Genomic DNA, 115,343 nt, shown 5'->3' with positions numbered 1-115,343 from the left:
TGAACCGTTATCCTAAAGGTTCTATCGTTAAAGCTCGTGTAACTAACCTGACTGACTACGGCTGTTTCGCTGAGATTGCTGAAGGCGTTGAAGGTTTGGTACACGTTTCAGAAATGGACCATACTAACAAGAACATCCACCCATCTAAAGTTGTTCAGATCGGTGACGAAGTTGACGTTATGGTTCTTGAAGTGGACGAAGAGCGTCGTCGTATCTCTCTTGGTATTAAACAAACTCGTGCTAATCCATGGGAAGAGTTTGCTAAGAACCACGACAAAGGTGAAAAAGTTTCAGGTACAATCAAGTCAATTACTGACTTTGGTATCTTTATCGGTTTGCCAGGTGGTATTGATGGTCTGGTTCACCTGTCTGACATCTCTTGGAATGAACAGGGCGAAGAAGCAATCCGTCGTTACAAGAAAGGTGACACTGTTGAAGCCGTTATCCTATCTGTAGATGCTGAAGGCAATCGTATCAGCCTAGGTATCAAGCAATTAAACAGCGATCCGTTCAATGATTTCCTTGCTGCTAACGAACGTGGTGCTTTGGTTAAAGGTACTGTAACTGCTGTTGATGCTCGTGGCGCAACTGTGAAGTTGGCTGACGAAGTTGAAGCTACTCTGAAAGCTTCTGAAATCAACCGTGATCGCGTTGAAGATGCAACTAAATTCCTTGAAGTTGGTCAGGAAGTTGAAGCGAAGATCATCAATGTTGATCGTAAATCTCGCTCTATCAACCTGTCTATCAAAGCGAAAGATGAAGCTGAAGAGAAAGAAGCTGTAGCTAACCTGCGTCAGACTTCAACTAATCAAGACAATGGTCCTAAGACGATTGGTGACTTGATCAAGGCTCAAATGAAGTAATATGTAAAAAAGGACATAGTAGTGTAACTACTTAGTACTTTTTATACAAATACTGTAAACGGTAGCGTAGTATTAGTGTACTGCGCTACCGTTTTGTATTTAAACAGGTTATTATCTGCAAGAGTTAGAGTAGCTTGATAACTTAAGAGGTCATAGATGACTACTGAAGCACTTAATAAATCCGATTTAATAGAGCGAATTGCACTGAAAAACCCGCATTTGGCTGAACCTCTTGTTGAAGAGGCCGTAAAAATCATGATTGATCAGATGATTGAAGCGCTGTCTACAGACAATCGTATTGAAATACGCGGATTTGGTAGTTTCGCATTGCACCATCGTGAACCACGTGTTGGCCGTAATCCTAAAACTGGTAAAGCGGTAGAAGTTGCAGCGAAAGCCGTACCACATTTTAAACCGGGTAAAGCACTCCGTGACGCAGTAAACGAATCTGGCAATAAATAAACTTAATCATGTGGGGTGTTTATGCGTTATCTCTTAGTCGCCTTATTAATTATTGTATTTGGTTATGCACTTGCACTCGTACTGCAAAATGGAACCGAACTTTCAGTTGACTTGTTATTTACACAAGTACCGGCTATGCGTTTGGGACTTTTACTATTATTGACCCTATGCTTGGGAATCATTGCAGGTTTGCTTCTTAGTGTGCAAGTATTCCGCGTATTTCAACGCAATTGGGAGATTAAACGCCTTCGCCAAGACATTGAGCATTTACGTAAAGAACAGATTCATACTGCTCAGCTAGCAGCTGCCGAAGCCGCAGCAAGTGCCCGACATGAAAAAACAGTTTTAGATATTAATTCGGAAAGCCAGAATCGTACACCATTATAATTTTTCTAGTTTAACTCTTATAAAATCCAGCTGATTTTATAAGAACCTTAAAAGCTCTTTATTGGAATAAAGAGCTTTTTTTGTTTATGCAAAGCCTATATACCTCAACATACCTGTAACGGTCATTGCAATCATAATGACTATGATAAAAGAATACTTTTTCCATGCAAATACGACTGCAACTAAAACTCCGACTAATTTACTCATGCCACTAAAATGATCTTCAGTAAATAGTGTATTGAATAACGCTAAGCTAAACAGAAGCACACAAGCAGAGTCTGCAAAGAGCTGTTGATGAGATTCTTTAAATGTAATGCGACTGGCTAAATAGAACCCAGAATAACGAATCAGATAGGTACCTAATGCAAGAATTATAATCGCTATAAATATATAACTTTCACTATATTTCATTTTGTTTTTCGTCCTATTATTAAACCAAACATAGACACCAAAACAGGAAGACCTGTTGGAAGTAAGGGAATAGAGGCCAAGGAAAGTGATGTACCCAGAAATACTCGATTTCGTGTGGTTTTATTCTTGAGCATTGGTAGGATTAAGGCAAAAAGAATGGCTGGGAATGCTGCATCAATACCAAAAATATAGATATCTGGAATATTTTTGCTAAGCAGATAACCGATAAATACACCAAGCGGCCAAAGCATGCTGATGCCTAAACCACACATCCAGTAGGCCCACTTTTTTGAACGAGTATTTTCTTGGCTGAGGCCGAACATGACACTCTCATCATTCATAATATGGCAAGCAAAAAATTGATAAGTATTTTTTTCAATAAAAGTAGCAACTGATAGGCCAAAAGGGAAATGCCTTAAATTAATTAATATACCGGTCAATGCAGCAAAGATTGGATTGGCACCTGATGCAATCAAACCAATGAAGGTAAACTCTGCAGCGCCTGCCAATACAAATATAGATAAAGCTAGAGGAATCCATAAAGGTATATGGAAACTGGCTGCAATCGACCCTAAAGAAATGCCTACAATACCGGTTGCCACCGAGATAAGTGTGATAGTTTTAACTAATTTGTTTCGCTCTTCATTGCACATCTTTTGTTTTCTATATCAAACGATCGTACGATATAATAGTTTAATTTTATATTGTTCGTCAAAACGAACATTTGTTTTTTATGGTGAATTATGACATTACCTATTGAGATAGTGGCTAAAGGACTACAAAGAGAAAGACAAAAAGCGGGATTGTCATTGACAGAGGTAGCCCGCCGCGCAGGTATTGCCAAATCAACCTTATCTCAACTGGAAGCTGCGCAAGGAAATCCAAGCTTGGAAACATTATGGGCTCTATGTGTGGCTCTAGATATTCCATTTGCAAAATTAATGGAGGCTAATACTGCACAAACACAGGTTATTCGTTTTGGCGAAGGCCCATCCGTCAGTTCTGAAATTGCTCATTATCAGGCAATATTACTGGCAAACTGTCCCACAGGTGCCAGACGAGACGTTTATATCCTTACCACACATCCAGGCGAACCGCGTTGCAGTCAGCCACATCCAATCGGAAGTATAGAACATATTATTATTATGAAAGGTAAGGCTAAAGTAGGCTTGGTTTCAGAACCGATTGTGCTTAATGAAGGGGATTACATTTGTTATCCTGCCGATCAGGCTCATATTTTTGAGGCCTTAGAACATGATACGAGAGCTATTCTGATCTCTGAACAGAGATAAATATGTTTTAGAAAAGATAACCAGGCTTTTTTGCATTATCAATATATTCCTGCTTTGAGCATGGCATGAATCACTTTATAATTGGCCGATTTTTATAAGATGGAATTAAACTTGTGAGTATTATTGTTGCCTTAGATGCAAAAAGCCAATATGACGCCCTGAAAATTGCAGATCAACTTGATCCATCACTGTGTCGTGTCAAGGTGGGCAAAGAGCTTTTTACTCATGAGGGTCCATCAATTATTAAAAACTTACAAAATAAAGGTTTTGAAGTTTTTCTTGATTTAAAATTTCATGATATCCCGAATACTACAGCTCAAGCAGTGTGTGCCGCCGCTGATCTTGGGGTCTGGATGGTAAATGTTCATGCTTCAGGTGGCCGTAAAATGATGGAAACCTGTGTAGAGCGATTAAAAGCAGGACAGTATCCTACCCAACTGATTGCAGTAACAGTACTAACCTCACAGACACGTGATGATTTGCGTGATATTGGTTTAGATATTGAGCCTTTTGAGCAGGTTAAACGCTTGGCAAAACTTACTCAGGAAAGTGGTCTAGATGGTGTCGTCTGTTCTGCCCAGGAAGCTCCACTATTACGTAAGGAACTAGGACAAGATTTTGCACTGGTTACTCCCGGTATCCGTCCTGCCGGTTCAAGTGCGGATGACCAAAAACGTATCGTGACTCCAAAACAGGCTATGCTTGATGGTTCAACCCATTTAGTAATTGGGCGTCCAATTACACAATCGACTGATCCTGCCGGAGCCTTAAAAGAAATTCTAGCCAGCTTATAATTGAGTAATCCTAAGTTTAACTACTGCAGACAAAGCTGATCACTAGTTTATTAGCTTTGTTTTTTGGGCATAACCTTCTGAGGATTTAGATCAAGTACAAATAAATTCAAACTTATATTTTTTATTTTATAAAAATATAAAAAAGCTTATAAGTAGAGGTGCCAGTAAAGTCAAGATTAGGCCACTCATCATGGCATGAGGAACATAATGAGTCCCGCAAGACTGTTTGACCATGGCAAGTGTTACATCCATGGAAGTTGCTCCTGCACTAGAAATTGCCGAACGCGGAAAACGCCAACCGATACAATACATCAGTAAAATTGCAAAAACTTCCCTGAAAAGATCAGTGAGCAGGGCAATACTACCAAGCTGTGGAGAGTGAATCTGACTCAGCAGGATGCCAGACATTGAGTACCAGCCATAACCTTGAGCTAAGGCCAGAATTTCATTCGCTGTGTAACTCTGTAATAAAGGAATACATAATAATGCAGCCAAGCCAGAACCAATAAAAGCCGCTAATGGAACAACCAAAATTTTCCAGCTTAACCAGGCACGGTCAAAATGGGTATGAGCCAGCTCCACACCAATTAGTAAAATAAAAACCAGTAATAGATACCAGCTGTTAAAAGAATATTCGTTTCCAGATAATTTAATCAGCCAGCCAATGCCTGCACCCGCCATTAGAGCCAGCAGAGCATAACTGATATTCTTAATTGCCTTTAAAAACAGGTGTAAGGAAATTGAACCTTTGACACTGCTACGGTCTAGCCATTGATAAGCAAATAAACAGACAAAGAAAGATCCTAATGAGGTCAGTAGAGCAATTAATAAGGCAGGTTTTAAAATATATAAAGGATGCTGTAACTGTTGTAGAGCTTGAAAAAGTTCAAGTGATACACTTATTAATAGCAGATAAGAAAAATATGGCAAAATTTTGAAAATAAATTTTTGTACAGGAACAGGTAATTTTTTTGCAGATAAAAAGCCTAAAATCAAGGCTAAAAAAATTTGTAAAACCAGAATAAGAGAAGTCATGAATAAGCAGATGCAATCAACACCTGCTTATTATGTCAGGGAAAAATTCAAGCTGCACGGCTTATGGTGCTATTTCCCAAAAAATGATAATCCGACGGATTTACCTTTCGGGTTTCTAGCCAGTATCGCCAGGTGTAAGTAGGCCATAGGGAAAAGTTTTTGCCGCCATTTTGCTGATACCAGCTGGTGCAGCCAGACTGCCAGACTGTACCTCTAAGCATGTCTTGGACTCGATGATTAAATTGATCCTGTACTTCGGCTTTAACGACGACTGCCTGAGTATGAGTTTTTTCAACCAGCTGAATCAATTGCAAGATATGCTCGATTTGAGATTCAATCATAAACAAAACGGAATTATGCGCCAAAACAGTATTTGGACCTAATAACTGAAACAGATTTGGGAAACCTTTGGTACTTACTCCATAATAGCTTTCAGCGCCATCTTCCCAAGCCTTTGCTAATGATTGATTATGCTGGCCAATGCATGGAAAATTCTTTAGGTAAACACGGGGATCAGTGATAAAACCTGTACCATAGATCAGGCAGTCAATTCTTCGGGTCTGACCATCCTGAGTAATAATGCTGTCTTCAGTAATCTCCCGAATCTTATCAGTTACAAGTTCAACATTGCTCCGGTTGAAGGTGGGATAATATTTATTTGATACCAAGATGCGTTTACAGCCCATAATATAATCAGGTGTAAGTTTCTTGGCGATAGTTTTATCTTTAACCTGGAATCGTATAAAAGCGCGGCCTAGTTTTTCTACATAGCGCATAGCAAATGGCTGCACAATTGGAATAACCCGTGATTCATTTGACCAGTACAGCCGGATCCGATGTAATTTCCTGAACCATTCCTGCTGAGCAAAAAGGTTTTTCTCCAACTGGCCATATTTGCGTTCGTCGCGTGGAATGACCCAAGCTGCACTACGCTGCATTACATAGAGCTGTTTCACCTGTGAAGCTATTTCTGGAATATATTGAATGGCGCTGCCACCTGTACCAATCGATGCAACTGTTTTACCTGTCAGATCATATTGATGATCCCATTGTGATGAATGGAAAATTTTCCCATTAAATTTTTCAATACCTTTTATTTTGGGAATCTGCGGTACATGAAGCGGCCCGGAAGCAAAAATCACAAATTGGGCTTCTATATTCTCCTGCCTATCAATTTCAATACGCCACGTATTTAACTGTTCATTATAAAAAGTTCCAGTGACTTCTGTATTGAATTGAATATATTGACGCAGTTGATAGTTTTCAGTAAGATCTTGTATATATTCAAAAATCTCTGGTGCCTCGGCATAACGCTTTGACCAGTCTGTTTTTGGCGCAAAAGACAGAGAATACATGTGTGACTGCACATCACAGGCAGCTCCCGGATAGCGGTTTTCGCGCCATGTGCCCCCTACATCTCCTGTTTTTTCAATAATAATAAAGTCATCAATGTTTTGCTGTAATAACCGAATTGCGGCGGCTAAACCACCAAATCCCGCACCAATAATTGCAACTTTTACTCTGCGTCCAGTTACAGGTTCTATATTATTTTTCTGCATTCTCTGCTAAGTCCGTTCTATTTTTATACAGATTATACAGCTTTGCTTATATTGGCCCATGATAGCAGCGACATAAATATTGATAGATTCGGCAATTAAAAAGATGAGATTTTTATAGTAAAACAGACAGGTCAGGGTAAATTGAATTATTCATGAAGCGTTCTATTCTCGGTTTGATGTATTTAATACAAGGTATGCGTAACGCTGGAATTGATGTTGATTCACGGCTCGCAACAATTGGTATCAAGCCGGATGCTTTGGATCCGACTTCTATTATTCATCCCAGCTTGGAATGGGATATACAAAAAGTTGTGGGTGAAGGGGTAAAGCCTGAAACAGGACTATTTATTGGGCAGCATTACGCGCTTGCCGGTTATGGCCCTTTGCTGATGCTCCTTGTAACCAGTAATAATATCCAGACTGCTCTTGAAAAGGGGATCCAATACCAGGGTCTTACTCACCTATTTGGAACTTTAGGCCTTGAAGTCATGACTCATCAGGTTGCATTGACATATTTGCCAGTAGACCTGAACTCAGATATGGGATTGCTACGTGCCCAATGCGAAATTTCGGGAACTTATAAATTTATTCAAGATATTTATAAAATGATGGGACTGGTTGCACCTACTTTAAGAGTTGAGTTGCCTTTTAAAGCACCTGAAGATAAAGAGCAATTACAGCTGTATCAGAATTATTATGGTGCAGATCTGCACTTCGGTTTTAAGCAGGCGAAATTTGGATTAAATTCGCAAGTACTTGAAATCAAAATTCCTTCTGCAGATCCAATTACCCATCGGGTTTATGAAGCTAAATGTATTAGTGAGCTACAACGTTTAAATCATGATGATGCAATACCTTCACTTATTCAGCGTGTACATGACTATTTAGAGCTGCAAAAGGGGGTAATTCCTACTATGGCAGAGACTGCACAAGCACTTGGTATTCCAGAACGTACCTTGCGCCATCAGCTACAACAGTTCAATACCAGTTATAAAGAAATTAGAGAACAGTTGATTAAAAACAAAGCATTAAAACTGATTGAATATAAAGAGTACTCAATTGAGGTTATTGCTGAGTTACTAGGCTATTCAGAACCTGCCGCATTTAATCATGCCTTTAAGCGCTGGTTCGGACAAAGCCCAAGACAATATAGTAAATAGCCTAAGTCGGCTTATGCCAAAGTTTTATATGTTTCACTATATTCTTCGTTATACTTCCCATTAGCCCATAAAACGTATCAGAATTATATGCTAGAGCTTAAATCATCACACAGTACAGCTTTTTCACCCGTCTCTCCAGCCGAGCGTTATTCTCAAGCTTTATCTTCTGGACAATTTTTACCTGATGAAGCACAGGCACAAGCTGTGCAGGAGCTGGATCGGGTCTGGCATGAATTGATTCATCGATATAAGGCTTCTAAAAAAGCATTTCGCCGTTTTCGCCGGCAAACTGCACCGCGTGGTGTATACATGTGGGGTGGGGTTGGCCGTGGAAAAACATGGCTAATGGATCAATTCTTTGAGTCTATCCCATTTCGCCGTAAGTTACGTATGCATTTTCATCACTTTATGCAACATGTACACCGTGAGTTAAATAAGCTGTCTGGCCAGCGTAATCCCCTAGATCTGGTGGCTGACCAGATTTACAAAGATGCAGTTATTATTTGCTTTGACGAATTTTTTGTATCAAATGTCACTGATGCCATGATTTTGAGCGATCTGTTTCAAAAATTATTCCAGCGCGGTATTACACTGGTAGCGACCTCAAATATTGCACCAGATGGTTTATATAAAAATGGTATTCATCGTGACCGTTTTTTACCTACCATTGAAATGGTCAAAAAAAACTGTGTTGTGTTAAATGTAGATGCTGGAGTAGATTATCGGTTACGGGTGTTAAAACAGGCGCAGCTTTTCAAGGCACCGCTCAGCCACGAAGCACAGCAGTGGATCGCCCAAAGGTTTTCTGCATTGACCCAGACTCAGGTGCAGTCTCAAGAATCAATTATTATCAATAACCGTATTGTAGAGACTATCGGTCATACTGAAGATGTGTTATGGTGTGAATTTTCAGAGCTTTGCCTTAAGCCTCGCAGCCCGTCAGATTTCATTGAAATAGCCAATATTTATAATACGGTACTGGTCAGTAATGTTCCGCATTTAACTGATCAGATTAATGATGCAACCCGACGTTTTATTTATCTGGTTGATGAGTTCTATGATCGGGGCGTAAAACTTTTACTTACCTCTCAAGACGATATTATTAATATCTACCAGGGAGAGAAGTTGGCGTTTGAAATTGAGCGTACCCGTTCAAGATTGCTGGAAATGCAGTCAGATGAGTATCTGCATTCAGAGCACAAGCAAATTCACGGCGCCCAGTAAAATTTTAATCAAGCGTTCTACGGAACGCTTTTTTATTATTTATATTAAATAAAACCGCGCAGTATCGGCATGGTTTTGCTTTAATACGTGTGATCAGTTATTGTAAAAGTTATAAAAGATAGGTAGAAAAGCTGGTACTTAAGTCTAATTTTCGAAACCTCTCTCTTTATCCACTATAAGTAAATTTAAAGCGGCTGAATATAAACGTATTTTAAACTGGCATATATAAAAACTATTGATGTCAATATTTTTTAAACAGAAAATGCTTACTATTTAGGAACGTGATAGTGGTATTCAGCTAAATATAAATCAGTATACTAGAATCTCTTGTGATAAAAAGTAGCAATATCAGGAAAGACAATGACTGCACGTATTCAAAAAGGCAAGTTAGCGATTGCTAAAGAACTCTATGATTTCATCGAAAATGAAGCTTTACCGGGTTCCGGTCTGGACAGTGAAGCATACTGGAAAAATTTTGAGCAAGTCGTTGTTGATCTTAGTCCGAAAAATAAAGCGCTTCTTGCAAAGCGTGATGAAATTCAGGCTAAAATTGACGAATGGCATCGCAATAACGAATTTGAACTTGAAGCTTACAAAGCTTTCCTGAAAGAGATTGGCTACTTATTACCAGAAGTAGAAGATTTCCAGATTACCACTGAAAATGTGGATGAAGAAATTGCAGTATTGGCAGGCCCACAGTTGGTTGTACCTGTACGAAATGCCCGTTACTGCCTTAATGCTGCAAATGCCCGCTGGGGTTCTTTATATGATGCACTTTATGGCTTTGATGTGATTTCTGAAGAGAATGGCGCAGAAAAGGGTAAGGGGTATAATCCGGCCCGTGGCGCCAAAGTTATCGAATTTGCTAAAAGCTTTCTGAATGATACTTTCCCGCTTGAGGCAGGCTCGCATCAAGATGCTACACGCTATGAAGTTGAAGATAATCAGCTGGTTATTACTTTAAAAGATGACACTAAAACTACCTTGGCTGAACCGGTTCAGTTTGTAGGTTATAATGGCGAGAAAAGTAATCCGACTGAAATTATTCTAAAAAATAATGGATTGCACGTCATTATCCAGATTGATGCGACTAGTCCGATTGGGCAGACTGATGCAGCTGGTGTAAAAGACCTGGTACTTGAAGCAGCTGTAACGACAATTCAGGATCTGGAAGACTCGATTGCTGCAGTAGATGCAGAGGAAAAAGTAGAAGGCTACCGTAACTGGCTTGGGCTCATGAAGGGTACACTTCAGGAATCTTTCCAGAAAGGTGACAAAACTGTTACCCGTGCTATGAACAAAGACCGTACTTATACAGACCTTGAAGGGAATACGGGTAAAATTCATGGCCGATCATTGATGTTACTGCGTAATGTTGGCCACCTGATGACGAACCCTGCTATTTTGGTAGATGGTGCAGAAATCTATGAAGGCATCATGGATGCACTGGTAACGCCATTACTAAGTATTGCTGATATTCGTGGCGAAAATGAAATCAAGAACTCACGTCAGGGTTCAATGTATATCGTAAAACCAAAAATGCATGGTCCGGAAGAGGTCGCATTTGCGGTAGAACTTTTTGAACGTGCTGAGCAGGCTTTGGGACTGCCGGCAAAAACTCTTAAAATCGGGATTATGGATGAAGAACGCCGTACTTCTGTAAACCTGAAGAACTGTATTGCTCAGGCCAAAGACCGTACCATCTTTATTAATACTGGTTTTATGGACCGTACAGGTGATGAGATTCATACCTTTATGGAAGCAGGTCCATTTGTTCGTAAAGGCGAAATCAAAGGACAAAAATGGTTCCCTGCTTATGAAAACCGTAATGTAATGATCGGCCTGAAAGCAGGATTACGCGGTAAGGCACAGATCGGTAAAGGTATGTGGCCAAAACCAGATATGCTGCTTGACATGTATCGTACTAAGATCGAGCATCCGGAAGCAGGTGCAAGCTGTGCATGGGTTCCTTCTCCAACAGGAGCAGTAATTCATGCAATTCATTATCATCAGTGCAATGTATCTGAGCGTCAGCAAGAATTATTACAGACTGAGCCTTTAGCTCTGGATGATCTGTTGACTCCTCCGCTAGCAGCAAATACAGACTGGACTGAAGAAGAGAAAAAGAACGAACTTGAAAATAACTGTCAGGGTATTCTGGGTTATGTTGTGCGCTGGGTTGACCTGGGTGTAGGCTGTTCAAAGGTTCCAGATATTAATGATGTAGGCCTGATGGAAGACCGCGCAACATTACGTATTTCTTCACAGCACGTTGCGAACTGGTTACGTCATGGTATTGTGAGTCGTGAACAGGTTGAAGAAGTATTAAAGCGCATGGCTAAAATTGTAGACGAACAAAATGCCAATGATCCGCTTTATACTGCAATGTCTGCTGACTTTGAAAATAGTATTGCTTTTAAAGCTGCATCTGACCTGATCTTTAAAGGCGGTGAGCAACCATCTGGTTATACTGAACCTTTACTACACGCTGCGCGCTTAAAACTTAAAGGCTATACAGGTGACTAATCTGAGCCATTAAAAAAAGCCTCTTCGGAGGCTTTTTTATTTAGTTTTTAAATAAATATTTTTCTTATATTCAGGCAGTAGCGACCTGAAAACCTGGACGCTCAGCATAGCGAGCAACCGATAAGTCATCTGCATAAATCGCTGGTCGTTTATGGCTCATGAGGTCTGAAAGCAATTTACCTGAACCACATGCCATGGTCCAGCCTAATGTACCATGCCCAGTATTTAAGAACAGGTTACTCAGGGCAGTTTTACCTACAATAGGCGTACCATCTGGTGTCATGGGACGAAGCCCTGTCCAGAAAGTTGCTTCTTTTAAACGTCCGGCAGACGGATAAAGATCATTCACCACCATTTCCAGAGTTTTTCTGCGTTCTGGAAGCAATTGATAATTAAAGCCTACAATTTCTGCCATACCCCCTACACGAATACGATCATCAAAGCGTGTTACAGCGACTTTGTAGGTCTCGTCCAGTACTGTAGAAACTGGTGCACGCGTAGCATCTTGAATTGGAATGGTCAGTGAGTAGCCTTTTAATGGATAGACTGGAATATGAATTAACCCACGTAATAGCGGAGTAGAGAAAGATCCCATTGCAATTACATATTGGTCTGCTTTAACCAGACCTTCACTGGTTTGGACTGCTGTGACTTTATCTGCTTCAACCACCAGTTTTTCAATAGAAACACCAAATTTAAAAATTACGCCAGCAGCTTTTGCCATTTCTGCAAGATGCTGTGTAAATAACTGGCAGTCACCAGTTTCATCATTTGGCAAGCGTAACCCGCCTGTCAGTTTATGACTGGAATATTTTAAAGCAGGTTCAACTTTCATTAAATCTTTCGCTTCGAGCAACTCAAATGGCACACCAGCTTCTTTTAATACTTCAATATCTTTGGCAGCATTGGCATATTGCTGTTCACTACGGAAAAGCTGTAAGGTTCCTTGCTGACGACTTTCATAAGCAATACCTGTAGTCTTCCGTAATTCTTTCAGACAGTCACGACTATATTCAGCAATACGAACCATACGGCTCTTATTTTCCTGATAATGCTGAATATTGCAGTTCTTTAGCATTTGCCACATCCAGGCAATCTGGAAACTGGTTCCATCTGGACGAATAGACAGAGGAGCATGTTTTTGAAACATCCATTTAATAGCTTTAAGCGGCACCCCTGGCGCTGCCCAAGGTGTAGCATAGCCAGGAGAGACCTGTCCGGCATTTGCAGCACTGGTCTCCAGCGCTGCTCCAGGCTGTCGGTCAATTACGGTCACTTCATGTCCTGCCTGGGCTAGATACCATGCAGTTGTGACACCAATTACACCACTTCCTAAAACGACGACTTTCATGATCTTCTCTACTCATTGCAGCCTGAATCTGGCCTGTACATGGAGCTCTACCAAACGCGGTATATATGACTGATTTTTAAAGCAAGCAGTCCGTGGGTAGTACGGTATAACTGAGTTTCAGGGTAAACATTTAAGATGTGAAAGGGTCACTAAAAAAATCCCCTTTTCCAGTTATACTCTCAGTTTACATCTGGGGTTTAGTTCTGATAAATTCAAATAAACTTATCTTTAGATATAAAATTACTTACGTAAATGAAAATTAAAAATCTGAACCAGATTACTGATTTTGATATCAAGTTATTGAGAATTTTCAAGACAGTATGCGAATGCGGGAGCTTTACTTCAGCAGAGAGTGTTCTTGGAATTAGCCGCTCAGCCATTAGTCTGCATATGAGTGATTTGGAAAATCGTCTGGGGCTCAGGTTATGCCAGCGTGGCCGTGCCGGATTTTCTCTTACCGATGAAGGTAAGGAAATCTTGAACTATAGTGAAACGCTAATCGCTTCTATTGAGGAGTTTAAGCTTAAGGTTAACCAGATTCATAAAAAGTTAAAAGGCGAGTTTAATATTGGAATTATTAACAATTTAATTAATTTGCCAAAGCCTTATATCACTAATACGCTTGAGCAGCTTACCAGTGAAAGCCCTGATGTGCAGATTAACATCAGTATGAGTACACTAGCAGATATTGAATGCAAGGTGATGGATGGCCGCTTACATGTAGGGGCAGTCCCAATGGTTACTCCATTATCGGGACTGGACTATTTAAATCTTTATGAAGAAAGTTCTTATCTTTATTGTGGAGATCGGCATCCACTATTTTCTTCTACCGAGCAATTAAAAGAACAAGATTTAAGCCGGTGGAATGCAGTAATGCCTAACTACAGTATTAATTCACAAGCGTTGCAGCTGTACCAGCTGCTGCATTGTTCTGCAACTGCAAGTGACCGGGAGGGAATTGCTTTTTTAATTTTAACCGGAAATTTTATGGGTTTTTTACCTGATCATTATGCAAGGAAATGGGTAGAAAGCGGTCAGATGAAACCTGTGCTCGAGCAGCGCATGCATTATAGTACACCGATCTGCATGATTACCAGAAAGGGCAGGCGACATAATATGATTCTGGAATCTTTTCTCGAAAAGCTGAAAAATAATATTAATGAGCAGAATAATTCCGCGTTAACGGTAACGAACTAGATGGAACCCATATATCAGCTTAAATAGCAAACAGGATTTGCTATTTCATTGACTATTCTAGAAGTTGTTTTAATTTAACGGCATGAGGACTGTCTTTTGGTAAAAGTTCAAGCAGACGCTCAATTGCATCAGTACGTTCAGGAACACGACTAATCAGGCGAAATAACTGGTCAATGTCTTGCAAGTTATGAATCATATGACTTAAGCGCGCATCAAAGCAGTCACGCCAGGCACACAGGAAAGGACTTTCTGTCTTACTCAGGAAATTGCCCTTGTACAGGGCCAATACTGTAACAGTAAAGCCCAGATTCAATGCCTGTTCAGCCATAAGAAAATCTGCCTGAACCTCACAGTTCAGTTTATAAGGGCGTGATTGGATACAGTCGTGTAACAGACTGCGCATCTGGGATAATTCTGCTTTTAGCGTTTTCTGGCTAACCTGCCTGTCTCCATAAAGGGCATAGTGTAATTCATCCAAACTGATCCCATCTGGACACAATGCCAGAATACACAGTATTTCAATTTGCCGGTGCGTCAGCTGTAAAATATGATGATTAAACTGAACTTTTGACCCACCCAGCACTTTAAGATAAAGCACATTTTGCTGTTCAAGCCGGATGGCGCGTTGCACCAGATCTGCACAGCGCTCTACGGCGAGTACGCCTAAAGAATTATGCTTCTCATACTTGGTTGAAAGGTTAATAATGCCATGGAACTGGCCGCTTTGCGGGTCGATGATGGGCGCTGCGTAGCATACCCAGTCACGCACGCTATTCATCTGATTTTCATGTGAGTACACACAACTGGCAGCATGGGTATTTAACGCAAGGCCAATGGCATTGGTGCCTACGGACTGGGTAGACCACTGGCCACCTTCAAAAAAATGCACCTGTTCTGCAGAAGAGCGCATAGAGTGACTGCTCCAGGTCCAGAGCAGAGTGCCATGCTGGTCTGTAATTCCGATTGCCATACTGGCATCTGCTGCAATTCTCAAGAGTTCAGAATGACACTGATCCAATGATCGACCGAAGAGTGTTTCACGCCAACCATGATCCAGATTCAGTACTGGGGCCGCATCTACTGAAACGGGAGGCACATGATGTGCTACAGCATTCTTTAAAAAAGCTGATGAATAATGAGAAACAGGATTTAACACGGGTAATTTTTTAATCATATGCATATCATGGTCCTTCATGATGAGGCAAAAATGCAGCTACCTGAGCTGGTTACTGTTGTTATTTTCCCCTACCTTAAACCTTGATGCTCTAATCTGCTATCCGACAAAAGGCTGACGCCAGCATACACATCTTTAAACATCAGTCTGGTATATGTACCAATATAGTCAGACTGTTTTTAAAAGAAATGGCCGATTCAGACTGATCTGTTTAAAATAGTTACAGAATATTCCTGCATAAGATCAACCTGTCTGTTTGTATTTAAGGTAACTGCTTTCTGCTAAAAGGTTGCGGTACAGGTTTCCCTAAATATTGCTGATCGGCAAAATAACTGGAACGTACCATAGGCGCACTCCAAATATTTTTAAATCTTAAAAACTCGCCATGACGCTGATAATGCTCAAATTCTTTTAAGCTCACAAAACGATGGATAGGAGCATGAGCTTTAGAAGGCTGTAGGTACTGTCCGATGGTGACCAAATCCACATAATGATCTTTTAAATCATTTAACAGCGCAATAACTTCCGCCTCAATCTCTCCAATACCTACCATCAAGCCACATTTGGTAGGAGTCTCAGGACATAAAGTTTTAAATTTTTTTAACAGATTAAGAGAATGCTGATAATCTGATCCAGGCCGCAAGGCCCGGTACAAGCGGGGTACTGTCTCTATATTGTGGTTAAATACATCTGGTGGAGACTGGCTAAGAATAGACAAGGCAAGATCAAGCCGCCCTCTAAAGTCCGGAACCAATATTTCGATCCGGGTATTCGGACAGCATTTACGTATCTCCTGAATACAATCTACAAAATGTTGGGCGCCTCCATCTTTCAGGTCATCCCGGTCTACAGAAGTAATTACCACATAACTTAAATTTAGGTTTGCGACGGTCTCGGCAAGATGCCGAGGCTCAGCCGGATCTAGGCTGTTCGGGCGGCCGTGGGCTACATCGCAAAAAGGACACCGTCTGGTACAGATATCACCCATAATCATAAAAGTTGCAGTACCGCTACCAAAACATTCTGGCAAGTTTGGACACGCCGCTTCTTCACATACCGTATGTAGTTTCTGCTGACGCAACAGTCGTTTAATACGGCCAATCTCTTCAGGCTGACTGATTTTTGCCCGTATCCATTCGGGTTTTGTCGGAATCACGTCTGTTGCAATAACCTTAACAGGTATACGTGCCAGTTTATCTGCACCCCGAAGTTTTTTTTCATGCTTAAAATTCTGTTGTAAATCCATTTAAATATATCCTGATTTAATAATAAGTCTTAAAATAAATAAAAAGAGATTAATATTTAAAAAAATATTTTTAAAATAAAAATCTAGCTTTTAAATAAAATTAGAATTATAAAATATATAAGGTTGGTTAAAGGTTTGTTTTTAAGTTATTGTTTAAAATAATAAAAAATTACATTTATTTTTTAATAAATAAATTATTGTTTTTGAAAATAATAAGTAAATTTTATTTTAATAAATAATTTTAGTCTAATATTAATTTTAGAATAAATATATTTAATTGGAGGTGTGAGTTATTCACTGTTCCCTTGATTTTGATCAAGATAAAAAGGAAAAGGATATGCAATTAACGGAAGAAAAATTACTGGCTGCATATAAGAGTATGCGCGATATTCGTGAGTTTGAGGACCGGCTTCACGAAGAAAATACCATGGGTGATATTCCTGGATTTATTCACCTTTATAGTGGTGAGGAAGCAGTTGCAGTCGGTATTTGTGAAAATCTGACTGATAAGGATTACATTACCTCCACCCACCGGGGCCATGGGCACTGTATTGCTAAAGGATGTGATATCCATGCCATGATGCTTGAGATTTTCGGTAAAGATGCCGGCCTGTGTCGTGGTAAAGGTGGTTCAATGCATATTGCAGACCTCGACAAGGGCATGCTGGGTGCAAACGGTATTGTAGGAGGTGGACCTCCTTTAGCAATTGGAGCAGCTTTAACTGCTAAAACTTTAAAAACCGGTGGTATAGGTCTGTCATTTACGGGTGATGGGGGGTCAAATCAGGGTCTCACTTTTGAAGCGATGAATATGGCTGTAGTATTGCAACTTCCAGTCATATTTGTATTTGAAAACAATGGCTTTGGTGAAGGTACCGGTCATGACTATGCAGTAGGAAGTAAAGATATTGCTGGTCGGGCAGCAGGTTTTGGTTTACCTGCAGTCAAGGTTGACGGTACAGATTTCTTTGCAGTCTATGAAGCTGCCCAGCAGGCAATTGAGCGAGCCAGAAATGGTGGTGGACCAAGTGTAATTGAAACAATTACCAACCGCTTCTATGGTCATTTCGAAGGTGACCCTGGGTTAATCCGTTCTAAAGATGAAGTGGATTATGTAAAAGAACATCGCGATCCATTAAAAATTTTCCGTGAAAAAGTTAAAGACCAGATTGATCTGGCAAAGCTCGATGCAATTGATGCTGAGTCTAAAGCTAATGTAGACGACGCTGTAGCAAAAGCTCGTGCTGCCAAATACCCGGAAGTTTCCCAGCTTCTGACCGATGTTTATGTCTCTTACTAAAGGAATAGTAAAGCAAATGCCAAATAAAAGTTACCGTAACGCGATTAAAGAAGCGATTGAATTAGAGATGCGCCGTGACCCGACTGTATTTGTAGTCGGTGAAGACGTACGTGGTGGTCATGGTGGTAAAAATACTGAAGATAATGCCCTTGAAGGCTTTGGTGGCGTACTGGGTGTGACTAAGGGTTTATGGTCTGAGTTCGGTTCTGAACGTGTGATCGATACCCCAATTACAGAGTCAGCGATTATCGGTATGGCTGCAGGTGCAGCAGCAACCGGTTTACGGCCTGTAGCTGACCTGATGTTTATGGATTTCTATGGTGTATGCCATGACATGCTTTATAACCAGGCTGCGAAGTTCCGCTATATGTTTGGAGGTAAAGCCAAAGCACCTATGGTAGTACGTGGCATGATCGGCGCCGGTTTCTCCGCAGCAGCCCAGCATTCACAGTCACCTTATAATGTCTTTGCTGCAGTACCCGGTTTGAAGGTGGTCGTACCTTCTAGTCCTTACGATGTAAAAGGTCTGTTGATTCAGGCAATTCGTGATGATGACCCGGTAGTATTTTGTGAACACAAACTGCTGTATGACATTAAAGGCGAGGTTCCGGATGATGCCTATACCATTCCTTTTGGCGTAGCCAATTACACCCGTGAAGGAACTGATGTCACCATTATTGCTTTAAGTTTAATGGTACACCGTGCCAATGAAGTTGCAGATAAACTGGCAAAAGAGGGAATTTCGGTAGAAGTGGTAGATCCAAGAACTATTTCGCCTCTAGATGAAGAAGGTATCCTTGAATCTGTAGCCTCGACTGGCCGTGTAGTAATTGTTGATGAGTCTGCAGCACGTTGTGGTTTTGGTCATGATGTTGCTGCCCTGATTGCCCAGAAAGGATTTCATTATCTGAAAGCCCCAATTGAACTGGTGACTCCTCCTCATACGCCTGTACCGTTCTCACCTGTATTGGAAAAAGAGTGGATTCCGAGTGTAGAGCGTATTGAACAGGCTGTACGAAAAACTTTGGAGGCTTAGGATGAGCGAAATTAAAACACTAGAAATCCCAAAATGGGGATTATCTATGGAAGAAGGAACCATTGCCCAATGGTTAATCCAAGAAGGAAGCCAGTTCAATAAAGGACAAGAAATTTGTGAAATTGAAACCACAAAAATTGTAAACGTCCTGGAGGCACCTTTTGACGGAAAATTGAGAAAAATACTGGCAAAAGATGGTGAAACCCTGCCAGTCGGTGGCTTAATTGCAGTTTGTGCCAATGATGATGTCACAGATGAAGATATACAGGCATTTGTACAGTCACTTGGTCAAGGGACAGCAGCTTCGGCAAGCTCTGCACCGGACAGCACTCCGGCTGAAGACAAAACCGAACAGACTGCACCAGTAGAGCAGCTGAGTTCATCAACTGTGAAAGCTGAAACATCATCTGCTACCCGGAAAACTTCTCATAGTGCCGGTGACTATATTGTTCCTGCGTCTTTACAAGGTTATCAGCTGCCAGATGATCTGTTTATTACACCACATGCCCAAAAACTGGCAGAAAAATATAATTTGGATTTAACCAAGGTTACAGGTTCGGGACGCGAAGGGCGTATTAGTGTCGCTGATCTTCAGGCAGCAGTACAGGGCGCAGGTGGACAATGGCCAGATGTTAAGCATCAGGCCAGTACAAAAGCTGCAAAATCTAACGCTGATGACAGTCAGGTTGCTGCTACACCTGTAGCTCGGCGTCTGGCAAAGCAATGGGGCATTAATCTGCATGACTGTCGCGCTTCGGGAACAAGAGGCCGGGTCTGCAAAGAAGATGTTGAAGCAGTGTATAACCGTGAACACAAGTCTGCTCATACAGAAACTTCATTGAATGCAACTCAGCCCGAACAGGCAAAAGTAACCAGTATTCCAATGAATGCCATGCGTAAAGCGATTGCTTCACGTTTACAGGCAGCAAAACGTAATGCGCCACATTTTCGTTTAACTGTTGACTTGAATGTTGAGGCGATACAGACATTACGTGCACAGATTAATGAATCCGTGCCTCAGGTCAAATTGTCTATCAATGATATGCTCATCAAGGCAGCAGCTGCGGCGTTGATTAAAGTACCTGAAGTAAATGTACAGTTTGACGAAGAGTCACAATCAATTTTACAGTTTGATCAGGCCGATATTTCTGTGGCTGTGGCTATTCCTAATGGCCTTATTACTCCAATTATCAAAGCTGCAAATCAGAAATCGCTTGCTGAGATTTCTGGCAATATGCGGGATTTGGCCACCCGGGCAAAAACTGGAAAGTTAACTCCGGATGAATTTCAGGGGGGAAGTTTCAGTATTTCTAACCTGGGAATGCTGGGTATCAAACACTTTGACGCCATTATCAATCCGCCTCAAGGTGCTATTTTGGCTTTGGGTGCTTCAGAGGCTCGAGCAGTGGTAGAGCATGATCAGATTGTCATTCGGCAGATGGTGACAGCAACTTTATCCTGTGACCATCGGGTGATTGATGGAGCAGTTGGGGCGAAATTCTTGGCCAGCTTTAAAAAGTTTGTCGAGAATCCAGCATTAATACTGGTATAGGAGCTGGACATGACAGGAAATCAGTATGATTTAATTGTTGTGGGTGCAGGTCCGGGTGGATATGTGGCTGCAATACGTGCAGCCCAGCTTGGTCTTAATACAGCAATTATCGAAGAAAAACATCTGGGGGGGATCTGCCTAAACTGGGGCTGTATCCCGACCAAAGCTTTATTGAGTGGAGCTGACTTGGCCTATCAGCTTAAGCATGCTGGAAACTTTGGTTTCACTCTTCCACAAATTGATTTCGATCTGAGTCAACTGGTTAAACATAGCCGCCAAGTCTCGCAGCAACTGGTACAGGGAATCGAGCACCTTCTCAAGAAAAATGGTGTAGAGGTTATATTTGGACGGGCCAAGCTACAGGCGAAAGAAACGCTTGAGGTAATCGATGAGAGCGGTAAAGCACGCACTTTAAAAGCACCTCATATCATTTTAGCAACAGGTGCCAGAGCTCGAACTCTGCCTGGTCTGCCTGTCAATGGCACCGAGATCTGGAGTTACCGGGAAGCGCTAGTCCCGGAACAATTGCCTGAATCTTTACTGGTAGTCGGTTCCGGCGCTATAGGCAGTGAATTTGCCAGTTTATATCATGATCTAGGCTGTGAGGTTACTCTTATTGATGTTGCTCAGCAGATTTTGCCCACTGAAGATGCAGAAGTTGCAGAATATATGCGTAAGCAGTTTGAGCAGCGCGGTATGAAAGTGATTACTGGCTGTTCATTGCAAAATGTCCAGGTTACCGGAGGTCAGGTACAGTGTGAACTTCATAGCTCACAGGGCAAGCAAAACCAGGTGTTTGATCGGGTTCTGTCTGCAATAGGTGTACAACCGAATGTAGAAAATATGGGACTGGAACAGTTAGAAGTAGAGTTTAAGCAGGGCTTTATTCAGGTGGATGAATTCTGCCGCACAAATGTCGTGGGGCTCTATGCAATTGGTGATGTGGCGGGTGCACCATGTCTGGCTCATAAAGCCAGTCATGAAGCTATTCTTTGTGTAGAAAAAATTGCAGGACTCACAAATCTGCACTCTCTAGACCGTACCCAAATTCCTGGCTGTATTTTTACTCATCCTCAGGTTGCCAGTATTGGTTTGACTGAAGTGCAGGCCAAAGCGCAAGGACATCATATCCAGACTGGGAAATTTCCTTTTCAGGCAAATGGCAAGGCACTGGCTTTAAAACAAACTGCCGGTTTTGTAAAAACTGTATTTGATAAAGAGACTGGCGAGCTGCTCGGAGCGCATATGGTCGGCCATGAAGTTACTGAACATATTCAGGGTTTCGCAATTGCCAAATATCTGGAAGCTACCGATGAAAGCTTGGCACAGGTCATTTTTCCTCATCCTACGTTATCAGAAGCAATGCATGAATCGGTATTAGCTTCCCTACAGCGAGCAATACATATTTGAAAACATGGAAGAGCTTATCTGGTTTAGCTTGATAAGCTCATTCTTCTTACAGAAAACTGGTTAATCAGGAGCGGTAATGAAAGCAGCTCGTTTTTATGATAAAGGCGATATTCGCATTGAAGATATTCCGGAGCCACAAGTTACACCAGGTACAGTCGGTATTCAGGTTGCCTGGTGTGGCATTTGTGGAACCGACCTGCATGAGTTTATGGATGGTCCAATTTTTATTCCACCTTGTGGCCATCCACATCCAATCTCGGGCGAATCTGCTCCGGTAACGATGGGACATGAGTTTTCCGGAGTTGTATACGCTGTGGGTGAAGGGATTAATGATATTCAGATTGGTCAGCATGTGGTGGTTGAACCTTATATCATCGCTGATGATGTGCCGACTGGACCTAATGATGCTTATCATCTGTCGAAGAATATGAATTTTATTGGTTTAGGAGGGCGAGGCGGTGGTCTATCGGAAAAAATAGCCGTGCAGCGTCGTTGGGTACACCCAATTTCTAATAAAATACCATTGGATCAGGCTGCACTGATTGAGCCTTTGTCGGTAGGCCATCATGCTTATATCCGTAGTGGCGCACAAGCCGGAGACATTGCACTGGTTGGGGGGGCAGGGCCTATAGGTCTGTTGTTATCAGCTATTTTAAAGGCTAAAGGACTCACTGTTATTATTAGTGAGTTAAGTGCTAAACGTAAAGAAAAAGCAAGAGAGGCTGGTGTTGCAGATTATATTCTGGACCCTTCAGAAGTTGATGTGGTTACGGAAGTCATGAAAATTACTCAAGGCCAAGGTGCAGATGTTGCTTTTGAATGTAGTAGTGTAAATAAAGTACTAGATACTCTCGTAGCTGCGATGAAGCCGGCTGGTGTACTGGTCATTGTATCAATTTGGAGTCATCCAGCCACAGTAAATGTTCACAGTGTTGTTATGAAAGAACTTGATATTCGTGGCACCATTGCTTATGTCAACGACCATCAGGCAACAATCAAATTGGTGGAAGATGGTAAAATTAATTTGGAACCTTTTATTACACAGCGCATTCAACTCGATGACTTGGTTTCGCAGGGATTTGAAACCCTGATCCATAACAATGAGTCAGCTGTTAAAATTATTGTCCATCCCTAAATACTCAGAAAAAACAAGCAGACGTTTTAATTGCTTATCAATAATTTAACAACAATACATAAGGAAAAATAATGAATAAAGGATTAATGAATAAAGTCGCCGTTGTAACAGGCGCAGCGCAAGGTATAGGTCGTGGTATTGCTCTAAGACTGGCCCAAGAAGGTGTACATGTAGCCTTGGTAGATCTGAATGAACAACGACTTAATGAAGTAAAACAGGAAATTGAAAATTTAAAGGTAGAAGCCAGTATTTTTGTTGCTGATATCAGTCAGCGTGATCAGGTGTATGCCAGTATTGAACATGCCGAGCAGTCTTTAGGCGGTTTTGATATTATGATTAATAATGCTGGAATTGCTCAGGTTCAGCCTCTTGATGCAGTGACACCTGAAGAACTGCAAAAAATTAGCGATATTAATATTGGTGGAGTTCTGTGGGGTATTCAGGCCGCAGCTCGAAAATTTAAAGCGCGCCAGCAAAAAGGTAAAATCATTAATGCAGCTTCTATTGCAGGGCATGAAGGTTTTGCCATGTTAGGAGTATATTCGGCAACAAAATTCGCAGTCCGTGCTTTAACTCAGGCCGCAGCCAAGGAATATGCTTCACATGGCATTACGGTAAATGCATATTGTCCGGGAGTAGTGGGCACAGATATGTGGGTAGAAATTGATAAAAGATTCTCTGAAATTACCCATACCCCAATTGGTGAAACATACAAAAAATATGTGAGTGGTATTGCACTAGGGCGTGCACAAATACCTGAAGACGTGGCTGCGCTGGTTGCTTTTTTATCGAGTGAAGATGCCGATTATATTACCGGGCAGGCAATTTTAACAGATGGAGGTATGGTCTACCGCTAGTACAATATACACTGTCTAATTTTTAAAAATGTATAAACATAATCAGGCTTCTACTTAAACACATTAAATAATAAAAGGCCTGAGTACATAGAATATAACACTATCTTATTTGTACTCAGGTCTGTATTTCCTTAAGTTTTTTAAGATATTTTTGTCAAATTCTGCTGTTTATACATAATATTATCCAGCCACTAGTCTATTGAAATACTAAAAGTTATCACTATATATGACCTATAGTTTTTTAAATTTTCGTCTATGTGTGCCAATTTTAAACCTGTTACGCATGTTCAGGTGCATAAACTTCAGTTACCGGATATTCCTTTCGATTATCTCGAAGAAGTGTATCCAGCCTATGATTTGCCTTTACTATTTAAGTCAGAATATGGCTTTGAATGGCGTAGCGTAATGTTCGGACTGGTGCCAAAGTGGGCTCAGGATAAAAGTTCGGCTAAACGGACCTATAATGCCCGAAATGAAACTTTATTTGAAAAGCCAAGTTTCCAGGAGGCTGCATTTAAAGGTAAGTTTGGAGTTATTCCGGTGACCGAATTTTATGAAGCAAAATATATTGATGGTAAGGCTCAGCGTTGGGGAGTACGTCGCAAAGATGGCCAAGGCTTTTTCATTGCTGCCATTTATGAAATCTGTAGAATCAATGATGAAGTGATTCGCTCAGCCAGCATGATCACGATGGATGCAATAGACCATCCGATGATGAAGGAGTTTCATGAACCAGGAAATATCAAACGTTCAGTGATTGTAATTCCACATGAACGTCTGGATGAATGGCTGAGTGTAGGGCCTGCTAACTTCAAATCATTTATTGAAGGTTTTCCTGTTGAAGAGTTTGAGTGTTCTCATGTACCCAAGCCTAAAGTGGAAACGCCCCAGTTAAACTTTTTTGACTGATGAAAGTTAATTTGAAAGATTTTTAAATAAGTATTTAAGGCTTTCAATTAGTTTTTCAATCTGTAATGGAGTAAGCCCTTCAAAAGACTGTTCGAGTACTACTCCAGTAAGATCATTAATTTTAGCGGTCATTTCTTTGCCATACTCAGTGAGATTTACCCGTGTAATACGGCCATCCTCTTCACAGGAATAGGTATCGACATAGCCTTCAGCTTTCAGGCGGTAAACAATTTTGGTTGTAGTCGACATTTTTGAAATGATCATCTCTGAAAGATCAGAAACACTGGCATGTGGTTTAGACTCGAGTGCCAGTAGAATACGTCGCCGTGAGTTATCCAATCCATAACGCTTTAAGACATTGTCCATATTTTGCACATATTGTGCATGTACTTGAGTAATCCAATAGAATGGAAAGTCTTCAAGATTAAAATCCCCAGTGTTTGAAGGCAAAAACCGAGCATATTTTTTATTCATACGAGAATAACCCTAATTTTAATTATTTTTACAAAGTAAGTTTATTGTAAAACAATTGTTTTATACAAGAGAGTGGCTAAGTTTATTTTAGTATAAAAACTTTTATGAGCCCTTCAATGAGTTTGATATTTTTAGACTGGCTATTATTAGAACGACAAAGTGTAGCATTTGAGCAGTATTTTGATGAGATTTATAAGAAAAATGGCAAAACTACTTTAAAAGCTGTAAGGAATGATTTTAATCCAAGTGTATTCTTTGAGATTTTTTATTAAGATTTAAATAGCAAATAAAGTAGCTCAGCTATTTTGTAATTTCTGCCTCATTGATCAGTTTTACTTTAAAATAAAATTTTGTATTGGGTTTGAGAATTACCAGTAATGTGATTCTTAACAAAATGAGTGACTTCATTGAATTTTATGTCTATAAAGAGAAGTTCTAGAAAAACAAATTATTAGAACATTCAATGAACATGGATCAACTTACTTTCGCAACTAAACTTGCCATTTTGTTTAGCGGTATCTATTTATGGATTGGTATGTTAACAGGACTCTGGAAATATTATCAGATCAGGAAATCTGCGCATGCACGTGCTCATCCATATGTGGATATAGCTCACCGAAGTAGTTTGCTTTATGCTCCAGCAACTCTCATTCTGGCTACACTAGGGCATTTTACCATCTGGTCTGACTATGCAGTTCTCACCTGTATTGGGATCAATATATTATTTTTCAGCCTTTCTATATTGAGTTATATTTTACATGGAGTTTTAAAAGATACTGTTAATCAGTTCCAGGTGCCGCATCAACTTGGTAAATGGTATTTACCCAAAATTTTGATGACAATATTTATGTTTTTACTGGTAATTGGAGAATTAGTAGCAAGTGGTTTTCTAATAATAGGGACTGCGTATTATTTTGGATTTATCTAAACAAGCCTAAACGCTAAAAAATAATTTTTTATTATATAAAGATGGATGATTGCTCATCCATCTCTTAGTTGTTTTTATACTTAAAATATTTACGACACTTGTGGTCAATAAGCGCCCAGATCGAGAACAGCGCAGAGACTATTAAAGCATAGAGAAAGTGTTCTAGCTTCAAATTGCCATTAATCACCCCATGAAAAAGCAGAGTTAACATGAGGGCTACTGTAGTAACAACATAATTGACAAAATTTTTATCGTTCTTAAAAACTTTGGCGAAAGAACGCTTGTTTAGGGGTAAAGAGTGCATCTTCGGTCCTCCTGTCGTGCGCGACAAAACCTAATTGTTTTAATCAGAAATCTAGTTTTTAATGTTTTACTGCTTATTTCCGAGTATTTCAATAGGTGATAGCATTATTTTTTTATCATTATTTTTCTTTATAATATATAAAGTAATTAATGTATTTAATAAATAAATATAAGAATAGTTTTTGTGTAAATTTTTTTGATCACATTATTACCTAATTTTATATGATAAACCTCATTTTTTTAATTAAAATTTAAATAAAACAAAAAGTTATAATAAGTTGAATTTCTAATGTACTATAAGAGAAATAATTTTAAATTGGCATTTTGAAAATTAATTTAGCTCAAATGATCTTAAGTAAAATCTGAATATAAATCTAACTTTTTAATTTAAAATGTTTAAACGATTCTTAAGATTGTATATTTTATATACTTTAAGTAATAAAATATTTCAAGTCATGAGATAAAATTTTAGTTTCTATTGTAGCTACTACAATTGGCTGCGTTATTTAGGGACTATTATATAGCGTTCTTAATAGCTGATTTTATTACAAGTTTTTAACAATTAATAATTTTTTTCCTGAAAAAAATATGCTTAGATCAAAAGTATCTGAAGACAAGAGAAAAGGATAAATAATATGAATAAGTTAATGGCAGCTATGGGCTTAATTGCCGTATTTGGAATCACAGGATGTGATAACCGTGAAACAGGAGCGACTGCTGGAGAACATTTAGGTAAAGCAGCCGAGCAGGCGGGTTCAGATATTAAAGATGTAACTTTAGCAGCAGGTGCTGAAGCAAAAGAAGCTGCTGACGATGCAGCAGTCAAGATGGATGCGGCGGCAGAAAAAGCTGAAGTTGAAGCTCGTGAGGCAACCGCAGATGCTCGTGAAGCAACTGCAGAAGCTGCAGACCGAGCGGAACAGAAAGCTTCAGAGGTGGAAGCAGATGCCCGTAAAGCCACAGCAGATGCTGCTGACTCTGTAGAAAAGACAGCTTCACGTGTGGAAGCAGATGCCCGTAACTAAAATTTTTTTGCTATGCAAAAGCCAGCACTGTCTGGCTTTCTTATATTTTTAAAATTGCAGAATACTCAGAGTTTATGAGACAGGTGATAGATCAGATATAGAGAAAATTTATATTAAAATTAAATAGACAAAGAGAAATAAAAATAACAACTTTATAATAATTCTTAAAGGTTAAAATAGCATAAGCCAAGTTTCTGTATATAAAAATAAAACTATAAGCATCGAATTCTAGTAAGAGGCGTAAACAAAAAATGCCAGTTGGGTAAACTCGGCATTTCTGATCACCAGTAAAATCAGCTCTGGGTAAGAATTGATTTTAACGACTCTTAAGTTAACTGTTTGAATGTTTAACCCGGTCGACAATAATAGAAATGACTAGAACAATTAATGACGGGATAAGCCATGCAAGATTTTGTTCATTGAGTGGTAAATGTTGAACAGCATCTGGTAACAGATCAGAGAATCCAGCTACCTTGATTCCATCGATTATTCCAAAAATGAAAGCCATTGCTGCTACAGGCGTAATTACATAGCCCGGTTTTTTCCAGAATTTCCAGAAAAAGCTCAGCATGATCACTACAATTGCAGGTGGATAAATAGCACTCAAAACAGGAACAGAAACAGCAATCAGCTTAGTTAGTCCAAGGTTTGAAATTAAAACCGAAAATAGAACTAAAATAAGCACCAGAATCTTATAAGGAATCTTGGTAAGTTGAGTAAAGTATTCTGCACAGGCACAGGTCAAACCAATCGCCGTAACTATACAAGCTAGAAAAATGAGCAGACTCAGAAAGAGTGAACCTAAATCACCAAACGCATGCTGTACATAAGCGTGTAGAATCTGTGCCCCATTGGCTGCGTTAGGTGCTGCTTCATGACTTCCTAGCCCCAGTTTGAACAGGCTGAGATAAACTAGGGTCAGACCTACACCAGAGATCAGACTTGCAATCACTGCATATTTGGTCACGAGTTTACTATCGGTTACACCACGTGAGTGGATCGCCTGAATAATCACAATACCAAAAACTAAAGCACCCAGCGTATCCATGGTCAGATAGCCATTAACAAAGCCTTCAGACACTGGGCTATTGATATAATGGTTAATAGGAGCGGGAATAAAACCTGCCGGTATACAGAACGCAGCAATTCCAAGAACTGCTAACGCAGCAATTTTCATAGGAGCAAGAACATGGCCTATTGTATCGAGTAATTTATTTGGATATAGCGAGACCAGTCCTACTATCGCAAAATAAATTAGACTGTAGATCAGTAAACTGCTATTTGAAGTGCCGAAATAAGATGAAAAACCAATTTCATAAGACACTGTGGCTGTACGTGGTGTAGCAAACAGAGGCCCTACTGATAAATAGCACACCACAGTTAAAACCAAACTGGCTATACGGCCAAGCGGTGAACTCAATATTTCAATTGACCCTTGCACACGCGATAGTGCAATAATGGTAATTACAGGCAAACCGACTGCTGTAATGAGAAACCCGAGGGCTGCCCACCAGACATGTTCACCTGCCTGCTGTGCAACAATAGGTGGAAAAATGATATTACCGGCGCCAATAAAAAGCGCAAAGGTCATAAAACCTAGAGCAATAATATCCCGAGTACGAAGATTATTCATATCATATAAAGGGAGAGGGACTGTAAAAGAAGCAGCGATTCTAATTTAAAAAATAAATTTTGTGTAATTTCTCTAATATAAATTATGAAGAAAGCTGATGATAAAAATTTTTCAAAAATATAGTTTATTTCCAATGTTATAATTAATTATTTGAAAACAATTGTCTTATATAAAATAACCAGATAAAAATTTCTAAGGGTACAAATTTTTTATATCAGAAAAAAATAATTAAAAGAGTAATTTTTATGGATAAAAAATAGCCAGTCTAAAAATTTTATAAACAGAATAATCAATTGTTATCGTTTCTGATGACTTGAAATGCCAGTCTTAATCAGGAAATTTTATATAAAAAACGTTATACTTGAGTCACTAACCAGAGAGGATAGGTCAATGAGAGCTTCAGCTGTAACTATCAAGACAGAACAGGATATTGAAAAATTACGTATATCCGGGCGTTTGGCTGCACAAGTTTTGGAAATGATAGGGCAGTATGTCAAGCCAGGCGTTTCGACCGAATATCTCGATGATATTTGCTATGACTATATCGTAAATACTCTAAAAGTCATTCCTGCAAATGTGGGCTATCATGGTTTTACTAAAACCACCTGTATTTCACCAAATGAAGTGGTCTGTCATGGTATTCCTTCAGCGCGGACTATTTTAAAAGATGGCGATATTATCAATATTGATGTAGCAGTAATTAAAGATGGCTATTATGGAGATACCAGCCGAATGTATTATGTAGGGCAAGTCAGCCCTCAAGCTAAACATTTGGTAGAAACAACCTATGAAGCAATGGTAGCAGGAATTCATACGGTCAGACCCGGTGCCACATTGGGTGATATTGGCTATGCGATTCAAAAAGTCGCCCAGCGCGAGGGCTATACTATCGTACGTGAGTATTGCGGTCATGGAATTGGAAAAACTTATCATGAGCAACCTAATGTACTGCACTATGGTCAACCTGGACAAGGGTTGATACTGCGTAAAGGTATGGTGTTTACCATTGAGCCTATGGTGAATGCAGGTAAGGCACGTGTCAAAGAATTGAATGATGGCTGGACTGTGATTACAAGTGATAGGTCGCTTTCTGCGCAGTGGGAACATATGGTGGCGGTAACTGATAATGGATTTGAACTCTTAACACCATGGCCAGAAGGGACAGGTTCATATCCCAAAATTTAATTTTGTTTAAAAAATAATCAAACAGTTTAATTTTATGGAAATTTAGATAAAAATTTCCATAAATTTTTATCTATTTATTTGAATTAGTATTGTATCTATTTGTAATTTTTTAAAAATATATTATATATACAACAACATAAATATAACAATTGATAGAAAATAAGTAACTTTTAAGATGTTTTATGTATTTGTTTTTAATTGGTTATTTGTATATTATTGTTTTTAGATTCTATCGCTGTAGTTTCTTTTTAGTTGTTCGTTTTTATAAGCTTACCTTTCTACAGGGTAAGCTTTTTTTTATCCATAAAATTTATTTCAATATTCAGCTGGACGACGCATAACAGAAATTTTGTCTTTTGAGTTTATTGAGCTCACGAATAGTTAGTTAATGGGCTTTGTATAAATGCTCAACCAAATACTCAATAAAAACCCTGACTGAAGGAAGCTGACCACGACGTGATGGGTAAACAGCATGGAAAACTCCATGGGGTGTGTTCCAGTCAGGAAGAACGCGAACAAGTTCTCCGTGTCTAACCAGATCAGCAGTTACACTGTCGGGGAGTAAAGCGATACCGCAGCCCTGACGTGCCAGTTGTGCCAGCATCATCAGGTCTGAACCCATGACGACAGGATTAATTTTAAATTTTCGCGATTTATTTTCCCGGTCATGCAGGGTGAGCTGCTGGTCCAGGTGATCATCAATCATGCTCAGTATTCTATGTTCTGCTAACTGGTCAGGATGGGTTAAATTGCCATATTCGTTGAGGTAAGCCTGACTGGCAACCAAATGCTGTTCAATTCGTTGAAACTGGCGAATAATCAGATTAGGGTCATTGTCCAGATTAAAACGTACCCTTAGAGCAACATCAATCCCTTCATTAATCACATCAATGCGGCGATTGGTGACACTAAGCTGAACCTTGATCTCTGGATACTGTTTTAGAAAGTCGGGTAGAATCTTCGCAATTTCATTTTGGGCTATACTGACTGGTAAACTGACTTTAATCACTCCACGCGGTTTACTGCTTAAATGATCTATCAGGTCATGGGCAGCCTGTGCTGCATTCATCATGTCCTGTGCATGCTGATAGATATCCATACCAATATCAGTGACAGCAAAATGTCGTGAGCTTCGTTGAATGAGGCGCACGCCAAGACGTTCTTCCAGATTATATACCCGCCGGCTGAGTTTGGATTTGGGAATATCAGTTGCGCGCTCAGCTGCACTAAAACCTCCATGCTCGACAACTAAGGCAAAGCAGTAAAAATCATCCAGATCAGTCAGCATGCAGATTTCCGTTAAAGATTATGAAAAGATATCGTTGTAGCCCGCTGTATTTTATAGCGGATTTACTTCAAGAGTTCTATTTTAAATTGCAGGTTTACTGCCATTTCAAGTTATATCTAAATAGTTAATTTAAAGGAGCTGATTAGGCTATCTGTTATCAAATTAAATTTTTTCATTTTAAACACATAATAAAATTCTACTATTTGTATCGCTATCCTCTTGATGCCCTCTATATATTGTTCTTTAAAATCTTTTACAATAGTTAAAACACACACCTGATGAACGCAATGACCTATCAATTAATTCAACTTGATGACCCGATGCAGAATGTTAGCTGCCCTTATTGCAAGCAGCATATTATTGACTGGCAGCAGGAACAATATATACAGCCTTGTCAACACACTTTATTTATAGCGATGGATTTGGGCTTTGAGTTTATTGCTGATTATTTTGAAGCCAAAATGTCTCGAACAGTAGATATAATTCATGAGGACCCAGAAATGAATATATTTCAGGAAATTACTGCTACGGACTGGCCTGATTTAATCGTTTATAAAGCTGATCTTGGTGTAGAGGGGCTTTACCGTTATATTGGTTTATCTCAAGTGGTTTAAATAAAGCTAAAGGTTTAACCTGATAGGGTTTCCTGTTCAAGCCATTGAATAAATTTATGAATTAATGGGTTAGGCTGCTGCTGGGAATATACAAAATAATAGGATCGGGCACCTTTGAGTTTAATATCAGAAGCAATAACCAGCTCACCCGAACAGAATTCTTTTTCTAGTAGCATCTGTGGAATTAACGCAACGCCCATATGATGAGATGCCGCTACAGCCAGCATTGAAAACAGTTCATGTCGCTGACCTTCCATAGCATAAGGATAATCTGCTCCAGCGACTTCAAACCATTCTTTCCAGATGTATGGCCGGGTTGTCTGTTGCAACAGGGGCAGGCTGGCAATTTGCTTGACGGAAAGTGTGCCTTGAAATGGGCCGGATACAGGTCTGAGTTCGGGGAAATTCCGGTAAATTAGGTCTGGTGAACATACTGCAACTACATCTTCATGCATCAGGTAATGCGCTTGTGTACCTGGCCAGTTTTGTACCTGTGTTTCGGTTCCTGCATAAATAGCAGCATCAAAAATATGGTCACTAAATAAAAATGGTTTGGTGCTGGTTTCCAGATGTACATTAATTTCAGGATAAAGAGTATTAAAGCGATGTAGGCGAGGTACCAGCCAGCGTGTAGCAAACGTTGGTACAACTCCTAGTTTGAGTGTTCCGCCTAAGCCTTTATGCGACATCAGGTCCAGAGTACTTTGTTCCAGACTGAGTAGATGAGTGCGGATATCTTTATAGTACTGTTCACCTGCATGCGTTAACTCAACTCCATGTCTTGTCCGGTTAAATAATGGAAGATCCAGATATTCTTCAAGTTGCTGAATCTGACGTGAAACTGCACTCTGCGTGACAGAAAGTTCTTGTGCAGCATGAGTATAACTACGATGCTTGGCTGCTGCTTCAAAGCAGATGAGTGTCTGTAATGAAGGAATCATTCTGCGCATAAAATTCTCCCGAAGAGCGAGATAAAATAAAAGTTTCTAGCCAGTCTGTAATTTTTGCCAAGACTTGAGCTATCAGGGTAATTACTCTTCTTATCTGTAAAAAAACTTATAACACGATACAAGATATGCGTAAAAGGAATATCTGAATGAAAAATTATCGTTTGAAGCCTGTTCTGAACAGGAATAGCATGAAATCAATATAAGATATTCAGCAAGGCAAAGGACGCAATGAATCAGATGATCAACACTGAAAAAAAAGCTAAAGTTCATTTTAACTGGCAAGATCCGTTTTTATTAGAACAGCAACTGAATGAAGAAGAACGTATGGTTCGCGATACAGCTGCTGCATATTGCCAAGATAAGCTTATGCCACGTGTTCTGGAACAGTTTCGTCATGAAAAAACCGATCCTGCTATTTTTCGTGAAATGGGTGAGCTAGGACTACTCGGGCCAACTATTCCTGAACAGTACGGTGGTGCCGGTTTAAATTATGTCAGTTACGGTCTGATTGCACGTGAGATTGAGCGAGTGGATTCAGGCTACCGTTCTATGGCCAGTGTACAAAGTTCATTGGTTATGGTGCCAATTAATGAATTTGGCAGTGAAGAACAAAAACAGAAGTACTTACCAAAACTGGCTACAGGTGAATTCATTGGCTGTTTTGGACTGACTGAACCGGACCATGGTTCTGACCCGGGCAGCATGTCAACTCGCGCTAAAAAGGTAGAAGGTGGATATCGCCTCTCAGGCGCAAAAATGTGGATTACCAATAGCCCGATTGCTGATGTATTTGTTGTGTGGGCAAAAGAAGTTTCTACTGAAGGAAATGTTGGCCCAATTCGCGGTTTTATTCTGGAAAAAGGTTGGGAAGGGTTATCTGCACCGGCGATACATGGCAAGGTAGGCTTGCGTGCATCGATTACTGGCGAAATTGTTATGGATAATGTGTTCGTACCAGAAGAAAATGCATTTTCAGAAGTACAAGGACTACGCGGCCCATTTACCTGCCTGAATAGTGCCCGTTACGGCATTGCCTGGGGCGCCATGGGAGCTGCTGAATTTTGCTGGCATACGGCGCATCAGTATACGATGGACCGTAAACAATTTGGCCGCCCGCTTGCGGCTAACCAGCTGATCCAGAAAAAACTGGCAGATATGCAAACTGAGATTGCCCTTGGTTTGCAGGTAGCTTTACGTTTTGGTCGTATGAAAGATGAGGGTATTGCTTCAGTTGAAGGCACATCATTGATTAAGCGTAATAACTGCGGTAAGGCGCTTGATATTGCCCGTTTGGCACGTGACATGCTGGGTGGTAACGGTATCAGTGATGAGTTTGGGGTAGCGCGTCATCTGGTTAACCTGGAAGTTGTAAACACCTATGAAGGTACTCATGATGTACATGCCTTGATTTTGGGTCGTGCCCAAACTGGTATAGCTGCTTTTTCAAACTAAACCATTCCAAGAAATTTGCTGAAGATGCCTGAGTGCATCTTCATGGCGAAGCTTTGCCTGAAAATGAACCTAACACGGACTTAAGGATTCATCATGAGCTTCTCTTGGCAAGGATTCCATACACGGATAGTACTTAAAGAAAAATAATAAAAGTCTTTAATGGAACACAAGATAAGACATCGATGACTCATTTGAGAAAATGAGGAATATTAAATGAATAATGAAGTACAAGTGGCGATCAAGCCTATAAAAGGAAATCTACCGTCTAATCTGGGGACTTATGAAAAAATAGGACCGCATACCTGGAAATTTGCACTGTTATTTACTTATTTTGCCATGGTGGTCGATGGTATCGATATTATGTTGCTCTCTTACAGTTTGACCAGTCTGAGAGCTGATTTTGGTCTGAGTGCTTTTCAGGCAGGGGCCTTAGGTAGTGCATCACTCGCCGGTATGGGGGTTGGTGGTGTGTTAGGTGGATGGGCCTGTGATAAATTTGGTCGGGTACGTACCATTGCTCATTCAGTGACCTTCTTTTCAGTTGCTACCTGTTTGCTCGGATTTACTCAGACCTTTGAACAGTTTATGGCATTGCGTTTTATCGGTGCTCTCGGGATAGGCGCATTATATATGGCCTGCAATACCCTGATGGCTGAGTATGTGCCAACAACTTACCGTACCACCGTACTCGGAACATTACAGACCGGGCAAACCGTGGGCTATATCGTAGCCACTTTATTGGCCGGCTCTATTATTCCTGAACATGGCTGGCGGGTTTTATTTTTTATTACCGTTATTCCGGCATTTATCAATATTTTCTTGCAGCGTTTCGTGCCTGAACCTAAATCATGGCAACTCAATAAAATTGCGGTGCTACAGGGAGCTGCTCAAGTTCAGGATCAAGAAGCAGCACCAAAAGGCGGCAGTATCTATAAACAGATTTTTAGAAATTTTAAACATCGAAAAATGTTTTTACTGTGGATGACGACAGCATTTTTTCTGCAATTTGGCTATTACGGTATTAATAACTGGATGCCTAGCTATCTGGAAACTGAAGTTCATATGAATTTTAAAAACCTGACCAGCTATATGGTGGGTTCTTACACTGCAATGATTCTTGGGAAAATTCTGGCGGGCTTCTTGGCTGACAAGTTTAACCGTCGGTCAGTTTTCGTATTCGGTACTATTGCCAGTGCAATCTTCCTGCCGGTCATTATTTTCTTTAATACCCCAGATAATATTTTATATCTGCTTATTACCTTTGGCTTTCTTTATGGCATTCCGTATGGAGTCAATGCGACCTATATGGCGGAGTCGTTCTCAACGGATGTGCGTGGTACAGCCATTGGTGGTGCCTATAACATTGGACGTGTTGGGGCAGCAATTGCACCTGCAACGATTGGTTTCTTAGCCTCGGGCGGTACTTTTACGATGGCATTTATTGTCATGGGAGCAGCTTATTTTATTGCAGGCGTATTACCAGGACTGTTTATTCGTGACCGGCAATATGATCCACAGCAACAGTAAAAAGCAAGCATAAATTCTTTGTTATAAGGAGACAAACATGGGTGCATTGCAGGGAATAAGGGTTCTGGACCTGAGCCGTGTACTGGCCGGACCATGGTGTGGACAGATTCTGGCAGATCTGGGAGCAGAAGTAATTAAGGTTGAACGACCAGGTACAGGTGATGATACCCGTATGTGGGGGCCACCCTGGATGCCTGATCAAAACGGAGAACAAACTCGTGAATCGGGATATTTCCAGTGTACCAACCGTAATAAACACTCAGTCGCTATTGATATGGCCACTCATGAAGGCCAAGAGCTGATCCGGGAGATGGCTAAAACAGCCGATGTAGTAATTGAAAATTATAAGGCAGGTTCACTGGTACGTTATGGACTGGATTATGACAGCCTTAAGGTTTTAAATCCTCAACTTGTATATTGTTCAATCACTGGTTTTGGTCAGGATGGACCACGAGCTGCTGAACCTGGCTATGATTTTATTATACAGGGTATGGCCGGCCTGATGAGTATTACTGGGGAACCAGACAGTATACCAGGTGGTGGTGCACAGAAGGTAGGCGTTGCAGTGGTAGATCTTCAAACCGGGTTATATGCCACAATTGCGATTCAGGCTGCTTTACTGGCGCGTCAGCACACTGGACGGGGACAATATATTGATATGTCTTTACTGGATGTGCAGATTGCCGGTTTGGCGAATCAGGGGATGAATTACCTGAGTTCAGGTAAAGCGCCCCAGCGTATGGGAAATACACATCCAAATATTGTTCCCTATCAGACTTTCAGGGCGAAAGATAAAGAGTTTATTGTAGCCTGTGGAAATGATAGGCAATTCAGGGAACTATGTATTGCTATTGACCGGAAGGATTTATTAGGGCGTTCTGAGTTTTTAACCAACCAGAGCCGGGTAAAACACCGGCATGAACTGGTGGGTATACTGTCAGATTATTTTCTGCAAGAAAATGCCCAGTATTGGGTAGAGCGAATCCATGCAGTGAAAGTACCAGTCGGTATGATAAATTCGATAGAAGAGGCATTTGCAGAGCCGCAAGTGCAGGCAAGACAGATGCTGGTCAAGCTGCCCCATGTACTTAATCCTGCATTCAGAGTTATAGGCTCGCCAATCAAATTATCAGATACGCCAGTAGAATACCGGCAAGCACCACCACGACTGGGTGAGCATACTGGCCAGATTCTCCGAGAGTTTAAAACCGAAGAGCAATTACAGCTTTTGCGTGAAAATAAGGTCATTGATGGACTGGACTTATAATTTTATTACCATGCAATGGTAGAAGAATTATATAAATTCTAATTTTTAAATGGTTTATCAGGACTCTATAATTCCGGATTGAACAGGCGGTTTGATTCGGAAATTTTCTTGGCCATATAATGTGATTTTTTAAACCGAATCAAGATTACCTGTGACTGAAATTCTAATTCACCAAATTCTGGCTCAACCTGTACATAATGTAGCTGTCCAAACTCATCTCTGACTCTGGCTTGGGCTGAGAACCCTGGTCTTGCGCTACCACTAGAGATCGTTGCCAGTCGCCCCAGCAGGCTGGTATTTTTTTGGTTTAGCTTGGGCTTAATCACCTGATCCAGGCAATGGATCATGAACATGGTAAAGAAAATTGCAATAATCAGAGCAGGTAAAATAATATAAAAAGGTGAAATCAGCTGCTGTTGATTGGCGAAGTAAACGAACTGCAAAAAATACCCTGCAAAGCTAAAGTTCATGAGCAAAAATACAAAGATCAGAACCTTGGAAAACTTTACATCGAAGAGGGGAGAGTTCGAGATCCAGACCGGTATAAAGCGTTTGAGTAAATCGCTGGGCCGAAAACCGAACTGCATGCCGATAGTTTCTGCCATGCTGAGCAACACTAAAGCCAATAAACTGACATTAAATGGTATCAAATAATAATTAAGCAGCAGCGCAGCCATGACAGAACCTTTAATGAATTAGTCTTCTAGATAAATGCCGCCGTCAGAATGGACCTTAATGGCAACTTTCTCAAGCGACTGACCCTGACAAGGACCAGAAATACACTCTCCTGTCTCGACCAGGAACAATGCACCATGAGTCGAGCATTCTATGAATTCCTGATCACGGTCGAGAAACTGGTTCTCTAAAAATTCAAGCTCGGTTTGCAGATGCGGACAAAGATTCTGGTAAGCATAAAAACATCCATCGCGCTGGGTGATAAAAATATTATCACCATTAGCCGTTTCATAGCTGCGGGCTTCACGTTCTGGTATATCTTCAGTCAAGCATATTCTTTCCATATTATGCAGTTTCCTGTTTAAATTTTTGCAAGAGCTGACGGTATTGCTCCAGAGTTAACCGGGGGCCAAAATTTGCAACCACCTCACTAGAAATTAAAATAGCCAGCTCTGCCGCAGTTTTTATATCCATACCTGCATTCATAGCATAAAGTAGAGCGCCAGCAAATGCATCACCTGCGCCATTGGCATCTACAGCGATTACGCTACGACCTGGTACCTGCAAGTGCTGTTCGGCTGTAGCAAGTATTGCACCCTGTGCGCTGCGGGTAATAACAACATACCGACTTTTAAATTTCAATTTTTCTAAGGCCTGCTCTGCAGTTGAGGCGCCGGTATACATCATGGCTTCATGCTCATTACAGAATAGCAGGTCTACACCGTCATCAATCATTTCATCCAGCCCTTCACGTGCATACTGCACCATAGCCGGATCAGATAAAGTCAGCGCAATTTTTACCCCATGTGTACGGGCAATACGACGTGCTTCACGTACAGCGGCACGTGCAGTGGGGCTGGTTGACAGATAACCCTCAATATATAACCACTTTGCAGTTTGAAGAGGCGAGAAATCAATCTGGGTTTCCGAGAGTTCAGCAGTAATCCCAAGATAGGTTTGCATGGTACGTTCAGAATCTTCACTGATGAGTACCATGCAGGTACCAGTTACACCATCACTAATTGACTTGGCACTGGTTTTTACATCGGCTGCATTTAAACCGTTGAGATAGACGAGGCCAAGCTCATCATTACCTACACGACAGGCATAAAATGCTTTACCGCCTAGGGCGCTAAATGCCACCGTTGTATTGGCTGCTGAGCCACCGCTTGCCTGACCTTTATAAACTTGGGTTGCTTTCAGATTCTCATATAAGGCTGACTGAACATCACCTTCGGCCAGTTGCATGGTACCTTTTTGCAGATTCTGCTGAGTGAGGAATTCATCAGTAACTCTAAATTCTTGGTCAATTAATGCATTGCCAATTGCAAAAAGGTCAACAGTCGCCATGTTTCTCGCCATTTATCATATAAAAAAACAAGTTTACCTTAATGCTTATATTTCTTATAGATTAATGAATAAAATTCAATATGTTTATTGAAAGAGGGGGTACGTTTTTAATTCCTCCCTATTGAAATAGAGGGTTAGCAACTATTTTACTTTAGCTGAACCGGAATTAGGACCATACTGAATCTAGCCATCTTGAAACCTACTGTTTATTTGAGACAAGGTTGAAAAAACCGATCATGCCATCATTAAAAATCTATTGTTTTAGTCAGGTTTAAAACGTGAATTGTGACTAAAACTATAGGTATAATGCAATTTATTGAATATTTTAAAAGTATGAGGAGATCACATGACTGTCGATGTCACTGAAACCATTAATCAAACTGTTCATCCCGCGTTTCAGTTGGTACGTCAACACCATGTCGAGGCCCTAGACATTTTAGTGTCTGAATACAAACACAAGGTTACAGGGGCGGTGCATTACCATCTAGCCACTGACTATGATGAAAACGTATTCTTGGTAGCTTTTCGTACCCAGCCCATGGATTCAAAAGGTACTGCTCATATTTTGGAGCATACTGCTTTATGTGGCTCAGAAAAATTTCCGGTCCGTGATCCATTCTTTTTAATGATCCGCCGTTCATTAAATACTTTCATGAATGCTTTTACAGCGGCAGACTGGACAGCCTATCCGTTTGCGACCCAAAACAAGAAAGATTTTCAGAACCTGTTATCTGTTTATCTCGATGCAGCCTTTGCTGCAAACCTGAATCCTCTGGATTTTGCTCAGGAAGGTATTCGGGTAGAGCTCGAAGATGACCAGCCTGTCTATAAGGGCGTGGTTTTTAATGAAATGAAAGGGGCGATGAGTTCACCTTCAGATCAGTTGTATCATCAGCTGGCAGAACATTTATTCCCACAAACCACTTATCATTATAATTCAGGTGGTGATCCTAAAGACATTCCTGATCTGACTTATGAGCAGTTAGTCGATTTTTATAAGTCGCATTATCATCCAAGTAATGCAGTCTTTATGACTTTTGGTAATCTTTCGGCGTATGAGTTGCAGGAACAGTTTGAAACGCTGGCTTTAAACAAGTTTAAACCTGGAAAAACACTCTATTCAACTCCGGAAAAACGCCTGTCAGCCCCTATAGAGGTTAGTGAAACTTATGCAGTAGATGGCGATGAGCTAACAGATAAAACTTATCACGTATTGGGCTGGTTGTTACCTCAGGCTAGTGACATCAAATTGCGTTTAGGTATGCGTCTGGTTGAAGGCATATTACTGGAAGACTCGGCTTCACCCTTACGGCATTATCTGGAAACCTGTGGATACGCACAGTCTACAGGCCCGTTTATGGGAGTAGATGACAGCAACTTTGAGATGACTTTTTATTGTGCAGTACAAGGCTCTAATCCGGAGCATGCACAGACATTTAAGGAAGGCGTACTTAACATCTTGCAGGAAGTGGCATCAAAACCTGTAGAGTCAAAACTGATTGAAGCAATTTTGCATCAGATCGAACTGCATCAGCGTGAAATTGGTGGTGATGGTACACCTTATGGCCTCAGTCTGATCCTGAATGGTTTGAGTAGTGCTATTCATCACAATGACCCGATTCATGTATGGGATGTCGACAGCGCGATTGAACAGGTAAGAGAAGAACTAAAAGACCCAATGTGGCTGTCTAGCCTGATCCAGACTTATCTGCTTGATAACCCGCATCGTGTTCAACTGACTCTGGTGCCTGATGCTGAAAAGTCTCTAAAGGATGAGCAGGCTGAAAAAGCTCGTCTGGCTAAACTCGCTGAGACATTGTCTGAAGCAGACCGTAAACAGATTCTGGAAAATACAGAAGCATTGAAGCAACGTCAGAATATGGAAGATGATCTGGACCTGTTGCCTAAAGTAGGTTTGGAGGATGTGCCTGAAGAGCTGCACATTGTACAGAGTCAGCTGCGTGAAATTATCTGTAATAATCGGGATACCCCTTTAAATCTTTACCATGCTGGAACAAATGGTATTTATTATCAGCAGGTGCTGATCCAGATTCCTGACGAGATAATAAATTCACCTTACTTTAACTTGCTTTCAATCCTGATGGGTGAGGTGGGTGCAGGAGAGTATGGCTATCTTGAACTGCAACAGCTGCAAACTGCAGTGAGTGGTGGGTTAGGCATGGGTGCTTCATTACGCAGCAAAGTTAATGATAAAGGTCGTATAAGTGCCTGGCTGACATTAACCACCAAGTCACTGGTTAATAAATTTGATGCGATCCATCTACTCAAGCTGGCTTTTGAGCAGCTTCGTTTTGATGAAAAGAGCCGTATCATAGAACTTCTGCAACAGCGTAAAACCCGTTGGCATTCACGGATTTCCGGCTCAGGACATAGTTATGCTATGCAAACAGCGTCACGTAACATGAGTGCGCTGGCTCGTCGTGATTATCATACGACAGGACTGGGTGCGCTCAACTGGATGACAGATCTGGTCAGCAAGATTGAAAAAGATGAGGCAGAGTATCATCGCCTTATTGATGAGTTGAAGTTAATTCATCGCAAACTGTTACAGGCTCCTAAACAGTTTTTGCTGGTGTGTGAAGAACACCAGACTGAACGCTTGTTGGAAGAAATCCAGGAAGTATGGAATAAACTGGCTGTAGATCAAACTCAAGCTGAGCTGACTCAGGTTAAATTCGAAGATAATAACGCGGATGAAGCCTGGTTAATCCAGTCTAATGTTCAGTTCTGTGCCTCAGCTTATCAGGCTGTTGAAGTCTCCCACCCGGATGCTGCACCGTTAATGGTATTGGCTGCATACTTGCGTAACGGCTTTTTGCATAGCGCTATTCGTGAAAAAGGTGGGGCTTATGGTGGAGGAGCCAGCTATGATGGTAATGCTTGCAGTTTCCGTTTCTATAGTTATCGCGATCCACGTCTCGCAGAAACTTTCAACGACTTTGATTCAAGCTTGAACTGGTTATTTAATGCTGAACAAAAACCACACCAGTTAGAAGAGGCTATTCTTGGTTTGGTTGCCAGTATGGATAAGCCGGGTTCTCCAGCGGGTGAAGCTATTACAGCATGTTATGCATTACTGCATGAACGTACGCCAGCCTTTAGAAAAATCTTGCGTCAGCGTATATTACAGACTACTTTTGATGATCTGAAACGGGTTATAAATATTTATCTGACCGGTCAGAAACCGGTTAGAGCGGTGGTTGCACCATTTGCAAAGCGTGATGAATTAGTACAACTCGGTTTTGAAATTAAACAAGTCAAATAAATAAAACTGGAAACTGGAGAATAAAATGTCGTTCAAAGCCTTTGAACGGCCCTCACTTCAGCTGGGTATCCTTGCGATACTTGGCGTGGTGGTGGTGTCTACAAGCCATGCGGAAGATCCTGCGGCGGCTAAACCTGCGAGTGCACAAGCGTGTGTAGGACTTGCTTCCAATGCAGATCGTCTGGCCTGTTATGATGCATTGTTTGTTGTACCCGAAGCAGAAAAACCCTTAGTGGTGGCTCAACGCAAAGCAGTAGAAGATCCAAAAATTGATCCGAATGTTTCATTGCTGGACCGCCGTTGGGAGCTTTCTCCAGAAAGCAAGCTCGGTACATGGAATATTCGTGCGCACCAGCCAGTCTATTTGCTGCCAGCTTATTGGACCAGCGATAAAAATGAAACACCTTCGAGTCCAAATCCTGAAAATACAGTCTCTGCAGAAGATGCACAGGACCTTAAGTCAATTGAAGCCAAGTTCCAGATTTCCTTTAAAACCAAAGCGGCAGAAAATATATTTGGTGATAATGGCGACCTATGGTTAGGTTATACCCAGTCGTCACGCTGGCAGGTATATAACGAAGATGAATCCCGTCCGTTTCGGGAAACTAATTATGAACCTGAAGTCAGCCTGATGTTCCGCACGAATTATAATTTGCTAGGTTTAAACGGCCGGTTACTGGGTTTGACTTTTAATCACCAGTCTAACGGCCGTGCAGATCCCTTATCGCGTAGCTGGAACCGTATCATTATGAATGTCGGGCTTGAGCATGAAAATTTTGCTCTTATGCTGCGACCTTGGTACCGTATTGAGGAAAATGCAAGTGATGACAATAATGCAGATATTGATGACTATATCGGCCGTGGTGATTTAACGGCCTTCTATCGCTGGAAAGATCATGATTTCTCTTTGATGTTGCGGCATTCTTTAAAAGGAGGTGATGACTCACATGGTGCTGCCCAATTTGACTGGGCATTCCCAATTAGCGGCAAATTGCGTGGACATTTTCAATTGTTTGATGGTTATGGCGAGAGCTTGATTGATTATAATCACCGTGCTACCTATGTGGGTCTGGGTGTTTCACTCATGAACTGGTACTAGAGCCCTACTGTAAAAAACCACTCTCAAGAGTGGTTTTTTTAATTTAACCGATCTGGATATCGGTTGGCGGGTGCTTAAGCCGGCTCTTCTTTGGAGTTGCAATCAGGTATGCCAATGTTAAAGGACCAAGCCGGCCGGCATACATCAGGAAAATAAGGATCATTAAGCTGCCAGAACTCAGTTCACCGGTAATCCCGCGCGATAAACCTACAGTACATGCAGCAGAGACAATTTCGAATAGCAGATCCAAAAAGTTTTGCCGGGGTTCCAGCAGAAGAATCAGGAAAAATCCTCCAAAGATTAAAATGCAGGTAATCATGGCGACGGCCAGTGCCTTCACTGTGGTTTCCTGTGAGATTGAATGATTAAAAGCACGCACTTCCTCATTACGGCGCAAGAAAGAAATTACGCTGAGCAGTAAGACTACAAATGTACCTACTTTAATACCACCCGCCGTGCTGAGAGAGCCACCTCCAATAAACATCAATAGCATCACCACTAACGTCGAAGTACTGGTCATTGAACCTGTATCAATGGTATTTAGGCCAGAGGAACGTGGCGCAGTGGCCTGAAACCAAGCATGTACAGCCTGTTCACCCAGATTTAGCTGACCGAGCGTCTGATAATTGGTTGCTTCTAACATCCAGATCACTATAAAAGCCAACAGATTGATGATTGCAATTGAACTCAATATCAACTTACTGTTGGCGCTAAGTTTGCTCCAGTTTTTAGAGCGTTTTATATCCATGAGTACAATAAAACCGATTCCCCCAATGATATAAAGCAGGCTAATAACCAAGTAAACCAGATATTGCCCTTCAAAGCTCATCAGGCTATCGCCAAAAATAGAAAAACCGGCATTGTTAAATGAAGAAATACTGTAAAAAATTGCATAATGCAGGCTAGTTGGAAAACCGTATTCAGGCGTAAATAATACCGTTAATATGACTGTGCCGATGAGCTCAAAAAATAAAGTATAGAAAAAAACGCCTTTGGCTACAAAAGTGACTTTAGACAGATTGGTTTGTCCGGTAGCAGTTTGTGCCATCATCTGCTGTCTGAGACGTACTTTAGGAGAAAGGCTCAGTGCTGCCAGAATGGCAAAGGTCATAAAACCTAGGCCCCCGCTCTGAATAAGGAGCAAGAGTACTGTCTGGCCAAAACCTGTTAGAGAGTCATGAACACTGATGGTGGATAAACCAGTAATCGTGACTGCCGATGTAGCAGTAAATAATGCATCCATCCAGCTCAAATGGCCGTGGTGAGAGATAGGCAGGCGCAACAACAGGGTTCCAACCAGAATGAAACTTAAAAATCCTAAAGCCAGAAGTGTAGGAGGGCTCAGGTTAACAGTTCGTTGTGTGAGATGTCTAAAATTAGGAAAATGCATGTTAGAGAAAACGCATTGAAAGTCTTTGGAGCTGCTCCAGAGAGCCTTCTATGATTAAAATATCCCCATACTTTAAAGTGAAATCTGGAGCAGGCTCATAAAAAATTTCTTTGCCGCGCTTTAAAAGCAGCAGATGAACTTTTGCGACCTGGTTAATCAGGCCAAACAGATGCACACCTTCAAGTCTATTTTCAATATTGATCCGAACTATAAAATGATCATCCTCAAGTGCCATATAACGGCTAACCATAGGATAATTTAAAGCTTGGGCGACCCTGACCCCCATATCTTCTTCAGGGTGAATGATCTTGTCGATGCCTAAATGACTCAGAATCATATGATGTGCCTTGGTCTTGGCTTTTACCCAGATCTTGTTTACCCCCATGTTTTTCAGGTGTAGAACACATAAAATACTGGCTTCAATATCCTCACCAATTGCCACTACGACAGCATCACAATCCTGAATATTAAGCTCTTCGAGCACATGTTCATCAGTCGCATCGGCAATCACTGCATGTGATAACTGGTCACCAATATTTTCAACGTGACGTTTAACCAGATCTATACCAATCACGTCATGCTTGAGGCGGGTAAGTTCGGTAGCGACAGTAGCTCCAAAGCTACCCAGACCAATTACGGTAAATAAAGCCATTCAGAAAACCTGCTATCTTTCTTCTAAAGTCTGCACTGTAAAGAGTACAAAGCTTAATCTATTATACAGCGTGATAATATCACTTTAGTTTTAATTATTTTGAGGTTGCTGTGTTACAAAAAATACAGGGTATTACCTTAATAAAAAAGAAAATTTTAAAGTGTTTTAAAACCCCAAACGGATAGGCTTAAATAAAATGATATAAAATAAAAAACCGGCTCTAGGCCGGTTTCTATTTACCAGAAACTATTTAAGAAAACGCTTATAGCCAATATTATGAGTTATTTCTTCATACGGATAAGTGATTGTTTTCAAGGTTTCAATTATTCCATCCGGATTCTGCTTGGCATCTGTCGCTTCCATACCCACCAGAACCCGTCCTTCAGCTGCGCCATGGTTGCGGTAGTGGAACAGGGTAATATTATGAGTCGGGCCAAGGCGTTCAAGGAATGTCAGCAGGGCGCCTGGACGTTCCGGAAACTCTACCCGGAACAGGCGCTCATTTTCAATATTGGCATGGCCACCAATCAAATAGCGGATGTGCAGCTTGGCAACTTCATCATCGGACAGGTCATCCACCTCATAACTTTCTTTTAGCAGGTTATGGATTTCATGGCGTTCTGCTTCACCGCCTTTTAAACTGATGCCCACAAAAACCTGTGCCGAGTCACTTTCACTGGCGCGGTAGTTAAATTCAGTAATATTACGACCTTGCAGGGTCCGGCAAAATTGTAAAAAGGCACCTTTCTGCTCAGGAATGGTTACAGCATAGATTGCTTCACGACGTTCCCCTAGTTCTGTACGTTCAGCGATATAGCGTAATCGGTCAAAGTTCATGTTTGCACCGCAAACAATAGACACAATATTTTTACCAGTCAGTTTATGCTGTTCAACATACTTTTTAATACCTGCCAATGCCATTGCACCAGAAGGTTCGACAATACTGCGGTTTTCATCAAATGTTTCTTTAATTGCTGCACAAATTTCGTCTGTATTTACCAGAACAACCTCAGGCTCAACAATCGGGCCCGAATTATCAGATTTCTGCAAGCGGATTACTTCAAAAGGCTTTTCACCAATCTGTGCTACTGCTGTACCATCTGCAAACAGGCCTACCGATGGCAAAATTACACGTTCACCAGATTCCAGGGCTGCCTTTAAACAGGCTGATTCATCATATTCGACAGGAATCACTTTTACATGTGGTGCAACATCACCTAAATAGGCAGCTATACCTGCTATCAGGCCACCGCCACCTACTGCAACAAATACATATTCTACATCACGCCACTGGCGCAAAATTTCATTGGCGATGGTCCCTTGTCCGGCCATAACCAGTTCATCGTCATAAGGCGGGATAAAAGTCATACCTTCTTCTGATGCACGTTGAATTGCATATTTGTTGGCAATATCAAAAGAATCGCCGTGCAGAACCACTTCACCACCAAGGCGTTTTACAGCCTGAATTTTAATATCTGGTGTGGTTTTTGGCATAACAATAATGGCACGAATTCCCAGTTTCTTTCCAGACAGGGCAACACCTTGGGCATGGTTACCTGCTGAAGCTGTAATTACTCCACGTTCTAGCTGAGTTTTGGGTAATTGGCTAATGCGGTTATAAGCACCGCGCAGCTTAAATGAAAAAACTGGCTGTAAGTCTTCACGTTTAAAGCGAATATTGTTGTTTAGTTTTTCACTAATTCGTGGCGCTGCTTCGAGTGGGGTTTCGATTGCAACATCATAAACCGTTGCTTGTAAAATTTGTCGAACCAAACGAGACAGCATGTTAATCTTCCATCTAACAGTTTAAAATAGGGGCTTATTGTAACAAACCCCTGTACATTTGCGCCGTTTAATTGGCCAATTTGCTAAAAATAGTTGAGTGAAGTCATGAGTCTGTATACCACCCAAGATGAAAAAAAACAGGCAGCTGCCAAAGCGGCGCTAAAACATTTGCCTCGAGGCGGTATTTTGGGCGTAGGCACAGGGAGCACGGTTAATTTCCTGATCGAGTTATTGCCAGAGCTGCAACTTGAAGCAGCAGTGGCCAGTTCTAATGCAACAGCAGAGCGACTGAAAAAACTGGGCATTGAAGTGGTTGACATGAACCATGTTGGCGGTCTGGATGCCTATGTCGATGGTGCAGATGAAATCGACCGTCATATGCATATGATTAAAGGGGGCGGTGCAGCACTGACTCGTGAAAAGATTGTTGCTTCAATTGCCAAGAAATTTGTTTGTATTGTAGATGACTCGAAGTGGGTAGAACAGCTGGGCCGTGATTTTCCTTTGCCTGTAGAAGTCATTCCTATGGCACGTTCTGCGGTAGCACGTAAACTGGTAAGTCTGGGCGGTGATCCGGTATATCGTGAAGGGGTGATTACAGATAATGGTAATGTGATTCTGGATGTCTATAATCTGAATATCTTGAATGCACTCGAACTTGAAAAAACCATCAATAATATTCCGGGAGTAGTAACCAACGGTATATTTGCGATCAACAAAGCTGATATTGCAATTGTGGCCACCAATAATGGCATTGAAGAACGTACAGCGACTTAATGCAGCAGGCTGAATTACCTGAAATCAGAATTGTTCGGCATGCAACAGCAAAGCGTTTGCGATTGCGTGTCGAACCACAAGGGGTGCGGCTCACTGTACCTCTGCGTTGTACTAAGAAACAGATAGAACAGTTTTTATCTCAGGCAGAGAACTGGTTGTTAGAGACATAGCATAAACAGCAGAGCCAGATGCCAGATCTGTTTTCTATTCCAGAGTTTATAAAATTTTTTAATTGCCCTGCCGAGCTTGCAATAAAGCAATGTGCGCAAAAAAACTCCTTTATTTTAAATATAGAGCAGCAGATTCTTATTAATCAGAATCATCCTGAACATAGCTTAAAAGCCTGTGTAATAGATCAGGCAAAGCAGCTTTTACCTGATTATCTCGAATCCATAAGTCAGGAAATTGGGTTGCCGTATAAAACATGCAGTATTCGCCAGCCCAAGACCCGTTGGGGGAGTTGCAGCAGTGTACATGATATTATGCTGCATGCAGGCGCGATATTAATGCCAAAGCAACTGGTGCGCTACCTGTGTATTCATGAACTGGCACATACCCGGCATTTTAATCATAGTCCTCTGTTTTGGGCAGAAGTGGCGCGGCATGATCCAGATTATCTGGTGCACCGCCAGCAGCTTAAGAGTTATAAGTTACCTGGCTGGTAGTATATATAGACTGTGATCTGATGCAGTTGCACATTGTAGAAAATGAGATGAACTGCCATACTAGCCGGGTTTAGGTAAACCTTGAGGAAATAAGAGTGATTTCTGTCGGAATTGTGGGTGGTACAGGTTATACAGGCGTTGAATTGCTACGTCTTTTATTACGGCATCCCGATGTTCAAGTCAGTGTACTCACCTCACGTACAGAAGCAGGCAAGCGTGTAGATGACATGTTCCCAAGTCTGCGCGGCTATACTGATCTCCAGTTTTCAGACCTGGATATGAATGTCCTGAAACATTGTGACGTGGTGTTTTTTGCCACACCGCACGGTGTTGCCATGAAGCACGCTGCCGAGCTGGTTGCTGCTAATACCAAAGTGATTGATCTGGCAGCTGACTTCCGTTTACAGAACTTACAGCAGTTCGAGAAATGGTATGGTCTGGAACATAGCTGTCCGGATATATTGACTGAATCAGTTTACGGTTTAACCGAACTTAACCGTGAAAAAATCAAGCAGGCTAAGGTAGTAGGAAATCCGGGCTGTTATCCAACTACGGTTCAACTTGGTCTGGCGCCACTATTCAAATCTGGACAAGAGCTGGTTAAACCGGCCAGTATTATTATTGATGCTAAGTCTGGCGTTTCAGGGGCGGGTCGTAAAGCCAGTCTCGGCATGATTTACAGCGAAAATGCCGATAATTTTAAAGCTTATGGTGTTGCCGGTCACCGTCATCATCCAGAGATAGTAGAGGCGTTAGAGAACATCTCTGGCCAGAGCGGTGTATTTGACCAGATTCTGTTTATTCCACATCTGGTACCGATGATTCGCGGTATGTTCAGTACTATTTATGTTGATTTAACTGAACAGGGACAAAATACTGATTTACAGTCACTTTATGAAATTTTTTATGCCGATGAACAGTTCGTTGATGTAATGCCATCCAATAGCTCACCTGAAACTCGTAGTGTACGTGGTGCCAATCAATTGCGTATTGCCCTGTATAAGCCACAGCCAACAAAACTGGTTATTTTAGTGGTTCAGGACAATCTTGTTAAAGGTGCAGCGGGTCAAGCGGTACAAAATATGAACCTAATGTTTGGTTGTGCTGAAAATGCTGGTCTGACCGGTATTGGCTTATTACCATAAAAAACGCTTTTGAACTTCACACATATTTATTTTTAGATTTAAATGTGTGCTTTGAAAAAATTTTTGTATTTTAGAGATGACGATGCAAAACACAGAACCTAATACCACGTCACATAAAGTGAAGAAGCCATTTTTGCAAACCAATATGCCATTGGTTATGGGAGGAGCACTTCTGACATTAGGAAGTCTGGCATTAGGATATTCAGTTGGCCATCGTCAAGGCTTGTCAGTGGTCGGTTATGATGCAGATGCCGAGCAACTGGTTGAAGTGGTCCAGAAGCAGAAAACTGCTTTAAATGCCTTGAACAAGAGCTTGAATGCAGCAATTCAGGAGCGTGATGTGGCGGTAAGCAATTCTAACGATTTGTATACTGCATTAAATGAAGCCCGTGCCAAGCAGTCTCAGGTTGAGGGTATGAGCCTGATCTATCGTGAAGTACTACGTGACCGTGGTGGCCTGAGTCTGACTATACAAAATTTGGGAATTAAACCGCTTCCTGAAAATGCTTATGAGTACCAGCTTGATCTGGTACAGGTCAGCCCCAATAAACGTCGTGCTTCAGGTTCGGTTGAGCTGCGCCTGATTCAGGGCACAGAGGTACTAGTTGTACCTCTTGAAGACAATAAATTTAATTTCGAAGACTTTGAGCGTCTGACCGGGCGCTGGACTATGCCAAAAGGCTTTACACCTCAATTTATTGAGGTCCGTTTAACTGGAGCAGGCACGCCAGTCATCAAGCGTTTCAGCTGGCAACGTGGAAAACCTGTTGAAAATTCATCAGCATTTATTTCTGAAATTCCTCAAGCAGAAGCAAATGCACAGTAAGTGAAATAAAGATTGTATGCGAGCTACTAAGCGTAAAATAACCTTAAACGAAGTGAAAGCCTCTTTTTGTCAGACCGGCCTAGTTGATTGGCATCTTAATCCACGCTTAAGCGATTCGCAAAATGATGAAGCTGATGGAGAAATTGCAGTTAAACCTGCACCTCCGCAGTTAAAAAAACCACCCCTGTATGCCGTTGTTTTACTAAATGATGACTACACCCCAATGGACTTTGTAATTGAAATTTTACAACAATACTTTGCATTAAATCTTGACCAGGCAACTCAAGTAATGCTAACAGTACATTATGAAGGAAAAGGGGTTGCTGGCATCTATCCGCGAGATATTGCGGAGACCAAGGCAAACCAAGTAAACAATTATGCTCGGTCGCAAGGTCATCCATTACTTTGCCAAATTGAGCCAAAAGATTAAGGGGGTCGCATGCTCAGTCGTCAACTCGAAGTATCCTTACGTTTGGCTGTAAGCATGGCTCGACAAAAGAGACATGAGTTCCTAACGGTTGAACACCTATTGCTGGCTTTGCTGGACAATGATTCTGCAGTTAATGCGTTAAAAGCATGCGGTGCAGATATCGTTTTACTGCGTAAAGAGCTAGAAGAATATGTAGAACAACATACCCCTAAACTTGGTGAAAACAGTGACCAGGCACCACATCCGACAGAAAGCTTTGACCGGATTCTGCAACGTGCTATTTTTCATGTACAGTCCAGTGGCGGTGACCGTACTGTAGAAGGTGCCGATGTTTTGGTTGCAATGTACTCTGAGCGGGATTCCTTTGCAGTCTATTTGCTCAAGCGTCATCAGATTAACCGTTTGACCCTGACTCAATATCTTTCGCATGGTACTCGAAAAGACGAAGTACATATGGAAGAAGAAGCTGAAGATATTGAAGGCGAGGCCACCAGTTCTGCCAATGCAGGGCCGCTGGAACTCTATACTACAAATCTGAATATTGAAGCTCAAAAAGGTAAAACTGATCCACTGATTGGTCGTGAAAAAGAAATCGAGCGTGCCGCACAAATTTTATGTCGTCGCCGTAAAAATAATCCGCTTCTGGTGGGTGATCCAGGTGTGGGAAAAACTTCAATTGCTGAAGGTCTTGCATGGCTGATCGTCAATAACAAGGCGCCTAAGCCACTGGCGAATGCTGAAATTTACAGTCTGGATATTGGTGCGCTAGTCGCAGGCACCAAATACCGTGGAGACTTTGAAAAGCGTTTAAAACAGCTGTTAAATGCCCTGAAGAAAAAACCGGAAGCTGTGTTATTTATTGATGAAATTCATATGATTATTGGTGCAGGCTCTAGTATGGGCAGCACGATGGATGCGTCAAACCTGATTAAGCCAGCGCTGGCAAATGGTACTTTACGTTGTATTGGTTCAACCACGTTCCAAGAATACCGTCAAGTATTTGAAAAAGATCATGCCTTATCACGTCGATTCCAGAAAATTGATGTAAACGAACCGACAATTTCAGAAAGTATAGATATTCTGCGTGGTTTAAAACCTAAATTTGAAGACTTTCATCATGTAGAGTATGAAGATAGTGCCCTGGTTGCTGCGGTAGAGCTATCATCCAAGTTCATTAATGACCGCTTTCTGCCAGACAAGGCAATTGACGTAATTGATGAAGCGGGGGCACAGCGGAGATTAAAAGCTGATGCAGACAATACTTTGATTACAGTTGAAAATATTGAAGATATTATTTCAAAAATTGCTCGTATTCCACCCAAAACTGTCTCTAAAGATGATAAAACAGTACTGAGTCATTTAGAGCGTGATCTAAAACGTGTTGTTTTTGGACAGGATGAAGCAATTACTACACTGGCTTCAGCAATCAAGTTATCGCGGGCCGGCCTTAAGTCGCCAGATAAGCCGGTTGGCAGTTTTGTATTCGCAGGACCAACAGGTGTTGGTAAAACTGAAGTGACCAAACAGCTGGCAAAAATTTTAGGGCTTGAGCTAGTACGCTTTGATATGTCCGAATATATGGAGCGTCATACGGTTTCACGTCTGATTGGTGCTCCTCCCGGTTATGTTGGTTATGATCAGGGTGGTCTGCTGACTGATGCAATACATAAAAATCCGCACTGTGTCTTGCTTCTGGATGAAATTGAAAAAGCTCATCCGGATGTATTTAACCTGTTATTACAAGTGATGGATCATGGGTCACTGACAGACAATAATGGCCGTAAATCAGATTTTCGCAATGTGATTCTGGTCATGACTACAAATATCGGTGCAGAAAGTATCTCGCGTACTAGTATTGGTTTCGTAGAGCAGGACAACAGTAATGATAATCAGGAAGCAATGAGGAAAGCGTTCTCACCAGAGTTCCGTAATCGTCTGGATGGTGTAATTCAATTTAAGCCATTACCAACTACGATTATTGAATCTGTAGTAGACAAGTTCCTGACAGAACTGCAAGCACAACTGGATGAGAAAAAAGTTGTGCTGGAAGTGGATCAGAGTGCGCGCGAATGGTTAACAGAACAGGGTTATGACCGTCTGATGGGTGCACGTCCAATGCAGCGATTGATTCAGGAACATCTGAAAAAACCGCTTGCAGAGATGATCCTGTTTGGTGAGCTGGCTGAACATGGCGGTAACGTTGCGGTATCCGTGAAAAAAGAAAATGGACAGGCTGTTGGGCTGAAACTGGAAGTCTTTGAAGACCAGACAGCTGAACCTGCTTAAGCTCTATTTAAAGATATAACCCGTGTTTCGACACGGGTTATATTTTGGAAATTTTATGGACTTACAATTTACCAAGATTTTAACAACTTTCTTTTTATTCTTTATGACAGCGTTGGCTGAAATTCTTGGCTGTTATTTTCCCTATCTGATATTAAAAGATGGTAAGTCAGCCTGGTTGTGGCTACCTGCAATAATCAGTCTGGCAATTTTTGTATGGTTGCTGACTTTACATCCGGCAGCCTCAGGACGAATTTATGCAGCCTATGGAGGAATTTACATATTCACAGCGCTCTTATGGTTACGCTGGGTTGACCAGGTCATATTGACGCGCTGGGATCTGTTAGGCGGGGCAATTGTGCTTTTGGGTGCAAGTATTATCATTTTACAGCCTCAAGGGTGGCTACGTTAAAGCACATATAGTAATTTGCCCCTTGAGTCTTTATGTTAAAACTTGCATTGGGTATTTTTCATTTTAATCTGATATCGTCCATAGTCAGAATTAAGTGTCATGTTTAACTCATATGGATTAACGCGCTGAAACTCATGTTCAAAAAAGTGCGAACAGTTGTTGATGACTCCTTTTCTAAATAATTGTTCTACTTTATTTTGCCCTACAGACTGGGCAAACTGCCTAAAATCAGGTGTAACAATTAGTCCCTGTACCTCTATATGATCTGCATAGCTCATTACCTGTTCAAGAACAGTATTTTCATCGACTTGATAAGGTAGAACACGTGAATTTTCTTCACTCAAAGCCTGTAGCACATCATTCAGACGGTTTTTATCAGTAATCTTATGATCGGAGCTTATAATGCGCTCTTGTATTAAGTACTGATCCAGACTGGTGGGCTGTGCGTATAGACTAAAACTAGATAGAAGGGTAGAAAGGAAAAGAGTCGTTTTAATCAGCATTATAAAATCAGATATAAATATTATGGTTTTTATTATATAAAGATCAAGGCTTAAAAAAAGCATCCGAGGATGCTTTTAATACAAAAAGATACTTATTAAGACTGTTTCATATTTTCATTGAGCAGGAACTCTACCAATGCTTTTTGAGCATGCAGACGATTTTCGGCTTCATCCCATACTACTGCATTTTTATGATCCAGCATGTTCTCTGATATCTCTTCACCACGGTGAGCAGGTAAACAGTGCATAAACAGGCAGTCCGGATGTGCAAGTCCCATCAATTTTTCATTTACTTGAAACTGTGCAAATGCCTGTTCACGGAGTTTCTGTTCTTCTTCCTGCCCCATGCTGGCCCAGACATCTGTTACGATCAAATCGGCATTGACGGCAGCATCTTCTGCATTGTTAAAGACTTCAACACAATGTGCAAATTCGGTAAGAAATTCTTCTTTAGGTTCATAACCTGCTGGAGATGCAATCTTGAGTTTAAAGCCCATCATATGTGCAGCTTCAATATAGGAGTTACACATATTATTGCCATCACCGATCCAAGCTACAGTTTTGCCTTCAATCGAACCACGATGCTCGATATAGGTTTGCAGGTCTGCTAGTAACTGGCAAGGATGATGATCATCGGTTAAGCCATTAATTACTGGAACTTTGGAGTAAGAAGCAAACCGTTCGACAATGTCATGACCAAAAGTACGGATCATGACAATATCGAGCATACTTGAGATTACACGGGCTGAGTCTTGAATAGGCTCACCTCGGCCAAGCTGGGTATCACGTGAAGACAGAAAAATTGCATCGCCACCAAACTGGCTCATACCGGCTTCAAAAGAGATACGGGTACGGGTGCTTGATTTTTCAAAGATCATTCCCAATACTTTACCAACAAAGGGTTGATAGACTTCATTGTTGTGCTGCATGCGCTTGAGTTCGCTGGCGCGTTCCAGGATGCGGTTGAGTTCCAGACTTGATAAGTCGCGTAAAGTAAGAAAATGCCGTAGAGTCATGTTTGCTCCACAATAATTGCTGTATAAAACAACAATTAGTTGCTTGCTGTTAGTGGAAAGGAAACGAATTAATATACTATAAGAGAATCAAAATGCAAAAGAACTAAGCCTTTTGATGGCCTTTTAAGAATAAATCTACACAGTAATGAATATATTCCATCATTTTCTGATGATCTTCAGCAGGTGCAAGGCCCATCAGGATCCGCCATTCAAAATTTCTCAAAATTCCAAAAAACATCATCGCAGAATAATTAGGATTAGGACAAACCAGTTTACCTTGCTGATGGCCTTTATCTAAAGCGACCGCAATACACTGCTGGATATGTTGTGGACCTTGAGTGTGTAAATAGAGTGCCAGCTCAGGGTTACGCTGAGCCTGTTCAATCACCAGACGCATGAATGCCATATTTTCAGGCTGTATCAAGTGTTGATAGAAATTGATGAGTGTATGCGCAAGATAGTGACGTAACTCGCTAATATGAAAGTCAAAAGGAATACAAATATCTTTGAAAAATAATTCCCGGCGATAGTCACAAATTGCTGTAAACAAACCTTCCTTATTGCCAAAATATTTATAAATTGATGCTTTTGAACCACCGGCATGTTGGACAATATCATCAAGCGATACCGCATCATAACCCTTATCAAGAAACAGCTCATTCGCACTAAGCAATAAAGCCATTCGGCGTTCCTGTCCTCGACGGGTTTGCGGTTTTTCGCAATCAGTAGATGCAAGATGGACCAATGAATGATACCTACAAAGAAACAGTAAGAAAGGAAGATAACAATAAGTTTGAAAGAGTATAGCAAAACTATGCGCTAATTTCTGTAACGCTGTGTGGTCTCAAAAGCTTATTGTCAGTCATAATTTAATAAACAAAAAAATGAAAATGGATTCATTTTTCTTTGACTAAAGTTTTAGAGTCTGTATTCTAAAAGGCCATACCGGTTTAAAAGATTAAACCTTATACTGAAAATTCAATAACGATAGAAAGAACTGTGGAAGAGATCATGACACAACAAATGTCTGCAGGTTTAAGATTTAGACAAGCATTGGAAGCAGAAAAACCGCTACAGATCATGGGCACAGTGAATGCCTATGCAGCCATGCTGGCAACCCAGGTAGGCTATAAAGCAATATATTTATCAGGTGCAGGTGTGGCGAACTATTCATACGGTTTACCTGATCTGGGCATGACCAGTCTAGATAATGTTCTAGAAGATGTACGCCGTATTACTGAACGTGTAGATACTCCTTTACTGGTTGATATCGATACAGGCTGGGGCGGCGCTTTTAATATCGCCCGCAGTATTAAACAGATGATCCGTGCAGGTGCGGCGGCAGTTCATATTGAGGATCAGGTTGCCCAAAAACGTTGTGGACACCGTCCAAATAAAGAAATTGTGTCACAGCAGGAAATGGTTGACCGTATTAAAGCTGCAGCCGATGCAAAAATTGACCCCAATTTTGTCTTGATGGCACGAACCGATGCGCTGCAAAAAGAAGGCCTGCAGGCAGTAATTGACCGTGCCTGTGCTTGTGTTGAAGCAGGTGCAGATGCAATTTTTGCCGAAGCCATGACCGATATTACCATGTACCGCACTGTATGCGATGCTGTGGGTGTGCCAGTGCTTGCCAATATAACCGAGTTTGGTGATACCCCTTATTATACAACAGAAGAGCTGGCTGAGCAGGGCATTCGTATGGTGTTGTATCCACTTTCTGCAACACGCGCCATGCAAAAAGCAGCGCTTGAAGTGATGCGCTCCGTTCGTGAACAAGGTACACAGGTGCATGTTTTAGATAAGATGCAACCACGAAAAGAACTTTACGAATTTTTAGATTATCACTCTTTTGAAAATACCTTAGACAAACTCTTCAAGCAGGAGAATTAAAACAATGGCTGAAGGAAAAGTACTAACAGGCGCTGGACTGCGCGGACAGGTCGCTGGTAAAACTGCACTTTCAACTGTAGGAAAAAGTGGAGCAGGCCTGACTTATCGTGGTTATGACGTACAGGATCTGGCAGAAAACTGTCAGTTTGAAGAAGTGGCTTATCTGATTTTCTTTGGTGAGTTGCCGACTGCTGAGCAGCTGGCTTCTTACAAGGAGAAGTTAAAGTCTTTGCGTCAACTGCCCCAAGCTTTAAAAGAAGTACTGGAACGTATCCCGGCTGATTCACATCCGATGGATGTTATGCGTACTGGTGTTTCAATGCTGGGGAATCTGGAAACAGAAAAATCATTTGACCAGCAGCAGGATATCGCAGACCGTATCCTGGCGACTTTACCAGCAATTATCTGCTATTGGTATCGTTATAGTCATGATGGTGTACGTATTGAAGAAAGTACTGATGATGATTCTATTGGTGCACAGTTCCTGCATTTGTTACACGGTAAAAAACCCAATGAACTGCATGAACAGGTGATGAATGTATCACTCATTTTGTATGCAGAGCATGAATTCAATGCTTCAACTTTTACTGCACGTGTCTGCGCTTCTACTTTATCTGATATGCATTCGTGCATTACTGGCGCAATTGGTTCATTACGTGGTCCGTTACATGGTGGCGCCAATGAAGCCGCTATGGATATGATTGAAAACTGGCAGTCTCCAGAAGAAGCTGAGCGTGAGATGCTGGGCATGCTGGAACGTAAAGAAAAAATCATGGGCTTTGGTCATGCCATCTATAAAGACAATGATCCGCGTAATGGGATTATTAAAGTCTGGTCTGAGCGTCTTGCGAAAGATGTCGGAGATACTGTTCTATATCCGGTATCGGTACGTTGTGAAGAAGTCATGTGGCGCGAGAAAAAGCTATTCTGTAATGCGGATTTCTTCCATGCCTCGGCTTATCATTTTATGGGTATTCCAACAAAGCTGTTTACACCGATTTTTGTAATGAGCCGTGTTACTGGCTGGGCTGCTCATGTAATGGAGCAGCGTGCAGATAACCGTATTATTCGCCCAAGCGCTGATTATATCGGTCATGAACTGCGTAAAGTTATACCTATTGCTGAGCGTAGCAAGCAGTCTGCTTAATACTGAAATATAAAAAGCAGAGGCATAATGCCTCTGCTTTTTTATGAAGTATAAATTTAGCGTTATATTTTACTTTTTACTGTTAAAGAAATCGGGTCTTCAGTGGTATAGCCCGTTTCTTCAGGAAATGCCAGATAACGTACTGTTACCAAGACTTGGTTTTGTGCGGGAATATAATATGCTTGTTTGACTGAAAGTGAAGGTTTATAGCTGACAGCCTGCTGTAGCTGACTGTTGAACCATATAGAACTCACCTTATATTGATAAGTGTATTGAGGTACTTTGAGAGTTTTATCTATCCAAATTGCTGGCACATTCGTTTGCTGTTTTTTTAAAATATGAATATTAAAAATTTTGGGAGTAATAAGCTGTAAAGGTTGAAGTCGTTGTTTTATTTTATTGAGTTCAGGCCGAAGTACATCAATTGACTGGTCATAATCAATCTTCCGGGTGCGTTGATTAATATATAAAGAATTTACTTTAAACAGCTTGGGTGATTGATTAGCTTTATAAAACTGATAGTAATAAAGTTGCGGCAGGCGGCCACGTCCGTCTTCATAATGGCGTAACAGATAAACTTTTTTGTCGGTAGGTTCATACCCTAAAAATTCAATATACTGCCCACCACCAACTGTAGCATGACTGATCATAGGTATAGCTACACATAAAGGTATAGTAAATAAAATAGGCTTTAACATAGCTTTTGTCCTATCAGATAGTCATAAGCTATAAATGCCATAAACGGGTAAATTTTTAAAGAAGACTTTTACATAGGGACCATCAGCAATAAAACAGATTTTTACTTATTCTTTTAATTACTCCAAGCTGGTTATAAGCAATAAAAAGTAAATAATTTCAATAGCACTTTAAAAAAGTGCTATTGATAACAGGAAGAAGTTAATCTTCAACTTCTTCTTCGATCTCATCGTCGGCTGTACTCATACCCAGTTCTTTGAGTTTACGAGTTAGCGTGTTACGACCCCAGCCTAAAAGCTCGGCAGCATGACGTTTACGTCCACGAGTTTGTTGCAGTGCTGCCTGAATCAAAGTACGTTCAAACAGGGGTGTGGCAATATCCAGAATTTTCATTTCACCATTTTGCAGTTTCTGAATCGCCCACTGACCTAACAGTTCATCCCACTGCTGGCTGGAGGCACGCTGTATGCTAGGAGATGAAATGGAGACGTCTTCAGCCCTCTGGATGGGTATCTGTTTAAGTTCTGGAGGAAGATCTTCTGGATAAATTTCTCGGCCAGTAATCATGACCGTTAGCCAGCGGCAGGTATTTTCAAGTTGACGTACATTACCCGGCCAAGGAAGTTGCTGCATATACTGTACGGTTTCCTGTCGCAGTATTTTGGGGCTAACTCCCAGTTCTTTACCTGCACGCGCCAAGAAATGCTGAGCCAGCATTGGAATATCTTCACTACGGTGCGCAAGTTTAGGAATATGAATCCGGATAACATTTAAACGGTGAAATAAGTCTTCACGGAAACGGCCATCGTGAACCAGTTTTTCCAAATCCTGATGAGTTGCAGTCACAATACGGACATCAACTTTTACTGATATATGTCCACCCACCCGATAAAATTCGCCATCGGCCAATACACGTAAAAGGCGGGTTTGTGTTTCAAAAGGCATATCTCCAATTTCATCAAGAAAAAGAGTTCCGCCATTGGCCTGTTCAAAACGTCCCTGACGCTGACTGTTTGCACCGGTAAAAGCACCCTTTTCATGACCGAACAGTTCAGTTTCAATCAGATCTTTTGGAATAGCCGCCATATTCAGGGCAATAAATGGTTTGTTTTTTCGTGGTGAATGCTTGTGTAAAGCATGTGCTACCAGCTCTTTGCCTGTACCCGATTCACCATTGATTAAGACAGTGATATGAGACTGTGTTAAACGGCCAATTGCACGGAATACTTCCTGCATCGCCGGCGATTCACCTATTATTTCGGTTGACTGGATAGGAGCAGTAACTCGGGATTCCTGTTGCTGCAATTTACTGATATGCAAAATTGCACGCTGTACCAGAGCCAAGGCTTCATCGATATCGAAAGGTTTGGGTAAATATTCAAAAGCACCTGTCTGGTAACTTGATACTGCAGATTCAAGGTCAGAATGTGCAGTCATAATAATGACTGGTAAATCGGGGTTACTCTGTTTGACTTTGCTTAGAAAGGTGAGCCCGTCAATACCAGGCATACGTATGTCGGTTAAAATAACATCTGGTGGTGCCAGCATAAGCTGATCCAGGGCAGATTGAGCCTCTTCAAAGCTTGTTACCTCGAAACCTTCTTCTTTGAAAGTTTTTTCCAGTACCCAGCGCATGGTGCGGTCATCATCAATAACCCAGATTTTATTTTGCGGCATGGTTTAACTCCCAAGGTAAATATAAGCTGAATATGGTTTGTCCTGGAACAGACTGGCATTCAATCATGCCGTTATGCTGGTGCATAATGTTCTGTGCAATGCTTAAACCTAGTCCAGTGCCTTTGGCACGTCCGGTAACAAGTGGATAAAAAACGGATTCCTGTATTTCTTCTGGAACACCCGGTCCATTATCTTCAATGTCTATACGTATAGCAGAGCGATGTAATAATCCATTAATTGTCACCAGTCGCTGTATACGTGTTCTAAAAATAAGTTCAGGCCGGTGATGCACAAAAAAATCCCTGTTTTCTGATATTGCCTGTACTGCATTTGCACCAATATTGAGCATAACCTGAATTAATTGATCGCGGTCAGCATGAACTTCAGGTAAGGACAAATCATAATCCCGCACAATCTTGATTTTATTTTTAGTCTGATTGGCAATTAGTGAGCGTACACGTTCTAATGGCTCATGAATATTGACATTTTCATAGCTTGGTAACTGACGCGAACCCAGCATGATATCTGCCAGATTTCTAAGCCGGTCTACTTCATTGATAATAATATCGGTAAATTCTGCATATTGCGGGTCATTCAGGCTGCGTGCCAGTAGCTGGGTGGCCCCTCTGATACCTGCCAGCGGATTTTTAATTTCATGTGCTACACCACGGATCAATTGCCGTGCGACCTGGTGCTGCTGAATAAAGTTCTCTTCTTTGGAAATTTTGAGCATGCGGTCAATCGGATTAATCTCGATTATGAGCAGGGGGTGATAGGATTTACCCGAATTTAGCTCTGAAACGGTATAATCTACATGAATATCCTTAAAATTGACGCTAACAATTGCCTCACGGCGGGTATAAGGCTGGCCTGTTTTAAAAGTGTTGAGCAGTGCTTCTTCTGTATTAAAAGTATCATCCGGTGTTTGCAGTAAATTAATAACAGGAAGGCCACTGGCACGTAACAGGCTAATATCAAACAGTGCTTCACAAGAAGAATTCAGGTAGAAAATATCGAGATTGCTATCGACAAGTAAAATTGCTGTAGTCAAGTGGTCTACAAGTAAACGATAGTCAATTTCTGTATATTGCTCCATTATTTGATCATTCCTGTATTAAAATAGCGCAATGCTTTCTTCATAAAACTCTTTCATGACTTCATTTAAGTAAGATTAAGCAAAATATAAGCCAACTCTAAAAGATTTAAAAATTTTTTAGTTTATGAGAGCTAATAATTTGAAATATATAATTAAATTTTTAAATTTAAAAACACAAAAAATACTTAAATTATAAAATGTCTACTTATTTAAGTAAAAAATATTATGAACCAAATTGGTGCAACTATAACATTTATATATAATGTTGGATGTATATTGGTGCATTGCATAAAGAGTCGGGATTTAACCTATGCTTGGAACAAGAAAAGACATACAATACGCGCATTCTAGTGGAGCGCAGGATTCATGAAGTCCCCCAAAGTCGGTTTTGTTTCTTTAGGTTGTCCTAAGGCATTGGTAGATTCTGAACGAATCTTAACTCAGTTGAAAACTGAAGGTTATCAAGTAGCATCAGATTACGATGGTGCTGATTTAGTTGTTGTAAATACCTGTGGTTTTATCGAATCGGCAGTACAAGAATCCTTGGATGCGATTGGCGAAGCCATGAGTGAAAATGGCCGGGTCATTGTAACCGGTTGTCTTGGAAAAGATGAAGACAAGATTCGCCAAATGCACCCGAATGTCCTGAAAGTGACTGGTGCAGCAGCGTATGAAGATGTTATGTCTGCAGTACATCAGTATGTACCGGCACCACCCAAGCATAATCCTTTTATTGATCTGGTTCCTGAACAGGGCGTTCGTCTGACCCCTAAACATTATGCATATTTAAAAATATCAGAAGGGTGTAATCATCGTTGTACATTCTGCATTATTCCAAGTATGCGCGGTGATCTGGTTTCACGTCCGGTTGGTTCTGTGCTTGAAGAAGCTGCTGCACTTAAGCGTGCCGGTGTGAGAGAAATTCTGGTCATTTCTCAGGATACTTCAGCCTATGGTGTCGATACCAAGTATAAGCTTGATTTCTGGAATGGACAGCCGGTAAAAACCAAATTCTTCGACATGTGTGAAGCACTAGGGCAACTGGGAATTTGGGTGCGTCTGCATTATGTTTACCCTTACCCACATGTGGATGCTGTTATTGACTTAATGGCGCAAGGTAAGATCTTACCTTATCTGGATATCCCATTCCAACATGCCAGTCCGCGTATTCTGAAGTTGATGAAACGTCCCGCGCATAGTGAAAATACGCTAGAACGCTTAAAAGTATGGCGAGAAAAATGTCCTGATCTCGTGATTCGTTCGACATTTGTAGTGGGTTTCCCCGGTGAAACTGAAGAAGATTTTCAAATTTTGCTGGAATGGCTCAAAGAAGCTCAGCTTGACCGTGTAGGCTGCTTTACCTATTCACCTGTAGAAGGTGCAACTGCAAATGATCTGCCAGATCATGTGCCAGAAGAAGTAAAGCAAGAGCGCTACGAGCGTTTTATGCAGGTACAGCAGGAAATTTCAGCTGCAAAACTGCAAAAGCGTATTGGTCAAACTATGACGGTGCTGGTTGATAATCTGGAAGACGAATTTCCAGTTGCTGTTGCCCGCTCTTATGCTGATGCGCCAGAAATTGATGGTAATGTATTTGTAGAAGATATTGATAAGAGCCAGATCAAATCCGGCGATCTGCTTGAGGTGGAAATTACAGATGCAGATGAATATGACCTGTTTGCAAAGCTGATCCGTATCAAGTCGGTTTAAACACCGTAGCTTAATATACAAAAAAGAATTTAATTTTAAACCGATTTGGAGTGAAATTATGGCAGATAGTAATAGCCCGCGTTATTCACGCATCCTGCTTAAATTGTCAGGTGAAGCCCTGTCAGGTAATAAAGACATGGGTATCGATGCGAATGTGCTTGATCAAATGTCTTTATCTATTGCGCACTTGGTAGGTCTGGGCGTACAGGTAGGTATTGTGGTAGGTGGCGGTAATCTTTATCGTGGAAGTCAGCTGCAAAAAGATGGTTTGGTAGGTCGTGTAACAGGGGACCAAATGGGCATGCTGGCTACAGTGATGAATGGCTTGGCCCTACGTGATGCTCTGGTGCGCCGTAACATCAAAACCCGGTTAATGTCGGCATTACCGATTGGTACAGTGGTTGAGTCTTATTCTAGTCGTGATGCGATTCGTCATCTGGGCCAGAACGAAGTATGTGTATTTGTAGCAGGTACAGGTAACCCATTCTTTACAACTGATACAGCGGCTTGCCTGCGTGGTATTGAAATTGAGGCTAACCTGATTCTAAAAGCTACTAAAGTTGATGGGGTTTATAATAAAGACCCAAGCAAATATGATGATGCGGTCCGTTACGATCATTTAACTTTTGATCAGGTATTGGATGAGAAGCTAGGTGTGATGGATTTAACAGCAATCTGTCTATGCCGTGACCACAATGTACCGTTACAAGTATTTGATATGAATAAGTCAGGTGCTTTACTTTCAGTGGTAATGGGTGAAAAAGAGGGTACGCATGTTACGAACTAATGTACGTGTGACCTAAAGCTCTTTATACTATTGCTATTTATACTCCTTTGATTCTATTAAAGTAAGGAAAATCACATATGATTAACGACCTTAAAAAAGACAGCGAACAGCGTATGCAAAAGTCCCTGGAGTCTTTGGAACAGGGTTTTGCTAAAGTCCGTACTGGCCGTGCCCATCCGTCTATCTTAAATGGCGTTATGGTTCCTTACTATGGTTCTGATGTACCATTAAACCAGGTTGCAAACGTTGGTGTTGAAGATTCCCGTACTCTGGTGGTTCAGCCTTTTGAACGTACGATGGTCTCTGCAATTGATAAGGCAATTCGTGAAAGTGATTTGGGTCTGAACCCGATTACTGCAGATGCTATTCGTGTTCCAATGCCTGCACTGACTGAAGAAACCCGTCGTGATATGCAGAAGGTTGCGCGTACAGAAGCTGAAAATGCTAAAGTTGCTATCCGTAATATTCGACGTGACGTTCTAGGTGATATCAAGGCATTATTGAAAGAAAAAGAAATTTCTGAAGATGATGAGCGCCGTGCTGGTGAAGAGATCCAGAAAATTACTGACAAATATGTTGCTGAAGTTGATAAACGTTTGGCCGCCAAAGAAGCTGAATTGATGAAGGTCTAATTCATGACCGCATCCGAAGAGAAACATCTTCCTGAGCATGTTGCCATCATTATGGATGGCAACAACCGCTTTGCTAAAAAGAATCAGATGCAAAAAGGTGAAGGACACCGTGAAGGTAAAAATGTCCTCGATCCTATTGTTGAGTGCTGTGTAGAACAGGGTGTAAAAGCTTTAACTGTTTTTGCGTTTTCAAGTGAAAACTGGAATCGCCCGCAATTTGAGGTCGAGCTGCTCATGTCTCTTCTTGAAGAGACAATTCATGACCAGATGCCACGGATGGAAAAGTTCGATATCTGTCTACGTTTTATCGGAGATCGCTCACGGTTATCTGCACATTTGCGTGAATTAATGTTGCAAGCTGAACAAAGGACTGCTAATTTCAGCACAATGACGCTTGTTATTGCTGTCAGTTATGGTGGTATGTGGGATATTGCAGAAGCTGCAAAGCAGATTGCTCAAGATGCAGTAAATCAGAAAATCCAGATTGAAGATATTAATGTTGATTTGTTCGGACAGTACGCCTCGCTTGGAGATTTACCTCCTGTTGATCTGCTGATTCGTACCGGCGGAGATTATCGGCTTTCGAATTTCCTGCTTTGGCAGGCTGCTTATGCCGAGCTATATTTCACCCCGACGCTATGGCCTGAATTTACCGTAAATGAGTTCAACCAAGCGCTCAACATTTTTAATAGCCGTGAACGGCGCTTTGGCAAAACTTCAGAGCAAATCCAACAAAAGAAACTTGAGAATTAATAAATGTTAGAGCGGATAATTACCGCATTGGTGTTGGTAGCAGTAGTACTGAGCTGCATGTTTGCTACCCAGTCAGATTATCCAATGTTAGGGCTTATGGTGTTAGCAGCGGGGGTCGCAGGATATGAGTGGTTTAAGCTCATGCCCAGAACTACAAAATATGTGATAAAACCGATTGCTTGGTCCTATGGTGTTCTCAGTGCCGCCATCTCGGCTCTGGTTCTCTATTTAAATGATATTGCCCTGTTACTGTGGGCTGCCTCTATTTTAACCTGGATTTTTAGTATTTACTGGGTAAAGTCATACCCTGAATACGATAACTGGTACAATGCTACACTTAAGGGTATTGGTATTATTCTTATTTGTGCGGCAGTTACAGCAATTTTTGCAGTCTGGCATAGCTCACCTTGGTGGCTGATGTATCTGTTTCTGCTGGTCTGGGGTGCAGACAGTGGTGCTTACTTTGTTGGTCGTAAGTTTGGACGAAAAAAACTGGCCCCCTCGGTTAGCCCAAATAAATCGGTAGAAGGCCTATACGGCGGAGTAAGCGTAGCCGCTATTATTATCGTTGTGGTGGCATGGATCTATCTCGATCTTACACTGATTCAATATCTGCTCTTCATTATACTTTCTGTAGTTACGGTACTAGGTTCAGTACTGGGTGATCTTTTTGAGTCCATGATTAAACGCCGCGCAGGCATTAAAGATTCCGGTCGTGTTCTTCCAGGACATGGCGGTGTACTCGATCGTATTGACTCTCTACTGGCCGCTGCACCTATATTTGCAGCGGGTATGTATCTGTTAAAACTTATTGGTGTAGATTTATAGATGTCACAATCTGTTTGTATATTGGGTGTTACAGGCTCTATTGGTCAGAGTACTTTAAAAATATTGGAGCAGCATCCAGATCAATATTCGGTGTTTGCAGTAAGTGCTTATAGCCGTATAGATGAGCTTGCCCAGATATGCAGACAATATCAGCCTAAAATAGCTGTAGTGCCCGCTGACCGTGTGGATCAGGTTAGCCGGCATTTAAAGGATTTGCAGCTCAGCCATATTCAAATCTTGAGTGGTGAGGCAGGCCTGATAGCCGTAGCTGAACATCCGGAAGTTGATGTGGTGATGGCAGCAATTGTCGGAGCAGCCGGGCTTTTACCGACTTTATCCGCTGTTAAAGCAGGTAAGCGAGTACTGCTAGCCAATAAAGAAGCACTCGTTATGTCTGGTGACATTATGATGCGTGCAGCGCGAGATCATCAGGCTTTACTTTTGCCGGTAGACTCTGAGCATAATGCCATTTTTCAATGTTTGCCTCATGACTATATGAATGCTGATGCGCATGGCAAACCTGTAAAAGGGGTGTCGCGTATTTTGCTTACTGCATCAGGTGGCCCATTCCGTCAGCATAGTCTTCAACAGTTGCATGAAGTCACTCCACAGCAGGCATGTAAGCATCCAAACTGGTCAATGGGACAAAAAATTTCAGTTGATTCAGCTACCCTAATGAATAAGGGGCTGGAATTAATTGAAGCCTGTCATCTATTTTCAATTGCTGAGCACTTTGTGACAGTTGTGGTTCATCCAGAAAGTATTATTCATTCCATGGTGCAATATGTAGATGGTTCAACTTTGGCACAAATGGGGAATCCGGATATGTGCACACCGATTGCTCATGCATTAGCTTGGCCTGAGCGTATACAGACTCATGTACCTGCACTTGACTTGTTTGCACAGCAGCAATTGAATTTTCAGGAACCGGATATCGTACGTTTCCCTGCGTTAAAGCTCGCAAGAGAAGCAATGAAAGCGGGAGGCGTAGCCCCTGCAATTTTAAATGCAGCCAATGAAATGGCAGTCGCAGCTTTTTTAAAAGAACAAATCCGTTTTACTCATATTGCTGAAATAGTTGAGCAGACCTTAAATACCGTTCACAATAGGTCTGCAGAACAGCTTGAGACCATACTTGAGGCTGATACGCAAGCGCGTGAAGCTGCATTTGACTCTATTGGAAAAATGAGAAGCTGATGATGAATGCTTTGTTTATGATTGTCGCAGCCATACTTTTACTCGGACCGCTGATTGCAATTCATGAGTTTGGACACTATTTTGTGGCACGTAAACTGGGTGTAAAAGTTCAGGTTTATTCGATTGGCTTTGGGCCAACCCTGATCAAGTGGAAATCAAAAAAATCAGGTATTCAGTATCAGCTTTCAGTCTTGCCTTTTGGTGGCTACGTCAAAATGCTGGATGAGCGTGAAGGAAATGTTGCTGAAGAAGACTTGCCGCAGGCATTTAACCGCCAGTCTCCCTGGAAGCGTATTGCTATTGTTGCGGCGGGGCCGCTCATTAATCTGGTATTTGCGATTGTACTTTTCTGGATTTTATTCCTGCCTTCACAAGAGCAGTTAAATACACGTGTAGGCAAGATTTTTCCCGGTACCCCCGCTGCAGCTGTGCAAATGCAGACCGGTGACAAAATTACTGCTATAGACGGCACACCAGTGAGCACTTGGGAAAAATTAAATTACGCTATAGTAGATCGTGCTGGTGAAACTGGAGTGATTCAGGTTCAGGTTGAACGGCAGGGACAATTACAACAGTTTAGTCTACCAATACAGAATTTCCTAAAAGATCAAAGTAAATCTCCTTTGGAAACTTTGGGTTTTATTCCTTATCGTCCACAGATTCCGGCAGTGGTGACCAAGCTGAGCGAAGATGGTGCAGCGATACGTCAGGGAATAAAGGAAGGTGACAAGATTGTTGCAATTGATGGCGTAAAAATGAAGGACTGGTTCGATGTAGTTGAAATCGTGCAAGCATCACCAGAGAAGCTTCTAAAGATAGATGTATTGCGTAATGGCGAAATCAGGCAGCTTGATGTGATGCCACAAGGGCAACGAGACAATATGGGAAATGTCATTGGCATGCTGGGAGTACAAAGTACGCCAGGTAAAGTTACAATTCCTGACGAATATAAACAAACAATTCAATATAATCCTGCACAAGCTTTAATGATGGCAGTAGATAAAACTGGTCAAATCTCCGGGATGATTTTGAACTCGATGGCTAAAATGGTTCGAGGGCTGATCGGTCTGGATAATTTGTCTGGTCCAATTACAATTGCCAAGGTGGCAGGCCAAAGTGCCGAGATGGGATGGCAAACTTTTATTTCTTTTATGGCTTTAATGAGTATAAGCTTGGGAATTTTAAATCTGCTTCCAATACCAATGCTTGATGGCGGACATTTAGTCTATTATTTTATTGAAGCGATTCGTGGTAAGCCCGTTTCTGAACAAATACAAATATTTGGTTTGAAAATTGGTATGGTACTGCTCGGTAGTATGATGCTCCTGGCATTATTTAATGATTTTATGCGTTTATGACGTAGATGATGGAATAAACTAACTATGCGGCACACACATCTATTTATGCCTCTAGCTCTTGTTAGCGCTATGGCAGCAGTACAACAAGTATATGCAGCAGACGAGTTCATTGCTCGTGATATAAAAATACAGGGACTTGTACGTCTGTCGCCTGCAAGTGTCTCTACCATGTTACCCATTAACAGTGGCGATCGGGTAGATGATGCAGCGATTTCAAATGCTGTACGGGCACTTTATGCTACCGGCCTGTTTGATGATATTAAAGCTTCCAAAGAAAATGACATACTGGTATTTAATGTGGTCGAGAGACCAATTATTTCTAAAGTAGAGTTTCAGGGTAATAAGCTGATTCCAAAAGAAGCACTGGAAGATGGCTTAAAAAGAATGGGCGTGGCTGAAGGAGAAGTATTTAAGAAGTCTGCAATTCAGACAATTGAAACTGAACTTGAGCAGCAGTACACCCAGCAAGGCCGTTATGATGCAGATGTACGTGTACAGACTATTGCCCGTCCAAATAACCGTGTAGACCTGAAACTTGAGTTCGTTGAAGGCACTGCGGCAAAAGTGGTTGATATCAATATCATTGGTAATACCGTTTTTAAAGAAGACGAGATTAAACAGGTTTTTGCAGTACGTGAAAGCAGCTGGAGCTCAATTGTTACACGTAATGACCGTTATGCACGTGAGAAAATGGCTGCAAGTCTGGAAGCTTTACGCGCTCTATATCTGAATCGTGGTTATATCAATTTTAAAATCAATAACTCTAACCTGAACTTGAGTGAAGATAAAAAACATATCTTTATTGAAGTTTCTGTAGATGAAGGCGAGCAGTTTAAATTTGGCCAGACCAAGTTCTTGGGCGATGCGCTTTATAGTCCTGATGAACTCAAAGCACTAAAAATCTATAAAGATGGCGATACATATTCACAAGAAAAAGTAGATGCAGTCAAACAACTATTACTTCGTAAGTATGGTAATGCTGGTTACTACTTTGCCGAAGTGAATGTTGCACCGCAAATTAATAATGAAACTGGTATCGTAGATTTAAACTACTATATTAATCCAGGCCAGCAGGTTACTGTACGGCGTATTAACTTCTCCGGTAACAGTAAAACAGCAGATGAAGTACTGCGTCGCGAGATGCGTCAGATGGAAGGCGCATTAGCAAGTAATGAAAAAATTGATCTTTCTAAAGTACGCCTTGAACGTACCGGATTCTTCGAGAATGTTACGATTAAGCCGGCACGTATACCGGGTGCACCGGATCAGATTGACTTAAATGTCGATGTAAAAGAACAGCACTCTGGTACTAGTACACTAGCAGTTGGCTATTCACAAAGTGGCGGTATTACGTTCCAGGCCGGTTTAAGCCAAACTAACTTTTTAGGTACGGGTAACCGTGTATCTATCGACCTGTCCCGTTCGGAAACTCAAGATTACTATAATCTGAGCGTAACTGATCCATACTTTACCATTGATGGCGTCAGCCGCGGTTATAACCTGTATTATCGTAAAACCAAACTTGATGATGATTATAACGTCAATAACTATGTAACTGATAGTTATGGTGGAAGCCTGAGTTTTGGTTATCCGATTGATGAAAACCAAAACCTGAGTGCTTCTTTAAATATTGATAATACAGAAGTAACTACAGGACCATACGTTTCTACTTATGTTCGTGATTATCTGCTTGCCAATGGGGGTAAAACTTTAGATACCACCCAATATTGTCTTGTTGATCGTGTAAAAGATGAAGTCACTGGGGCTTATAATTGTCCTGAGGGTCAACTTTCAGATCCTTATGGAAATAAGTTTGGGGGTGAATTCCTGACCTATAATCTAAATTTAGGCTGGTCTTATAATACTTTGAACCGTCCTGTATTCCCAACCAATGGTATGTCGCATCGTATTAATGCTGAAATTGCACTTCCAGGCAGTGATGTGGAATATCAGAAATTGACTTATGATGCCCAGGCATTCTTCCCGTTAGGTAAGGATTTTACTTTACGTACCTATGGTAAGCTTGGCTATGGTAATGATTTGCCATTTTATAAAAACTTCTATGCGGGTGGTTATGGTTCGGTCCGTGGCTATGACGTAAGTACTTTGGGTCCTAAATATCCGGGTGTAACCTATTCTGAAACTAAAGTAGAAGATCCGTCTCCTGAAGAAGTCGGGGGTAATGCTTTAGTACAGTTTGGTACTGAACTGGCACTGCCACTTCCATTTAAAGGCGACTGGACCCGCCAGGTGCGGCCTGTAATCTTTGCTGAAGGCGCACAGGTATTTGATACACAATGTGACGTTTCAAACTCAACCATTTTCTATAAAGGGCAAAGTTTAGACAGCAAAAAATACTGTGAAGATAACTTTGGCTTTGATTTGGGCGAAATGCGTTATAGTGTGGGTGTAGGCTTTACTTGGATTACCATGATTGGTCCTATTTCGCTCAGCTATGCATATCCTCTAAATGATAAAGAGGGTGACGAGACCCAAGCTGTACAATTTGAAATTGGCCGTACTTTCTAAGTACGGTTTGATACTAACTACATTAAATATGACAGGGATGTTCTACATGAAAATAATAAGACCACTGGTGGTAAGTTTAGGCCTGAGTCTGGCTGGTCTTACTCATGCGGCAGGATATGGGGTGATTGATCTGGAGCGTATTGTTGAAAACAGTACCTATCTGAAGCAGCAAAATGCCAGCTTGAGCCAGTCGGTCAAACCTTCTAGCACCCGTCTGGAACAGATTGGTAAAGAGATTGAAGCTTTACGCCAGAAAGCACAAAGTAATAATAAAATCAGCGAGACTGAAGCACAGAAACTAAGTGCGCAGTATCAAGCTAAAATGGGCGAATTTAATACACTGCAGCAATCTTTACAGATACAAGTGCAGAATACACTTCAAACTATGAATAGAACCTTTGAGGTTCGTGTCAAACAGGCTGCTGAACAATTGCGCCAAGAAAATAACCTTGATCTTGTTTTGAATAAAAACTCGGCACTTGCCTATGACCCTAAACAGGATTTAACTGATAAAATGATTCAAAAGGTCAATGCAATTAAATAATCAATGAAACAACAACGTTATCGTCTGGAAGAGCTGGCTCATCTGGTACAGGGGCAGCTTGTCGGACAACCGCAATTCGAATTGCAAGGGCTTGCCAGTCTGGAAAATGCCCAGAATAATCAGATTGCTTTTGTAAACGGGCATAAATATCTTGAACAGGCGCGTTCTTCCAAGGCGGGCGTGCTGATTACCACTGCAGAGTTACAGGCACAGCTTCCAGAGCATCAGAATTTCTTGATTGTGCCTAACCCCTATCTGGCTTTTGCCATCTTAACTCATGCTTTTGAGAGAAAAACAAAAGCAGTGGGTATTGAAAATACGGCTCAGATTCACTCTTCCGCAATTATATCTGATACGGCTTATATAGGTCATTATGTGGTTATTGGTGAGGACTGTGTAATAGGTGATCATACAGTTATACAGTCACATGCAAAGATTGATGATGGTGTGGAAATTGGCAAGCAATGTTTTATTGACTCTCATGTGACCATTACCGGTGAATCTAAAATTGCTGACCGTGTCAGAATTCATGCTAATACTGTTATTGGCAGTGAAGGTTTCGGCTTTGCACCTTATCAGGGAAAATGGCACCGAATTGTACAGCTAGGCTCAGTTCATATAGGGAATGATGTGCGGATCGGTTCAAATTGCAGTATCGATCGAGGCGCACTTGACGATACAATTATAGAGGAAGGTGTAGTTATTGATAACCTTGTGCAAATCGCACATAACGTTCATATTGGTGCACATACTGCAATTGCGGCCAAATGTGGTATTGCAGGAAGTACCCGAATTGGCAAAAACTGTATACTGGCTGGAGCATGTGGGGTAGTAGGACACCTGACTATTACTGATAATGTGACTCTGACGGGAATGTCAATGGTCACAAAAAATATTTCTGAACCCGGAACGTATTCTTCAGGTACAGGTATTTTCGAAAATAATCATTGGAAACGTACAGTTGTACGGCTAAGACAATTAGCAGATGTGCCATTGACCCAACTGACCAAACGACTTGATCATATGCAATCTCAAATTGAGTCTCTTGAATCAACTTTTAAATTGCGTAAATAGAATATGATGACCGAGTCTAAAATCCCAGCATTTGCTGTGCCTGAATTACCAATGCACATTCAAACCATCCGCGAATATCTTCCACACCGTTATCCTTTTCTGCTAGTAGACCGGATTACTGAGGTGACAGAAAATGGAATTGTCGGATATAAAAATGTATCGATTAATGAAGAATTTCTCCAAGGGCATTTTCCTAACTATCCACTTATGCCGGGGGTACTGATTGTAGAGGCACTCGCTCAAGTATCTGGTATTCTTGGTTTTATCATGAATGAACAAAAGCCATCAGAAGGTTCTCTGTTTCTTTTTGCAGGAGCTGAGAAAGTAAGATTTAAAAAACAGGTGGTTGCGGGTGACCAACTCGTATTAAAATCAGAGTTGGTAATGCAAAGACGCGGCATTTATAAATATCAATGTACTGCCAGCGTCGATGGTATAGTAGCAACTACAGCGGAAATTATGGTTTCGCATCAGCAAGTATAGAGCAGGCATGAGCAATAACGACTTCATTCATTCTACCGCTATTATTGACTCATCTGCAGTAATTGCTCCAGATGTACAGATTGGACCTTATTGTATTATTGGCCCAAATGTGACTATTGGAGCTGGTACAAAACTCCACTCACATGTTGTAGTGGGGGGCTTTACCCGAATTGGCGAGCAGAATGAAATATTTCAGTTTGCCAGTGTCGGAGAAATATGCCAGGACCTGAAGTATGCAGGTGAAGAAACTTGGCTTGAGATTGGGAATCATAACTCGATTCGTGAACATTGCAGTTTACATCGGGGGACTGTTCAAGATAAAAGTTTGACTAAAATCGGTGATCATAATCTGTTGATGGTGAACACCCATGTTGCTCACGACTGTGTTATTGGTGATCATAATATTTTTGCAAATAATGTAGGGGTAGCAGGTCATGTTCATATCGGTGACTTTGTAATTGTTGGTGGAAACTCTGGTATCCATCAGTTCTGCAAAATTGATTCTTATAGCATGATTGGCGGCGCATCGCTTATTTTAAAAGATGTGCCTGCATATGTAATGGTATCAGGTAATCCTGCACATGCATTCGGTATGAACGTTGAGGGTATGCGACGTAAAGGCTGGTCAAAGAGTGTAATTCAAGGGCTTAGAGAAGCTTTTAAGCTGATCTATAAAGCCAGTCTGACGACAGAGCAGGCTATTGAGAAAATTCGTGCAGAAATTCTTCCTGAGATTAGTGAAGTACAATTATTGATTGATTCACTGGAACAGTCAAAGCGTGGTATTGTGCGCTAAGCATGGGCTATTATAAAAAAGACACCAAGTGGTGTCTTTTTTATAAGCTGGTTTAGCTAATTTAGCTAAAATAATTTTCTATGATTTAAAATAGCCTGCTTCTTCAGACTTTGGATAAGTGCTAATGAGTTTGTTTTTAAATCGGTTAGCGGAAGCAGTATCTTTATCGACATCCTTGGCAATGCTGTAGAGTTGATACAACGCTCGTGAGGCTTTGGCTGAGGTCGGGTATTGGTCTGCTACTATGGCATAGTTTTTCTTGGCTTCTTTATAATTTGGCGGCTCTACTGCCAGATTAAACTCAGCCAGCCAGAAGTAAGCATTTCCCGTATAAATACTGTTTGGATGGTTCTTGATAAAATTCTGCATTGGGGCTATAGCTTTCTTGGCACCGCCCTGTTTGTATGCATCCAGAGCGACTGTATAAGCTGCTTTTTCTAAGTCGCTCGGTGCCTGAGTAGAACTATTACCTTGAGGCAAATTGCTAGAAGTACTATTAGATGCGATAGGGCTTACTGGAGTAGCAGTTGCTGGTTGAGCCTGTGTTTCTTCACTACTTGTCTCTTCATTTGCATTAGCGCTTTCAGGGTCAATTTTTTGAAGTAATAGTTCAATACGCTGATCAAGATCTGTATAACGATTTGTTAACTCTTTTTTGAGCTGGTCAATTTCATTTGCTTGTTCTTCAAGCTGACCACGTAAAGTACGTATGTCATTTTCCAGATTCTGGTTTTTCTGTACCAAATCCCAAGTCGGATTACTGTTTACAGTTGGTGTGGCAGTAGAAGCATTGTTGTAGCTAGAGGATTGCGAGAGGCCTCTCGATTCAATTGGAACGGCTGCGTACAGTTGAGTTGTACAAAGCAGGGCAATGAAAAGAAGGGAATGCTTATTGAGCATAATTTTGGTCCATCATATCGAGTGATTGGTCATCACTTTATTGTCTTGTCCAGCTAGGATCTAAAAATATCTAGCTGAAGTTCTACAGTATGCAGTCATTAAAAACGGCTGGCTCAAGAATTGCAATAACTCTTTACAATGTTCAGGCATATTTGGCGAGCATGAGCTTTTCCGGCTAACCTATAATATTAATAGTTATACCTGTAAAAGAGTTTCATTGTTTAAATCTTTAAGATCGTTGAGGAAATAATCAATTGAACGCTCAAGGTGCGAAAATAATGAGCAGAGACTTGCAACTTGGTTAAAAAACTCTATACTTGGTTTTGCAATGGTAGCCCCGCTGGTAGCCTCGCAATTGTACTCTGTGAACCCCGCCAGGACCGGAAGGTAGCAACGGTAGCAGATCTATGATGTGCCGAAGTTTTGCTAGTGGGGTTGCCACCACTATTCTTCATCAGCCATTCGGTTGACTGCTTTCATAATTGCTTCCATTTCAAAACCACGATACTGTAAAAAGCGGATCTGTTTTGCTTTGAGTTTTGGTTCCTTTTCAACCTCAAAACCAAATTTTTTCACTTTCAGACGATAAGCTTGCTCCGCCCAGTCTATATCAGATAAATCATCTTGAATTAATTCAGTATCCAGCTGCTTGGTTTTAAGAGCCAGTTTAATTCGATTCGGGCCTTTGCCTTTGCGTAATTGACTTGATAGCATCGCTTCAGCTACCCGCTGATCACTTTGATAAGAGTTTTCACTCAGTTCTTCAACTAATGTTCTTACTTCATCTGGATTCTCTGCATAGAGACAAAGTTTTTCAATCAGTTCGCCTTTTGAATATTCGCGTTTAGTCAGTAAGGCAAAAGCATAAGAGCGTAAACGCGTTCCGGTTAAAGGTTTTCGTTGAGTTTGCTGATTTCTTTGCTTAAACATGCAATCCTTCCTTAAATGGAAAAACGCCCCGTGGGGCGTTTCTTTCAGTTCAATTAACTTTCTAGGAAGTCCGGGACTTCTTCTGCTTCATCTTCTGCCACCGGCGCATTATTAGTAGTTAAGAGCTGCTCACGAATAAGACGCTCAACTTCTACTGCCAGCTCCGGATTTTCTTCCAGATGACGAATCACATTATTCTTGCCTTGGCCAATTTTATTACCTTGGTAAGAGTACCATGCACCAGCTTTCTGGATGATTTCTTGCTGAACAGCTAAATCAATCAACTCGCCAAGATGGTTAACCCCTTTGCCATAAAGAATCTGAAATAGTGCTTCTTTAAATGGAGGCGCCATTTTATTCTTGACGACTTTAACTTTGGTTTCAGAGCCAATAATTTCATCGCCTTCTTTTACCTGACCGATACGGCGAATATCCAGACGGACTGATGCATAGAATTTTAATGCATTACCACCAGTTGTGGTCTCAGGACTACCAAACATTACACCGATTTTCATACGAATCTGGTTAATGAAGATTACCATACAGTTAGAACGCTTAGCATTACCGGTAATCTTACGCAGTGCCTGGCTCATCAGTCGAGCTTGCAGCCCCATATGTGAATCACCCATTTCGCCTTCAATCTCGGCACGTGGGGTCAAGGCAGCAACGGAGTCGACTACGATCAGGTCAATTGCTCCCGAGCGTACCAGCATGTCTGCAATTTCTAATGCCTGTTCACCATTATCTGGCTGGGAAACCAGCAGGTTATCAATATCTACGCCAAGTTTACGTGCATACTGCGGGTCAAGTGCATGCTCTGCATCAATAAACGCACAAGTACCACCAGCCTTCTGACACTGCGCAATTGCCTGCAATGTCATAGTAGTCTTACCTGAGGACTCAGGACCGTAAATTTCAACAATACGACCCTTAGGCAAACCGCCAATACCCAGCGCAATATCTAATGTTAAAGAACCGGTTGATACAGCTTCTACTGCCTGCACGGTATTATCACCCAAGCGCATTACCGTATTTTTACCAAACTGTTTCTCAATTTGGCTTAACGCGGCATTGAGCGCTTTGCTTTTGTTCTCATCCATCTCACAACCTCAAAACTTTCGTAATATCACTATTCACTCAAGTGGATGTATCAAAGTAAAAACTTGTTTCCACCAGATTATAGTGACAGATTTATAATGACGTTTCTATGTGTTTTCCGGTCTGGGCGACACAATGTGACGTGTAATTTTAACCATCATTATATGACCAGGAGTGGTCACTCTGATGATCATTTCCTTGTTTAAACTTGTTGATATCGCGACGATCTTTTTTGCTCGGACGATGATCTGGTCGTGCTAGATTATGCAATTTTCGTTGCGATGCAATCAATTCACGACGAGCGATACTTACGGGTGTTTCTTCATAAAGCATCTGGGCAACTGGTGCAGGACCACGAGTGTTTGACAGGGCTTTAATAGTTACGGTTTTACGGTCAAATCCTTGCTGAATGGTTAACTCCATTCCTATCCGTATTTCCTTGGAGACTTTTACCCGTTCACCCTCATGGTGGACTTTACCACCTTCAATGGCTGCTTTCGCAACTGAGCGGGTTTTAAAAAAACGCGCTGCCCATAGCCATTTGTCTACGCGCATGCTTTCAACGGCAACATCTTCATGCTGTTTTAACATTGATTTCCTTGTAAGCAGTTTCTGAAATAAAAGGAAAGAGTTCAATTAAATTATCTATGGCAGGATAATCTAGCTGTTCTTGCAGGCGAGGTGCTTGCAAACTTGAAGGTTGAAGAATAGTGAACAGGTTTTTAATTCCAAATTGCTTGGCACTGTGTAAGACCTGAGCTGTATCATCAATCAATACGGCCTGTTCCGGTTTGAAAGAATGCTGTTGCTGCAGGTACTGCCAGAATGCTAGAGTTTCTTTAGGATAGCCAATCTGTTCACTGCTGATGATTAAATCAAAATGAGGGCGCAGTGGTATATTTTCAAGCTTTAATTCTAGGCTTTTACAGTCAGCATTGGTGACTAGCCAGCAAACATGACCAGCAGCCTTTAGCTGCTCTAAAAGCTCTAAACTCCCAGCTCTGAGACAAATTTTACTTTCATGGTTTTGCTGTATTTTTAGTATATTGATACCAGTTTGTAGGCTCCAGAATGCAGAAGAATACCAGTTCAAAGTGTGTTTATGATCTAGATAAAGCTGCTGTAGATATTGATGGCTTTTCTCTAAGGAGTAGCCGTGAAACTGGGCATGGTGCTCAGGCAAGCATTGATTCCAGATATAGTCGTCAAAAGCCAGATCCAACAGTGTGCCGTCCATATCAAACATTATTGGTTTAAGCATAGTTGTCCTGAATAAAGTTATTTTTTCATCAAAATTATAACTCAAATACATATAAGTTTTATTTAAGCTGACTTAATCAGCTAAGATTTTTAAAATATATAATTTTTGAATTTATCTTCTAATAAAAAATATTAAATATAGATAAGTTAAAATATAAATAAGCTTATGCTAATTAAAATTATAAGTATTATTAAAGTACATCTAGGTTATTTTATTAATATTAAAATATAAGTTTTTGAAATTAATATTATTTAAATATTTTTCAGCTAAAGGGTGAAAATGGTATTCTATTGAACTCACTATTTTTGTTTTAATATTTTTGGTCATATGAAAAGTTTTAGATTTCTTTAGAATTATAAGGGTTAAGTAATAAGGAAAAACAAATGAATAATAAGTTACTCATCATTAGTCTTATAAGTCTTATTATTTTACTTGGGTTTATAGCTAAAAATGAAGTTTATGAAAAAATGCAAAAGGCTAATCATCAAGCTATATTGGAAAATAAAGGAATTTCTAATAGGATTTTTTAGTTTACTTAATCTTTAAAAATAGATCTATAGGATTTTAAATAAAAATTTTCTACTTAATAAGTGTGATATTTATCACGTTCTTGATTTATAATAGGAGCTCTATTATTAAGATATAATGTTTTAATAACTAAAATTGAGAGAAGATAAAAATATATTTCACTTTCGTATACAAGCAAATGATGAAAGTTAGTGGTAGCCTTAACACATCCAAGTCCGGACTCTGTATTTATGTTTATTCAATCTCAAGCACCTACAGATGAACTTATGCTTAAGCTTTTACCTATGCTTGAGCAAGCTGGCCAAACTCTTTTAGAAGAGTATGAAGGTTATTGTGCAGGAAATGATTTTAATATTAATAAAAAAATAGACCAGTCACCTGTAACTCAAGCTGACTTAAAGATTAATCATTATATACTGGAACAGTTGGCATATCTTACACCTGAAATACCAGTTCTATCAGAAGAAAGTGATTATTCGAAACGTCATCAATGGCCGCTTTGCTGGCTGCTGGATCCTCTTGACGGCACTAAAGAATTCATTCATGAACGTGATGAGTTTACGATTAATCTCAGCTTAATCAGGCACCATAAAACTATATTTTCAGTCATTGTTGTACCTTGTGAAAAGCGCATGTACATGGGCTATCTTCAAGATTTACCATTTCGCTATCAATTCAGTCAGCGGCAATGGTATCAGTATCAGCAAAATCTAGCAGATTATAAGCAAATCCAGGTAGGGTTAAGCCACGGCAGCAAAGATGTGCGCTATCAGCAATTTATGGATCATATTGCGCAGCAGTACCCCGTGGTACGACGTGAAGCGGGGAGTGCTTATAAATTTTGTATGATGCTAGAAGGCGTGATCGATATTTACCCGCGCTTTCACCCGACTTCTGAATGGGATACAAGCGCCGGGCAGGGGCTTTTGGAAAGTATCGGTGGTGGCCTGTTGAGTTTACAGAAAGAACCTTTTGCCTATAATGCGCGTAGCAGTGTATTAAATAACGGGTTCATAGCATTTACTAATCAGGTAACCCGGACTCTCTCGCTTGAGGCTTTGGCGCAAGTAAAGCTTTAACCCTGAACATCAGCTTACTCTCATGCTATAGTAATAGATAAATTGAGTTATTAAGAAATTCTATGTCGCTGAAGTTACTGCCGCCCAGTATGCATAAAGCCTTGGAACTGTTACCTGAAGCCTCAGTGCCTGTAACCTTGTTTACGCGGCATTCTTTAAGAGAAATTGTAGCAGGGCAGGGATTGGCGGGGTACGACCTGCAGTTAACAGAACAAGGCCGTGACTTAGCCCATGAATGGGGTGCTTATCTCATTAAAAATACGGATCGCTTGATTCAGCACTGTATTTCGAGCCCTATTCAGCGCTGTATTGATACAGCTGCTTTGATGATTGAAGGGGCAGATCAGGTAACTCCTGCTTTAAATACACATTCGATTGAAATTGTTGAGCAGGGTCTACTGGTGGAACCTGGAAGCTTTGTACTAGATATCCAGCAGGCTGCACCTTATTTTAAACAGCAGGGTGCATTGGGCTTTATCAACAGTTTTGTCAATAACACATTACCTGGTATGAAGAACCCTATTATGGGCGTAATGGATGTACTTGAGCTGATTTACAGCACTCATCCGCAGAACTGTCGAGGTCTAAGTCTGGCAGTAAGTCATGACACCATTATTGCTGCTATTGTCGCCATAATTTCAGGACACACTCAAATTAGCCAAGCTGACTGGCCACAAATGATGGAGGGATTATTTGTATGGTTTGAAGGTGAAGATTTTGACCATAGTAAACTGAAGTGGATTTGGCGAGGTGAGTTAAAAGAACTGTCTATTCAGCAGTTTCAGGCCCAGCAAGCAAACATTTCCTGAGGATGAGGACTGACAGGTTCCGTAGAAAATTCTATAATAATTGATAGATAAAAAATATTCAGTAAGTCAGAGGATATAAGTAATAATCCTTTAAATCTCCTACAGAATAATACCAGTATTCTTATTTTTAATAATATCCACTACTCTAAATAGCAAAAAAATTGAGCTAGAGAAATTTTAGCCAGAAAAAAAGCCCATTATAGGGCTTTTTTACATATATCACTTAGTTAGAAGCTAGAGCTTTAACTTGAGTGTTTAAGCGGCTCTTATGACGAGCTGCTTTATTTTTATGGATGATGCCTTTATCAGCCATACGGTCGATTACAGGAACAGCTTTTTTATAAGCTTCTGTAGCTACTGCATAATCACCAGCAGCAATTGCACTTAAAGTACGCTTGATGTAGGTACGAACCATAGAACGCAAGCTCGCGTTGTGTTTGCGCGCTGTAACGTTTTGACGCGCACGTTTTTTTGCCTGAGCAGAGTTTGCCACTCTTGCACTCCTTGAAATAGATTGGTCTGGGCGGGCTGTAGTTGAAACTGACCTTCACCAGAAGACACCATAACCAGCCCGTAAACAAGTGCCATATTTTGATGAAATGGCACGCCGAAGTCAAGTGTCGCGACGCTTTCACAACATTTTACTTGAAGATAAAAATGAAAGAAAACGTTAGATTATAAGAAATTTAAGAAGATAGGCTAAAAAATGACTGAAAATATCAAAAGTGCCATCGTAATTGGAGCAACAGGGCTAGTTGGACGAGAGCTAGTTCGAGAATTACATCAACTGGCTGAATGTGAACGCATTACTGTAGCAGTGCGGCAAGAAGATGCCGAATATAAGCAAATGTCTAAAGTAGAGCAGTTGGTCGTATCTGACTTTTTTATGTTAAATGATGAGGATATAAGTGGCCATACTCATGCATTTAGCTGTCTTGGCACTACCATCAAAAAAGCAGGTTCTAAACAGGCATTTTATAATACTGATTTCGGCATTAATGCTCATTTTGCTGAGCTGGTTCAGGATGATGTGCTACATTTCCTCTTGGTAAGTGCAATGGGTGCAGCATCTGAATCTATATTTTTTTATAACCGGGTTAAAGGTGAGCTTGAAGATTATATCCAAAGCATGGATATGAACCGGATATCATTTATAAGGCCTTCGCTATTGCTCGGAGAGCGTCAGGAAAGCCGTATTCTAGAGGATTTAAGCCAGAACCTGTTTCGTACAGTTGAAAAATATATTCCTGTTAATTTTAAATACAAACCTGTGACAGCTCGGCAAGTAGCTCATACTATGGTCAAGGCAGCGCAAAATCAGACTGAAAAATATAAAGTTTATGATAATTTAGCTATACAAAATATGCCGTAATTGGAGACAAGACATGAATACAGAATTCGTAACCTGTGACCTGCTAGATAATAATCCTGATAAAGAACTACAAGTAATGTGTCCATCAATTGATGGTAAATACTTTAAAAGTTACGGGTTGCGTAAAACCTTTGGTGGACAAGTGGTTACAGTAAAATGTTTCGAAGACAACTCAAGGGTGAAAGAGCTTCTTGCTACAGATGGAACGGGTAAAGTACTGGTAGTAGATGGCGGTGCTTCCATGCGATGTGCACTTATGGGTGACATGATTGCTGAATCAGCTGTAAAGAATCATTGGAATGGCGTAATTATTTATGGCTGTGTACGTGATGTTGATGCAATTGCAGAGCTGGATCTGGGGGTGCATGCATTGGCTGCTATTCCACAAAAAAGTAACCGTAAAGGCATTGGCGAAGTTGATATAACTTTGTATTTTGGTGGAGTGACTATTCATGCCGGTGATTATATTTATGCCGATAATAATGGTATTGTCATATCGAAAGAAAAGCTTGTAGAAGCATAATTATAAGGAAAAATATGGTGAATCATCAAACTAAAATAATTCAGGCGCTGGTTTCTAGTTTTACAGAAGGTGGAAGAGGTGTATCGGGAACGCCCCATCCTCATCAGCCCGAAAAACCACTCAAGCTTTATGAGTTTGAAGCTTCACCATTTTGCCGTCGTGTACGGGAAGTATTGACACTTTTAAATCTGGATGTGGAAATCTACCCTTGTCCACGTAATGGTACCCGTTTCAGGCCCATAGTCCAAAAAGAGGGCGGTAAACTGCAATTTCCTTTTCTGATTGATGAAAACACCGGCGACAGACTGTATGAATCAGAGCAGATTATTGCTCACTTATTCAAGTACTATGGCAGGAATGGGCGAGTACCTAAAGCCTATCAGAATTATCCGAAAATACCTTATGTTGCTATTGTGGGAACTCTTGTTAATGGGTTAAGAGGTGCTTTTTCTAAGGTCAATACAGGTGATGCGCCTGAGCAATTACTAGAATTATGGAGTTTTGAAGGCAGCCCTTATTCACGCGTAGTTCGTAGCGTACTGAGTGAGCTGGAAATTCCATATATTTTGCATAATGTTGCCAAGGAACGCTGGCAGGATATGGGGCCAGCAAAATTAAGACTTAAGCCAGGCAAGTATGTGCCTGTTTCTGGTGGGAAACGCGAACAAGTCATGCAAGTGATGGGGCGAGATATTCAGGTCCCTTATCTGATAGATCCGAATACTAATACTAAGATGTTTGAGTCAGCAAAAATTGTTCGTTATCTTCAAGAGCAGTACGGTAGCTAACTAAAGCGCAAAAAAACTGCATTGAATACCAGTAAAAAGCACTTGCATAAAAGTGCTTTTTATTTTGATCTGAATAGCCTAAGCTTTTTAAGCTATTATCTTCCTATTCAATCTGTTTATTTTGATAATTTATATTTAGACTCAAAATTTATATTTTAATCTGTGAGTTAGAAATATGTTTAACAAACTTGCCCGACTCTTCAAAACTACAGCTAAAGAGACTGAAGAACAATCCTATTTACGTGAACAAAATATTCACTTTGATCAAGACCAAGGGCCTATCGTTGATGGGATTGTGCTAAGTGATTTAAATAATCGTCTTGAATATTTTTCAAATCGTAAGCTTGGAAATTTTCAAGATTTAAAAAAATTATTTGAAATCAGTTTGCAGATTAATGAAAAAATAGATCTGGAAATTGCCACAGGCCGTTATGTTGAGCGCTTGGGAAATAATGAGCAAAATTTAAAAGAACTGAAAAAAATTATTGAAAAGCTGAATAGCTACTATAAAAAATTTCTGCGAGATAGAGTATAGATAGTTTTATTCTTCAAGGTCTTTATTAAAAATAACCAAAAGCCGAAAAACATCATGATATTATGGGCAATGACATTTAGGCCTAAATCTATCTACATGTTCCAGAAAGAAATCTCTCAACTTAATTTAAAACAATTGAAGGCAGGTGAAAAGCGCTGGGTAGGCTCTTTACTTGGTTCTTCAGCCGCACTATTGCTTAAAGAAATTGCTGAACAATCACGGCAATTATTAGTCTTGGTGGCTAAAAATAACCAGCATGTAGCCCAGCTCGAGAGTGAGCTGGAGTTCTACGGTATAAAACCGATTATTTTCCCGGATTGGGAAATCCTGCCTTATGACCGGTTATCTCCCCATCAGGATATTGTCTCGGAGCGCCTGGCTATACTTTCTAATATGCCTCAGCAGGGTATATTACTACTTTCAGCCTCTACATTGGCACAGCGGGTTGCTCCAACTTCCTGGATATTAGGCGAGCATTTCGATATACGTGTCGGTCAAAAATTTGATCTTGAACAGCAGAAACTACGTCTGGTACAGGCTGGTTATCTTTTAGTAGATACAGTTTATGATCATGGAGAGTTCGCGGTACGCGGTAGTATTATGGATATCTATGCTTCGGGTCAGGAGGCACCCATCCGTATAGATCTGTTTGATGATGAAATTGATAGCCTTAAATTTTTTGATCCGGAAAGTCAGAGAACAACAAGTAATTTAACTCAATTCAAGGTTCTACCAGCAAAAGAGTTTCCGTTAAAGGACGGACGTTCTACCTTCCGTGACCGTTATGCTGAGAGTTTTCCGACCGCCAATCCAAAAAAGAATCCTATTTATCAGGATGTCATGGAAGGTATTGCATCACCGGGTATTGATTTCTATCTACCATTATTTTTTAGCAAACAGTCAATTCAAACTCAAGGCATGCTATCGGCATACTTACCTCAGCATTCCATTGTCATTACAGATAAGGATTTAGATGAATGTTTGATTACCTTCTGGAAGGATGTTAATCGTCGTTATGAGGATCGACGTCATAATGCAGACCAGCCTATTCTGCCACCAGAAGATTTATTCTTAAAACCGAATACTTTACTTGAGTTACTCAATCATTTTCCCCGAATTATTGCATCATCTGAACAATTTGAAGAAAAGGCGGGTGTGATAAATATGGCGGTTTCAGAGCCGCCCCGGCTTCCGGTTAATCCTAAACATGAAAAACCATTTCATCAGGTTAAAGAATATATCGATAAAGCTCAGCATCCAGTTTTACTGGTAACTGAAAGTGCAGGACGTCGCGAAAGTCTACGTGATGCCTTACGCTCGACTCTGGGTGATATTCCTACTGTTGCAAATTTCAATATTTTTCAGAATGATCAGTATAAAATTGCAATTACTACTGCTCCACTTGAGCGTGGATTAATCATTAATGATCAGCTGACGGTTATTTCTGAAAATCAGTTGTATGAGCACCGGGTAGTTCAGCGACGTCGCAAGCGTCAACAGGAAGTTTCTGAAGAATTTTTAATTCGTAGTTTGACTGAACTGAGCATTGGTGCACCTGTTGTACATATTGACCATGGTGTAGGACGTTATGCAGGGCTGGTTACCTTAAGTATTGATGATCAGGAGTATGAGTTTCTGCAGCTGGATTATGCAGAAGATGCAAAAGTATACGTGCCCGTTACTAACTTGCATCTTATTAGCCGTTATAGTGGCGGTGACCCGGATTTGGCTCCGCTACATAAGATTGGTAGTGATGCCTGGAACAAGGCTAAACGGAAAGCACTTGAGCAGATCCATGATGTGGCTGCAGAACTCCTGCATATTCAGGCCCGCCGTCATGCCAAGCCCGGATTTGCTTTTGAAATAGATCAGAGTCTGTATATGCAGTTTGCCAGCGGTTTTGCTTATGAAGAAACCCTGGATCAGGCAAATGCTATTGAAGCGACATTATATGATATGCAAAAAGCTGAACCTATGGACCGGCTGGTCTGTGGTGATGTAGGCTTTGGTAAAACCGAAGTGGCAATGCGTGCCGCTTTTGTAGCAGTACAGAACAATAAACAGGTCGCGGTACTAGTACCGACAACTCTGTTAGCCCAGCAACACTATGAATCATTCAAAGACCGTTTTGCAGACTGGCCAATTCGTATTGAAGTGCTATCCCGTTTTGGTTCAAACAAGGCCCATGTAAAAAATATTCAGGATCTTGCAGACGGTAAAGTCGATATTGTAATTGGGACTCATAAACTTTTACAGGAAAATGTACAGTTTAAAGATCTGGGACTAATGATTGTCGATGAAGAACACCGTTTCGGGGTGCGTGATAAAGAGCGTATTAAAGCAATGCGTGCAGATGTCGATATGCTTACCCTGACAGCAACACCGATTCCACGTACATTAAATATGGCATTTTCAGGCATGCGTGACCTGTCGATTATTGCCACCCCACCAGCACGCCGTCTGGCTGTAAAGACATTTGTACAGGAACATACTGATGCTTCTATCAAAGAGGCTATTTTGCGGGAATTACTTCGCGGTGGTCAGGTATATTTCCTTCATAATGAAGTCGACAGTATTGAACGTACTGCAGAGAATATCCGTGCACTTGTTCCTGAAGCACGGGTTGCCGTTGCACATGGACAAATGCGTGAACGTGAACTCGAGCAGGTAATGCAACAGTTCTATCACAAACAGTATAATGTGCTGGTTTGCTCGACCATTATTGAAACTGGTATTGATGTGCCTAATGCAAATACTATTATTATTGAACGAGCAGATAAATTAGGTTTGGCACAATTACATCAATTACGTGGGCGTGTTGGGCGCTCCCATCATCAGGCTTATGCCTACTTGCTGGTACCTTCGATTAAAGCTTTAAAAGGTGATGCAGAAAAACGTTTAGATGCCATTCAACGTGCTTCTAATCTGGGCGCCGGTTTTATGCTTGCTACAGAAGATCTTGAAATCCGTGGGGCGGGTGAACTGTTAGGTGAGCAGCAAAGTGGTTCTATGCAGGCTATTGGCTATAGTCTATATATGGAAATGCTTGAAAAAGCGACAAAAGCAATTCAGCAGGGCAAGACCCCAAATTTTGATGCTCCACTTTCCTTAACTGCAGAGATTAATCTGCACATGCCAGCACTCATTCCAGATGAATATTTAGGGGATGTACACCAGCGGCTCTTGTTTTATAAGCGTATCAGTAATGCCGATACACAAGATAAGCTCGATAATATTCGTATGGAGCTAGTTGACCGTTTCGGTCTTGCACCGCAACCAGTCAAACAGTTATTCAGTGTGCATCAGATTCGCCTGAAAGCGGAACAACTTGGAATTACCAAGGTGGATATTGGAAGTCACGGGGGAAGTATCGAATTTTCACCTGATACAGCTGTTCAGGCGATCAGTATTATCCAGCTTATGCAAAAACAGCCGACTCACTTTCGCATGGAGGGTGGGCAACGCTTAAAGGTGCTGGTCATGCTAGAAGAGTATGAGCAAAGAATTGAGTTTATTTTGAAACTTCTTGACCAGTTAACTGCAGACTTAAATCGCTAAAATAAGGCGAGGACTGAACAAGTCTTCGCAAACCTTTTTGACGGGTTAAGTATCAGTAAGTAATAAAAAAACTTAAAGGAATAGGTACTTTTATTCATTTATCTTGGGCTTATAAAATTTGAGATAAATTAATAATTATTTGTAAGGAAAGGCAGTTCTCAGAATATTCACACCATATTGGATGTGATAGTATTAGCTATCATTGTTATTGCATCATTTATAAAGATATGTTTAGTTTGCATCCACAACTTGCTCAAGATACTTTTTTTGTTGGCGATTTTCCGCTTTCAACATGTCGTCTGATGAATGATATGCAATTCCCGTGGCTTATCCTTGTGCCACGTGTACCTGGCATTACTGAATTATACGAACTTAGCCAAGCTGACCAAGAACAATTCTTACGCGAATCAAGCTGGCTATCAAGTCAGCTTGCTCGTGTGTTCCGTGCAGATAAAATGAATGTAGCTGCTTTGGGCAATATGGTTCCACAATTGCATTTCCATCATGTTGTTCGCTATCAGAATGATGTTGCATGGCCTAAACCTGTATGGGGTACACCTGCTGTACCTTATACCAATGATGTTCTGGCACATATGCGTCAGACATTAATGCTGGCCTTGCGTGGACAGGGTGATATGCCGTTTGATTGGCGTATGGACTAGTAGTAGACACCTGTTCAAGACCATGCTACCGGTATGGTCTTCACGCAGTCACTGGAGAGCGGGAGTGTCGCTAAACCGTGTAACAGGAAAGCAGCATCCTTTACATTTCGAGTTTATACATCGATTAATTGGTTATCTCATGCTGTCTTTGACAGTGGTGATCTATTATTTCACCGCTCCAGAGACCAATTATCAAATTTATCTTCCATTTGCTTTTTTGGGGATTTTACTAGTAAGCCGGCGCCTAGAGCGTTGGTTGAAGTACCGCTTTGACTATAAAATAAAAAGAAATATATTATTCTTACTAGATGTGATTGTTGTGGCCACTACATTGGCTGCTGTACACCTGAGCTTGACCCTTACTTTTCTGGCTATCTTTGGTCTGGTTTACACATCAATCAATAATAAAATTTCTTTTTTGATGGCTTCGGTTGCTGCCTTACTGAGCATAATTATTTTTTATTTTCATAGCCTGTTTGTCTTTGGCAATCTCCAGTACTTTGAAGTTACTTCACCAGAACTGACAGTCATCGGTTTATTATGCCTCATCATTTTTATTAATTTGGGTAATTATTATCAGAATCAGCATATTCAAAAGCTCGATCAGCAGCGTCTTTACTATTTTGAACAAATGAACCGGTATATTGAGTTTGCAAATCAGTTAAGCCGCTATGCACCTTTACAGCTCTGTCAGCAGATTATGAATGGTGAAGTAGAGGCTAAAATTGAATACAAACGAAAAAAAATGACAATCTTTTTTTCGGATATTCAAGGATTTACTGAACTTTCTGAGACTCTAATTCCTGATGATCTGGCATTTTTATTAAATGAATATCTGAGCCATATGACAGATATCGCCAAGCAATATGGTGCTACCGTTGATAAATTTATGGGTGATGCCATACTGATTTTTTTTGGTGATCCAGATAGTCAAGGCGTAGAGCAGGACGCGAAAACTTGTATTGAAATGGCAATCGCTATGCGCCAGCAGATGAAGTTATTACGTGAACGGTGGAAAAAAATGGGATATCCGGCCTTACATATCCGTATGGGGATCAGTACAGGGTATTGCCATGTGGGTAATTATGGTGCTGCTCATCGTATGGCTTATACGATTGTGGGTCGAGATGCTAATTTGGCTGCACGTCTACAATATGCCGCCGAGATTGANNTGTATTCCTAAAACACCTATTTATTTAAAGGGATTTCAGGAACCTGTCCGTACTTGGCAAGTTATGGAAAAATTCTCGGTACATCGGCTTGAGCATCAGCAATGGTTTGATTATGAATATAAAGGATTTCATCTGATTCTTAATTTGGAAGAAGTAGAAAACTTTGAATATAGTGAGCTGGTGGAAGTACTGGAGCAAATGATTGAGCGCATCCGTACCCAGCAAAAATTAACGAATTCTCATGGTGTAGCTAAGCTTAATCTGGCTGATGAAATCAAGCCGGTCGAGCAAGAACATGTGAATACCTCAAATCGTAAAAATTTTAATGATATGAAGGTTGATCAGTTTTAAGCTCTTGTTATTAATGTTCCTGTTAAAAAAGCCCCTTATGCAAGGGGCTTTTTTTAGTGGTTTTCAGAAGCGTGGTTAATAGTGTATTTAGGTATCTCAATTTCCAGATCTTCCTCTACCACTTTTACCTGACAGGAAAGTCGAGAGTCAGGCTCTAGCCCCCAAGCACGGTCTAGTAGATCTGCTTCTACATCATTCATTTCTTCAAGGCTGTCGAACCCCTGCCGTACAATGACATGGCAAGTCGTACAGGCACAGGACATATCACAGGCATGTTCAATTTTGATGCCATTTTTCAATAGGCTTTCACAGAGATTGGCATTGTGTTCAACTTCAAACTCGGCACCTTCTGGGCAAATTTGCGCATGCGGAAGAACTTTAATACGTGGCATAAGTCATTACCTGTTTTCTAGTTTGAGTTTGACCAATCATCAAGTTTAGTACCTTTTAATGCATGATCAATATGTTGATTCATACGTAAGGCTGCGAAAGTATCACTATGGACTTTGAGCTGTTTAACTGCCTGCTCAATTGAATGAATATCATTTTGCTCCAATTGGCCTTTTAAAGCATTTTTTGCAGCTTGAAGTTCGGTTAACTGGTCTTTGGATAAAAGCTCGGCATCAACCTTTAATGCTTGCTCCAGTGCTTCCAGTTCACGTTGTGCTTCTACTTTGGTTTCTTGTAAGTGCCGTAAATCTTTATCTTCTTCAGCATATTTGAAACCCTCAAGGAGTAAACGTTCAGTATCTGCTTCTGAAAGGCCATAAGAAGGTTTAATATCAATTTTGGCATTTACACCAGACGTAGTTTCTTTAGCACTTACTGTTAGCAAACCATCCGCATCCACCTGAAAGGTAACTTCAATACGGGCCTGTCCGGCAGTCATAGGCGGAATACCATGTAATACAAAACGTCCCAAACTGCGGCAGTGTTCTACTAGATCACGTTCACCTTGCACGACATGAATCAGCATAGCAGTCTGACCATCTTGATAAGTCGTAAATTCTTGACGGCGAGCTACCGGAATGGGGGTGTTACGCCCAATCAGACGTTCTACCAGTCCACCCATGGTTTCAAGACCAAGCGATAATGGCGTAACATCTAACAATAATGAACCTTCTTGAGTATTACCAATCAGTTGGTTCGCAGTAATAGCTGCACCAATTGCCACAACTTCATCTGGATTAATAGTACAAAGCGGTTCCTGATTGAATACTTCTGCAACAGCACGCTGGACTGCATAAGAGCGAGTAGATCCCCCAACCAATACAACATTCTGAATATCCGATAATTCAAGTTTAGCATCACGCAAAACACGTTTACAGACGCTAATCGTTTTATCCAGTGCGACTTTAATAATGCTTTCAAAGGTTGGGCGGTCAAGCTGTAAAGTATGGTCCAATATCGTCAACATGGTCGAATCGGCATTTGTTAACGCTTCTTTTGCCCGACGTGCAGCAAACAATACCTGTGCATATTCCTGATCATTGAATATTTCAATATTAAGTTCTTTTTTTGCCCACTTTACAATTAACCGATCCAGATCATCACCACCTAAGGCTGTATGGCCTCCAGTAGCCAGAACTTCAAATACACCTTGACTGAAACGTAAAATTGAAACGTCAAAAGTGCCGCCACCTAGGTCATAAATCACATAGTTACGATCAGTTGCAAGATTGGTTGCCTGATCTAAACCATAAGCTACAGCTGCTGCTGTAGGCTCATTTAATAAACGTAAGACATTGAGTCCGGCAAGCTGAGCTGCATCACGGGTAGCCTGACGTTGAGCTTCATCAAAATAGGCCGGTACGGTAATGACTGCACCATTTACCGGATTTTGTAAGCTTACTTCGGCACGGCTCTTTAATTGCTTTAGAATATCAGCAGAAATCTCAACAGGAGTTTTACGGCCTTGTATAGTTTCAAAGGCTGGCATCTGACTGGCTTCACCCACCAATGTGTATGGGTGCTGAAATTTAATATCTGTCTGTGAGCGCCCCATGAAGCGCTTAACAGAAATAATGGTATTTTTGGAGTCACTAGTAACAAAAGGCTTGGCCTCTTCACCATAGTGGGTTGAATCTAAGCCGTAATGCACAATAGATGGGAGTAATACACGACCTTGTTCGTCATTCAGTACTTTGGTTTTTCCTGATAATACGGTCGCGACAAGCGAGTGCGTGGTTCCTAAGTCAATTCCGATTGCAATACGGTGTTCATGTGGCGCACTTGATTGACCCGGTTCAGCAATTTGCAAGAGAGCCATGTATTAAATCCCTTGTAAACAAGTAATAAAAATAAAATTAATAGTCATCATCTAAATCAAAGCTGTCATCATCTAACAACTGGTCTTCAGCTTTATCAATGTCATTCAAAACTTTCTGAAAGAAACGCAATTTACGCACGGTATCACGTGCTTCAGCCCAGTCTTCTTCCTGATAATCAATCTTGAATTCACGGACCAGTCCATCTATCCATTGTCTGACTTCTTCTTTGAGTGTTTGAAGCTGCTCAGTCTCGGTAGCTTCATCTAGCTGTTCCCGAATTTCCAGAGCTGACTGCAAGAATTCAAAATCATTAATAGATTGGTCAAGATGATAGTCCTGCTTTTTTAAGGCCAGCAAATAGGCTGCACGGCTATCAACCTGTGATAAAACTTTGTATGCCTGATTGATTTCACTTGATTTGATCAGTGCTTGATCTTTATCTGTGGCTTTATCTGGATGATGCTGTTGCTGCAATTTTAAAAACTGATTTTTTAAAATTGCCAAATCAATATCGAGTGCTACAGGAAGATTGAACAACTCAAAGTGATTCATGAAAGATGTTTTCCAGGCTGATAAATACAGTTAAAACAGTGCTAGAAGCACTGTTTTAACTTCGATACATGAGAAAGGTAATTTAGACTGTGAAAGATTCGCCACAACCACATTCACCTTTCTGGTTCGGGTTGTTGAACTCAAAGCCTTCATTTAAGCCATTTTTTACATAGTCCATTTCTAGACCATTCAGGTAAACCAGACTTTTAGGATCTACAAAGACTTTTACACCGGCCTGGTCAAAAACTTGATCATGTTCATTAATATCATCAACAAATTCAAGAACATAAGCCAAACCGGAACAACCAGAAGTTTTCACACCAATACGAATGCCTTCACCCTTACCACGGTTCTGCAGGTAATTTCGAATATGAGTTGCAGCAGTTTCAGTTAAGTGGATCATGAAAACTCCATTAATTTATCTAGGATACGTCTAATCAGGCTTGAGATTTCTTGCTACGATAATCTTCAATAGCTGCTTTAATCGCATCTTCTGCCAATACAGAGCAGTGAACTTTAACCGGCGGTAATGCGAGTTCAGTGGCAATATCAATATTCTTGATCGCTTGCGCCTGATCAAGAGTTTTGCCTTTTAACCATTCGGTAACTAAGGAGCTTGAAGCAATAGCAGAACCACAACCATAAGTTTTAAAACGTGCTTCTTCAATTACACCGCTATCGTTCACTTGAATCTGAAGACGCATAACGTCACCACATGCTGGTGCACCCACCATGCCAGTACCTACATTTTCTGCGTTTTTATCTAACACGCCCACATTACGGGGATTTTCGTAATGATCAATTACTTTTTCGCTATAAGCCATGATGCTTCTCCAAACCTCGGGGTCAGCCTTAATATTAATATGAGGGTAAAAACACTTATTTCAATAAATCAGTGTTCAGCCCATTCAACTGAAGAAAGGTCGATGCCTTCTTTATACATATCCCAAAGCGGAGAAAGTTCACGTAATTTCTCAACAGCAGCTTTGGTAATTTCCAATACGTGATCAATATCTTCTTCAGTTGTATATTTGCCAAAACTGAAGCGGATAGAGCTATGTGCGAGTTCGTCTGACAAGCCTAGTGCACGCAGTACATATGATGGTTCGAGGGTTGCAGAAGTACAGGCCGAACCACTTGAAACTGCAGCATCTTTAAGCGCCATCATTAAAGATTCACCCTCAACGAAATTGAAGCTGACATTTAAATAGTTGGCAACGTTCTGAGTCGGGTGACCATTTAAGAAAACCTGTTCAAGGTCTTGCAGGCCATTCCAGAGTTTGTCACGCAATACACGCAGACGTTGCTGTTCAGCCTGGAGGTTTTTACCTGCCAGTTCGAATGCTTCGCCCATACCAACAATTTGATGTGTTGGCAGAGTACCAGAACGCATGCCACGCTCATGACCACCACCATGCATCTGAGCCTTTAGACGTACACGTGGAGTGCGGCGTACATAAAGTGCGCCCATACCTTTAGGGCCATATATTTTATGAGCTGAGAAACTCATTAAATCAATTTTCATGGTAGAAAGATCAATTTCAACCTTACCGGCTGCCTGTGCAGCATCTACATGGAAGAAGGTTTTATTGGCACGGGTCAATTCACCAATAGCAGCAACATCAGTAATGGTACCGATTTCGTTGTTAACCATCATTAAAGACACAAGAATAGTATCCGGACGAAGAGCTGCCTGAACCATTTCAGGCGTAATTAAACCTGTTTGTGGCTGTGGTTCCAGGTAAGTAACTTCAAAACCTTGCTCTTCCAGCTCACGGCAGGTATCAAGTACAGCTTTATGTTCAATTTTGCTGGTAATAATGTGTTTGCCTTTGGAAGCATAGAACTGAGCTACACCTTTGAGCGCAAGGTTGTCAGATTCTGTTGCACCCGAAGTCCAGACAATTTCACGTGGATCAGCTTTAACCAGGTTGGCCACCTGCTCGCGAGCGTATTCAACTTTTTCTTCTGCCTGCCAGCCATATGCATGTGAGCGAGAAGCTGCATTACCAAAAGTACCATCAAAGGTTAAGCATTCCATCATACGTTCAGCAACCTGTGGGTCAACTGGCGTAGTTGCTGCATAATCAAGATAAATTGGACGTTTCATGTCAAATACCTGTAACCGATAAAAGAGCTGAATCAAAACCTGGTGCGTTTTGGCGAATAGCAACGGTCTGTACGTTGTCACGGGCTACAAGATCAGCCAGAGTGATTTTCGCAAGATAATCGGCAATGTGATGGGAGAGTTCTTGCCATAAATCGTGAGTCAAGCACATTGCACCATTTTGACAGTTACCTTTATGGTCGCAGCGTGTTGCATCAACAGTTTCATTTACAGCTTCAATAATTTCTAACACAGTAATTTCATCTGCAGTTCGTGCAAGGTGATAACCGCCATTAGCACCGCGAACACTGGAAACTAAACCATGGCGCTTCAATTTAGCAAATAACTGCTCAAGGTAAGCGACTGAAATAGTTTGGCGGGCAGCAATTTCTGCTAGCGTGATCGTTTGTTCAGTTGGCTGCAAAGCTAAATCAAGTAGAGCAGTCACTGCGTAGCGACCGCGAGTGGTTAAGCGCATGACTCGATACACATGTTGAGACTAGATATATAGATTTTAAGAATCCCGACTAAAATAGTCAAGTTTTTTTACGGTTAATTGTAATGTTTTAAAACCTAAGTAAAAATATTTTTATTTTGGCCATAAAGTATATATCAATAAAGTAATAAAAAGCAGGCTTATAACCAATAAAGATAGCTTTAAATATTTGTTTTTTTGCTCAATGCGCCGAATACGGCTATTATGCAATTTTACTTCCACCAAAAGTGAGTTAATTTGTACTCGCTGCTGGTCAATTTTTTCAAGTAGAGGTGCAATACGTTTTCTTGACGCAATGACTTCATCTTCTTGAGGGGCTTCTTTTAACCATTGACGCCAGTCAGCAAATAGTTTTGGTACACTAAAGTGTAAAATAAGATCACGAAACTCGTCACGTAATAAAGGATCTCCTGCAATACGCATGGCTTTAATACTACGACGATTACCGAAAATAATGATGCGTAATAAATCTAGCAGGGTAGAGTTAATCTCTAAATCAACTGGCTTTACAGGAGCACGGCTGTCAAAAAGCAGACCATGAGGACTAAACTGTACATAAAAATCAAAATAGGGTAGATAACTATTAATTTTAAGTACGATTTGCTTTTCAACAAATTTTTTGGCGTGTACGCGAACGACCCGATCATGCTTCAACACAAAAGAAAAAACCGTTTCCAGTACGATCATCACAATGGTGAGCAACAAATGATGATTTGTTCTTTGTTGCGACTCGCTCATATATCTTTATCCTTTAGTATTTAATAGAGCGTCCCGTCTCTAACCCGAACTGAGACTGCTGCATACTCTTAATAATTTACTGATTTAATGTGCTTTGTAGAACAGTTTAATCAAACGATCAAGCCCGGGCGTTGTTATTATAGGGCTATTTTTGTAGCTAAATGCAGTATAATGTTTATAAAATATTCAGGAGATTGTTTAAATGGATAATACCAAAACGGATCTGGTTGAAGAAACAACATTAAATAGAAAAATTCCTGGAACCAAGAACAGTACAAGAAGCGGCCGAAAGTCTGCTCTGGATTTCAGAAAATATACTAAACAGATTTGGCTGGCTGGATTGGGTGCATTTTCTCGTGCTGAGGAAGAAGGAAATAAATTATTTGACTCACTGGTCAAGGTTGGAGAAGAGCTGGAATCTAAGACATCAGATTCTGCTGAAGCTGGTAGTAAAATAACTGAACCCTCTCGAAATCCGGTTCATGAAATCAAGGATGGCGTAGAAAAATCTATAGATCACAGTATTCAGAATTCATTAAGCAGGATCGGACTGGCTACTACTAAAGATATTCAACATCTGGAACAGTTAATATTACAATTACATCATAAGGTTGACGTTTTAGTAAAAGAAAACCAGATATTGAAAGAACAAGAGTTGAAAAAGCAGTCTGAATCTTAACTTTCCTAATTTTTCAACATTTTTTTAGCATTAATTTTTGCGAAATCTTATTTTTCAGTATTGCGTTTTCCCCTTAAGCATTGCTATAAAGGCGTCATGGCCTTTTAAACTACAGCCTTGGTTCTTAAACAAACGATATCAAGAGGACGTTATCTTCATGAATAAATCAGAATTAATTGATGCGATTGCAGAAAAAGGGGGATTGTCTAAAACTGATGCTGGTAAGGCATTGGATGCGACTATTGCTTCAATTACAGAAGCGCTTAAACAGGGTGATACTGTAACTCTAGTGGGTTTCGGTACTTTTGGCGTGAAAGAACGCGCGGCTCGTACTGGTCGTAACCCTAAAACTGGTGAAGAATTACAAATTAAAGCAAGCAAAGTGCCTAGCTTTAAAGCAGGTAAAGGCTTAAAAGATTCTGTAGCTTAATCTTTTGTGGCTCAAGAACGCGCCAGAAGGCGCGTTTTTTATTAAAATGAAGAAAAGCCTGGCTTTATACATTCATTCACTTGTGTTTTTCAGTTAAAATCCCTTCGAAATAAAATATTGGAATACTTATGGAATCTTTTCGTAAAGTCATAAAGGGTTGGCTTGGTATCGTCCTGCTAATTTTGTTTTTGACCCCTTTAGCATTTGTAGGTATTGAAGGATATTTTAGCGGGGGTAATAAAGAAAATGTCGCTGCTACAGTAAACGGGCAAGAGATCTCCAAAAAAGAACTAGAGTCACTGACTAAATCTTATAAAGAACAATATTTAAACTTTGTAAATGGCGATGAGACCTTGCTGAATCAGCCTTTTATTCAGCAAACGGCACTGGATCATCTGATTGCACAGAATCTGATTTTACAGCAGGCTGAAAAACTGGGTATTTCTTTAAGTGATGCACAAATTGAACAGATGCTGGCCCAACAGCCAAGCTTCCAGCAAAATGGACAATTTTCTCAGACATTATATGAAAACTACTTGCGTTCTGTCGGGCTAACCAGTCAGGGCCTGATTGCAAACTTGCGACAAGACCATGCTTTAAAAATGTTAAATAGTACATTTGTAGATTATACGCTGGTCAGCAAAGTTGACATGAATCAGATTGCTAACTTGCAGACTGAGCAACGTACATTATTCCTGTCCAGCATTCCGCTAGATGAATATAAAAAGAATATTCGGGTTAGCCAGCAGGACATTGCTAACTATTATCAGAAGCATAAAAACAGTTTTAAGCAGACGGCTCATGTAGATGTGGATTATATTGTGTTGTCACCTGAACAGGTAAATGCTAAAGCAGCACCTGTTACGGATGCTGAGTTGCAGCAGGCTTATGCAAATTTTGTCGAAGCTCAAAATAAGAATGCAAAGCGTGAAGTTAAGCATATTCTTATTGCAACTTCTGATACCCGAAATGAAACCCAAGCGCAGAAACTCGCTAACGAGGTTTATGCAAAGATTCAAGGGGGGATGAATTTCGCACAGGCAGCTGCACAATATTCAGATGATACGGACTCTAAAACGAAAGGTGGCCTGATTGAAAGTTACCAGACAGGAGTTTATTCTGAAGCTTTTGATAAAGCTGTTCTGGGTTTAAAAGCAAATCAGATATCTCAACCCGTAAAGACCCAATATGGTTATCATATTATTCAGGCACAAACACTTGCGCAGAACGTTCCTTCGTTTGAAACTGAAAAGAGCCGTCTGGCTGCTGAAATTCAAAAGTCTAAAGTTGCAAACTTGTTTACTGATACGGTAAACAGTTTAAATGAAATGGTTGTTAGTAGCGATTCACTTGATGTGGTGCCTCAAGAAATCAAAGGTACACGCATAGAAACAGTTAAAAATGTTGGTTTAAATACTCGTCATCCAGTTTTAAATGACCCAAGTGTGAAAGCCCGTATTTTTAATGAAGATGTTAAAAATGGCGATCGTAATGTAACTAGCAATCTGCAACTTGCTACAGGGGAAGCAGTTTGGGTTAAAGTACGTGATTATCAGCCTGAAGGAGTTCAGTCGCTAGCTCAAGCTACTCCTGCAATTAAAACTAAAATAATTGACGAAAAGGCTGCCGGTTTAGCTGCCGCAAAGCTTAAAACCATGCTGGACGAATTTAAAACCCAACCAGCTCAACAGGTTTTAGCTAAACATAAAGTAGCTTTCCAGAGCGCTGGTACATTTACCCGTTCTCAAGGCTTAAAGCGCGAAGTCGAACGTGCTGCTTTTAGTGTAGCAGCCCCAAAAGCAGGCATGTGGTCTGTAACTACAGCAGCCTTGCCTAATGAGCTGGTATTGGTTGCTGTGGCAAATGTTAATAAAACCACTTCTAATGCTTTAACACCGGAACAGCTTCAGGAGCTAAGTAAACTCTATCAGCAGTTACGTGGGCAGCAGGAGCTGGAAGATTACACCCAATATCTAAAATCTAAAGCTAAAATTAAATAGCCTTTAAAATAAAAAAAGCACTTCGGTGCTTTTTTTATTGATCAACCTTTTATATTAATAAGCCAGTTTTTTCGCCATCCATATTTCGCAAGCACTACTATGTCCTGTATTACCTAAAGGCTGATCAAGACGTTCGAATCCTAGTCGTTCATAAAGTTTGACAGCTTGATATAAGGTGGCAGTTGTTTCCAGATATATTTTCTGGAAGTTTTGCTGTTGTGCAAATTCAAAACATTGTTGTAAAAGCTGTTTGGCCAAACCGTATCCTCGAGTTTCAGGAAGAAAATACATTTTCTGGATTTCCAGAATTGAAGTATCTCCCTGTAGCGGTGCAATACCGCCACCTCCTACTATTTTTCCCTGTGTGCTTTCTACTACCCAATAGCGACTGTTGGGTTGTTGATAAACCTGATATAGATCATCCAAGATGGGATCAGAGACTGCAAAACCTGCATCACTGGCAAGGCCGAATTCCTGAGAAACAGTACGGATAATTTGGGCAATAGATGGATTATCTTTAGATTGAATAAGTCTTAAATTAAACATATTGGAATTAGTCAGAACTTAAAAAGAAGACAGACTGTTATAACAAAAAATCAGTTAGTTGTAAGTCTGTCTCTCTATAAGTGGATCTTTGCTATTTAAGTTCGCTGGAAGTTTTTCCTAACTCGCGCCGGGCAATAATCAGCTGTTGAATCTGCTGAGTACCTTCAAAAATATCCAGAATTTTTGAGTCACGTGCCCATTTTTCTAACAGTTCATCTTCCCCATAACCCACGCTACCTGCCAGCTCTACACATTTTAGTGTAATTTCATTACCAATTCGACCTGCTTTAGCTTTGGCAATTGATGCTTCTTTTGAATTCGGTTTCTTGTTGTCTGCCATCCAGGCAGCTTTTAATGTCAGTAAACGTGCTGCTTCCCATTCCGCCTCCATTCTATAAATCTGTGCAGCAAGATATGAGGTTTGTAAATAAGGTGTAGCATAGTTCTGGTCAAGCTGGTCTTTAAAAATTTCCTTGATACGTTCCAGAGAAGCCCGGGCGCAACCTACTGCCATAGCAGCCACCAGCGGACGTGTATTGTCAAAAGTTTCCATCACTCCAGCAAAACCTTTCGCTATATCAATATCCGGATTTCCAAGTAAGTTTTCAGCTGGTACACGGCAATTAATAAAACTGATAGCCGCTGTATCTGAAGCTTTTATTCCTAATTTATGCTCTAGTCGTTCTACTTTCATACCCGGTGTACCTTTCGGCACCACAAAAGATTTGATTGCTGCACGGCCGAGCTTAGGGTCAAGTGTAGCCCAAACTACAATTGAGTCAGCACGCTGGCCTGATGTTACAAAGATTTTTTCACCGTTCAGTATATAATCTGTTCCGTCTTTAATTGCTGTAGTTCGGATTGCTGCAGAGTCAGAACCACAGTCCGGTTCGGTAATTGCCATTGCAGCCCACATCCCTTTAAAGCGTTCTAACTGTGAGTCATTGGCCACTGCTGCGATGGCAGAATTTCCCAAACCCTGACGAGGCATACTGAGCAATAGTCCTGTATCGCCGTAACACATTTCCATAATGCCCAGAGCTGTGGACATATTTACACCATTTTTATTACCCTGTATGTCGGCGCCACGTTTTCCGACTGCTGCACCTGCATTCAGTCCTTCGCCCCCTTCATTCATTCCATCGATGAGAGAGGCAATCATATCCAGTTCTTTAGGGTAACTGTGTTCAGCTTTGTCATACTTACGAGAAATAGGACGTAATACATATAAAGCAACCTCTCGAGCTTGCTGTACCATCAGCTTATACTTTTTTGGATTCTGCAAATTCATTTTTTAACCTTTTTTATAATAATGGGCTGATTTAAGCGTGTAAGCCAGAATACAAAATCGCTGTGGCTCGCAAGTCCCGATACCAGCGCTCTACCGGATATTCCTTGGTAAAACCATGACCTCCTAAAATCTGTACACCATCAGTACCAATTTTCATGGATTTTTCTGCACCTAAAAGCTTTGCCAGATAAGCCTCCCGGTGAAAGGGTTCTCCTGCTTCTGCAAGACTGGCGGCATTCCAGAGCATCATACGCATTGCCTCAATCTCAATGGCCATATCTGCAATTATAAAAGCGATACTCTGACGATGCGAAATAGGCTCACCAAATGCCATACGCTCATTTGCATAACGAACACAGTAATTTTTTACAGCCTCACAAGTGCCGATAGCTAGTGCGCACCACATCAGCTGGCCTAAATCTAGAAAGGCGCTATAGTCAAAGTCTTCATCTCCCAGCCGCTCAGCAGGAGTTTGATTAAACTTTAATGTGACAGTTTCACAGGCTTTAAGTCCCATGGCAGGACATTTTTTATAACTTACCGTACTATCGCGTATTACTACGAATACATCAGCTTGTCCATTATAGTCAGCACTCACAAGGAGCAGATCAGCGGTTTCACCTAAGAGGACGAAGGTTTTTTCTCCAGTAATATAAAACTGCTGATCTTTAAAAACAGCCTGAGTATCTAGCTGAAAAGGGTTAAACGCCGAAGAGTTTTCTTGAGTTGCAAAAGTAGCCTTAAGATCATTGAGGTGGTTAAAAGCGGTCAGGTATTTAGCCTGAACCTGTTCAGAACCCCAGCGACTCAAGGCATTAATTGCACTAAAACCAGAAAGTAGCCCAGCAGCCAGACTAAAATCTCCTCGACCAAGCTGTTCTGTAATCAGGATATTGCTAACAATATTTAAATGGTCTGCTACTCCTCCAAGTGCTTCAGGCAAAGCATATTCATTAAGTCCTAGGTCTTTCGCGTGTTGCCAGAGTTCTTGAGGAAAAGTCTCATTATGATCAGCGCGGGCTGCCAGAGGGTAAAGTATCTCCTGTGCAAATTGGTGCATACTTTCAACGAGCATCTGTTGTTCTTCACTCAAGTTTAAATCAAACAGGTTTTTTCCTTGAGGTGATAAGCGCTGTTTTTTTAGTGACTGACTTTTAAAAAATTTTTGTGATTGACTCAAACTTTTAAAACCAGCTTTAGAGCCTTGGTAAAGTGACTTTTCAATGAGCTTTCTCAAGTTAAACTGATCAATTACTTCACTACCTGCAATTCGGGTAATCAGTGATAGGCCTAGCCCTTGTGCTTTATTCATCATTTTTGTCATATATTTTCCAGCAGTTTTTTTATCATTATGCGGGGTATGCTGACATAGCTTATGATAAAACACCATGTCAGATATGACAGAAGTTGATTGGCTCTATTAGAGTATAGTGATTATATTATTTAATAAGTAAGTATTTGAAGTTTATTATCTATTTTTAAAGATTTTATAATGAAAAAAGCAAAGAATTGACCGGATTGACATGAAGTCATCCGGCCGGTGTATTTAAAGGTGATCACGAATCATTTTGCGCACATTGGTTTTAGCATTAATCACAGTCATAAAGGTATAGGCCCCGATAAATTTACGGCTGATAAACATAAACTCTTTTGGCGGTACGCTAAAATAGCGTGATGCCATTGATCTTGATGCCTGTTGCATTACGCGTGCATGAAGCTGGCTTTTCTTCCAGTCATAACGTTCCTGATCATCCATAACATCTGGTGGTAAGTCAGGATTATTTTCTTTACTGCTGAAGGCTTCTGTAGCCAGCAGAAAAACTTTTGCCATATCAGGTTTGATACTTTGTGGAATAGAGTCAAAAAACTCATAACCTGTCATCGCCTCTACCATAGCTGTCGAGTCATGGTTATAACCTGCCTGGATCAGGTGGCGCGCTACACTTAGCAGGTGCTCATCAAACTGCCGGATTGCCCCAAAATCGAGTAGAATAATCTTGTCTGCAATATCTGCACCATTGCCCAGACGGACCAGATAGTTTCCAAAATTTGGATCAGTCTGCATCTCGCCCCATTCAAAAATCTCACGTACTGCAATTTCTAGCGAAGCTTCACCCAGTCTGTTACGACGCTCCTGTGGTAATGACAGTATAACTGGGCTGTTAATAGGTACACCACGTTCAAAGGTCATGCAAAGGACTTGGGGAGCACAAAACTCATCTACAATTTGAGGAACAATATAACGTGGATCATCTTTAAGCCGCTCAGCAAAGCGCTGAGTGGTAGCCGCTTCTATAATGTAATTTACTTCGCGGTGCATCATGTCCCGGACTTCATCAAACCACTGATCAAATTCACGGGTTTGCGGTACCATCCGGGTCAGTTTAAGCATGTTTTTAAACAGGCTCATATCCGAGTCAATCGCGTCAGCCACTCCGGGATACTGAATTTTTAATACCAGCTCTTGACCATCAGATTTTCTTACTGCCCGATGCACCTGAGCTAATGAAGCTGTACCTATAGGCTCATGGTCAATCGTAAGCTGATCCAGTTTAGAGCCTAATTGGTCTTGAAGATGGGCTTTAATAGCAGGCCAAGCTAAAGCAACAGTCTGGTTATTTAAGGTATTTAAAGCCTGTGTAATCTCTTCAGGCAAAAAGTGTTCACCATAAAGTGCCATCATTTGGCCAATTTTAACAATTGATCCCTTTAGCTTGCCAATTTCGGAAACTAGATAGTTCGCCTGATCTGTCATGGCTTTTTTACGTTTCTTTTCTTTTTCTTCATCACTGGCAAAGAAGGAGCCGGCATTAGCTGTTGCCCAGCGGGTACCAGCAAGTAATGAGGCTTTCGCAATCGATAAGCGTCGGTCCATAGAGGAAGTTTTTAAATTCTTAAGCTTATCGTTTTGATGTGTCATGAAAGTAAAATCCTTTAGGAGTCGGCCTGATGAGCAATTTTAACCAATATTAACCGTTATCCGCGTATTAAAACAGTTGGACTTAAGGAACGGAGAGTTAAAAAATGCTAATAGCGAAACAAAACATACTTAAGTCACTAAATAGCCTAAGCATATACTTATATAACCATATTCAACGAAAAAATAAACTTACGCCCATATTCCAAAAGTAGGGCAATTAACGATATTGAACTTTTAGGGGATGGCGCTGGTTCAGTAAAGTTTTATTACGTATCAAATGCTGTATGATCAAAGCTTTTACACTCTCATGCATAAACCCTAAAGCATAACCTTTTACAATGATTATACTGGGTAAAGTAAAGAAAAAATAACGTGCATCTTCTAAATTGGGCTCTGTAAATACATGATATTCAGCCAGAACTTGCTGAAAGAACAGTTTTTCATGTTGGACTTTGACCGACTGCTCGTCATTCCAGTAGGACTGACGCATAGCCAGTAAATTATTATGCTTGTAACTCATGGTAGAAATATAACAGAAGAACGTATAATAAAATATGAGGACAGTTCTTTAAGATTCAATACGGAGAGTGATAAATTGCAAAAGCAGAATTTCCCGATATATTTTTAAATTTTTATATCGAACTTAAAGAATTTTATGAAAAATCAAAACTAAGCGTTGCAACTGGTATTTAGTTTGGGGAACAAAGATGCGATTAATATTAGGACCAGGACTTATCTTGATTTCAGCTCAGGCAGCTGCCATTGCTCAGCAAGGTTACTCTGAAACTTATACGCGCTGTATAAACCATGCGTATGGACAAACTGAAGTATTGCAGAAGTGCATCGATCAGGAGTTAAAGCAACATAAAAAACGATTAAAGAAAAGTTATCGTGCCTATTACAAGGTAAGTGGTCAGCACCAGGCAAATGTGATCCAGCAATATGAGCTTTGGGAGCGCCGTGTTCAAAGCCAATGTTATACAGCTATGGATAATCAGTTTGGTCGTCTACAACAATCACGTTGTATATTGGCGCAGGTGATTGAGCAGGCTAACTACTATGGGACCAGATATATTCCTTAAGCTATACTTCTATAACAGATAAAAAAATAGCCTTCCAAAAATACCGCTTTTACTGAGACAAGCATTATAAAAGCCCGCAAAAAACGGTATCATAAGGCCATTTTTGAAAAGTTGAACTTGGAGAGCCCTGAGTGGAGCGATCGACCATTAGCCCTGAACATTTACAGGAAGCTGCTGAAAATTTAACAACAATTCGTGATTTCATTCGTTTTGGTGTCTCTGCCCTGCGTCAATATGATGCACATCTGGGACAGGGGACTGAAGATTATTTTGCAGAAAGTTCAGCATTGGTATTACAAACGCTCTCTCTAGAATGGGCAGCCAATCCTGAAATTCTGGATGCAAAACTTTTACCGAGTGAAAAAGAAGAGTTTTTAAATCTGCTGGCGCGTCGTGTTAATGAGCGTATTCCTACTTCATACTTGTTAAATCTGGCTTATTTTTTTAATAAACCTTTTTATGTTGATGAACGGGTCTTAATTCCACGTTCACCGATTGCAGAATTGATTGAGAACCGCTTTGCTCCATATTGTCTTGATGAACACGGCCAGTTACGGGAAGCTCATAATAATCTTCCAGTAAATTCAGATCCGCAAACGCCGCGGCGTATTTTAGATATGTGCACAGGTTCTGGTTGCATTGCCATCGCACTGGCTTATGCGTTCCCTGAAGCAGAGGTTGATGCAACCGATATTTCCAAAGAAGCACTTGAAGTGGCTGCCATTAACACTGAGCACCATAATATGCAATATCAGGTTGCCTTGATGGAATCTGACCTTTTCTCAAAAATTCCAGCAGAAAATCAATATGACCTGATTGTTTCCAATCCGCCATATGTTGATGCTGAGGACATGGCTGACCTGCCTGAAGAGTTTCTGCATGAACCTGAGCTTGCCTTGGCTGCCGGTCAGGACGGCTTGGACCTGGTCCGTAAGATGCTGTCTCAGGCTGCAGATTATCTGACTGAAGATGGTCTGATTGTGATTGAAGTGGGGAACTCAGAATGGGCAATGAAGCAGAATTTTAATACGGTAGATTTCCACTGGCTCGAGTTTAAAAAAGGCGGCTCAGGTATTTTTGCACTGACTGCCGAGCAGTGCCGTCGCTATCAGCAACTGTTTCAAGAATCTGTTGAAGTATAAGGAAGATGAAGCATGGCGGGTAATAGTATTGGGCAACTCTTTCGTGTAACCACCTGTGGTGAGTCCCATGGAGTTGGCCTCATGGCAATTATAGATGGTGTGCCTCCAGGTATTGAGCTATGTGAAGCAGATTTGCAAAAAGATCTCGACCGCCGTAAGCCAGGAACTTCAAAGTTTGCCACCCAACGTAAAGAGCCTGATCAGGTTGAAATTGTTTCGGGCGTCTTTGAGGGTAAAACAACAGGTACATCGATTGGTTTGCTGATCCGTAACACTGACCAGAAGTCTAAAGACTATGGCAACATTGCTCAAACTTTTCGTCCTGGTCATGCCGATTATACTTATACTCATAAGTATGGTTTTCGAGATTATCGGGGCGGTGGGCGTTCTAGCGCACGCGAAACAGCAATGCGTGTGGCTGCCGGTGCAATTGCCAAAAAATACTTGGCAGAAAAATTTGGTATTGTGATCCGTGGCCATGTAACCCAGATTGGGCATGAAAAAGCTGAAAAACTGGACTGGAATGAAGTTGCTAATAATCCGTTTTTTTGTGGTGACATAGAAGCAGTTCCACGTTTCGAGGCGCTGGTAACCTCTTTACGTGAACAGGGAACCAGTTGTGGGGCGAAACTGGAAATTATTGCTGAGAACGTTCCGGTAGGCTGGGGGGAACCAGTATTTGATCGTTTAGATGCAGATATTGCCCATGCCATGATGAGTATTAATGCTGTAAAAGGTGTTGAAATTGGTGATGGTTTTGCCGTAGCTGGACAGTTTGGGCACGAGACTCGTGATGAACTGACTACAGAAGGATTTCTGGCAAACCATGCAGGCGGAATTTTAGGCGGGATTTCTAGCGGCCAGCATATCCGGGTAGCAATCGCACTAAAACCTACCGCCAGTATTACGACGCCAGGTAAAACGATCAATCTGAACCGTGAAGATACCGATGTGCTGACCAAGGGTCGCCATGACCCATGTGTGGGCGTACGTGCAACACCAATTGCAGAAGCAATGCTAGCTATTGTGCTAATGGATCACTATCTCAGACATCGTGCACAAAATGCAGATGTGATCCCTCCCTTTAAACCAATTGCCCCATAAACTTTAAATAAAGAGCCCCAATTACGGGGCTTTTTTATCGTTGAATGATTTGTATGATCTCTTGAGCAACCAGCTGGGTAAGTTGGTTCAATTTTTCTATTGGCGTACCTTCCAGAAAGTATTTAATCTCATAAAGATGATTGTGATCAGAAATTGCAATAAAAAATGTACCCACCGGTTTTTCAGATGAAGCACTACCGCCTGGTTTTAGAAGTCCTGTACAAGCAATAATTATATTAGCGCCTTTAAATAATTTATGACCTTGGATTGCCATGGCAGCTGTAACTTCTGCCGACTCAGCTGTGTATTGTTCAATAAGCATAGAATCAATTTTTAAAACATCAATCTTGATACTTGGGTCATAACTGACTAATCCTCCTAACAGGATATCTGCGCCGCTATTTTTAAAAATAGAAAACTGACTGGCCAGATAGCCAGAGCTGGCACTTTCAATAAATGCAATTTTTAATGTCTGTGTTTCAAGTAATGCGCAACATTTTTGAATTATGACCATGCTTATAGCTCTAGTTCTTATTTATTCTTAATTACTATATCTGAAAAGCCACCTGATTCCACATTAAAGGAAACTGGCTTTAATTGAGTAATTTAGGTCGTAGAACTTCAATCATAAAGTCTTTTTAAATGACCTTTAAAGGATTCTGTTGGGTTTTATAGCTTAGTTGTTGCTTTAACAGGCACTAACTACTAAAGATGCATTTCTTAAAGGAAGAAAACCTGTTAAAACTAAAAATAAAGTGTGTAAAGAAGACAGGCCTTTTATGAAAACAATAGTAAAGTACATTGTGTTAAAAAGTAAGGAGTATCAATTAGGCACGCCGTTATTTGAAGAAGAACTAGATGTGGGGAGCCAGTATTTTGACCAGATTCCAAAAATTATTAACTATCAGAATCATGACTTTTGTGTAAAGTCTAAAGAGCTCAGCCGTAAACAAATTTTTGATGATTTTGAAGAATCACAAGTTATTATTGTTAAAGTAATTGCATTAAATTGAAATTGTATAAGGCAACAGTAATGTTGCCTTTTAACTTCTATTACTGAAAAAATTATTAATAGTTTTAAGAAGGTAAATATAAATTTTCATCGCTGCAATCTTTAAATTTGTAGTAACTGAAACATGAAAAGAACAAATCATACTCATATTAAAGATTAGTAGACCAAACAAGAGTACTTAGTTGATATAAAAACATCAAAAATATATATCCCTTCTCTGCTTATAGGGAATATCATGAAATTTAAAGAAATACTTGATCTGCTGATCGATCCGGAACGTACTGGATGGATAGGCGTAAAAAAAACCAATAAATTTTTTAAATATGAAAATATCTATTTAGGTATTCATATCGGTGATAAAGCCATTATTGATATGAGTCTGGTACCTCATGGAGTAAGAGAATGTTATTGTCATTTTGAAAAAACAGGCTTCAAGCTAAAGATTATTTACACTTTTGAAGCAGACTTGGAATATGATCATAGAATACTCTCTAAGCTTAATATTTTTTGTTTTGATGGCGTAGGAGGACAGCAAGCGATTATTCCTGATCTTGACACTGAGCAGGCGCCTATTGAGTTTAAAAAAGCTTTAATAGAAGTCTTAAATACAGATAAAAAAATAAGGAAATATATCTTGAATCATATTGATTTTCATCCAAAAAAAGCTTGTACAAACTAACTTTTTGTAGATATATGAGAAAATATATACCCTGTTTAAGTATACTTATATTAATCGCTAGTTTAGGGCTGATTTCCGGATGCCAGCCACCTGCCTCTGGAGAGTCCGCTGGTTTTCGTTATCCTTTTCTTTATAGTCAGCTCATGAACAAAAAGTTATCTGGCCAACTTCCTGTGCCTGTAGAAGGGGTAACAAGGAAACAACTGCAAGATACTTGGGGAGCTGCTCGAAGTGAAGGTAGAAAACATGAAGGAATCGATATATTCGCTAAACGGGGGACACCTGTGCTTAGTACAACTGAAGGTATAGTTAGGCAGGTGGGTACTAACAATCTTGGTGGACAGGTAGTCTGGGTAACTGGTCCTGATTTAACTCATCATTATTATGCCCATTTAGAGAATTATGCTGAAAATATCACTGCGGGGGATTGGATCGAAGCAGGTGAAGTGATTGGCTATGTGGGAAATACAGGGAATGCGCGCGGAACACCGCCACATTTACATTATGGAATTTATATAAATGGGCAGGGAGCAATTAACCCTTATCCTTATTTAGAACCAAACTGAAAAATGAAGTCAAACAGAGAAATTTAAAATTAATTCGCTTAAAATGGTGTCTATAGATACACTTATTAAGTGATTTTTCATTGAAAAGAGATGATAAAATGGAAAGTGGATTAGTTCAGCTTGTGGATTCTTTAAAACTTGAAAAGGAAGGGTGCGAGCCTATACTGTTAGAGCTGGGCACTGTCCTGAAAGTAGTCTATCGTACTTCTGATATTTATCTGGTCAGTACAGACGATGGCTTTACTTTTACACTTGCAGCGAGTCAAGAAGACAAGGTGTGGAAAAAAGTATAAAAGTCAAATAAACCTACGATATTTTATAATAATTAAAATATAAATTGACCTATACCAATTTAAGGCGTATAAAGCTAACTCATTGATGCGGGATGGAGCAGTNNAAATCCAGCTCCCGCTACCAATAAAAATTTAAGGTTTATAGCCCAGTCTTCTATGATTGGGTTTTTTTATTTTTAAAATATGGGTTGCTAATCTAAAGGAAACCTGTATAATTGCCGCATAACTAGAAATATAGTTTTGTTTCAATAATCTCTCAGCTCGCAGTTTTTTATTAAATCCTTCGTCTTTATCAGATTTTAGTCTCATATATTATTTTCAAGTTATCCTAAGAGTTAAAGACTCTATTTATTTAAAAATTCAGGATTATATTATGTCTAATGTCGTAAAAGGTACAGTGAAGTGGTTCAACGAGACTAAAGGTTTTGGCTTTATTCAACAAGAATCAGGTCCAGATGTATTTGCTCACTATAGCGAAATCACTAACCAGGGTTTCAAAACTTTATATGAAGGCCAGCAAGTGCAATTTACTGTAGTTGACGGTAAAAAAGGCCCTCAAGCAAGCAACATTACTTTAGTGTAATAGCTCGTCTGCCTTAAATAATAAAAACCCATCTTTTGATGGGTTTTTTTATAACTAGTGCTACTTTAAAATATTAAACTGAGGTGCGACTCGTTCTTAAAGATTCCGCCCAGTCACTATGGTGACAACGTGGACAACTCTGATCTATCTTGGTCAACATTCTGGTTTCTCCGCATTTCATGCAAGAGTAAAAAGTATTTTCCTTAACAAATGTAGCTTTTTGATAAGCCTTTGGAAAAATTGGAAGTCCCCATTTTATATCCCTTTTCTCAAAGAAAAGTAAGCTTAATGCTCCATCTGATTCTAATAGGGCAGTTCTGATCTGACCTAAATGTTCTACATTCTGCTGGCGCATTTCGGCAAAAAATTCATCATGAGAGAAAGTCTCTTTTTCCAAATCCTTAAAAACTAGTTTTCCATCTTCTACTACACAAAGGGGTAAGCCTTCTAGCAATGCTTCTATTTTTTTATTTTTTACCATACTCCAAGTCGTAATCCGATATAGCAGCAGAATAGTAACGACTACTGTAAACGTTTGTATAATCGGCAGTTCCTCCATAAACATCGGATCACCAGCTGCCGAACCCAAACACAAGATTATTGCAACTTCAAAGATTGAGAGTTGCCGTATGCCACGTTTGCCTGATAACCGTAGGAATATAATAATAATTAGATACATCACTACGCAGCGAATGATGATTTCTAAAATAAATTTCCAAGACGTATCTCGTATAAAGATATCTGCAAAATCCATTTTAATTTTTGCCTACCTATATGATAAAAAATCTTAATAAATAATGAGTTAATTGAACAATAACTAAATTAGAGCACGAGAATGTATGGTTTTGAGACACATTTGGTTAGATTAGTTTAAATCTTGCAAGTTGATGAGGTTTAAATTTTTATACATAAATCCAGCTTGTCCTGCTTTCTTTATTTATTAAATATGTCAGTATCATGACCGTAATAATTTTATATATACCCAGCTTATGTCTTTGGAAACCTTTAACTTAAATTTATTCGGATTAATTAATGCATCTGAGAATGCAACTGATTTTAGTATTAATGTGGCCATCTTTATTGCTAATGACTTGCTCTATATTATGCTGATAATATTTCTGGTTTTATGGTTTAAAGGAAATTTTGATACTAAGAAACAAATACTTAAAGCTTTTATTTTCACCAGTATTGCCATTGCAATCAGCCAGATTATTTCTCAGCTTTTTTATCATCCGCGCCCCTTTGTAATGGAAGTGGGAAGAACAATTATCTTTCATGTGCCTAATGGCTCATTTCCAAGCGATCATATGCTCATTTTTAGCACAATTGCCTTTTCATACTTTTTCTCTAAACAACGTATTATTGGTTTAGGACTGATTGGATTAGCTTGGCTGGTTGCTTGGTCTAGAATATATCTTGGAGTACATTTTCCTTTGGATATGTTAGGAGCATTTTTTATTGCCTTGGCAATCAATATACTGGGTTTAACCTTATGGAAAAACTATAGTAATATATTAATGCAATTTATATTAAAAATATATTATTTTTTATTTAAGAAAATAATAGATAAGGGCTATATACGATAGATTAATTTTTATTATCTTAAGATTAAATTATATAGAAATTTAATGTTCTGAATCTAGTGAAATAGAATGGATTTTTGATAAATCTATAACTTATATATTTGATTCTTAATATGATATTAAAGTAGTATGATAATATATAAATCAAGACATAATATAGTTTTATTATATTTTAATTAAATTAATAAAATACTACGAAAGGTTATGGGAGATTAATTTTTTAATATCAACTTTATATCTGACTAATAGTGGTAGAGGAAATAGAATGCTTATTCAACTTTGCTATGCAAGTGAAAGAATAGAACGCTTAAATAGTGATCTTTTGGAGGATTTAAGTAATATTTTAACTAAATCAAAATTATTTAATCTGGAACAGCAGATCTTTGGGGTTCTTTATTATGCTAATGGTTTTTTCTTTCAGTGTCTTGAGGGAGAGAAATCTCAAGTAGAGGCTCTTTTTGTAAAAATAAAAGATGATAAGCGGCATCATAAAATTAAGTTATATAGAACTGTTATTATAGATGAGATAAATTTTAAAAGTTGGTCTATGAAATATGTTGAAAAAAATACTTGTATAGAACGCTTCTTTCATAAGCGTGGTAAAAAAAAGTTTCAGCCTTTAGAGCTTTTACAAGAGGATATCGCTTCCTTATTAGAGGTATTGATTGATTCTGTAGAGTCGGAATTGCCTAAGCGAACAAGACAAGGACTTAAATATCGTGGAGTGAACCGGTTTCTATAACTCATCCCTTCTTTGAGAGAATATGTCTCGTCTCAAACTAATAGTTTAATTTTTTAAAGGTTTAAGGCACAAAATATTTAACGATTTTTATTGATAATGATTATTAATTAAAGTATGGTGGATAATAATTTTTAATCTGCTTTTTATCAAATATGGCTAAAATCTTTTTTTTGGGCAAAAAAATCTTAGAAATATTTCTTATTTTAGGCATGGCTAGTACGGTTGCAATAACTGTTCATGCTAAACCTGATCTCAAACCCTTAGGTAAAAACATTGCAGATACAGGTTCACAAGTTTATAACTTTCAAATTAAAGAATTCATCTCTAAAGATCAAAAGCGAATTTATAAGGTTTGGTTAGGTATTCCTAAGCAAAAAAAGAATCTATCAACTGGAAGTACTGCTATTTTTATGCTGGATGGTAATTCCGTAATGTCCCGCCTGAATGAACATCTACTTCAAAGTATGGCCGAGCAGGATGCACCAGTTTTAGTTGCGATTGGTTATGAGACTAATCTGCCTTTTGACTCTAAGGCGCGTTCACTAGACTATACACCTTCTGCAGATGAAACAGGTGAGCCGGCAGCTGACCCTCGAAACCCTGAACGCTTGAGTGGTGGAAGTAAGGCATTTCGAAAAATTATTATACAAGAGATAGCACCGTGGGTAGAACAGCAGGTCAAGTTAGACCCTAAAAGAAAAATACTCTGGGGACATTCATACGGCGGATTATTTGTATTGGACAGTTTAATAGCTGCACAGTATTTTAGTCATTACTTTGCGGCAAGTCCTTCGTTATCATGGGCAGATCAACGTATAATGAAAAAATTAAGGAGTATAAAAGAACCTTTTGCTGAGTCTAAACAGCTTATACTCATGGAAGGAGATATTACTCCTCAAAAAAATCAAAAAGTTAGTCCAAATTTTAACAAAGGTATGCTTGTGAATAATCGTGAGCTACTTTCCTGTGTACATAGTCAAGGAGTAAGTGCCAAATTAATAATTTATCCGGAATTAAGCCACGGTGAGGTATTTGGGGCATCATTAAAGGATATATTACTGAATAAGCTTTTTTAATTTATATGACTTAATCAATCTAATAGAACTGATTAAGATTTGGTGAAATAGTTAATTTTACTTAAAAGTAATTAATAAAATTTAAAAATTTTTACTAAAAGGTAGGCTGGAAAAATATAAAAGGAAGATTTGAAGTCTTCGCTCAAAATTTCTGAGGAGAAAATATTGATACCACTAATTTTAAATACATTATACGGCATTCTATGTATATGAAGGGTCTAATAGCACTCTAAAGAATTATCTAGATGGGGCCTGGCAAAATATATCAGTTTATTCAAATGCCAGCCCTCTAGAGATTTAAGCCTCAATTAAGCTTAATTATTGCTGAAAAATAAGAAATTCCCAAAAAATAGGGTTAATCAACGAAGTATCTCTATTTTTGCTACGTCGATATCAGTAGGTTTATAGCGGTGGGTATCTACTTCACCCATTATGCGTACTTTTGTGCCTGGTTTAAGTTGAGAAGGAGTCGCCAGATCATCATCAATTTCAATATTTATGGTACCGGTTGAATCTTTAAACTCATAATGATCACTCTTAATATGGCGAGTTATTTTTCTAATCAATGTAACAGCTGTTTCATCTTTTGCTTTAATTGCCTGAGCCACAGTTACCTTATTTTTAATAGCTGCATTTATAAGTTTTTAGTCATTAGTATCTGCAAATATTTGAGTAGATAATACGGAGATTAAACCTGTTACCATAATTTTGCCAAGTTTTATCATGAATTATTCCTTTTATTATTAAAATAAATTTATAAAAAATTTAGCTTAAATTTAAAATATCTATATTATTAAATTGTTATTTAATTTATAGGTAGTTGAAGTTAAATAAAATTTAAATTTTTATAAAAATATTAAGAT

General features: G+C 40.4%; 113 protein-coding genes, 1 other RNA gene and 3 pseudogenes (1 of these 117 running past the window's edge). 72 read left to right on the top strand and 45 right to left on the bottom strand.

The annotated features are described in order from the left end of the window. From rpsA to B3R63_RS02175, 3 genes are all read left to right on the top strand, one after another. Positions 1–863, top strand: the 3' portion of a protein-coding gene (gene rpsA, locus B3R63_RS02185) for a 30S ribosomal protein S1 (protein WP_005014687.1). Its footprint begins 811 nt before the window's first position; only the last 863 of its 1,674 coding nucleotides appear in the window; its start codon lies beyond the left edge, outside the window; it ends in the stop codon at positions 861–863. 156 nt (positions 864–1,019) lie between these two features. Beyond that, the gene (locus B3R63_RS02180; protein WP_248131003.1) at positions 1,020–1,325 is read left to right on the top strand and encodes an integration host factor subunit beta; all 306 of its coding nucleotides are present in this window, start codon (positions 1,020–1,022) and stop codon (positions 1,323–1,325) included. A gap of 21 nt (positions 1,326–1,346) precedes the next feature. Beyond that, entirely contained in the window at positions 1,347–1,712 is a 366-nt protein-coding gene (locus tag B3R63_RS02175; protein WP_286728184.1) for a lipopolysaccharide assembly protein LapA domain-containing protein, read from the top strand. A gap of 84 nt (positions 1,713–1,796) precedes the next feature. On the opposite strand, the gene B3R63_RS02170 is transcribed toward B3R63_RS02175, so the two are convergent. Together B3R63_RS02170 and B3R63_RS02165 are read right to left on the bottom strand one after the other, a co-directional pair. Then, complete coding sequence (locus B3R63_RS02170) at positions 1,797–2,123, bottom strand: AzlD domain-containing protein (RefSeq protein ID WP_005025594.1); 327 nt, start codon at positions 2,121–2,123, stop codon at positions 1,797–1,799. Continuing rightward, positions 2,120–2,776 carry an AzlC family ABC transporter permease gene (locus B3R63_RS02165; protein ID WP_286728183.1) on the bottom strand — a complete coding sequence of 219 codons (657 nt, stop codon included), beginning with the start codon at positions 2,774–2,776 and terminating at the stop codon, positions 2,120–2,122. Before B3R63_RS02165 ends, B3R63_RS02170 begins: the two co-directional genes overlap by 4 nt. Before the next feature lie 90 nt (positions 2,777–2,866). Here B3R63_RS02165 and B3R63_RS02160 point away from each other — a divergent pair, with 90 nt between their 5' ends. Both B3R63_RS02160 and pyrF read left to right on the top strand, forming a co-directional pair. Further along, entirely contained in the window at positions 2,867–3,415 is a 549-nt protein-coding gene (locus B3R63_RS02160) for a helix-turn-helix domain-containing protein (RefSeq protein WP_005014681.1), read from the top strand. A 113-nt stretch (positions 3,416–3,528) separates the two neighbouring features. After that, on the top strand, positions 3,529–4,209 hold the full coding sequence (gene pyrF, locus B3R63_RS02155; RefSeq protein ID WP_248122224.1) for an orotidine-5'-phosphate decarboxylase: 681 nt from the start codon (positions 3,529–3,531) through the stop codon (positions 4,207–4,209). Between the two features lie 126 nt (positions 4,210–4,335). Here pyrF and B3R63_RS02150 read toward each other — a convergent pair whose 3' ends face one another. Together B3R63_RS02150 and B3R63_RS02145 are read right to left on the bottom strand one after the other, a co-directional pair. After that, positions 4,336–5,244 (bottom strand): lysine exporter LysO family protein, encoded by a 909-nt coding sequence (locus tag B3R63_RS02150; RefSeq protein ID WP_119878683.1) that lies wholly within the window; start codon positions 5,242–5,244, stop codon positions 4,336–4,338. A gap of 47 nt (positions 5,245–5,291) precedes the next feature. Further along, the gene (locus B3R63_RS02145; RefSeq protein WP_005405558.1) at positions 5,292–6,803 is read right to left on the bottom strand and encodes a flavin-containing monooxygenase; all 1,512 of its coding nucleotides are present in this window, start codon (positions 6,801–6,803) and stop codon (positions 5,292–5,294) included. Positions 6,804–6,955: 152 nt separating this feature from the next. On the opposite strand from B3R63_RS02145, the gene B3R63_RS02140 reads away from it, so the two are divergent. The 3 genes from B3R63_RS02140 (at position 6,956) to B3R63_RS02130 (ending at position 11,713) form a co-directional block, all read left to right on the top strand. Further along, positions 6,956–7,963 carry a helix-turn-helix domain-containing protein gene (locus tag B3R63_RS02140; RefSeq protein ID WP_005014677.1) on the top strand — a complete coding sequence of 336 codons (1,008 nt, stop codon included), beginning with the start codon at positions 6,956–6,958 and terminating at the stop codon, positions 7,961–7,963. Between the two features lie 87 nt (positions 7,964–8,050). Then, positions 8,051–9,187 carry a cell division protein ZapE gene (zapE, locus tag B3R63_RS02135; protein WP_005014676.1) on the top strand — a complete coding sequence of 379 codons (1,137 nt, stop codon included), beginning with the start codon at positions 8,051–8,053 and terminating at the stop codon, positions 9,185–9,187. Between the two features lie 360 nt (positions 9,188–9,547). Then, positions 9,548–11,713 (top strand): malate synthase G, encoded by a 2,166-nt coding sequence (locus B3R63_RS02130; RefSeq protein ID WP_111280946.1) that lies wholly within the window; start codon positions 9,548–9,550, stop codon positions 11,711–11,713. A gap of 70 nt (positions 11,714–11,783) precedes the next feature. Here B3R63_RS02130 and B3R63_RS02125 read toward each other — a convergent pair whose 3' ends face one another. Next, positions 11,784–13,064: a D-amino acid dehydrogenase gene (locus B3R63_RS02125; protein ID WP_005014674.1), complete on the bottom strand. Its 1,281-nt coding sequence runs from the start codon at positions 13,062–13,064 to the stop codon at positions 11,784–11,786. Positions 13,065–13,316: 252 nt separating this feature from the next. Between B3R63_RS02125 and B3R63_RS02120 the strand changes: the two genes are divergently transcribed. Then, the gene (locus tag B3R63_RS02120) at positions 13,317–14,261 is read left to right on the top strand and encodes a LysR family transcriptional regulator (protein ID WP_286728182.1); all 945 of its coding nucleotides are present in this window, start codon (positions 13,317–13,319) and stop codon (positions 14,259–14,261) included. Positions 14,262–14,313: 52 nt separating this feature from the next. On the opposite strand, the gene B3R63_RS02115 is transcribed toward B3R63_RS02120, so the two are convergent. Both B3R63_RS02115 and lipA read right to left on the bottom strand, forming a co-directional pair. Next, complete coding sequence (locus tag B3R63_RS02115; protein WP_286728181.1) at positions 14,314–15,441, bottom strand: transcriptional regulator; 1,128 nt, start codon at positions 15,439–15,441, stop codon at positions 14,314–14,316. 256 nt (positions 15,442–15,697) lie between these two features. Beyond that, a complete protein-coding gene (lipA, locus tag B3R63_RS02110; protein ID WP_286728180.1) occupies positions 15,698–16,681 on the bottom strand; it encodes a lipoyl synthase in 984 nt (327 codons plus the stop codon). Between the two features lie 337 nt (positions 16,682–17,018). On the opposite strand from lipA, the gene B3R63_RS02105 reads away from it, so the two are divergent. The 7 genes from B3R63_RS02105 (at position 17,019) to B3R63_RS02075 (ending at position 24,880) form a co-directional block, all read left to right on the top strand. Next, the gene (locus B3R63_RS02105) at positions 17,019–17,981 is read left to right on the top strand and encodes a thiamine pyrophosphate-dependent dehydrogenase E1 component subunit alpha (protein WP_005405535.1); all 963 of its coding nucleotides are present in this window, start codon (positions 17,019–17,021) and stop codon (positions 17,979–17,981) included. Between the two features lie 16 nt (positions 17,982–17,997). Continuing rightward, positions 17,998–19,017: an alpha-ketoacid dehydrogenase subunit beta gene (locus B3R63_RS02100; RefSeq protein WP_106438892.1), complete on the top strand. Its 1,020-nt coding sequence runs from the start codon at positions 17,998–18,000 to the stop codon at positions 19,015–19,017. A 1-nt stretch (position 19,018) separates the two neighbouring features. After that, positions 19,019–20,569, top strand: a complete 1,551-nt coding sequence (locus tag B3R63_RS02095; RefSeq protein ID WP_284907959.1) for a 2-oxo acid dehydrogenase subunit E2 — start codon at positions 19,019–19,021, stop codon at positions 20,567–20,569. A 9-nt stretch (positions 20,570–20,578) separates the two neighbouring features. Further along, positions 20,579–21,979 (top strand): dihydrolipoyl dehydrogenase, encoded by a 1,401-nt coding sequence (gene lpdA / locus B3R63_RS02090; RefSeq protein WP_005405527.1) that lies wholly within the window; start codon positions 20,579–20,581, stop codon positions 21,977–21,979. Between the two features lie 76 nt (positions 21,980–22,055). Then, on the top strand, positions 22,056–23,114 hold the full coding sequence (locus B3R63_RS02085) for a 2,3-butanediol dehydrogenase (RefSeq protein WP_248130977.1): 1,059 nt from the start codon (positions 22,056–22,058) through the stop codon (positions 23,112–23,114). A 71-nt stretch (positions 23,115–23,185) separates the two neighbouring features. Beyond that, positions 23,186–23,971: an acetoin reductase gene (locus B3R63_RS02080; RefSeq protein ID WP_286728179.1), complete on the top strand. Its 786-nt coding sequence runs from the start codon at positions 23,186–23,188 to the stop codon at positions 23,969–23,971. Positions 23,972–24,226: 255 nt separating this feature from the next. Beyond that, positions 24,227–24,880 (top strand): SOS response-associated peptidase, encoded by a 654-nt coding sequence (locus B3R63_RS02075; RefSeq protein WP_286728178.1) that lies wholly within the window; start codon positions 24,227–24,229, stop codon positions 24,878–24,880. A 6-nt stretch (positions 24,881–24,886) separates the two neighbouring features. Here B3R63_RS02075 and B3R63_RS02070 read toward each other — a convergent pair whose 3' ends face one another. After that, on the bottom strand, positions 24,887–25,354 hold the full coding sequence (locus B3R63_RS02070; protein WP_138000668.1) for a MarR family winged helix-turn-helix transcriptional regulator: 468 nt from the start codon (positions 25,352–25,354) through the stop codon (positions 24,887–24,889). 116 nt (positions 25,355–25,470) lie between these two features. Here B3R63_RS02070 and B3R63_RS02065 point away from each other — a divergent pair, with 116 nt between their 5' ends. The 3 genes from B3R63_RS02065 to B3R63_RS02050 all read left to right on the top strand — a co-directional run bounded on the left by B3R63_RS02065 (position 25,471) and on the right by B3R63_RS02050 (position 27,610). Beyond that, entirely contained in the window at positions 25,471–25,626 is a 156-nt protein-coding gene (locus B3R63_RS02065) for a hypothetical protein (protein ID WP_286728177.1), read from the top strand. 191 nt (positions 25,627–25,817) lie between these two features. Continuing rightward, positions 25,818–26,282 (top strand): hypothetical protein, encoded by a 465-nt coding sequence (locus B3R63_RS02060; RefSeq protein ID WP_005404184.1) that lies wholly within the window; start codon positions 25,818–25,820, stop codon positions 26,280–26,282. 938 nt (positions 26,283–27,220) lie between these two features. Then, positions 27,221–27,610: a hypothetical protein gene (locus tag B3R63_RS02050; RefSeq protein WP_286728176.1), complete on the top strand. Its 390-nt coding sequence runs from the start codon at positions 27,221–27,223 to the stop codon at positions 27,608–27,610. A 331-nt stretch (positions 27,611–27,941) separates the two neighbouring features. On the opposite strand, the gene brnQ is transcribed toward B3R63_RS02050, so the two are convergent. Then, positions 27,942–29,243, bottom strand: a complete 1,302-nt coding sequence (brnQ, locus tag B3R63_RS02045; protein ID WP_286728175.1) for a branched-chain amino acid transport system II carrier protein — start codon at positions 29,241–29,243, stop codon at positions 27,942–27,944. A 390-nt stretch (positions 29,244–29,633) separates the two neighbouring features. Here brnQ and map point away from each other — a divergent pair, with 390 nt between their 5' ends. Then, positions 29,634–30,428, top strand: coding sequence for a type I methionyl aminopeptidase (gene map, locus B3R63_RS02040; RefSeq protein ID WP_005405579.1), 795 nt, complete (start codon positions 29,634–29,636; stop codon positions 30,426–30,428). Between the two features lie 385 nt (positions 30,429–30,813). On the opposite strand, the gene B3R63_RS02035 is transcribed toward map, so the two are convergent. After that, positions 30,814–31,716 (bottom strand): LysR family transcriptional regulator, encoded by a 903-nt coding sequence (locus tag B3R63_RS02035; protein ID WP_005014656.1) that lies wholly within the window; start codon positions 31,714–31,716, stop codon positions 30,814–30,816. A gap of 287 nt (positions 31,717–32,003) precedes the next feature. Between B3R63_RS02035 and B3R63_RS02030 the strand changes: the two genes are divergently transcribed. Continuing rightward, positions 32,004–32,330: a hypothetical protein gene (locus B3R63_RS02030; protein WP_286728174.1), complete on the top strand. Its 327-nt coding sequence runs from the start codon at positions 32,004–32,006 to the stop codon at positions 32,328–32,330. A gap of 14 nt (positions 32,331–32,344) precedes the next feature. Here B3R63_RS02030 and B3R63_RS02025 read toward each other — a convergent pair whose 3' ends face one another. Beyond that, complete coding sequence (locus tag B3R63_RS02025; RefSeq protein WP_286728173.1) at positions 32,345–33,280, bottom strand: LysR substrate-binding domain-containing protein; 936 nt, start codon at positions 33,278–33,280, stop codon at positions 32,345–32,347. 228 nt (positions 33,281–33,508) lie between these two features. Between B3R63_RS02025 and B3R63_RS02020 the strand changes: the two genes are divergently transcribed. From B3R63_RS02020 to B3R63_RS02010, 3 genes are all read left to right on the top strand, one after another. After that, positions 33,509–34,732, top strand: coding sequence for an acyl-CoA dehydrogenase (locus tag B3R63_RS02020; protein WP_286728172.1), 1,224 nt, complete (start codon positions 33,509–33,511; stop codon positions 34,730–34,732). A 213-nt stretch (positions 34,733–34,945) separates the two neighbouring features. Continuing rightward, positions 34,946–36,259, top strand: a complete 1,314-nt coding sequence (locus tag B3R63_RS02015) for an MFS transporter (RefSeq protein WP_286728171.1) — start codon at positions 34,946–34,948, stop codon at positions 36,257–36,259. A gap of 37 nt (positions 36,260–36,296) precedes the next feature. After that, on the top strand, positions 36,297–37,526 hold the full coding sequence (locus B3R63_RS02010; protein WP_286728170.1) for a CaiB/BaiF CoA transferase family protein: 1,230 nt from the start codon (positions 36,297–36,299) through the stop codon (positions 37,524–37,526). Between the two features lie 65 nt (positions 37,527–37,591). Here the strand turns inward: B3R63_RS02010 and B3R63_RS02005 are convergent, their stop codons facing one another. From B3R63_RS02005 to B3R63_RS01995, 3 genes are read right to left on the bottom strand one after another with little or no spacing between them, the layout of a single operon-like run. Further along, positions 37,592–38,203, bottom strand: a complete 612-nt coding sequence (locus tag B3R63_RS02005) for an OB-fold-containig protein (RefSeq protein ID WP_286728169.1) — start codon at positions 38,201–38,203, stop codon at positions 37,592–37,594. Between the two features lie 18 nt (positions 38,204–38,221). After that, entirely contained in the window at positions 38,222–38,530 is a 309-nt protein-coding gene (locus B3R63_RS02000) for a Rieske (2Fe-2S) protein (RefSeq protein ID WP_005404182.1), read from the bottom strand. Positions 38,531–38,546: 16 nt separating this feature from the next. Beyond that, a complete protein-coding gene (locus B3R63_RS01995) occupies positions 38,547–39,551 on the bottom strand; it encodes an adenosine kinase (protein WP_286728168.1) in 1,005 nt (334 codons plus the stop codon). 346 nt (positions 39,552–39,897) lie between these two features. On the opposite strand from B3R63_RS01995, the gene B3R63_RS01990 reads away from it, so the two are divergent. Then, positions 39,898–42,837, top strand: coding sequence for an insulinase family protein (locus tag B3R63_RS01990; RefSeq protein WP_286728167.1), 2,940 nt, complete (start codon positions 39,898–39,900; stop codon positions 42,835–42,837). A 25-nt stretch (positions 42,838–42,862) separates the two neighbouring features. Next, entirely contained in the window at positions 42,863–43,936 is a 1,074-nt protein-coding gene (locus B3R63_RS01985) for a phospholipase A (RefSeq protein ID WP_005014644.1), read from the top strand. A gap of 43 nt (positions 43,937–43,979) precedes the next feature. Here the strand turns inward: B3R63_RS01985 and B3R63_RS01980 are convergent, their stop codons facing one another. The 3 genes from B3R63_RS01980 to ilvA all read right to left on the bottom strand — a co-directional run bounded on the left by B3R63_RS01980 (position 43,980) and on the right by ilvA (position 47,763). Beyond that, on the bottom strand, positions 43,980–45,326 hold the full coding sequence (locus B3R63_RS01980) for a TrkH family potassium uptake protein (protein WP_111280966.1): 1,347 nt from the start codon (positions 45,324–45,326) through the stop codon (positions 43,980–43,982). A gap of 1 nt (position 45,327) precedes the next feature. After that, a complete protein-coding gene (locus B3R63_RS01975) occupies positions 45,328–45,978 on the bottom strand; it encodes a potassium channel family protein (RefSeq protein ID WP_286728166.1) in 651 nt (216 codons plus the stop codon). Positions 45,979–46,224: 246 nt separating this feature from the next. Then, positions 46,225–47,763 (bottom strand): threonine ammonia-lyase, biosynthetic, encoded by a 1,539-nt coding sequence (gene ilvA / locus B3R63_RS01970; RefSeq protein ID WP_248136969.1) that lies wholly within the window; start codon positions 47,761–47,763, stop codon positions 46,225–46,227. A gap of 105 nt (positions 47,764–47,868) precedes the next feature. Between ilvA and rpiA the strand changes: the two genes are divergently transcribed. The 7 genes and pseudogenes from rpiA (at position 47,869) to B3R63_RS01935 (ending at position 54,301) form a co-directional block, all read left to right on the top strand. Then, complete coding sequence (gene rpiA, locus B3R63_RS01965; protein WP_286728164.1) at positions 47,869–48,540, top strand: ribose-5-phosphate isomerase RpiA; 672 nt, start codon at positions 47,869–47,871, stop codon at positions 48,538–48,540. Next, positions 48,540–49,205: pseudogene (locus B3R63_RS01960) on the top strand (M48 family metallopeptidase). The gene rpiA and the pseudogene B3R63_RS01960 overlap by 1 nt, the downstream one beginning before the upstream one ends. 89 nt (positions 49,206–49,294) lie before the next feature. After that, entirely contained in the window at positions 49,295–50,350 is a 1,056-nt protein-coding gene (argC, locus tag B3R63_RS01955; protein WP_171054426.1) for an N-acetyl-gamma-glutamyl-phosphate reductase, read from the top strand. A 76-nt stretch (positions 50,351–50,426) separates the two neighbouring features. Continuing rightward, entirely contained in the window at positions 50,427–51,176 is a 750-nt protein-coding gene (locus B3R63_RS01950; RefSeq protein WP_101162283.1) for a DUF6776 family protein, read from the top strand. Between the two features lie 16 nt (positions 51,177–51,192). Beyond that, positions 51,193–51,606 carry an ATP-dependent Clp protease adapter ClpS gene (gene clpS / locus B3R63_RS01945; RefSeq protein ID WP_005014635.1) on the top strand — a complete coding sequence of 138 codons (414 nt, stop codon included), beginning with the start codon at positions 51,193–51,195 and terminating at the stop codon, positions 51,604–51,606. Between the two features lie 9 nt (positions 51,607–51,615). Beyond that, positions 51,616–53,892 (top strand): ATP-dependent Clp protease ATP-binding subunit ClpA, encoded by a 2,277-nt coding sequence (gene clpA / locus B3R63_RS01940; protein ID WP_286728163.1) that lies wholly within the window; start codon positions 51,616–51,618, stop codon positions 53,890–53,892. A gap of 55 nt (positions 53,893–53,947) precedes the next feature. After that, the gene (locus tag B3R63_RS01935; protein ID WP_005014632.1) at positions 53,948–54,301 is read left to right on the top strand and encodes a YnfA family protein; all 354 of its coding nucleotides are present in this window, start codon (positions 53,948–53,950) and stop codon (positions 54,299–54,301) included. A 35-nt stretch (positions 54,302–54,336) separates the two neighbouring features. On the opposite strand, the gene B3R63_RS01930 is transcribed toward B3R63_RS01935, so the two are convergent. From B3R63_RS01930 to B3R63_RS01920, 3 genes are all read right to left on the bottom strand, one after another. Beyond that, positions 54,337–54,804: a hypothetical protein gene (locus tag B3R63_RS01930; RefSeq protein WP_106439046.1), complete on the bottom strand. Its 468-nt coding sequence runs from the start codon at positions 54,802–54,804 to the stop codon at positions 54,337–54,339. Positions 54,805–54,899: 95 nt separating this feature from the next. Further along, positions 54,900–55,820: an ornithine carbamoyltransferase gene (argF, locus tag B3R63_RS01925; RefSeq protein WP_286728162.1), complete on the bottom strand. Its 921-nt coding sequence runs from the start codon at positions 55,818–55,820 to the stop codon at positions 54,900–54,902. A 103-nt stretch (positions 55,821–55,923) separates the two neighbouring features. Beyond that, the gene (locus B3R63_RS01920) at positions 55,924–56,565 is read right to left on the bottom strand and encodes a TetR/AcrR family transcriptional regulator (RefSeq protein ID WP_171261054.1); all 642 of its coding nucleotides are present in this window, start codon (positions 56,563–56,565) and stop codon (positions 55,924–55,926) included. A 266-nt stretch (positions 56,566–56,831) separates the two neighbouring features. On the opposite strand from B3R63_RS01920, the gene prpB reads away from it, so the two are divergent. Both prpB and prpC read left to right on the top strand, forming a co-directional pair. Beyond that, on the top strand, positions 56,832–57,716 hold the full coding sequence (prpB, locus tag B3R63_RS01915; protein ID WP_005025668.1) for a methylisocitrate lyase: 885 nt from the start codon (positions 56,832–56,834) through the stop codon (positions 57,714–57,716). Positions 57,717–57,720: 4 nt separating this feature from the next. Then, positions 57,721–58,863, top strand: coding sequence for a bifunctional 2-methylcitrate synthase/citrate synthase (gene prpC / locus B3R63_RS01910; protein WP_286728161.1), 1,143 nt, complete (start codon positions 57,721–57,723; stop codon positions 58,861–58,863). 62 nt (positions 58,864–58,925) lie between these two features. Here prpC and B3R63_RS01905 read toward each other — a convergent pair whose 3' ends face one another. From B3R63_RS01905 to glnL, 3 genes are all read right to left on the bottom strand, one after another. Then, positions 58,926–59,561 (bottom strand): hypothetical protein, encoded by a 636-nt coding sequence (locus tag B3R63_RS01905; RefSeq protein WP_026444100.1) that lies wholly within the window; start codon positions 59,559–59,561, stop codon positions 58,926–58,928. Between the two features lie 199 nt (positions 59,562–59,760). Further along, positions 59,761–61,236: a nitrogen regulation protein NR(I) gene (gene glnG / locus B3R63_RS01900; protein WP_005405448.1), complete on the bottom strand. Its 1,476-nt coding sequence runs from the start codon at positions 61,234–61,236 to the stop codon at positions 59,761–59,763. After that, positions 61,223–62,332, bottom strand: coding sequence for a nitrogen regulation protein NR(II) (glnL, locus tag B3R63_RS01895; protein ID WP_005014623.1), 1,110 nt, complete (start codon positions 62,330–62,332; stop codon positions 61,223–61,225). The genes glnG and glnL overlap by 14 nt, the downstream gene beginning before the upstream one ends. 366 nt (positions 62,333–62,698) lie before the next feature. Here glnL and rimO point away from each other — a divergent pair, with 366 nt between their 5' ends. The 12 genes from rimO to lpxA all read left to right on the top strand — a co-directional run bounded on the left by rimO (position 62,699) and on the right by lpxA (position 75,023). Beyond that, positions 62,699–64,042, top strand: a complete 1,344-nt coding sequence (gene rimO / locus B3R63_RS01890; protein ID WP_286728160.1) for a 30S ribosomal protein S12 methylthiotransferase RimO — start codon at positions 62,699–62,701, stop codon at positions 64,040–64,042. A gap of 58 nt (positions 64,043–64,100) precedes the next feature. Beyond that, positions 64,101–64,829 carry a UMP kinase gene (pyrH, locus tag B3R63_RS01885; protein WP_005014620.1) on the top strand — a complete coding sequence of 243 codons (729 nt, stop codon included), beginning with the start codon at positions 64,101–64,103 and terminating at the stop codon, positions 64,827–64,829. 77 nt (positions 64,830–64,906) lie between these two features. Next, a complete protein-coding gene (gene frr, locus B3R63_RS01880) occupies positions 64,907–65,461 on the top strand; it encodes a ribosome recycling factor (RefSeq protein WP_005014619.1) in 555 nt (184 codons plus the stop codon). 3 nt (positions 65,462–65,464) lie between these two features. Further along, the gene (uppS, locus tag B3R63_RS01875; protein ID WP_286728159.1) at positions 65,465–66,214 is read left to right on the top strand and encodes a polyprenyl diphosphate synthase; all 750 of its coding nucleotides are present in this window, start codon (positions 65,465–65,467) and stop codon (positions 66,212–66,214) included. A gap of 3 nt (positions 66,215–66,217) precedes the next feature. Beyond that, on the top strand, positions 66,218–67,042 hold the full coding sequence (locus B3R63_RS01870) for a phosphatidate cytidylyltransferase (protein WP_005405632.1): 825 nt from the start codon (positions 66,218–66,220) through the stop codon (positions 67,040–67,042). Beyond that, complete coding sequence (ispC, locus tag B3R63_RS01865; RefSeq protein ID WP_286728158.1) at positions 67,043–68,239, top strand: 1-deoxy-D-xylulose-5-phosphate reductoisomerase; 1,197 nt, start codon at positions 67,043–67,045, stop codon at positions 68,237–68,239. A gap of 2 nt (positions 68,240–68,241) precedes the next feature. Further along, entirely contained in the window at positions 68,242–69,597 is a 1,356-nt protein-coding gene (gene rseP / locus B3R63_RS01860) for an RIP metalloprotease RseP (protein WP_286728325.1), read from the top strand. A gap of 24 nt (positions 69,598–69,621) precedes the next feature. Further along, a complete protein-coding gene (gene bamA / locus B3R63_RS01855) occupies positions 69,622–72,126 on the top strand; it encodes an outer membrane protein assembly factor BamA (protein WP_286728157.1) in 2,505 nt (834 codons plus the stop codon). A 46-nt stretch (positions 72,127–72,172) separates the two neighbouring features. Continuing rightward, positions 72,173–72,670, top strand: a complete 498-nt coding sequence (locus B3R63_RS01850; RefSeq protein WP_101162289.1) for an OmpH family outer membrane protein — start codon at positions 72,173–72,175, stop codon at positions 72,668–72,670. Positions 72,671–72,673: 3 nt separating this feature from the next. Beyond that, on the top strand, positions 72,674–73,744 hold the full coding sequence (lpxD, locus tag B3R63_RS01845; protein ID WP_286728155.1) for a UDP-3-O-(3-hydroxymyristoyl)glucosamine N-acyltransferase: 1,071 nt from the start codon (positions 72,674–72,676) through the stop codon (positions 73,742–73,744). Between the two features lie 6 nt (positions 73,745–73,750). Continuing rightward, positions 73,751–74,227, top strand: coding sequence for a 3-hydroxyacyl-ACP dehydratase FabZ (gene fabZ / locus B3R63_RS01840; RefSeq protein WP_005405310.1), 477 nt, complete (start codon positions 73,751–73,753; stop codon positions 74,225–74,227). Positions 74,228–74,234: 7 nt separating this feature from the next. Further along, positions 74,235–75,023 (top strand): acyl-ACP--UDP-N-acetylglucosamine O-acyltransferase, encoded by a 789-nt coding sequence (gene lpxA, locus B3R63_RS01835; protein ID WP_005025678.1) that lies wholly within the window; start codon positions 74,235–74,237, stop codon positions 75,021–75,023. A gap of 78 nt (positions 75,024–75,101) precedes the next feature. Here lpxA and B3R63_RS01830 read toward each other — a convergent pair whose 3' ends face one another. Beyond that, on the bottom strand, positions 75,102–75,926 hold the full coding sequence (locus tag B3R63_RS01830; RefSeq protein WP_284908159.1) for a YbgF trimerization domain-containing protein: 825 nt from the start codon (positions 75,924–75,926) through the stop codon (positions 75,102–75,104). A gap of 335 nt (positions 75,927–76,261) precedes the next feature. On the opposite strand from B3R63_RS01830, the gene ffs reads away from it, so the two are divergent. Further along, positions 76,262–76,358: signal recognition particle sRNA small type (gene ffs / locus B3R63_RS01825), an RNA gene on the top strand. 9 nt (positions 76,359–76,367) lie between these two features. Here the strand turns inward: ffs and B3R63_RS01820 are convergent. The 4 genes from B3R63_RS01820 to B3R63_RS01805 all read right to left on the bottom strand — a co-directional run bounded on the left by B3R63_RS01820 (position 76,368) and on the right by B3R63_RS01805 (position 79,212). After that, the gene (locus B3R63_RS01820; RefSeq protein WP_005405657.1) at positions 76,368–76,853 is read right to left on the bottom strand and encodes a regulatory protein RecX; all 486 of its coding nucleotides are present in this window, start codon (positions 76,851–76,853) and stop codon (positions 76,368–76,370) included. A 53-nt stretch (positions 76,854–76,906) separates the two neighbouring features. Continuing rightward, entirely contained in the window at positions 76,907–77,953 is a 1,047-nt protein-coding gene (gene recA, locus B3R63_RS01815) for a recombinase RecA (protein WP_005025682.1), read from the bottom strand. Positions 77,954–78,101: 148 nt separating this feature from the next. Continuing rightward, a complete protein-coding gene (locus B3R63_RS01810; RefSeq protein WP_265768224.1) occupies positions 78,102–78,542 on the bottom strand; it encodes an RNA-binding S4 domain-containing protein in 441 nt (146 codons plus the stop codon). Further along, complete coding sequence (locus B3R63_RS01805) at positions 78,526–79,212, bottom strand: HAD-IA family hydrolase (RefSeq protein ID WP_286728154.1); 687 nt, start codon at positions 79,210–79,212, stop codon at positions 78,526–78,528. Before B3R63_RS01805 ends, B3R63_RS01810 begins: the two co-directional genes overlap by 17 nt. Before the next feature lie 383 nt (positions 79,213–79,595). On the opposite strand from B3R63_RS01805, the gene B3R63_RS01800 reads away from it, so the two are divergent. From B3R63_RS01800 to B3R63_RS01790, 3 genes are all read left to right on the top strand, one after another. Next, positions 79,596–79,742 (top strand): hypothetical protein, encoded by a 147-nt coding sequence (locus B3R63_RS01800; RefSeq protein WP_286728153.1) that lies wholly within the window; start codon positions 79,596–79,598, stop codon positions 79,740–79,742. A gap of 228 nt (positions 79,743–79,970) precedes the next feature. Beyond that, positions 79,971–80,819 (top strand): 3'(2'),5'-bisphosphate nucleotidase CysQ family protein, encoded by an 849-nt coding sequence (locus B3R63_RS01795; RefSeq protein WP_005405509.1) that lies wholly within the window; start codon positions 79,971–79,973, stop codon positions 80,817–80,819. A 62-nt stretch (positions 80,820–80,881) separates the two neighbouring features. Then, positions 80,882–81,628: a phosphoglycerate mutase family protein gene (locus tag B3R63_RS01790; protein ID WP_005014586.1), complete on the top strand. Its 747-nt coding sequence runs from the start codon at positions 80,882–80,884 to the stop codon at positions 81,626–81,628. Positions 81,629–81,851: 223 nt separating this feature from the next. On the opposite strand, the gene rpsT is transcribed toward B3R63_RS01790, so the two are convergent. Beyond that, a complete protein-coding gene (gene rpsT / locus B3R63_RS01785) occupies positions 81,852–82,121 on the bottom strand; it encodes a 30S ribosomal protein S20 (protein ID WP_005014584.1) in 270 nt (89 codons plus the stop codon). 213 nt (positions 82,122–82,334) lie between these two features. Here rpsT and B3R63_RS01780 point away from each other — a divergent pair, with 213 nt between their 5' ends. From B3R63_RS01780 to B3R63_RS01750, 7 genes and pseudogenes are all read left to right on the top strand, one after another. Further along, entirely contained in the window at positions 82,335–83,000 is a 666-nt protein-coding gene (locus tag B3R63_RS01780; protein WP_286728152.1) for an NAD(P)H-binding protein, read from the top strand. Positions 83,001–83,013: 13 nt separating this feature from the next. Next, positions 83,014–83,523, top strand: a complete 510-nt coding sequence (rraA, locus tag B3R63_RS01775; RefSeq protein WP_286728151.1) for a ribonuclease E activity regulator RraA — start codon at positions 83,014–83,016, stop codon at positions 83,521–83,523. Between the two features lie 14 nt (positions 83,524–83,537). After that, positions 83,538–84,311 (top strand): glutathione S-transferase N-terminal domain-containing protein, encoded by a 774-nt coding sequence (locus B3R63_RS01770; protein ID WP_286728150.1) that lies wholly within the window; start codon positions 83,538–83,540, stop codon positions 84,309–84,311. Positions 84,312–84,486: 175 nt separating this feature from the next. Further along, a complete protein-coding gene (locus B3R63_RS01765; protein ID WP_286728149.1) occupies positions 84,487–84,846 on the top strand; it encodes a hypothetical protein in 360 nt (119 codons plus the stop codon). A 96-nt stretch (positions 84,847–84,942) separates the two neighbouring features. Beyond that, on the top strand, positions 84,943–88,404 hold the full coding sequence (mfd, locus tag B3R63_RS01760; protein WP_286728148.1) for a transcription-repair coupling factor: 3,462 nt from the start codon (positions 84,943–84,945) through the stop codon (positions 88,402–88,404). 227 nt (positions 88,405–88,631) lie between these two features. Continuing rightward, positions 88,632–89,066, top strand: coding sequence for an HIT domain-containing protein (locus B3R63_RS01755; RefSeq protein ID WP_005014577.1), 435 nt, complete (start codon positions 88,632–88,634; stop codon positions 89,064–89,066). Between the two features lie 64 nt (positions 89,067–89,130). Then, a pseudogene (locus B3R63_RS01750) lies at positions 89,131–90,589 on the top strand (adenylate/guanylate cyclase domain-containing protein). Positions 90,590–90,642: 53 nt separating this feature from the next. Here B3R63_RS01750 and fdx read toward each other — a convergent pair. The 8 genes from fdx to B3R63_RS01710 form a co-directional block, all read right to left on the bottom strand. Beyond that, complete coding sequence (gene fdx / locus B3R63_RS01745; RefSeq protein ID WP_005405599.1) at positions 90,643–90,981, bottom strand: ISC system 2Fe-2S type ferredoxin; 339 nt, start codon at positions 90,979–90,981, stop codon at positions 90,643–90,645. A gap of 17 nt (positions 90,982–90,998) precedes the next feature. Then, on the bottom strand, positions 90,999–92,858 hold the full coding sequence (hscA, locus tag B3R63_RS01740; RefSeq protein WP_286728147.1) for a Fe-S protein assembly chaperone HscA: 1,860 nt from the start codon (positions 92,856–92,858) through the stop codon (positions 90,999–91,001). A 37-nt stretch (positions 92,859–92,895) separates the two neighbouring features. Continuing rightward, positions 92,896–93,411: a Fe-S protein assembly co-chaperone HscB gene (gene hscB, locus B3R63_RS01735; RefSeq protein ID WP_286728146.1), complete on the bottom strand. Its 516-nt coding sequence runs from the start codon at positions 93,409–93,411 to the stop codon at positions 92,896–92,898. Between the two features lie 82 nt (positions 93,412–93,493). Continuing rightward, positions 93,494–93,814, bottom strand: coding sequence for an iron-sulfur cluster assembly protein IscA (gene iscA, locus B3R63_RS01730; protein ID WP_005014569.1), 321 nt, complete (start codon positions 93,812–93,814; stop codon positions 93,494–93,496). Between the two features lie 34 nt (positions 93,815–93,848). Next, positions 93,849–94,235: a Fe-S cluster assembly scaffold IscU gene (gene iscU, locus B3R63_RS01725; RefSeq protein ID WP_005014568.1), complete on the bottom strand. Its 387-nt coding sequence runs from the start codon at positions 94,233–94,235 to the stop codon at positions 93,849–93,851. Positions 94,236–94,303: 68 nt separating this feature from the next. Further along, on the bottom strand, positions 94,304–95,521 hold the full coding sequence (locus B3R63_RS01720; protein ID WP_005014567.1) for an IscS subfamily cysteine desulfurase: 1,218 nt from the start codon (positions 95,519–95,521) through the stop codon (positions 94,304–94,306). 1 nt (position 95,522) lies between these two features. After that, a complete protein-coding gene (locus B3R63_RS01715) occupies positions 95,523–95,996 on the bottom strand; it encodes an Rrf2 family transcriptional regulator (RefSeq protein ID WP_005014565.1) in 474 nt (157 codons plus the stop codon). A 111-nt stretch (positions 95,997–96,107) separates the two neighbouring features. Continuing rightward, positions 96,108–96,752 carry a hypothetical protein gene (locus B3R63_RS01710; RefSeq protein ID WP_286728145.1) on the bottom strand — a complete coding sequence of 215 codons (645 nt, stop codon included), beginning with the start codon at positions 96,750–96,752 and terminating at the stop codon, positions 96,108–96,110. A 202-nt stretch (positions 96,753–96,954) separates the two neighbouring features. Between B3R63_RS01710 and B3R63_RS01705 the strand changes: the two genes are divergently transcribed. From B3R63_RS01705 to B3R63_RS01695, 3 genes are all read left to right on the top strand, one after another. Further along, complete coding sequence (locus B3R63_RS01705; protein ID WP_005014562.1) at positions 96,955–97,431, top strand: phasin family protein; 477 nt, start codon at positions 96,955–96,957, stop codon at positions 97,429–97,431. Positions 97,432–97,588: 157 nt separating this feature from the next. Then, entirely contained in the window at positions 97,589–97,861 is a 273-nt protein-coding gene (locus B3R63_RS01700; RefSeq protein WP_005014561.1) for an HU family DNA-binding protein, read from the top strand. 128 nt (positions 97,862–97,989) lie between these two features. Then, positions 97,990–99,861, top strand: a complete 1,872-nt coding sequence (locus B3R63_RS01695) for a SurA N-terminal domain-containing protein (RefSeq protein WP_286728144.1) — start codon at positions 97,990–97,992, stop codon at positions 99,859–99,861. A 54-nt stretch (positions 99,862–99,915) separates the two neighbouring features. Here the strand turns inward: B3R63_RS01695 and B3R63_RS01690 are convergent, their stop codons facing one another. From B3R63_RS01690 to B3R63_RS01670, 5 genes are all read right to left on the bottom strand, one after another. Next, positions 99,916–100,407, bottom strand: a complete 492-nt coding sequence (locus B3R63_RS01690; protein ID WP_286728143.1) for a GNAT family N-acetyltransferase — start codon at positions 100,405–100,407, stop codon at positions 99,916–99,918. Between the two features lie 91 nt (positions 100,408–100,498). After that, complete coding sequence (locus B3R63_RS01685) at positions 100,499–101,698, bottom strand: acyl-CoA dehydrogenase family protein (RefSeq protein ID WP_286728142.1); 1,200 nt, start codon at positions 101,696–101,698, stop codon at positions 100,499–100,501. A 31-nt stretch (positions 101,699–101,729) separates the two neighbouring features. Next, the gene (locus B3R63_RS01680; RefSeq protein WP_286728140.1) at positions 101,730–103,022 is read right to left on the bottom strand and encodes an acyl-CoA dehydrogenase family protein; all 1,293 of its coding nucleotides are present in this window, start codon (positions 103,020–103,022) and stop codon (positions 101,730–101,732) included. Positions 103,023–103,244: 222 nt separating this feature from the next. Continuing rightward, on the bottom strand, positions 103,245–104,618 hold the full coding sequence (locus B3R63_RS01675) for an ABC1 kinase family protein (RefSeq protein ID WP_286728139.1): 1,374 nt from the start codon (positions 104,616–104,618) through the stop codon (positions 103,245–103,247). A gap of 217 nt (positions 104,619–104,835) precedes the next feature. Beyond that, complete coding sequence (locus tag B3R63_RS01670; protein WP_005025703.1) at positions 104,836–105,138, bottom strand: hypothetical protein; 303 nt, start codon at positions 105,136–105,138, stop codon at positions 104,836–104,838. 187 nt (positions 105,139–105,325) lie between these two features. Between B3R63_RS01670 and B3R63_RS01665 the strand changes: the two genes are divergently transcribed. The 3 genes from B3R63_RS01665 (at position 105,326) to aroC (ending at position 107,946) form a co-directional block, all read left to right on the top strand. Continuing rightward, complete coding sequence (locus tag B3R63_RS01665; RefSeq protein ID WP_286728137.1) at positions 105,326–105,700, top strand: DUF1311 domain-containing protein; 375 nt, start codon at positions 105,326–105,328, stop codon at positions 105,698–105,700. A 131-nt stretch (positions 105,701–105,831) separates the two neighbouring features. After that, positions 105,832–106,842, top strand: a complete 1,011-nt coding sequence (prmB, locus tag B3R63_RS01660; protein WP_005025705.1) for a 50S ribosomal protein L3 N(5)-glutamine methyltransferase — start codon at positions 105,832–105,834, stop codon at positions 106,840–106,842. Between the two features lie 12 nt (positions 106,843–106,854). Continuing rightward, on the top strand, positions 106,855–107,946 hold the full coding sequence (gene aroC / locus B3R63_RS01655) for a chorismate synthase (protein WP_005025706.1): 1,092 nt from the start codon (positions 106,855–106,857) through the stop codon (positions 107,944–107,946). A 34-nt stretch (positions 107,947–107,980) separates the two neighbouring features. On the opposite strand, the gene B3R63_RS01650 is transcribed toward aroC, so the two are convergent. Beyond that, on the bottom strand, positions 107,981–108,460 hold the full coding sequence (locus B3R63_RS01650) for a CinA family protein (RefSeq protein ID WP_119878724.1): 480 nt from the start codon (positions 108,458–108,460) through the stop codon (positions 107,981–107,983). Positions 108,461–108,725: 265 nt separating this feature from the next. Between B3R63_RS01650 and B3R63_RS01645 the strand changes: the two genes are divergently transcribed. From B3R63_RS01645 to B3R63_RS01625, 5 genes are all read left to right on the top strand, one after another. After that, positions 108,726–108,959: a hypothetical protein gene (locus B3R63_RS01645; protein WP_005014533.1), complete on the top strand. Its 234-nt coding sequence runs from the start codon at positions 108,726–108,728 to the stop codon at positions 108,957–108,959. Between the two features lie 234 nt (positions 108,960–109,193). Further along, the gene (locus B3R63_RS01640) at positions 109,194–109,637 is read left to right on the top strand and encodes a hypothetical protein (RefSeq protein ID WP_286728133.1); all 444 of its coding nucleotides are present in this window, start codon (positions 109,194–109,196) and stop codon (positions 109,635–109,637) included. 14 nt (positions 109,638–109,651) lie between these two features. Beyond that, on the top strand, positions 109,652–110,203 hold the full coding sequence (locus tag B3R63_RS01635; RefSeq protein ID WP_005014531.1) for a M23 family metallopeptidase: 552 nt from the start codon (positions 109,652–109,654) through the stop codon (positions 110,201–110,203). Between the two features lie 98 nt (positions 110,204–110,301). Continuing rightward, positions 110,302–110,496, top strand: a complete 195-nt coding sequence (locus B3R63_RS01630; RefSeq protein ID WP_005014529.1) for a hypothetical protein — start codon at positions 110,302–110,304, stop codon at positions 110,494–110,496. A gap of 373 nt (positions 110,497–110,869) precedes the next feature. Then, positions 110,870–111,079, top strand: a complete 210-nt coding sequence (locus tag B3R63_RS01625; RefSeq protein WP_005014527.1) for a cold-shock protein — start codon at positions 110,870–110,872, stop codon at positions 111,077–111,079. 73 nt (positions 111,080–111,152) lie between these two features. Here B3R63_RS01625 and B3R63_RS01620 read toward each other — a convergent pair whose 3' ends face one another. Then, positions 111,153–111,833 (bottom strand): DUF421 domain-containing protein, encoded by a 681-nt coding sequence (locus B3R63_RS01620; RefSeq protein WP_005405639.1) that lies wholly within the window; start codon positions 111,831–111,833, stop codon positions 111,153–111,155. Between the two features lie 235 nt (positions 111,834–112,068). Here B3R63_RS01620 and B3R63_RS01615 point away from each other — a divergent pair, with 235 nt between their 5' ends. The 3 genes from B3R63_RS01615 to B3R63_RS01605 all read left to right on the top strand — a co-directional run bounded on the left by B3R63_RS01615 (position 112,069) and on the right by B3R63_RS01605 (position 114,480). Then, complete coding sequence (locus B3R63_RS01615; RefSeq protein ID WP_005405651.1) at positions 112,069–112,665, top strand: phosphatase PAP2 family protein; 597 nt, start codon at positions 112,069–112,071, stop codon at positions 112,663–112,665. Between the two features lie 262 nt (positions 112,666–112,927). Beyond that, complete coding sequence (locus B3R63_RS01610) at positions 112,928–113,404, top strand: BLUF domain-containing protein (RefSeq protein ID WP_005405601.1); 477 nt, start codon at positions 112,928–112,930, stop codon at positions 113,402–113,404. Positions 113,405–113,556: 152 nt separating this feature from the next. Then, the gene (locus tag B3R63_RS01605; protein WP_286728127.1) at positions 113,557–114,480 is read left to right on the top strand and encodes an alpha/beta hydrolase; all 924 of its coding nucleotides are present in this window, start codon (positions 113,557–113,559) and stop codon (positions 114,478–114,480) included. 359 nt (positions 114,481–114,839) lie between these two features. On the opposite strand, the pseudogene B3R63_RS01600 reads toward B3R63_RS01605, so the two are convergent. Continuing rightward, positions 114,840–115,205 (bottom strand): annotated as a pseudogene (locus tag B3R63_RS01600) (NirD/YgiW/YdeI family stress tolerance protein). Positions 115,206–115,343 lie beyond the last annotated feature (138 nt).

The sequence above is a fragment of the Acinetobacter sp. UBA1297 genome (assembly GCF_002307755.1).
GTDB lineage: Bacteria > Pseudomonadota > Gammaproteobacteria > Pseudomonadales > Moraxellaceae > Acinetobacter > Acinetobacter radioresistens.
The sequence above is the reverse complement of the archived record's forward strand: the minus strand, read 5'-3'. Positions and strand labels throughout refer to the sequence as shown.

What these genes read in the sequence shown, in the direction of transcription:
- B3R63_RS02180 (WP_248131003.1), top strand. Translation starts at nt 1,020, where the DNA reads ATGACTACTGAAGCACTTAATAAATCCGATTTAATAGAGCGAATTGCA.
- B3R63_RS02175 (WP_286728184.1), top strand. Translation starts at nt 1,347, where the DNA reads ATGCGTTATCTCTTAGTCGCCTTATTAATTATTGTATTTGGTTATGCA.
- B3R63_RS02170 (WP_005025594.1), bottom strand. Translation starts at nt 2,123, where the DNA reads ATGAAATATAGTGAAAGTTATATATTTATAGCGATTATAATTCTTGCA.
- B3R63_RS02165 (WP_286728183.1), bottom strand. Translation starts at nt 2,776, where the DNA reads ATGTGCAATGAAGAGCGAAACAAATTAGTTAAAACTATCACACTTATC.
- B3R63_RS02160 (WP_005014681.1), top strand. Translation starts at nt 2,867, where the DNA reads ATGACATTACCTATTGAGATAGTGGCTAAAGGACTACAAAGAGAAAGA.
- B3R63_RS02150 (WP_119878683.1), bottom strand. Translation starts at nt 5,244, where the DNA reads ATGACTTCTCTTATTCTGGTTTTACAAATTTTTTTAGCCTTGATTTTA.
- B3R63_RS02145 (WP_005405558.1), bottom strand. Translation starts at nt 6,803, where the DNA reads ATGCAGAAAAATAATATAGAACCTGTAACTGGACGCAGAGTAAAAGTT.
- B3R63_RS02140 (WP_005014677.1), top strand. Translation starts at nt 6,956, where the DNA reads ATGAAGCGTTCTATTCTCGGTTTGATGTATTTAATACAAGGTATGCGT.
- zapE (WP_005014676.1), top strand. Translation starts at nt 8,051, where the DNA reads ATGCTAGAGCTTAAATCATCACACAGTACAGCTTTTTCACCCGTCTCT.
- B3R63_RS02130 (WP_111280946.1), top strand. Translation starts at nt 9,548, where the DNA reads ATGACTGCACGTATTCAAAAAGGCAAGTTAGCGATTGCTAAAGAACTC.
- B3R63_RS02125 (WP_005014674.1), bottom strand. Translation starts at nt 13,064, where the DNA reads ATGAAAGTCGTCGTTTTAGGAAGTGGTGTAATTGGTGTCACAACTGCA.
- B3R63_RS02120 (WP_286728182.1), top strand. Translation starts at nt 13,317, where the DNA reads ATGAAAATTAAAAATCTGAACCAGATTACTGATTTTGATATCAAGTTA.
- B3R63_RS02115 (WP_286728181.1), bottom strand. Translation starts at nt 15,441, where the DNA reads ATGCATATGATTAAAAAATTACCCGTGTTAAATCCTGTTTCTCATTAT.
- lipA (WP_286728180.1), bottom strand. Translation starts at nt 16,681, where the DNA reads ATGGATTTACAACAGAATTTTAAGCATGAAAAAAAACTTCGGGGTGCA.
- B3R63_RS02105 (WP_005405535.1), top strand. Translation starts at nt 17,019, where the DNA reads ATGCAATTAACGGAAGAAAAATTACTGGCTGCATATAAGAGTATGCGC.
- B3R63_RS02100 (WP_106438892.1), top strand. Translation starts at nt 17,998, where the DNA reads ATGCCAAATAAAAGTTACCGTAACGCGATTAAAGAAGCGATTGAATTA.
- B3R63_RS02095 (WP_284907959.1), top strand. Translation starts at nt 19,019, where the DNA reads ATGAGCGAAATTAAAACACTAGAAATCCCAAAATGGGGATTATCTATG.
- lpdA (WP_005405527.1), top strand. Translation starts at nt 20,579, where the DNA reads ATGACAGGAAATCAGTATGATTTAATTGTTGTGGGTGCAGGTCCGGGT.
- B3R63_RS02085 (WP_248130977.1), top strand. Translation starts at nt 22,056, where the DNA reads ATGAAAGCAGCTCGTTTTTATGATAAAGGCGATATTCGCATTGAAGAT.
- B3R63_RS02080 (WP_286728179.1), top strand. Translation starts at nt 23,186, where the DNA reads ATGAATAAAGGATTAATGAATAAAGTCGCCGTTGTAACAGGCGCAGCG.
- B3R63_RS02075 (WP_286728178.1), top strand. Translation starts at nt 24,227, where the DNA reads ATGTGTGCCAATTTTAAACCTGTTACGCATGTTCAGGTGCATAAACTT.
- B3R63_RS02070 (WP_138000668.1), bottom strand. Translation starts at nt 25,354, where the DNA reads ATGAATAAAAAATATGCTCGGTTTTTGCCTTCAAACACTGGGGATTTT.
- B3R63_RS02065 (WP_286728177.1), top strand. Translation starts at nt 25,471, where the DNA reads ATGAGTTTGATATTTTTAGACTGGCTATTATTAGAACGACAAAGTGTA.
- B3R63_RS02060 (WP_005404184.1), top strand. Translation starts at nt 25,818, where the DNA reads ATGAACATGGATCAACTTACTTTCGCAACTAAACTTGCCATTTTGTTT.
- B3R63_RS02050 (WP_286728176.1), top strand. Translation starts at nt 27,221, where the DNA reads ATGAATAAGTTAATGGCAGCTATGGGCTTAATTGCCGTATTTGGAATC.
- brnQ (WP_286728175.1), bottom strand. Translation starts at nt 29,243, where the DNA reads ATGAATAATCTTCGTACTCGGGATATTATTGCTCTAGGTTTTATGACC.
- map (WP_005405579.1), top strand. Translation starts at nt 29,634, where the DNA reads ATGAGAGCTTCAGCTGTAACTATCAAGACAGAACAGGATATTGAAAAA.
- B3R63_RS02035 (WP_005014656.1), bottom strand. Translation starts at nt 31,716, where the DNA reads ATGCTGACTGATCTGGATGATTTTTACTGCTTTGCCTTAGTTGTCGAG.
- B3R63_RS02030 (WP_286728174.1), top strand. Translation starts at nt 32,004, where the DNA reads ATGACCTATCAATTAATTCAACTTGATGACCCGATGCAGAATGTTAGC.
- B3R63_RS02025 (WP_286728173.1), bottom strand. Translation starts at nt 33,280, where the DNA reads ATGCGCAGAATGATTCCTTCATTACAGACACTCATCTGCTTTGAAGCA.
- B3R63_RS02020 (WP_286728172.1), top strand. Translation starts at nt 33,509, where the DNA reads ATGAATCAGATGATCAACACTGAAAAAAAAGCTAAAGTTCATTTTAAC.
- B3R63_RS02015 (WP_286728171.1), top strand. Translation starts at nt 34,946, where the DNA reads ATGAATAATGAAGTACAAGTGGCGATCAAGCCTATAAAAGGAAATCTA.
- B3R63_RS02010 (WP_286728170.1), top strand. Translation starts at nt 36,297, where the DNA reads ATGGGTGCATTGCAGGGAATAAGGGTTCTGGACCTGAGCCGTGTACTG.
- B3R63_RS02005 (WP_286728169.1), bottom strand. Translation starts at nt 38,203, where the DNA reads ATGGCTGCGCTGCTGCTTAATTATTATTTGATACCATTTAATGTCAGT.
- B3R63_RS01995 (WP_286728168.1), bottom strand. Translation starts at nt 39,551, where the DNA reads ATGGCGACTGTTGACCTTTTTGCAATTGGCAATGCATTAATTGACCAA.
- B3R63_RS01990 (WP_286728167.1), top strand. Translation starts at nt 39,898, where the DNA reads ATGACTGTCGATGTCACTGAAACCATTAATCAAACTGTTCATCCCGCG.
- B3R63_RS01985 (WP_005014644.1), top strand. Translation starts at nt 42,863, where the DNA reads ATGTCGTTCAAAGCCTTTGAACGGCCCTCACTTCAGCTGGGTATCCTT.
- B3R63_RS01980 (WP_111280966.1), bottom strand. Translation starts at nt 45,326, where the DNA reads ATGCATTTTCCTAATTTTAGACATCTCACACAACGAACTGTTAACCTG.
- B3R63_RS01975 (WP_286728166.1), bottom strand. Translation starts at nt 45,978, where the DNA reads ATGGCTTTATTTACCGTAATTGGTCTGGGTAGCTTTGGAGCTACTGTC.
- ilvA (WP_248136969.1), bottom strand. Translation starts at nt 47,763, where the DNA reads ATGCTGTCTCGTTTGGTTCGACAAATTTTACAAGCAACGGTTTATGAT.
- rpiA (WP_286728164.1), top strand. Translation starts at nt 47,869, where the DNA reads ATGAGTCTGTATACCACCCAAGATGAAAAAAAACAGGCAGCTGCCAAA.
- B3R63_RS01950 (WP_101162283.1), top strand. Translation starts at nt 50,427, where the DNA reads ATGACGATGCAAAACACAGAACCTAATACCACGTCACATAAAGTGAAG.
- clpS (WP_005014635.1), top strand. Translation starts at nt 51,193, where the DNA reads ATGCGAGCTACTAAGCGTAAAATAACCTTAAACGAAGTGAAAGCCTCT.
- clpA (WP_286728163.1), top strand. Translation starts at nt 51,616, where the DNA reads ATGCTCAGTCGTCAACTCGAAGTATCCTTACGTTTGGCTGTAAGCATG.
- B3R63_RS01935 (WP_005014632.1), top strand. Translation starts at nt 53,948, where the DNA reads ATGGACTTACAATTTACCAAGATTTTAACAACTTTCTTTTTATTCTTT.
- B3R63_RS01930 (WP_106439046.1), bottom strand. Translation starts at nt 54,804, where the DNA reads ATGCTGATTAAAACGACTCTTTTCCTTTCTACCCTTCTATCTAGTTTT.
- argF (WP_286728162.1), bottom strand. Translation starts at nt 55,820, where the DNA reads ATGACTCTACGGCATTTTCTTACTTTACGCGACTTATCAAGTCTGGAA.
- prpB (WP_005025668.1), top strand. Translation starts at nt 56,832, where the DNA reads ATGACACAACAAATGTCTGCAGGTTTAAGATTTAGACAAGCATTGGAA.
- prpC (WP_286728161.1), top strand. Translation starts at nt 57,721, where the DNA reads ATGGCTGAAGGAAAAGTACTAACAGGCGCTGGACTGCGCGGACAGGTC.
- B3R63_RS01905 (WP_026444100.1), bottom strand. Translation starts at nt 59,561, where the DNA reads ATGTTAAAGCCTATTTTATTTACTATACCTTTATGTGTAGCTATACCT.
- glnG (WP_005405448.1), bottom strand. Translation starts at nt 61,236, where the DNA reads ATGCCGCAAAATAAAATCTGGGTTATTGATGATGACCGCACCATGCGC.
- glnL (WP_005014623.1), bottom strand. Translation starts at nt 62,332, where the DNA reads ATGGAGCAATATACAGAAATTGACTATCGTTTACTTGTAGACCACTTG.
- rimO (WP_286728160.1), top strand. Translation starts at nt 62,699, where the DNA reads ATGAAGTCCCCCAAAGTCGGTTTTGTTTCTTTAGGTTGTCCTAAGGCA.
- pyrH (WP_005014620.1), top strand. Translation starts at nt 64,101, where the DNA reads ATGGCAGATAGTAATAGCCCGCGTTATTCACGCATCCTGCTTAAATTG.
- frr (WP_005014619.1), top strand. Translation starts at nt 64,907, where the DNA reads ATGATTAACGACCTTAAAAAAGACAGCGAACAGCGTATGCAAAAGTCC.
- uppS (WP_286728159.1), top strand. Translation starts at nt 65,465, where the DNA reads ATGACCGCATCCGAAGAGAAACATCTTCCTGAGCATGTTGCCATCATT.
- B3R63_RS01870 (WP_005405632.1), top strand. Translation starts at nt 66,218, where the DNA reads ATGTTAGAGCGGATAATTACCGCATTGGTGTTGGTAGCAGTAGTACTG.
- ispC (WP_286728158.1), top strand. Translation starts at nt 67,043, where the DNA reads ATGTCACAATCTGTTTGTATATTGGGTGTTACAGGCTCTATTGGTCAG.
- rseP (WP_286728325.1), top strand. Translation starts at nt 68,242, where the DNA reads ATGAATGCTTTGTTTATGATTGTCGCAGCCATACTTTTACTCGGACCG.
- bamA (WP_286728157.1), top strand. Translation starts at nt 69,622, where the DNA reads ATGCGGCACACACATCTATTTATGCCTCTAGCTCTTGTTAGCGCTATG.
- B3R63_RS01850 (WP_101162289.1), top strand. Translation starts at nt 72,173, where the DNA reads ATGAAAATAATAAGACCACTGGTGGTAAGTTTAGGCCTGAGTCTGGCT.
- lpxD (WP_286728155.1), top strand. Translation starts at nt 72,674, where the DNA reads ATGAAACAACAACGTTATCGTCTGGAAGAGCTGGCTCATCTGGTACAG.
- fabZ (WP_005405310.1), top strand. Translation starts at nt 73,751, where the DNA reads ATGACCGAGTCTAAAATCCCAGCATTTGCTGTGCCTGAATTACCAATG.
- lpxA (WP_005025678.1), top strand. Translation starts at nt 74,235, where the DNA reads ATGAGCAATAACGACTTCATTCATTCTACCGCTATTATTGACTCATCT.
- B3R63_RS01820 (WP_005405657.1), bottom strand. Translation starts at nt 76,853, where the DNA reads ATGTTTAAGCAAAGAAATCAGCAAACTCAACGAAAACCTTTAACCGGA.
- recA (WP_005025682.1), bottom strand. Translation starts at nt 77,953, where the DNA reads ATGGATGAGAACAAAAGCAAAGCGCTCAATGCCGCGTTAAGCCAAATT.
- B3R63_RS01810 (WP_265768224.1), bottom strand. Translation starts at nt 78,542, where the DNA reads ATGTTAAAACAGCATGAAGATGTTGCCGTTGAAAGCATGCGCGTAGAC.
- B3R63_RS01805 (WP_286728154.1), bottom strand. Translation starts at nt 79,212, where the DNA reads ATGCTTAAACCAATAATGTTTGATATGGACGGCACACTGTTGGATCTG.
- B3R63_RS01800 (WP_286728153.1), top strand. Translation starts at nt 79,596, where the DNA reads ATGAATAATAAGTTACTCATCATTAGTCTTATAAGTCTTATTATTTTA.
- B3R63_RS01795 (WP_005405509.1), top strand. Translation starts at nt 79,971, where the DNA reads ATGTTTATTCAATCTCAAGCACCTACAGATGAACTTATGCTTAAGCTT.
- B3R63_RS01790 (WP_005014586.1), top strand. Translation starts at nt 80,882, where the DNA reads ATGTCGCTGAAGTTACTGCCGCCCAGTATGCATAAAGCCTTGGAACTG.
- B3R63_RS01780 (WP_286728152.1), top strand. Translation starts at nt 82,335, where the DNA reads ATGACTGAAAATATCAAAAGTGCCATCGTAATTGGAGCAACAGGGCTA.
- rraA (WP_286728151.1), top strand. Translation starts at nt 83,014, where the DNA reads ATGAATACAGAATTCGTAACCTGTGACCTGCTAGATAATAATCCTGAT.
- B3R63_RS01770 (WP_286728150.1), top strand. Translation starts at nt 83,538, where the DNA reads ATGGTGAATCATCAAACTAAAATAATTCAGGCGCTGGTTTCTAGTTTT.
- B3R63_RS01765 (WP_286728149.1), top strand. Translation starts at nt 84,487, where the DNA reads ATGTTTAACAAACTTGCCCGACTCTTCAAAACTACAGCTAAAGAGACT.
- mfd (WP_286728148.1), top strand. Translation starts at nt 84,943, where the DNA reads ATGTTCCAGAAAGAAATCTCTCAACTTAATTTAAAACAATTGAAGGCA.
- B3R63_RS01755 (WP_005014577.1), top strand. Translation starts at nt 88,632, where the DNA reads ATGTTTAGTTTGCATCCACAACTTGCTCAAGATACTTTTTTTGTTGGC.
- fdx (WP_005405599.1), bottom strand. Translation starts at nt 90,981, where the DNA reads ATGCCACGTATTAAAGTTCTTCCGCATGCGCAAATTTGCCCAGAAGGT.
- hscA (WP_286728147.1), bottom strand. Translation starts at nt 92,858, where the DNA reads ATGGCTCTCTTGCAAATTGCTGAACCGGGTCAATCAAGTGCGCCACAT.
- hscB (WP_286728146.1), bottom strand. Translation starts at nt 93,411, where the DNA reads ATGAATCACTTTGAGTTGTTCAATCTTCCTGTAGCACTCGATATTGAT.
- iscA (WP_005014569.1), bottom strand. Translation starts at nt 93,814, where the DNA reads ATGATCCACTTAACTGAAACTGCTGCAACTCATATTCGAAATTACCTG.
- iscU (WP_005014568.1), bottom strand. Translation starts at nt 94,235, where the DNA reads ATGGCTTATAGCGAAAAAGTAATTGATCATTACGAAAATCCCCGTAAT.
- B3R63_RS01720 (WP_005014567.1), bottom strand. Translation starts at nt 95,521, where the DNA reads ATGAAACGTCCAATTTATCTTGATTATGCAGCAACTACGCCAGTTGAC.
- B3R63_RS01715 (WP_005014565.1), bottom strand. Translation starts at nt 95,996, where the DNA reads ATGCGCTTAACCACTCGCGGTCGCTACGCAGTGACTGCTCTACTTGAT.
- B3R63_RS01710 (WP_286728145.1), bottom strand. Translation starts at nt 96,752, where the DNA reads ATGAGCGAGTCGCAACAAAGAACAAATCATCATTTGTTGCTCACCATT.
- B3R63_RS01705 (WP_005014562.1), top strand. Translation starts at nt 96,955, where the DNA reads ATGGATAATACCAAAACGGATCTGGTTGAAGAAACAACATTAAATAGA.
- B3R63_RS01700 (WP_005014561.1), top strand. Translation starts at nt 97,589, where the DNA reads ATGAATAAATCAGAATTAATTGATGCGATTGCAGAAAAAGGGGGATTG.
- B3R63_RS01695 (WP_286728144.1), top strand. Translation starts at nt 97,990, where the DNA reads ATGGAATCTTTTCGTAAAGTCATAAAGGGTTGGCTTGGTATCGTCCTG.
- B3R63_RS01690 (WP_286728143.1), bottom strand. Translation starts at nt 100,407, where the DNA reads ATGTTTAATTTAAGACTTATTCAATCTAAAGATAATCCATCTATTGCC.
- B3R63_RS01685 (WP_286728142.1), bottom strand. Translation starts at nt 101,698, where the DNA reads ATGAATTTGCAGAATCCAAAAAAGTATAAGCTGATGGTACAGCAAGCT.
- B3R63_RS01680 (WP_286728140.1), bottom strand. Translation starts at nt 103,022, where the DNA reads ATGACAAAAATGATGAATAAAGCACAAGGGCTAGGCCTATCACTGATT.
- B3R63_RS01675 (WP_286728139.1), bottom strand. Translation starts at nt 104,618, where the DNA reads ATGACACATCAAAACGATAAGCTTAAGAATTTAAAAACTTCCTCTATG.
- B3R63_RS01670 (WP_005025703.1), bottom strand. Translation starts at nt 105,138, where the DNA reads ATGAGTTACAAGCATAATAATTTACTGGCTATGCGTCAGTCCTACTGG.
- B3R63_RS01665 (WP_286728137.1), top strand. Translation starts at nt 105,326, where the DNA reads ATGCGATTAATATTAGGACCAGGACTTATCTTGATTTCAGCTCAGGCA.
- aroC (WP_005025706.1), top strand. Translation starts at nt 106,855, where the DNA reads ATGGCGGGTAATAGTATTGGGCAACTCTTTCGTGTAACCACCTGTGGT.
- B3R63_RS01650 (WP_119878724.1), bottom strand. Translation starts at nt 108,460, where the DNA reads ATGGTCATAATTCAAAAATGTTGCGCATTACTTGAAACACAGACATTA.
- B3R63_RS01645 (WP_005014533.1), top strand. Translation starts at nt 108,726, where the DNA reads ATGAAAACAATAGTAAAGTACATTGTGTTAAAAAGTAAGGAGTATCAA.
- B3R63_RS01640 (WP_286728133.1), top strand. Translation starts at nt 109,194, where the DNA reads ATGAAATTTAAAGAAATACTTGATCTGCTGATCGATCCGGAACGTACT.
- B3R63_RS01635 (WP_005014531.1), top strand. Translation starts at nt 109,652, where the DNA reads ATGAGAAAATATATACCCTGTTTAAGTATACTTATATTAATCGCTAGT.
- B3R63_RS01630 (WP_005014529.1), top strand. Translation starts at nt 110,302, where the DNA reads ATGGAAAGTGGATTAGTTCAGCTTGTGGATTCTTTAAAACTTGAAAAG.
- B3R63_RS01625 (WP_005014527.1), top strand. Translation starts at nt 110,870, where the DNA reads ATGTCTAATGTCGTAAAAGGTACAGTGAAGTGGTTCAACGAGACTAAA.
- B3R63_RS01620 (WP_005405639.1), bottom strand. Translation starts at nt 111,833, where the DNA reads ATGGATTTTGCAGATATCTTTATACGAGATACGTCTTGGAAATTTATT.
- B3R63_RS01615 (WP_005405651.1), top strand. Translation starts at nt 112,069, where the DNA reads ATGTCTTTGGAAACCTTTAACTTAAATTTATTCGGATTAATTAATGCA.
- B3R63_RS01610 (WP_005405601.1), top strand. Translation starts at nt 112,928, where the DNA reads ATGCTTATTCAACTTTGCTATGCAAGTGAAAGAATAGAACGCTTAAAT.
- B3R63_RS01605 (WP_286728127.1), top strand. Translation starts at nt 113,557, where the DNA reads ATGGCTAAAATCTTTTTTTTGGGCAAAAAAATCTTAGAAATATTTCTT.